The 115,343-nt window shown below is 35.1% G+C and carries 121 protein-coding genes, 3 pseudogenes and 2 other annotated features (1 of these 126 only partly in view); of the genes and pseudogenes, 29 read left to right on the top strand and 95 right to left on the bottom strand.

Translation table 11 applies throughout. The annotated features are described in order from the left end of the window. Nucleotides 1-301: 301 nt before the first annotated feature. The 3 genes from MKY94_RS11035 to MKY94_RS11045 are packed head-to-tail and all read left to right on the top strand — an operon-like array spanning nucleotide 302 to nucleotide 2,276. Complete coding sequence (locus MKY94_RS11035; RefSeq protein WP_151109663.1) at nucleotides 302-871, top strand: Ada metal-binding domain-containing protein; 570 nt, start codon at nucleotides 302-304, stop codon at nucleotides 869-871. Next, nucleotides 868-1,770 carry a DNA-3-methyladenine glycosylase gene (locus MKY94_RS11040; protein ID WP_191697175.1) on the top strand — a complete coding sequence of 301 codons (903 nt, stop codon included), beginning with the start codon at nucleotides 868-870 and terminating at the stop codon, nucleotides 1,768-1,770. The genes MKY94_RS11035 and MKY94_RS11040 overlap by 4 nt, the downstream gene beginning before the upstream one ends. Beyond that, a complete protein-coding gene (locus tag MKY94_RS11045) occupies nucleotides 1,770-2,276 on the top strand; it encodes a methylated-DNA--[protein]-cysteine S-methyltransferase (protein ID WP_191963852.1) in 507 nt (168 codons plus the stop codon). Before MKY94_RS11040 ends, MKY94_RS11045 begins: the two co-directional genes overlap by 1 nt. 42 nt (nucleotides 2,277-2,318) lie before the next feature. Here MKY94_RS11045 and MKY94_RS11050 read toward each other — a convergent pair whose 3' ends face one another. The 4 genes from MKY94_RS11050 to MKY94_RS11065 form a co-directional block, all read right to left on the bottom strand. Beyond that, entirely contained in the window at nucleotides 2,319-3,329 is a 1,011-nt protein-coding gene (locus MKY94_RS11050) for a collagenase (RefSeq protein WP_151109659.1), read from the bottom strand. Between the two features lie 24 nt (nucleotides 3,330-3,353). Then, nucleotides 3,354-4,364, bottom strand: coding sequence for an aldo/keto reductase (locus MKY94_RS11055; protein WP_151109657.1), 1,011 nt, complete (start codon nucleotides 4,362-4,364; stop codon nucleotides 3,354-3,356). Continuing rightward, a complete protein-coding gene (locus MKY94_RS11060) occupies nucleotides 4,361-4,924 on the bottom strand; it encodes an NUDIX hydrolase (RefSeq protein ID WP_318245405.1) in 564 nt (187 codons plus the stop codon). Before MKY94_RS11060 ends, MKY94_RS11055 begins: the two co-directional genes overlap by 4 nt. Before the next feature lie 450 nt (nucleotides 4,925-5,374). Next, nucleotides 5,375-5,719 carry a zinc-ribbon domain-containing protein gene (locus MKY94_RS11065; RefSeq protein ID WP_144536187.1) on the bottom strand — a complete coding sequence of 115 codons (345 nt, stop codon included), beginning with the start codon at nucleotides 5,717-5,719 and terminating at the stop codon, nucleotides 5,375-5,377. Nucleotides 5,720-6,184: 465 nt separating this feature from the next. Here MKY94_RS11065 and MKY94_RS11070 point away from each other — a divergent pair, with 465 nt between their 5' ends. Together MKY94_RS11070 and MKY94_RS11075 are read left to right on the top strand one after the other, a co-directional pair. Beyond that, the gene (locus tag MKY94_RS11070) at nucleotides 6,185-6,967 is read left to right on the top strand and encodes a hypothetical protein (RefSeq protein WP_151109653.1); all 783 of its coding nucleotides are present in this window, start codon (nucleotides 6,185-6,187) and stop codon (nucleotides 6,965-6,967) included. A gap of 63 nt (nucleotides 6,968-7,030) precedes the next feature. Continuing rightward, nucleotides 7,031-8,029 carry a hypothetical protein gene (locus tag MKY94_RS11075; protein WP_342577073.1) on the top strand — a complete coding sequence of 333 codons (999 nt, stop codon included), beginning with the start codon at nucleotides 7,031-7,033 and terminating at the stop codon, nucleotides 8,027-8,029. Nucleotides 8,030-8,252: 223 nt separating this feature from the next. On the opposite strand, the gene MKY94_RS11080 is transcribed toward MKY94_RS11075, so the two are convergent. From MKY94_RS11080 to MKY94_RS11115, 8 genes are all read right to left on the bottom strand, one after another. Further along, nucleotides 8,253-8,822, bottom strand: a complete 570-nt coding sequence (locus MKY94_RS11080; protein WP_151109649.1) for an HAD family acid phosphatase — start codon at nucleotides 8,820-8,822, stop codon at nucleotides 8,253-8,255. Nucleotides 8,823-8,839: 17 nt separating this feature from the next. Then, on the bottom strand, nucleotides 8,840-9,922 hold the full coding sequence (locus tag MKY94_RS11085; RefSeq protein WP_151109647.1) for an FAD-dependent monooxygenase: 1,083 nt from the start codon (nucleotides 9,920-9,922) through the stop codon (nucleotides 8,840-8,842). Beyond that, nucleotides 9,919-11,028, bottom strand: coding sequence for a bifunctional diaminohydroxyphosphoribosylaminopyrimidine deaminase/5-amino-6-(5-phosphoribosylamino)uracil reductase RibD (gene ribD / locus MKY94_RS11090; RefSeq protein WP_151109645.1), 1,110 nt, complete (start codon nucleotides 11,026-11,028; stop codon nucleotides 9,919-9,921). The genes MKY94_RS11085 and ribD overlap by 4 nt, the downstream gene beginning before the upstream one ends. 12 nt (nucleotides 11,029-11,040) lie before the next feature. Continuing rightward, entirely contained in the window at nucleotides 11,041-11,787 is a 747-nt protein-coding gene (locus MKY94_RS11095; RefSeq protein ID WP_151109643.1) for a GTP cyclohydrolase II, read from the bottom strand. 478 nt (nucleotides 11,788-12,265) lie between these two features. Beyond that, nucleotides 12,266-12,988: an HAD-IIB family hydrolase gene (locus tag MKY94_RS11100; protein WP_225321666.1), complete on the bottom strand. Its 723-nt coding sequence runs from the start codon at nucleotides 12,986-12,988 to the stop codon at nucleotides 12,266-12,268. Continuing rightward, on the bottom strand, nucleotides 12,951-14,174 hold the full coding sequence (locus MKY94_RS11105) for a glycosyltransferase (RefSeq protein WP_342577074.1): 1,224 nt from the start codon (nucleotides 14,172-14,174) through the stop codon (nucleotides 12,951-12,953). Before MKY94_RS11105 ends, MKY94_RS11100 begins: the two co-directional genes overlap by 38 nt. A gap of 263 nt (nucleotides 14,175-14,437) precedes the next feature. Further along, nucleotides 14,438-15,247, bottom strand: coding sequence for a YitT family protein (locus MKY94_RS11110; protein ID WP_144536173.1), 810 nt, complete (start codon nucleotides 15,245-15,247; stop codon nucleotides 14,438-14,440). A gap of 182 nt (nucleotides 15,248-15,429) precedes the next feature. Further along, nucleotides 15,430-15,834 (bottom strand): VOC family protein, encoded by a 405-nt coding sequence (locus tag MKY94_RS11115; RefSeq protein WP_151109639.1) that lies wholly within the window; start codon nucleotides 15,832-15,834, stop codon nucleotides 15,430-15,432. 241 nt (nucleotides 15,835-16,075) lie between these two features. Here MKY94_RS11115 and MKY94_RS11120 point away from each other — a divergent pair, with 241 nt between their 5' ends. Both MKY94_RS11120 and MKY94_RS11125 read left to right on the top strand, forming a co-directional pair. After that, on the top strand, nucleotides 16,076-16,771 hold the full coding sequence (locus MKY94_RS11120; protein WP_151109637.1) for a peptidase E: 696 nt from the start codon (nucleotides 16,076-16,078) through the stop codon (nucleotides 16,769-16,771). A 188-nt stretch (nucleotides 16,772-16,959) separates the two neighbouring features. Further along, entirely contained in the window at nucleotides 16,960-17,124 is a 165-nt protein-coding gene (locus MKY94_RS11125; RefSeq protein ID WP_144536167.1) for an aspartyl-phosphate phosphatase Spo0E family protein, read from the top strand. Nucleotides 17,125-17,212: 88 nt separating this feature from the next. Here the strand turns inward: MKY94_RS11125 and MKY94_RS11130 are convergent, their stop codons facing one another. Both MKY94_RS11130 and MKY94_RS11135 read right to left on the bottom strand, forming a co-directional pair. Beyond that, complete coding sequence (locus tag MKY94_RS11130; RefSeq protein WP_151109635.1) at nucleotides 17,213-17,965, bottom strand: SDR family NAD(P)-dependent oxidoreductase; 753 nt, start codon at nucleotides 17,963-17,965, stop codon at nucleotides 17,213-17,215. Further along, nucleotides 17,952-18,896 (bottom strand): MBL fold metallo-hydrolase, encoded by a 945-nt coding sequence (locus MKY94_RS11135; RefSeq protein ID WP_151109633.1) that lies wholly within the window; start codon nucleotides 18,894-18,896, stop codon nucleotides 17,952-17,954. The genes MKY94_RS11130 and MKY94_RS11135 overlap by 14 nt, the downstream gene beginning before the upstream one ends. Before the next feature lie 119 nt (nucleotides 18,897-19,015). After that, nucleotides 19,016-19,226: a binding site (T-box leader), on the top strand. Between the two features lie 54 nt (nucleotides 19,227-19,280). Between MKY94_RS11135 and MKY94_RS11140 the strand changes: the two genes are divergently transcribed. Both MKY94_RS11140 and proC read left to right on the top strand, forming a co-directional pair. After that, entirely contained in the window at nucleotides 19,281-20,189 is a 909-nt protein-coding gene (locus MKY94_RS11140) for a Nif3-like dinuclear metal center hexameric protein (protein WP_144536162.1), read from the top strand. A 23-nt stretch (nucleotides 20,190-20,212) separates the two neighbouring features. After that, nucleotides 20,213-21,025, top strand: coding sequence for a pyrroline-5-carboxylate reductase (gene proC / locus MKY94_RS11145; RefSeq protein ID WP_151109631.1), 813 nt, complete (start codon nucleotides 20,213-20,215; stop codon nucleotides 21,023-21,025). Between the two features lie 144 nt (nucleotides 21,026-21,169). Here proC and rnz read toward each other — a convergent pair whose 3' ends face one another. The 7 genes from rnz to mce all read right to left on the bottom strand — a co-directional run bounded on the left by rnz (nucleotide 21,170) and on the right by mce (nucleotide 28,224). Continuing rightward, nucleotides 21,170-22,108 (bottom strand): ribonuclease Z, encoded by a 939-nt coding sequence (gene rnz, locus MKY94_RS11150; protein WP_151109629.1) that lies wholly within the window; start codon nucleotides 22,106-22,108, stop codon nucleotides 21,170-21,172. A 221-nt stretch (nucleotides 22,109-22,329) separates the two neighbouring features. After that, complete coding sequence (locus MKY94_RS11155; protein ID WP_144536156.1) at nucleotides 22,330-23,190, bottom strand: YitT family protein; 861 nt, start codon at nucleotides 23,188-23,190, stop codon at nucleotides 22,330-22,332. 58 nt (nucleotides 23,191-23,248) lie between these two features. Next, a complete protein-coding gene (locus MKY94_RS11160) occupies nucleotides 23,249-24,496 on the bottom strand; it encodes a DNA polymerase IV (RefSeq protein ID WP_151109626.1) in 1,248 nt (415 codons plus the stop codon). Between the two features lie 122 nt (nucleotides 24,497-24,618). Next, nucleotides 24,619-25,113: a chemotaxis protein CheW gene (locus MKY94_RS11165; RefSeq protein ID WP_144536152.1), complete on the bottom strand. Its 495-nt coding sequence runs from the start codon at nucleotides 25,111-25,113 to the stop codon at nucleotides 24,619-24,621. Nucleotides 25,114-25,133: 20 nt separating this feature from the next. Continuing rightward, nucleotides 25,134-26,246, bottom strand: coding sequence for a M20/M25/M40 family metallo-hydrolase (locus MKY94_RS11170; protein ID WP_151109624.1), 1,113 nt, complete (start codon nucleotides 26,244-26,246; stop codon nucleotides 25,134-25,136). Between the two features lie 16 nt (nucleotides 26,247-26,262). Beyond that, a complete protein-coding gene (locus tag MKY94_RS11175; protein ID WP_151109622.1) occupies nucleotides 26,263-27,810 on the bottom strand; it encodes a carboxyl transferase domain-containing protein in 1,548 nt (515 codons plus the stop codon). Between the two features lie 3 nt (nucleotides 27,811-27,813). Then, a complete protein-coding gene (gene mce, locus MKY94_RS11180) occupies nucleotides 27,814-28,224 on the bottom strand; it encodes a methylmalonyl-CoA epimerase (RefSeq protein WP_151109620.1) in 411 nt (136 codons plus the stop codon). A gap of 130 nt (nucleotides 28,225-28,354) precedes the next feature. On the opposite strand from mce, the gene prli42 reads away from it, so the two are divergent. Continuing rightward, nucleotides 28,355-28,450, top strand: coding sequence for a stressosome-associated protein Prli42 (gene prli42 / locus MKY94_RS11185; protein WP_151109618.1), 96 nt, complete (start codon nucleotides 28,355-28,357; stop codon nucleotides 28,448-28,450). A gap of 49 nt (nucleotides 28,451-28,499) precedes the next feature. On the opposite strand, the gene MKY94_RS11190 is transcribed toward prli42, so the two are convergent. From MKY94_RS11190 to MKY94_RS11205, 4 genes are read right to left on the bottom strand one after another with little or no spacing between them, the layout of a single operon-like run. Beyond that, entirely contained in the window at nucleotides 28,500-28,940 is a 441-nt protein-coding gene (locus MKY94_RS11190; RefSeq protein ID WP_144536144.1) for a BrxA/BrxB family bacilliredoxin, read from the bottom strand. Between the two features lie 40 nt (nucleotides 28,941-28,980). Further along, entirely contained in the window at nucleotides 28,981-30,072 is a 1,092-nt protein-coding gene (gene meaB / locus MKY94_RS11195) for a methylmalonyl Co-A mutase-associated GTPase MeaB (RefSeq protein WP_342577075.1), read from the bottom strand. Continuing rightward, nucleotides 30,072-32,234 carry a methylmalonyl-CoA mutase gene (gene scpA / locus MKY94_RS11200; protein WP_144536140.1) on the bottom strand — a complete coding sequence of 721 codons (2,163 nt, stop codon included), beginning with the start codon at nucleotides 32,232-32,234 and terminating at the stop codon, nucleotides 30,072-30,074. Before scpA ends, meaB begins: the two co-directional genes overlap by 1 nt. After that, nucleotides 32,221-33,852: a methylmalonyl-CoA mutase family protein gene (locus MKY94_RS11205; protein ID WP_342577076.1), complete on the bottom strand. Its 1,632-nt coding sequence runs from the start codon at nucleotides 33,850-33,852 to the stop codon at nucleotides 32,221-32,223. Before MKY94_RS11205 ends, scpA begins: the two co-directional genes overlap by 14 nt. 252 nt (nucleotides 33,853-34,104) lie before the next feature. Here MKY94_RS11205 and MKY94_RS11210 point away from each other — a divergent pair, with 252 nt between their 5' ends. Then, a complete protein-coding gene (locus tag MKY94_RS11210; RefSeq protein ID WP_144536136.1) occupies nucleotides 34,105-34,725 on the top strand; it encodes a zinc transporter family protein in 621 nt (206 codons plus the stop codon). Nucleotides 34,726-34,850: 125 nt separating this feature from the next. Beyond that, nucleotides 34,851-35,345 (top strand): SRPBCC domain-containing protein, encoded by a 495-nt coding sequence (locus MKY94_RS11215; RefSeq protein WP_342578680.1) that lies wholly within the window; start codon nucleotides 34,851-34,853, stop codon nucleotides 35,343-35,345. Nucleotides 35,346-35,391: 46 nt separating this feature from the next. Here the strand turns inward: MKY94_RS11215 and MKY94_RS11220 are convergent, their stop codons facing one another. From MKY94_RS11220 to MKY94_RS11255, 8 genes are all read right to left on the bottom strand, one after another. Then, nucleotides 35,392-35,811, bottom strand: coding sequence for a hypothetical protein (locus tag MKY94_RS11220; RefSeq protein ID WP_151109613.1), 420 nt, complete (start codon nucleotides 35,809-35,811; stop codon nucleotides 35,392-35,394). Between the two features lie 22 nt (nucleotides 35,812-35,833). Beyond that, on the bottom strand, nucleotides 35,834-36,244 hold the full coding sequence (locus MKY94_RS11225) for a hypothetical protein (RefSeq protein WP_144536130.1): 411 nt from the start codon (nucleotides 36,242-36,244) through the stop codon (nucleotides 35,834-35,836). Between the two features lie 238 nt (nucleotides 36,245-36,482). Next, entirely contained in the window at nucleotides 36,483-37,394 is a 912-nt protein-coding gene (murQ, locus tag MKY94_RS11230; protein WP_151109610.1) for an N-acetylmuramic acid 6-phosphate etherase, read from the bottom strand. An 88-nt stretch (nucleotides 37,395-37,482) separates the two neighbouring features. Next, nucleotides 37,483-38,310, bottom strand: coding sequence for a carbohydrate ABC transporter permease (locus tag MKY94_RS11235; RefSeq protein WP_144536128.1), 828 nt, complete (start codon nucleotides 38,308-38,310; stop codon nucleotides 37,483-37,485). A gap of 14 nt (nucleotides 38,311-38,324) precedes the next feature. Next, nucleotides 38,325-39,266, bottom strand: coding sequence for a sugar ABC transporter permease (locus MKY94_RS11240; RefSeq protein ID WP_144536126.1), 942 nt, complete (start codon nucleotides 39,264-39,266; stop codon nucleotides 38,325-38,327). A gap of 20 nt (nucleotides 39,267-39,286) precedes the next feature. Continuing rightward, nucleotides 39,287-40,600, bottom strand: a complete 1,314-nt coding sequence (locus MKY94_RS11245; protein WP_342577077.1) for an extracellular solute-binding protein — start codon at nucleotides 40,598-40,600, stop codon at nucleotides 39,287-39,289. Then, nucleotides 40,584-41,633 carry a serine hydrolase domain-containing protein gene (locus MKY94_RS11250; RefSeq protein WP_151109606.1) on the bottom strand — a complete coding sequence of 350 codons (1,050 nt, stop codon included), beginning with the start codon at nucleotides 41,631-41,633 and terminating at the stop codon, nucleotides 40,584-40,586. The genes MKY94_RS11245 and MKY94_RS11250 overlap by 17 nt, the downstream gene beginning before the upstream one ends. A gap of 282 nt (nucleotides 41,634-41,915) precedes the next feature. Continuing rightward, on the bottom strand, nucleotides 41,916-43,145 hold the full coding sequence (locus MKY94_RS11255; RefSeq protein WP_151109604.1) for an MFS transporter: 1,230 nt from the start codon (nucleotides 43,143-43,145) through the stop codon (nucleotides 41,916-41,918). A gap of 97 nt (nucleotides 43,146-43,242) precedes the next feature. Between MKY94_RS11255 and MKY94_RS11260 the strand changes: the two genes are divergently transcribed. Next, nucleotides 43,243-44,880, top strand: a complete 1,638-nt coding sequence (locus MKY94_RS11260) for an ABC transporter substrate-binding protein (RefSeq protein WP_342577078.1) — start codon at nucleotides 43,243-43,245, stop codon at nucleotides 44,878-44,880. A gap of 234 nt (nucleotides 44,881-45,114) precedes the next feature. On the opposite strand, the gene MKY94_RS11265 is transcribed toward MKY94_RS11260, so the two are convergent. Then, nucleotides 45,115-47,112 (bottom strand): AarF/UbiB family protein, encoded by a 1,998-nt coding sequence (locus MKY94_RS11265; protein ID WP_151109600.1) that lies wholly within the window; start codon nucleotides 47,110-47,112, stop codon nucleotides 45,115-45,117. A 262-nt stretch (nucleotides 47,113-47,374) separates the two neighbouring features. Here MKY94_RS11265 and MKY94_RS11270 point away from each other — a divergent pair. Continuing rightward, nucleotides 47,375-48,236: pseudogene (locus MKY94_RS11270) on the top strand (manganese catalase family protein). A 59-nt stretch (nucleotides 48,237-48,295) separates the two neighbouring features. Here MKY94_RS11270 and MKY94_RS11275 read toward each other — a convergent pair. The 13 genes and pseudogenes from MKY94_RS11275 to MKY94_RS11335 form a co-directional block, all read right to left on the bottom strand. Next, nucleotides 48,296-49,120: an aminoglycoside adenylyltransferase domain-containing protein gene (locus MKY94_RS11275; RefSeq protein ID WP_151109598.1), complete on the bottom strand. Its 825-nt coding sequence runs from the start codon at nucleotides 49,118-49,120 to the stop codon at nucleotides 48,296-48,298. Further along, on the bottom strand, nucleotides 49,107-49,484 hold the full coding sequence (locus tag MKY94_RS11280; protein ID WP_151109596.1) for a cupin: 378 nt from the start codon (nucleotides 49,482-49,484) through the stop codon (nucleotides 49,107-49,109). The genes MKY94_RS11275 and MKY94_RS11280 overlap by 14 nt, the downstream gene beginning before the upstream one ends. Nucleotides 49,485-49,666: 182 nt before the next feature. Further along, entirely contained in the window at nucleotides 49,667-50,050 is a 384-nt protein-coding gene (locus MKY94_RS11285) for a hypothetical protein (RefSeq protein WP_151109594.1), read from the bottom strand. A gap of 181 nt (nucleotides 50,051-50,231) precedes the next feature. Continuing rightward, the gene (locus MKY94_RS11290) at nucleotides 50,232-50,624 is read right to left on the bottom strand and encodes a hypothetical protein (RefSeq protein WP_151109592.1); all 393 of its coding nucleotides are present in this window, start codon (nucleotides 50,622-50,624) and stop codon (nucleotides 50,232-50,234) included. Between the two features lie 129 nt (nucleotides 50,625-50,753). Beyond that, nucleotides 50,754-51,098 (bottom strand): hypothetical protein, encoded by a 345-nt coding sequence (locus MKY94_RS11295; protein WP_151109590.1) that lies wholly within the window; start codon nucleotides 51,096-51,098, stop codon nucleotides 50,754-50,756. A 130-nt stretch (nucleotides 51,099-51,228) separates the two neighbouring features. Continuing rightward, on the bottom strand, nucleotides 51,229-51,483 hold the full coding sequence (locus tag MKY94_RS11300; RefSeq protein ID WP_342578681.1) for a hypothetical protein: 255 nt from the start codon (nucleotides 51,481-51,483) through the stop codon (nucleotides 51,229-51,231). Nucleotides 51,484-51,569: 86 nt separating this feature from the next. Then, on the bottom strand, nucleotides 51,570-52,448 hold the full coding sequence (locus tag MKY94_RS11305) for a reverse transcriptase domain-containing protein (RefSeq protein WP_342577079.1): 879 nt from the start codon (nucleotides 52,446-52,448) through the stop codon (nucleotides 51,570-51,572). Between the two features lie 510 nt (nucleotides 52,449-52,958). Further along, entirely contained in the window at nucleotides 52,959-53,564 is a 606-nt protein-coding gene (locus MKY94_RS11310) for an ABC-2 transporter permease (RefSeq protein WP_151109588.1), read from the bottom strand. After that, on the bottom strand, nucleotides 53,557-54,423 hold the full coding sequence (locus tag MKY94_RS11315) for an ABC transporter ATP-binding protein (RefSeq protein WP_151109586.1): 867 nt from the start codon (nucleotides 54,421-54,423) through the stop codon (nucleotides 53,557-53,559). Before MKY94_RS11315 ends, MKY94_RS11310 begins: the two co-directional genes overlap by 8 nt. A gap of 5 nt (nucleotides 54,424-54,428) precedes the next feature. Next, nucleotides 54,429-54,800, bottom strand: a complete 372-nt coding sequence (locus MKY94_RS11320) for a GntR family transcriptional regulator (RefSeq protein WP_342577080.1) — start codon at nucleotides 54,798-54,800, stop codon at nucleotides 54,429-54,431. Nucleotides 54,801-55,412: 612 nt separating this feature from the next. Further along, nucleotides 55,413-55,500, bottom strand: a pseudogene (locus MKY94_RS11325) (PhzF family phenazine biosynthesis protein); the annotation flags it as partial. A 59-nt stretch (nucleotides 55,501-55,559) separates the two neighbouring features. Continuing rightward, nucleotides 55,560-56,756: an MFS transporter gene (locus tag MKY94_RS11330; RefSeq protein WP_191696916.1), complete on the bottom strand. Its 1,197-nt coding sequence runs from the start codon at nucleotides 56,754-56,756 to the stop codon at nucleotides 55,560-55,562. Continuing rightward, on the bottom strand, nucleotides 56,756-57,169 hold the full coding sequence (locus tag MKY94_RS11335; protein WP_151109581.1) for a MarR family transcriptional regulator: 414 nt from the start codon (nucleotides 57,167-57,169) through the stop codon (nucleotides 56,756-56,758). Before MKY94_RS11335 ends, MKY94_RS11330 begins: the two co-directional genes overlap by 1 nt. 162 nt (nucleotides 57,170-57,331) lie before the next feature. On the opposite strand from MKY94_RS11335, the gene MKY94_RS11340 reads away from it, so the two are divergent. Further along, on the top strand, nucleotides 57,332-57,832 hold the full coding sequence (locus MKY94_RS11340) for a GNAT family N-acetyltransferase (protein WP_318245395.1): 501 nt from the start codon (nucleotides 57,332-57,334) through the stop codon (nucleotides 57,830-57,832). 7 nt (nucleotides 57,833-57,839) lie between these two features. Here the strand turns inward: MKY94_RS11340 and MKY94_RS11345 are convergent, their stop codons facing one another. Both MKY94_RS11345 and MKY94_RS11350 read right to left on the bottom strand, forming a co-directional pair. Continuing rightward, nucleotides 57,840-58,619, bottom strand: coding sequence for a methyltransferase domain-containing protein (locus MKY94_RS11345; RefSeq protein WP_151109577.1), 780 nt, complete (start codon nucleotides 58,617-58,619; stop codon nucleotides 57,840-57,842). A 13-nt stretch (nucleotides 58,620-58,632) separates the two neighbouring features. Then, nucleotides 58,633-58,854 carry a histidine phosphatase family protein gene (locus MKY94_RS11350; RefSeq protein ID WP_151109575.1) on the bottom strand — a complete coding sequence of 74 codons (222 nt, stop codon included), beginning with the start codon at nucleotides 58,852-58,854 and terminating at the stop codon, nucleotides 58,633-58,635. Between MKY94_RS11350 and MKY94_RS11355 the strand changes: the two genes are divergently transcribed. Both MKY94_RS11355 and MKY94_RS11360 read left to right on the top strand, forming a co-directional pair. Then, nucleotides 58,829-58,984 carry a hypothetical protein gene (locus MKY94_RS11355; RefSeq protein ID WP_191696913.1) on the top strand — a complete coding sequence of 52 codons (156 nt, stop codon included), beginning with the start codon at nucleotides 58,829-58,831 and terminating at the stop codon, nucleotides 58,982-58,984. The two genes, MKY94_RS11350 and MKY94_RS11355, sit on opposite strands and share 26 nt — an antisense overlap. A gap of 352 nt (nucleotides 58,985-59,336) precedes the next feature. Further along, nucleotides 59,337-59,810, top strand: coding sequence for a hypothetical protein (locus MKY94_RS11360; protein ID WP_151109573.1), 474 nt, complete (start codon nucleotides 59,337-59,339; stop codon nucleotides 59,808-59,810). 240 nt (nucleotides 59,811-60,050) lie between these two features. Here MKY94_RS11360 and MKY94_RS11365 read toward each other — a convergent pair whose 3' ends face one another. Together MKY94_RS11365 and MKY94_RS11370 are read right to left on the bottom strand one after the other, a co-directional pair. Beyond that, nucleotides 60,051-61,253 (bottom strand): IS110 family transposase, encoded by a 1,203-nt coding sequence (locus MKY94_RS11365; protein WP_342577082.1) that lies wholly within the window; start codon nucleotides 61,251-61,253, stop codon nucleotides 60,051-60,053. Between the two features lie 601 nt (nucleotides 61,254-61,854). Continuing rightward, entirely contained in the window at nucleotides 61,855-62,739 is an 885-nt protein-coding gene (locus MKY94_RS11370; RefSeq protein ID WP_191696911.1) for an alpha/beta fold hydrolase, read from the bottom strand. A 172-nt stretch (nucleotides 62,740-62,911) separates the two neighbouring features. On the opposite strand from MKY94_RS11370, the gene MKY94_RS11375 reads away from it, so the two are divergent. Further along, complete coding sequence (locus tag MKY94_RS11375; RefSeq protein WP_191696910.1) at nucleotides 62,912-63,148, top strand: hypothetical protein; 237 nt, start codon at nucleotides 62,912-62,914, stop codon at nucleotides 63,146-63,148. 100 nt (nucleotides 63,149-63,248) lie between these two features. On the opposite strand, the gene MKY94_RS11380 is transcribed toward MKY94_RS11375, so the two are convergent. From MKY94_RS11380 to MKY94_RS11405, 6 genes are all read right to left on the bottom strand, one after another. Further along, nucleotides 63,249-63,563, bottom strand: coding sequence for a hypothetical protein (locus MKY94_RS11380; RefSeq protein ID WP_191696909.1), 315 nt, complete (start codon nucleotides 63,561-63,563; stop codon nucleotides 63,249-63,251). 119 nt (nucleotides 63,564-63,682) lie between these two features. Beyond that, nucleotides 63,683-63,994, bottom strand: a complete 312-nt coding sequence (locus MKY94_RS11385) for a hypothetical protein (protein ID WP_191696908.1) — start codon at nucleotides 63,992-63,994, stop codon at nucleotides 63,683-63,685. Between the two features lie 96 nt (nucleotides 63,995-64,090). After that, on the bottom strand, nucleotides 64,091-64,273 hold the full coding sequence (locus tag MKY94_RS11390; RefSeq protein ID WP_191696907.1) for a hypothetical protein: 183 nt from the start codon (nucleotides 64,271-64,273) through the stop codon (nucleotides 64,091-64,093). Between the two features lie 178 nt (nucleotides 64,274-64,451). After that, nucleotides 64,452-64,766: a hypothetical protein gene (locus MKY94_RS11395; protein ID WP_191696906.1), complete on the bottom strand. Its 315-nt coding sequence runs from the start codon at nucleotides 64,764-64,766 to the stop codon at nucleotides 64,452-64,454. A 118-nt stretch (nucleotides 64,767-64,884) separates the two neighbouring features. After that, nucleotides 64,885-65,742, bottom strand: coding sequence for an alpha/beta hydrolase (locus MKY94_RS11400; RefSeq protein ID WP_342577083.1), 858 nt, complete (start codon nucleotides 65,740-65,742; stop codon nucleotides 64,885-64,887). A gap of 137 nt (nucleotides 65,743-65,879) precedes the next feature. Next, entirely contained in the window at nucleotides 65,880-66,419 is a 540-nt protein-coding gene (locus tag MKY94_RS11405) for a hypothetical protein (protein WP_342577084.1), read from the bottom strand. 198 nt (nucleotides 66,420-66,617) lie between these two features. Between MKY94_RS11405 and xerA the strand changes: the two genes are divergently transcribed. Next, nucleotides 66,618-67,457: a site-specific tyrosine recombinase/integron integrase gene (gene xerA, locus MKY94_RS11410; RefSeq protein WP_191696904.1), complete on the top strand. Its 840-nt coding sequence runs from the start codon at nucleotides 66,618-66,620 to the stop codon at nucleotides 67,455-67,457. 76 nt (nucleotides 67,458-67,533) lie between these two features. Here xerA and MKY94_RS11415 read toward each other — a convergent pair whose 3' ends face one another. From MKY94_RS11415 to MKY94_RS11440, 6 genes are all read right to left on the bottom strand, one after another. After that, nucleotides 67,534-67,809 (bottom strand): hypothetical protein, encoded by a 276-nt coding sequence (locus tag MKY94_RS11415; protein ID WP_151109569.1) that lies wholly within the window; start codon nucleotides 67,807-67,809, stop codon nucleotides 67,534-67,536. Nucleotides 67,810-67,901: 92 nt separating this feature from the next. Continuing rightward, the gene (locus tag MKY94_RS11420; RefSeq protein WP_151109565.1) at nucleotides 67,902-68,162 is read right to left on the bottom strand and encodes a hypothetical protein; all 261 of its coding nucleotides are present in this window, start codon (nucleotides 68,160-68,162) and stop codon (nucleotides 67,902-67,904) included. Between the two features lie 56 nt (nucleotides 68,163-68,218). Then, nucleotides 68,219-68,719 carry a hypothetical protein gene (locus MKY94_RS11425; protein WP_151109563.1) on the bottom strand — a complete coding sequence of 167 codons (501 nt, stop codon included), beginning with the start codon at nucleotides 68,717-68,719 and terminating at the stop codon, nucleotides 68,219-68,221. Between the two features lie 61 nt (nucleotides 68,720-68,780). Then, nucleotides 68,781-69,026, bottom strand: coding sequence for a cold shock domain-containing protein (locus MKY94_RS11430; RefSeq protein WP_151109561.1), 246 nt, complete (start codon nucleotides 69,024-69,026; stop codon nucleotides 68,781-68,783). Between the two features lie 133 nt (nucleotides 69,027-69,159). Beyond that, a complete protein-coding gene (locus MKY94_RS11435) occupies nucleotides 69,160-69,630 on the bottom strand; it encodes a hypothetical protein (RefSeq protein ID WP_225215957.1) in 471 nt (156 codons plus the stop codon). Nucleotides 69,631-70,116: 486 nt separating this feature from the next. Continuing rightward, nucleotides 70,117-70,611 (bottom strand): hypothetical protein, encoded by a 495-nt coding sequence (locus tag MKY94_RS11440; protein ID WP_342577085.1) that lies wholly within the window; start codon nucleotides 70,609-70,611, stop codon nucleotides 70,117-70,119. Between the two features lie 541 nt (nucleotides 70,612-71,152). Here MKY94_RS11440 and MKY94_RS11445 point away from each other — a divergent pair. Further along, nucleotides 71,153-71,548 (top strand): annotated as a pseudogene (locus MKY94_RS11445) (site-specific integrase); the annotation flags it as partial. A 210-nt stretch (nucleotides 71,549-71,758) separates the two neighbouring features. On the opposite strand, the gene MKY94_RS11450 reads toward MKY94_RS11445, so the two are convergent. The 3 genes from MKY94_RS11450 to MKY94_RS11460 all read right to left on the bottom strand — a co-directional run bounded on the left by MKY94_RS11450 (nucleotide 71,759) and on the right by MKY94_RS11460 (nucleotide 73,998). Beyond that, nucleotides 71,759-72,352, bottom strand: a complete 594-nt coding sequence (locus tag MKY94_RS11450; RefSeq protein ID WP_151109553.1) for a hypothetical protein — start codon at nucleotides 72,350-72,352, stop codon at nucleotides 71,759-71,761. Between the two features lie 235 nt (nucleotides 72,353-72,587). Beyond that, nucleotides 72,588-73,058 carry a hypothetical protein gene (locus tag MKY94_RS11455; protein WP_191963850.1) on the bottom strand — a complete coding sequence of 157 codons (471 nt, stop codon included), beginning with the start codon at nucleotides 73,056-73,058 and terminating at the stop codon, nucleotides 72,588-72,590. 70 nt (nucleotides 73,059-73,128) lie between these two features. Beyond that, on the bottom strand, nucleotides 73,129-73,998 hold the full coding sequence (locus tag MKY94_RS11460; protein WP_151109551.1) for a GNAT family N-acetyltransferase: 870 nt from the start codon (nucleotides 73,996-73,998) through the stop codon (nucleotides 73,129-73,131). A 248-nt stretch (nucleotides 73,999-74,246) separates the two neighbouring features. Between MKY94_RS11460 and MKY94_RS11465 the strand changes: the two genes are divergently transcribed. From MKY94_RS11465 to MKY94_RS11475, 3 genes are all read left to right on the top strand, one after another. Beyond that, on the top strand, nucleotides 74,247-75,050 hold the full coding sequence (locus tag MKY94_RS11465) for a hypothetical protein (protein ID WP_191696898.1): 804 nt from the start codon (nucleotides 74,247-74,249) through the stop codon (nucleotides 75,048-75,050). An 8-nt stretch (nucleotides 75,051-75,058) separates the two neighbouring features. Continuing rightward, complete coding sequence (locus MKY94_RS11470; protein ID WP_225215956.1) at nucleotides 75,059-75,454, top strand: hypothetical protein; 396 nt, start codon at nucleotides 75,059-75,061, stop codon at nucleotides 75,452-75,454. Nucleotides 75,455-75,787: 333 nt separating this feature from the next. Next, nucleotides 75,788-76,168 (top strand): VOC family protein, encoded by a 381-nt coding sequence (locus MKY94_RS11475; RefSeq protein WP_151109545.1) that lies wholly within the window; start codon nucleotides 75,788-75,790, stop codon nucleotides 76,166-76,168. Between the two features lie 258 nt (nucleotides 76,169-76,426). Here the strand turns inward: MKY94_RS11475 and MKY94_RS11480 are convergent, their stop codons facing one another. Further along, nucleotides 76,427-77,662 carry a HAMP domain-containing sensor histidine kinase gene (locus MKY94_RS11480; protein WP_151109543.1) on the bottom strand — a complete coding sequence of 412 codons (1,236 nt, stop codon included), beginning with the start codon at nucleotides 77,660-77,662 and terminating at the stop codon, nucleotides 76,427-76,429. Between the two features lie 198 nt (nucleotides 77,663-77,860). Here MKY94_RS11480 and MKY94_RS11485 point away from each other — a divergent pair, with 198 nt between their 5' ends. Further along, nucleotides 77,861-78,160, top strand: coding sequence for a hypothetical protein (locus tag MKY94_RS11485; protein WP_144536092.1), 300 nt, complete (start codon nucleotides 77,861-77,863; stop codon nucleotides 78,158-78,160). A 105-nt stretch (nucleotides 78,161-78,265) separates the two neighbouring features. Here MKY94_RS11485 and MKY94_RS11490 read toward each other — a convergent pair whose 3' ends face one another. Continuing rightward, a complete protein-coding gene (locus MKY94_RS11490; protein ID WP_154310681.1) occupies nucleotides 78,266-78,760 on the bottom strand; it encodes an NUDIX domain-containing protein in 495 nt (164 codons plus the stop codon). Between the two features lie 163 nt (nucleotides 78,761-78,923). After that, nucleotides 78,924-79,757 carry a DUF2785 domain-containing protein gene (locus tag MKY94_RS11495; RefSeq protein ID WP_342577087.1) on the bottom strand — a complete coding sequence of 278 codons (834 nt, stop codon included), beginning with the start codon at nucleotides 79,755-79,757 and terminating at the stop codon, nucleotides 78,924-78,926. A gap of 253 nt (nucleotides 79,758-80,010) precedes the next feature. Here MKY94_RS11495 and MKY94_RS11500 point away from each other — a divergent pair, with 253 nt between their 5' ends. Both MKY94_RS11500 and MKY94_RS11505 read left to right on the top strand, forming a co-directional pair. Further along, nucleotides 80,011-80,733: a hypothetical protein gene (locus MKY94_RS11500; protein ID WP_342577088.1), complete on the top strand. Its 723-nt coding sequence runs from the start codon at nucleotides 80,011-80,013 to the stop codon at nucleotides 80,731-80,733. 69 nt (nucleotides 80,734-80,802) lie between these two features. Then, nucleotides 80,803-82,005, top strand: a complete 1,203-nt coding sequence (locus MKY94_RS11505; RefSeq protein ID WP_342577089.1) for a hypothetical protein — start codon at nucleotides 80,803-80,805, stop codon at nucleotides 82,003-82,005. Nucleotides 82,006-82,070: 65 nt separating this feature from the next. On the opposite strand, the gene MKY94_RS11510 is transcribed toward MKY94_RS11505, so the two are convergent. From MKY94_RS11510 to MKY94_RS11540, 7 genes are all read right to left on the bottom strand, one after another. Further along, nucleotides 82,071-82,517: a GNAT family N-acetyltransferase gene (locus MKY94_RS11510; RefSeq protein WP_340863253.1), complete on the bottom strand. Its 447-nt coding sequence runs from the start codon at nucleotides 82,515-82,517 to the stop codon at nucleotides 82,071-82,073. 370 nt (nucleotides 82,518-82,887) lie between these two features. Further along, nucleotides 82,888-83,361, bottom strand: coding sequence for a DinB family protein (locus MKY94_RS11515; RefSeq protein WP_340863254.1), 474 nt, complete (start codon nucleotides 83,359-83,361; stop codon nucleotides 82,888-82,890). Nucleotides 83,362-83,452: 91 nt separating this feature from the next. Next, nucleotides 83,453-85,093: a methionine--tRNA ligase gene (gene metG / locus MKY94_RS11520; RefSeq protein ID WP_340863255.1), complete on the bottom strand. Its 1,641-nt coding sequence runs from the start codon at nucleotides 85,091-85,093 to the stop codon at nucleotides 83,453-83,455. An 88-nt stretch (nucleotides 85,094-85,181) separates the two neighbouring features. Continuing rightward, nucleotides 85,182-85,444: a binding site (T-box leader), on the bottom strand. Between the two features lie 145 nt (nucleotides 85,445-85,589). Beyond that, nucleotides 85,590-86,942 (bottom strand): amidohydrolase family protein, encoded by a 1,353-nt coding sequence (locus MKY94_RS11525; RefSeq protein ID WP_144536078.1) that lies wholly within the window; start codon nucleotides 86,940-86,942, stop codon nucleotides 85,590-85,592. Nucleotides 86,943-87,362: 420 nt separating this feature from the next. Beyond that, nucleotides 87,363-88,223, bottom strand: a complete 861-nt coding sequence (locus tag MKY94_RS11530) for a serine/threonine protein kinase (protein ID WP_191696894.1) — start codon at nucleotides 88,221-88,223, stop codon at nucleotides 87,363-87,365. A 180-nt stretch (nucleotides 88,224-88,403) separates the two neighbouring features. Continuing rightward, nucleotides 88,404-89,342: a DUF2268 domain-containing putative Zn-dependent protease gene (locus MKY94_RS11535; RefSeq protein WP_191696893.1), complete on the bottom strand. Its 939-nt coding sequence runs from the start codon at nucleotides 89,340-89,342 to the stop codon at nucleotides 88,404-88,406. Nucleotides 89,343-89,797: 455 nt separating this feature from the next. Beyond that, complete coding sequence (locus MKY94_RS11540) at nucleotides 89,798-90,538, bottom strand: SDR family oxidoreductase (protein WP_191696892.1); 741 nt, start codon at nucleotides 90,536-90,538, stop codon at nucleotides 89,798-89,800. A gap of 530 nt (nucleotides 90,539-91,068) precedes the next feature. Between MKY94_RS11540 and MKY94_RS11545 the strand changes: the two genes are divergently transcribed. Then, complete coding sequence (locus tag MKY94_RS11545; protein WP_151109526.1) at nucleotides 91,069-91,398, top strand: hypothetical protein; 330 nt, start codon at nucleotides 91,069-91,071, stop codon at nucleotides 91,396-91,398. A 303-nt stretch (nucleotides 91,399-91,701) separates the two neighbouring features. Here MKY94_RS11545 and MKY94_RS11550 read toward each other — a convergent pair whose 3' ends face one another. Beyond that, nucleotides 91,702-92,772 carry a citrate/2-methylcitrate synthase gene (locus MKY94_RS11550; RefSeq protein ID WP_144536072.1) on the bottom strand — a complete coding sequence of 357 codons (1,071 nt, stop codon included), beginning with the start codon at nucleotides 92,770-92,772 and terminating at the stop codon, nucleotides 91,702-91,704. Between the two features lie 104 nt (nucleotides 92,773-92,876). On the opposite strand from MKY94_RS11550, the gene MKY94_RS11555 reads away from it, so the two are divergent. Next, nucleotides 92,877-93,758 (top strand): LysR family transcriptional regulator, encoded by an 882-nt coding sequence (locus MKY94_RS11555; protein ID WP_191696890.1) that lies wholly within the window; start codon nucleotides 92,877-92,879, stop codon nucleotides 93,756-93,758. A 46-nt stretch (nucleotides 93,759-93,804) separates the two neighbouring features. Here MKY94_RS11555 and MKY94_RS11560 read toward each other — a convergent pair whose 3' ends face one another. The 9 genes from MKY94_RS11560 to MKY94_RS11600 form a co-directional block, all read right to left on the bottom strand. Next, entirely contained in the window at nucleotides 93,805-94,491 is a 687-nt protein-coding gene (locus MKY94_RS11560) for a VC0807 family protein (RefSeq protein WP_342577090.1), read from the bottom strand. 213 nt (nucleotides 94,492-94,704) lie between these two features. Further along, nucleotides 94,705-95,082, bottom strand: a complete 378-nt coding sequence (locus MKY94_RS11565; RefSeq protein ID WP_144536068.1) for a YolD-like family protein — start codon at nucleotides 95,080-95,082, stop codon at nucleotides 94,705-94,707. 277 nt (nucleotides 95,083-95,359) lie between these two features. Then, nucleotides 95,360-96,352, bottom strand: coding sequence for an LLM class flavin-dependent oxidoreductase (locus MKY94_RS11570; RefSeq protein WP_144536066.1), 993 nt, complete (start codon nucleotides 96,350-96,352; stop codon nucleotides 95,360-95,362). Between the two features lie 150 nt (nucleotides 96,353-96,502). After that, nucleotides 96,503-97,822, bottom strand: a complete 1,320-nt coding sequence (locus tag MKY94_RS11575) for a dihydrolipoamide acetyltransferase family protein (RefSeq protein WP_342577091.1) — start codon at nucleotides 97,820-97,822, stop codon at nucleotides 96,503-96,505. 51 nt (nucleotides 97,823-97,873) lie between these two features. After that, complete coding sequence (locus MKY94_RS11580) at nucleotides 97,874-98,857, bottom strand: alpha-ketoacid dehydrogenase subunit beta (protein WP_144536062.1); 984 nt, start codon at nucleotides 98,855-98,857, stop codon at nucleotides 97,874-97,876. Beyond that, nucleotides 98,857-99,867, bottom strand: coding sequence for a thiamine pyrophosphate-dependent dehydrogenase E1 component subunit alpha (locus MKY94_RS11585; RefSeq protein ID WP_144536060.1), 1,011 nt, complete (start codon nucleotides 99,865-99,867; stop codon nucleotides 98,857-98,859). The genes MKY94_RS11580 and MKY94_RS11585 overlap by 1 nt, the downstream gene beginning before the upstream one ends. Before the next feature lie 18 nt (nucleotides 99,868-99,885). Beyond that, the gene (gene lpdA / locus MKY94_RS11590; protein WP_144536058.1) at nucleotides 99,886-101,316 is read right to left on the bottom strand and encodes a dihydrolipoyl dehydrogenase; all 1,431 of its coding nucleotides are present in this window, start codon (nucleotides 101,314-101,316) and stop codon (nucleotides 99,886-99,888) included. Nucleotides 101,317-101,401: 85 nt separating this feature from the next. Further along, entirely contained in the window at nucleotides 101,402-102,496 is a 1,095-nt protein-coding gene (gene bcd / locus MKY94_RS11595; protein ID WP_144536056.1) for a branched-chain amino acid dehydrogenase, read from the bottom strand. Between the two features lie 85 nt (nucleotides 102,497-102,581). After that, a complete protein-coding gene (locus tag MKY94_RS11600) occupies nucleotides 102,582-104,600 on the bottom strand; it encodes a sigma 54-interacting transcriptional regulator (RefSeq protein WP_144536054.1) in 2,019 nt (672 codons plus the stop codon). A gap of 128 nt (nucleotides 104,601-104,728) precedes the next feature. Between MKY94_RS11600 and MKY94_RS11605 the strand changes: the two genes are divergently transcribed. Continuing rightward, entirely contained in the window at nucleotides 104,729-104,977 is a 249-nt protein-coding gene (locus MKY94_RS11605) for a DUF2627 domain-containing protein (protein ID WP_144536052.1), read from the top strand. 133 nt (nucleotides 104,978-105,110) lie between these two features. On the opposite strand, the gene MKY94_RS11610 is transcribed toward MKY94_RS11605, so the two are convergent. The 9 genes from MKY94_RS11610 to MKY94_RS11650 all read right to left on the bottom strand — a co-directional run. Continuing rightward, nucleotides 105,111-105,830, bottom strand: coding sequence for a glycerophosphodiester phosphodiesterase family protein (locus tag MKY94_RS11610; RefSeq protein WP_144536050.1), 720 nt, complete (start codon nucleotides 105,828-105,830; stop codon nucleotides 105,111-105,113). Continuing rightward, the gene (locus MKY94_RS11615) at nucleotides 105,823-107,394 is read right to left on the bottom strand and encodes a FapA family protein (RefSeq protein WP_144536048.1); all 1,572 of its coding nucleotides are present in this window, start codon (nucleotides 107,392-107,394) and stop codon (nucleotides 105,823-105,825) included. The genes MKY94_RS11610 and MKY94_RS11615 overlap by 8 nt, the downstream gene beginning before the upstream one ends. Nucleotides 107,395-107,914: 520 nt before the next feature. Beyond that, nucleotides 107,915-108,706, bottom strand: a complete 792-nt coding sequence (gene spo0A / locus MKY94_RS11620) for a sporulation transcription factor Spo0A (RefSeq protein WP_144536046.1) — start codon at nucleotides 108,704-108,706, stop codon at nucleotides 107,915-107,917. Between the two features lie 263 nt (nucleotides 108,707-108,969). Then, nucleotides 108,970-109,926, bottom strand: coding sequence for a SpoIVB peptidase S55 domain-containing protein (locus MKY94_RS11625; RefSeq protein ID WP_144536044.1), 957 nt, complete (start codon nucleotides 109,924-109,926; stop codon nucleotides 108,970-108,972). Nucleotides 109,927-110,021: 95 nt separating this feature from the next. Further along, complete coding sequence (gene recN / locus MKY94_RS11630) at nucleotides 110,022-111,725, bottom strand: DNA repair protein RecN (RefSeq protein ID WP_144537153.1); 1,704 nt, start codon at nucleotides 111,723-111,725, stop codon at nucleotides 110,022-110,024. Nucleotides 111,726-111,805: 80 nt separating this feature from the next. Beyond that, entirely contained in the window at nucleotides 111,806-112,255 is a 450-nt protein-coding gene (argR, locus tag MKY94_RS11635; RefSeq protein WP_144536042.1) for a transcriptional regulator ArgR, read from the bottom strand. 98 nt (nucleotides 112,256-112,353) lie between these two features. After that, on the bottom strand, nucleotides 112,354-113,172 hold the full coding sequence (locus MKY94_RS11640; RefSeq protein WP_144536040.1) for a TlyA family RNA methyltransferase: 819 nt from the start codon (nucleotides 113,170-113,172) through the stop codon (nucleotides 112,354-112,356). Next, nucleotides 113,169-115,064: a 1-deoxy-D-xylulose-5-phosphate synthase gene (gene dxs, locus MKY94_RS11645; protein ID WP_340844481.1), complete on the bottom strand. Its 1,896-nt coding sequence runs from the start codon at nucleotides 115,062-115,064 to the stop codon at nucleotides 113,169-113,171. The genes MKY94_RS11640 and dxs overlap by 4 nt, the downstream gene beginning before the upstream one ends. Before the next feature lie 89 nt (nucleotides 115,065-115,153). Next, nucleotides 115,154-115,343: the final stretch of a polyprenyl synthetase family protein gene (locus MKY94_RS11650; RefSeq protein WP_144536026.1), read on the bottom strand. It continues 692 nt past the right edge of the window; only the last 190 of its 882 coding nucleotides appear in the window; the start codon falls outside the window, past its right edge; the stop codon is at nucleotides 115,154-115,156.

Consider the following 115,343-nt stretch of genomic DNA (forward strand, 5'->3'; position numbering starts at 1 on the left):
ATGATATTTAAGTAACCGCATGCTCCATGTTTACCAAGAAAACCAATTGGGAAGAACCGTTAGTTTAATCAAAAATAAATAGTACTTTTCACTTAAGTTTATTTAGCTATATAGTTTTTGTAGAGCTTAGAGGCATTCGGTAACTCTATAAGAAAAGTGTCCTGCTAGAGGAAAAAAATCTATCTTATTGTTTGAAAAGTATAAAATTGTTGTGTTTCAATATTGCTCATGTTTTTCTATAATGGCGATAAAAGATTGAGGCTCTTTCTTATATTTGTAAAATTAATGGAGGAGGAAACTAATGGATAAAATAAATCTATCCTTTGAGGAAATGTGGCAAAGGATAATAGCGTGTGATCATAATTATGATGGGTATTTTTATACTGCTGTTAAAACCACAAAAATTTATTGTAGGCCATCCTGCAAATCCCGTAAACCCAAGAAGGAAAACGTAGTATTCTACAAAACTAAGTCAGAAGCTGAAAAAGCAGGGTTTCGTGCATGCAAACGATGTAAGCCTGATTTACTACTAGCTCCTCAAGAGGACTTAGTCGAGCAGGTCATTTCTTTTTTAACTAATAATTATAGACAACCCTTAACATTAGAAAATATATCATTACATATGGGAGTCAGCCCTTTCCATTTAGAGCGTGTATTTAAAAAGGTTACATCAGAGAGTCCCCGCCAGCTCTTAGAAAGGATTCGTATAGAAAAGGCAGCCCATTTACTGAAGCATACAAATGCCTCAAACTTAGAAATAAGCTTGCAAACTGGATTTCAAAGCACCTCTACTTTTTATAAAGCCTTTAGAAATTCTTTTCAAAGTTCCCCAAGTGAATTTCGTAAACAATGGAGGATGATGCAAGTATGAATGAAAAAGTACAACTAAGTCAACTGAGCATTCCAACTCCACAAGACTTTAGTTTCGCTGAATGTCTGAAGCATTTAATGAAACCTGAACAAGAATGGTTGTACAGAGTTATCGACAATTCCATTTATAAGCTACTTAAAATGGATGATGAACTCATTTTGTTCATAATTGAGTGGCAACCAGGAAATATAATTGTCAAATTCCCTCTTACTCAACCATCTACTATACAAGTTAAAAAAGTTACTACATTTATTAGTGAATGGTTTGATTTGGAGAAGGACTTGAGAGATTTTTATGAACTTGCTAATAATGATCCTATTTTACGTCCAATCGTTCAAAGTTATTATGGATTACGTATAGTTGGTATTCCCCATTTTTTTGAAGCAATAAGTTGGGCTATTATAGGTCAGCAAATCAATTTAACATTTGCTTACACTTTAAAGAAGCGCTTAGTAGAAAAATATGGAGAATCGTTAGAGTATGAAGGTAACAAATATTATGTTTTTCCTTCATTAGAAATAGTTGCATCTTTAACTGTAGAGGATTTAAAACTGCTACAATTTAGTGCTAGAAAAGCAGAGTATATTATAGGAATCGCTCAGCTCATTCTACAGGGAAAGTTATCGAAGGATTTAGTACTTAAACAAAAGACATTCGAACAAAAGCATTTGTTTTTAACATCTATTAGAGGAATTGGACCTTGGACCGCAGACTATGTTTTAATGAAAAGCCTACAAGAGCCCACTGCTTTCCCTATTTCCGATGTTGGCTTGCATAACGCCTTAAAAAAACAATTAAACTTAGACCGTAAACCTACTATGGCTGAACTAAAAGAATTGGCTATGAATTGGGAAGGCTGGCAGGCTTACGCTACATTTTATCTTTGGAGGTCATTATAATGCATAGAGTAGACTTTCAATCACCGATTGGAGTATTAGAAATCTTAAGTACGATGGAGGCTATTTATGCCATCCACTTTACCGAAAGAACTGAGACAGATTTTCAATTGGATGACAATCATCCTGCTGTAGTTCATATATGCGTTAAACAATTGCATGAGTACTTTTATGGAGACCGGATGGACTTCACTTTTCCATATATTTTTGAAGGTACTGATTTTCAACAATCTGTTTGGAAGGCACTTACTAAAGTTCCATATGCCACAACTGCAAGCTACAAACATATTGCTCAATCTATAGGTAATGACCGTGCGGTTAGAGCTGTTGGGAGTGCGAACAATAAAAATAGGTTGCCTATCGTTATACCCTGTCATCGAATCATTAGCGTTGGAGGAAAGTTGACAGGTTACGCAGGTGGGCTATGGAGAAAAGAATGGCTTTTAAACCATGAACAAGCAAAATTAAAAAACAATCCTCTTAAAAGCATTAATGTAAAGAAGCCGTGACTATTGTCTCGGCTCCTTATTTCCAAACCATTTAATTTAATTTTATAAATTTACTAAAAGGGTTTGTTGAAAATCTATTGTACTCTTTCCCGTAGTCTTCTCAAAATTTTTATAAAAATCATCTAATGACTTAGATAATAATAACTCCGTTAAAACTTCAGTACCATACAAACTATCCAGTTTTTTAACTGTAAAGTATCCCTGAAGGTACACCTTATAATGCTCTAATTTAGATGGTATTGTTTTGTTTGTGTCTATTAACCGATAATCCACTGTTTCACTTAATATGTTCGGGTCGATAACTCTATCCTGATATCCTACGTACTCACTCAGCCCTTCGATAAACCAAAAAGGTAGATGCTCCATTTTGCTGCTTAATCCATTGATTTTAGCGAACTGGTGAATACGATAATGGGTATATTCATGTAATAATATTCTTTCCCATCTTTGTTCCTCGTCCATTTTCATAAGATGTATTGATTGATCCATGCGCTTATAGTAACCTACCGCTCCTGGCGATATTTCCTTAATAGCAGCTGGATCATTATATATTTCAATCGATAAAGGGTCCTTCACTTCATTTCCAAAAATCAGATCAAGTTTAGCCTTTTCTTTCTCTAAAAGAGAGGAGTACTCATTCACAGAGGCTATATTTTCTTCTGCAAAATAATAAGAAATATTCGCAATTTTTTTCTTTTCTATATCCTTTTGGATGAGGCTATTAAAGAAAATATGGAATATGCTTCCTATTTCTTTCTCTCCTGTATTTGTTATCTTAGATGAAGGAGTTATCTCTTGATAAGGCTCCTCTGCATAGTTCAACCAAATGCTTCCTCCGATGAATATGGAAAATAATAGAGTGCCAACAAAAAAGAAACTAGTCATAAGAAGATTATTAATCTTTAAGCAGATAATTTTTAAAGCAAAGAGGGCAATGAGCACGCCATATTCTAAATAGGACCAACTGGAAAATTCGATAAACATTTGCACGACAAACAATCCGACGACAATAGGTAACAACAAATACAATACTTGAATAATTAAGGCTTTCAATTTATCCTCCTAATGAATAAAAGTTCATTTGTAAGTTGCAATGTTTTCCTTGGCGTGGTTTACTCGTTTCATTCCAACCATTGTTGACAATATGTCTTTTGTATTCATTAGGAATCGCAAGATATCATCTGTGTTTTCCACATCTTTACCTAGGTTAAATGGTGCGCTGGTCGTAACGTGAATATCTAGATCCCTAGCAGCTTCTAAAACTGTCAGCGCTATCCCTGAAACTGATTGAGTTTTCCTATTATTTGCTCCAGGTAAGGAACTATTTAAGGGCACTTGGATAAATCTAAAATGATGGCTAAGCCCTCCTACCTTTCTCGCTATTTTTTCCGTTTTTTCTAAAGATATATAGCCTTTCTCATCACTATCTGTAATTAAACCCAGCCAGGTAGCCAAACCGTAAAATCGTATAGTTTGCTTTTTTACTTGTTGCTCAAAGAAATAAAATAATTCTTCAAGCATTTTGTAGAACGCCTCTTCTCCAAGAACTTTCATAGAAATTTCCGGAACATGTAAATAATAAATATCAATTGTCTCCAAACCAAGGTGTGATCTGCTTTGATTTAGTGCAAACTGAAAATAGCTTGGAGTAAGTACGTGCTTTTGATGTGCAACTGTCTGTATTTCCTTTTCTTGAATGATTTCATTTTTTAAGAGCACATATTTTAGATAGTCACTTGGAACAAGACCCGCATCTATATCACCTGGAATTAGGCCCGCCTTTGTTGAGATGACAAACTCACTTCTATCAAGTTCTTTGTTTGTTATTAGCGACTCTAGCACTTTCCCTATATCTTTCTCTGATTTCATACCACGATAATTTAGAGCGGTATCAATAAAATTCACACCATTTCTGAGGCAGTATTTAATTGTTTTTTCATACAGCTCGGAATCTTCATTTGTCATATCGCCTAAATGTGTCCCGATTGCAATTGGCGAGCAATAAAACCAAGTAGTTTCTCTATATTTTGACTCATGATTATTTAAATAATTTAATGTTTTTTCTCTGGTGGCATAACCCTTTATCATCTAATGGGCTTCTCCTTTAAATAAGATAAAGCCATATAGTAGGCATGAGCTGTAAAAAGTTGTTGGATCTCTCCATTCACGATCAATGAACCCATTTCATTCCAGTTATAAATATGAACATCTATAAATTCTGTAGGGTCGAGCTGCTGACCACTAGTATGATAAGCATCTAGAAGCAGATAGGTAAATACCTTATTGGTTTGAGTTGCCGGATTTACGTAAAATTGGCCCAATAATATAGGTTCTCGGTCTGTTGAGTAGCCCGTCTCTTCTTGAACTTCCCTTAAAATTGCTTCCTGATAGCTTTCTCCCCCTTCTGGCTTTCCAGCAGGAATCTCTAAAAATATGTTTTGAGCTGAATAGCGATATTGACTTACTAATACAATTTGTTGTTCCTTTGTAAGCACAATAGCATTTACCCAATCATCGTATTCATTTACATAATAATCTTCAATTATTTGACCATTGGGCAACTCGCATTTGTCTTTTCGTAAATTGCCAAACGGTGACTGGTACAAATAGGATGAGCTTAGCTTTTTCCATGTGTCCAATATTTTCACTCCTTAGATAATACATATTCAGGTTCCGTAGATATAGCTTTACCAATAAAAAATATAAAAGCGAGGAAGAAAGGAAAGATAATTAGTTGTCCAATAATGATAAACGCTGTTGCAGGTGATGGGTCATCTCCCCTGTAGGTTATAGGAAAAATACTAGCGAACAAAAGAATGAAAAAAATCAAATATGGAAACCACAGGAAAGAAGAAATATATCTGCTCTTTCTGTATTGGAGCCACCTGCCGTTTACTAGGAGCAGAACTGTTATCAATAATATGAAACCTAAAACATGGAGAATCATCATAAATAGGTTTACGGCGTCAGTTTCCCAATTCGTTATACGAGCTATTCTATAAAAGTTTAACTGTAATTCAAATGATATAAAAATCATAAGTGCAATAATAATGCTAACTATGTTCAGACGTAAAAAGTAATTGATACAAAAACCACCTTTATTTATTTTGCAGAGAGCTACCACATTCAGAGCAAAATTTGAAGGATTTGCCAACTGGGTGACCACAATTGGAGCAATAGACTTCCGCTTTTAATTGTCCCTCTTCCCATCCTTTGCTGGCTGCCGCCATTTGTTCACGTATTGCCTCATTGTTTATTTCTTTTAATTTCTTGTAGTTACCTACGCCTGTTAATAAAAAGCCGAAAAAGATAAGGGGTGCTCCTACGAAGAATAACCAGAAATATTGAGGCTCCTCAAAAAACTCCAGAGTAAAAAATTCAAAACAAGCAATTGCCAAGCAGCATATTCCAGCAAACATGATAATCGGACCTATAAATTTCACTACATATTCACCCCAATTTCAAAAAAATTCATAAGCACTCATTAAAATAATTAAATTCCTCTATGGAAATTGGAGCAGATAAGTTTATTTCATTATTTAAAGTAGCTATTACATCTGCTTCTCTTTTCAACCAATAGCGATAAGGTGATTCAGTTACAGCCTTCCATACAAAAAAGCCCTTTTCTGTTTCAGGAAAAGTTGAATGAGATGTTCCGCCTTGCCGCTTAGCAAAGGAAAAAAGAGAAAATTTCCCTAATGCGGGCTTTAATTATTTGTTTTTTCAAATAAAATACCTCTAGACCATATTATACAATACAATAATCATTATTTATTATAATTTTTTCATTTAATTGGGAATTATATAACTCGTTTTGCTGTTATTTCTGTTAGCGATTTAACAATGCCTACTTTTTGCATACTTGCATATTCTAACTATAAGGCTAGCTCACAAGGGAGGAACACCTAATGGGATTATTCATCAATGAATACCAAAACCCTGGGGTATTTAAAAATACGGCAGAAATAAAGGCACCTAATCAAACAGAATATCGATGTAACCACTTATCTGAGTTCATACAAGATCAAAATACTGCAAATGAAGCTTTTCTTCGAGCCATTAAAGGATTAAGAAGATCTCAATATCACTATGGTCATCAGCAAATAACTCAATCGTATGAAATGAATGCAAAACTACAGGAGTTAAAAGAACTCAATATCAAACATGAGCTTGTTGAGAAACAAGTATATAACTGGTTAGAAAAATTAGAGCTGCAAAACCATACTATACAGCTACTAATAAAAGACGAGCAATTAGGTAAAAACGATTTAACCGTTCAAATTGAAAAACTGGACGATACGCAAAATGAAATAATGTCTCGATTAGAACAAGCAGAGGTAACACAAATATGTATTGTAAATAAGCTCGAAGATCTTTCTCTAGAGAATAAGGAAGTTTTATCTCATATAGAAAAAGTAGATATTTTTAATGATGAAATAATGAATAAAGTTAATGAACAGAATCAATTCCGTCAAATAATTAATGAACAGTTTAATAATTTGGAAGATGGACAAAAGGAATTAACAAACAGAGTAGACAATCAAGAAGGATTAATGGAGAAGATTTTGCGCCAAATCGATCATGTAAGAACTTCATTGTTTGAAAGAACTAGCTTTTTAGAAGAGAAAATGGAGAAAATATATCACGCCTCCATAGCTAGCTTTCAGAAGATAAAAAACGGTTCTGAATAAACTTGAGGGGGAAAACCTATAAACCTTAGCAAATGGGTTGGTGGATTTATCATTTTCATTTTATTGATTGGTTGTGGGACTGTGGCTTTATCGAATACAAATGATAGTAACAAATTCCCATATGAAGTTACTACGGAAGTAATGGATGAAAGAGCAATGATAGAACATGCCTTCAAGTCTATTAGAAGCTTTAAAAAGTTAGGCTTTATCAAACCAGAGGATAAGCTAGACAGCACACTCTTGACCTATGACCCATCCAAGGATGTACTAAAGTATCAAGAAACATTTTACTTAAGCACCGGCTACAAATATCTTTCGTTCTCTTCTCTACTAAATTATTCGAAAGAGGATTACGAAAATTACGTTCAATCATTAGAAAATTTGAGAAGGTTATCACACGAGAGCATGGAAATTGAAATTGGTAATAATGAGGATGCCTCATTTACAACACTTTTAGGTCTTGACGGAAATGAGCTATACCATATTGATTTTCTGAAAGAGGGATTTAGTAATGATGTAGTAGATGCTGTTGGCTTGTCTTTAAAACCAGTGGAGGAAGGTGTTTTTGAACGGTTTTATGATACACTTTTAAAAGATATGGACAAAATTAAATTCCCCACAATGGATAAGGGCTATGAAGTTAAGTCAATTATATCTAAATGGATAACAGATCATATCGGTCCCGAATTAATAATCGAATATGAAAATTTTCAAAACAAAACATTCCTTTATACTATTAGAGATAGTGATCTTGTAATTGATGCTTATGACGAAAAAAGTAAATTTTTACTAAAGAATGGTACCGAGGTAAATTTATATGTATCTGCATATAAAGATGATTTTCTAGCTTATACGTGGTCTGATGGCATTCATTTTTATGAAATAACAATTGACACCCAAAAGAATAAATTGAAAAAAGAAGAAATATACAAAATAATCGAGTCTTCTCTTCAAGATAAGAGTACTTTTTCAGATTTAAGTCTTTTTAAACCTTTGAACGATTTTCCTATCTTAACCGAAAAAGATAAACAGCTACGAGAGATAATTCAGAAAGAAAATTAAAAGCGCTCGTAAAGTGTACTTTCTCCCCTAAAAGATCAAAAAGCGCTCCTAAAAATAGAAAAGTGTCTCCTAAAGGGAGCGAAAACCGCCCCAAAAGAACTTAAAGCTTCCGACATTTTTCTCCGGAAGCTTTTATTACAAGGCAAATATGAAACAATTTCTTATCATATGGAAACAAAAAAAGCACTGTTAGAACAGTGCTTTTGAAATTAAAACCGACCGATTATTTATTATTACTGAGAATGTTATCTAATTCAATCCATTGTTTCATCCTTGGCATCTCTACTGACTGATTATAAGATTGATCCATTATGAAAACTTTTGTCTGCACATCTTTTAGCGTTTCTAAAACAGCTGGCTTGTCATCAAAATAGTAATCTAGCTCTAATTTCATGATGGTTGCTATTTTTTCATCGTCTAGCATTCCACAATAGAAGTGTTCATCCTTCACTGGAAAGCCTTGCGCTTTCATCCACTCACGAGTCTGAGCACAATATTTTTTGGGGCGAGAGGTAATATAGTAAATTTCATGACCATCATTGTCTAAGGAATTTAGAGTTTCTAAAGCCCCCTCAAAAGATGGACAATCCGTAAAATAAATTTCCTCCATACACTCTCTCCACATAGCATTTCCATCTTCTTTATTTAGTCCAAATGCTTCATGGATCTCCACCGTCTGTAATGCACGGAAAACATCTAAATCCACACTTTGGTTGAGTTTCTTATTATACAAATGAAAAGCGTGCTCTCTTAAATTAATTAAAGTATCATCAATATCAAAACCAAATTTCATTTTTTGTTCTCCTACTCTTATAACATGATTGTAAATTGGGAAGCAAAGGACTGCTCCTTCTCAATTTGAGATGCTTGAATTTTTTCAATTTCTCTTTTTCTTTGAGTCGAGCAATCAAACGAATCCAATAAAGTTACGTAGTCTTTGTCTATTAACGTAGCTAAATAATCAGCATCCTTTAAAGCACTATTTAGACCAAATGCCCCAGTCGGTGTCATTGTATGTATAGCATCGCCTATCAATACTAAACCAGATGAGCCCCAGTTTTCACTTGTTGTGCTATACACATCTAATAGCACAAAATCCTTCCACGATTGAATATGCTTATGCACAGTTTCATTTAGGTCAGGAAAAGCTTCCACTAACTGTTGGATAAATGCTGTAAAGGGCTCCTTACGTAAGGTTGAAAATGAACCTTCTTCAATATTCCAGCCGACTTGTATAAAATCATTCGTTTGAGTAAATAACGATAATTGCTTATTATTGATTAACGCCATTTTGATCGATGGTTCCCATCCTTCTGGTGATGGGATTCTTGCCCATAGTAAATCATAACCGTGTTTTCGTTTATTTACCTCAATTTCTGCTTTTTTACGTACTGTTGAATTACGACCATCAGCTCCAATAATGAGCTGGCAATCTATCGTAATTTCTTGTCCATTTTGTATAGCTAAGACACCGCAATAGTTTCCAGCATCATCCTTTAGTAAATCGGCTACTCTAGTATTCATCATACATGTTAGATTTGGAAAATGAGTCCCAGATTTTATGAGGACTGATAAAAGGTTAGCTTGTGGTACATGAATGCCGAGATGACCAATCTCTGGTTGTGGTAAAATTGTTTTAAAAGGCTTACCATCCTGCCAGTACTCTAATTTTTCCATTCGTAGTAAGCCCAACTGTTCTATTTCTTCAAAAAGGCCGTATTTTTTTAGAATTGCTTCTCCCTCTTCATTAAGATGTTCTCCTCTAAAAGCTTTTCCTACTTCTTTATCTCTTTCTATAAGAGCTACATTAATATTTTTTCTAGCTAATAAGAAAGCAAGGAGAGATCCACCTGGACCAGCTCCAACAATACAAATATCGACTTTTAGATTCACTTTTCATCACCTTGCTTAGGATATGCAATTATTCGAAGGTCCTCTCCAAGCTTTTGGAACTCATCGAAATACAAATGCTTTGCAGCTATCATGGTATCCGGATTAGGACCTGTATAAGGTGTAATGGAATCTTTTCCTCCCAATACTTTTGGAGCTATATAAATATAATATTTGTCAATCAAACCAGCGTTTAAAAAGGAGGCATTTACTGCTCCTCCTCCTTCAACAAGGATATCGGTTATACCTAATCGATAAAGTTCTCGAAGTGCAGCATATAAATCTAATCCATTTGTTGCTTTGGAAACAAATATTAGCTTGACTCCCTTTGCTTCAAATGGCTTAGCTCTCTCCATTTCTACTTCGTCACTTGTTACAATAATAGTTTTAGCGGCTACTGTTTGAAGAACCTGGGAATCGATAGGTGTTCTTAAATTAGTATCCAAGATAATTCTAGTAGGATTTTTCCCTTGTTTCTCAGGAAGTCTTGTTGTCAACGCTGGGTTGTCAGCAATAACTGTGCCTACACCTACTAAAATGCCGTCTATTTCGTTTCGGAGATGATGAACTTCTTTCCTTGCACTTTCACTTGTAATCCATTTTGAATGTCCGTTATGGGTTGCAATCTTACCATCTAATGTCATCGCAAACTTAGAGATGACAAACGGCAATCCAGTAGTCATATTGTGTATAAAGCGTTCATTTAGTTTTTTTGCCTCTTCTTCCAGAACTCCAACTTCCACTTCAATGCCAGCATTACGTAGTAATTGTATCCCCCTACCGGCAACCTCCGGATTAGGATCCGTAGTCGCAACAACTACCCGTGCTACTTTGGAATCCTTTACCAAATTTGCACAAGGAGGAGTTTTTCCATAATGAGAGCAAGGCTCAAGCGTCACGTATAAAGTTGCTCCTTCCGCATGGCTTCCTGCCATTTTAAAAGCATGGACTTCCGCATGGGGCTCTCCTGCTTTACGGTGAATTCCACTTCCTACGATAACACCATCCTTAACAATTACTGCCCCTACTATTGGGTTAGGATTCGTTTTCCCTTTAGCACTAGCAGACATTTCAAGTGCTAATTTCATAAAATAATGATCTTTTTCCATACTATACTCACCTCATACAGTCAAACTAGGGTTTTCTTCTAAAATATGACCAGACTTTTCTACTTTCGTTTTCAAATAGAACTCATTCGTTTCAGTTAAACCACCCCAAAGAGGAACATGATGATCTGAAAGCAAACCATGTCCCTTTAAAGCAGCAAGCTTTCTTGGATTGTTTGTTATTAAAGTTACAGGCTTTTGTCTTAAAGACTCCAATACACGGATTGCATCTTCATAAGATCGTGTGTCATCCTCAAAGCCCAGCGCATGATTTGCTTCTACTGTGTCATATCCTTCTTCTTGTAAAAGGTAAGCAAGAGACTTGGAAAACAAACCTATTCCTCTACCTTCATGATCTGCTAAATAAAAGATGGCACCACAGCCGTGGTTTGCCACCATCTTCATCGACTCATGAAGCTGATAGCCACAGTCACATCTTTGACTACCAAAAATGTCACCAGTATGACAAATGCTATGCATACGAATTAAAGCATCTTCTTCATTAGAAAAATCACCATAAACTAGCACCGATGATTGCTGTCCAAAAGCCAAGTTAGCTGTGGAAATGGATTTTACGACGTCTTCCTTTGATAAATTTTTATCTATTTTCACCCAAGAGTACCATTTAAAAGTCGTTTCGAAATCATCTTGTTTTATAGGCAAACTTACCGGACCTACTAGGCAAAGATCGAATGCCTCATTTGTAGGTATTATGTTTATTTTATTTTGCAAAATTTGCATGGTTTCTTTTTTTATATTCATTCTCATTCTCACCTATCATTCTAATTCAATCGAATTTTATGTCTATTATATTCTGATTGTACAAATTCACTTACATAACGTAACCTAGTATAAAATTACAAGTGTTAAATGTCAAATTATCTATTCTTCCCTTATTGGTTCGCCATTTAAGTTTTTCTCTTTCAACTTATTATTTTAACACACCCCATACTATATTCTTCGTCTCTAATACTTATAAATAATATATCCATAATTGTTTGTTAAGCAAAAATCATGAAGAGACGCTTTTTCATGAGTTGAGCGATAAAACTTTTACACACAGCAATCGTCTCACATGAAAATCCTTTACTGTTGTACACTGACTGCTTATGACGCCACTATCCGTAGTGATGGTCAGAGTGAAAAACGTTCATGTTTAATTGTAAATTGCTTCATGTGAAATTTACAAATTTTGCAAAATAAAAAACTGTTCAATAAAAATTGAACAGTTTTCCAAAAATTATTTACTATAAAAATGTAACCATGCCTCGTAAATACCACCCGCACAATTTTGCGTTGCCCGAAACAATTTCGGATGGTCTTTAATTGCCAAAAGCTCTGGTTGAGCATTTGCAACAATTACGGACGGATAACCTAGACTAAGCATTTCCTCATCATTACCAGAATCACCAGCAATAAGAATCGACGCATTTGTATCTACATATTTTTCAATCACGTATGTCAAAGCAGATCCTTTTCCGCTACTTTCAGGTAGAATGTCAATGTCTCTACCTGAACTAAAGATAAACTTGTGAGGAATCTTTGAAAGCACTAACTCTTGCTTTAGCTTTTCCACGCTGTCATTATCTTCTTTTACTGTATAGGAAATTCTAGATTCATTGGGTAGTTTTTGAGGAAATATTGTTGGGTATTTAGAAACAATATTTTTAATGGCTTCTGGATCCCAATTAGATTTCATTTTATGTTCCCATTCTAAATCAACATTAAGGTCTGTGCCTACATATATACCTGTTCCCACATCCGAGATTAAAATGCTTGGCATTGGAATTTTTGCTTCTCTAATTAAATCTAAAGCGGAACCTTTATGTCTACCTGTGACATAAACCAAGGAAACCTTCTCATCAAGGCTTTCATAATATTTAAGTAATACTTTTAAATCCTCTTCACTACCGACCAGCGTACCATCAAGATCGGTGGCTAGCATTTGCGTAATCATTTGCATGTAACAAATCCTCATATGTTTTATCTATTTCTTTAGCAATGCTTGACCAGTTAAATATACGACTTGCACGTTCTGCAGCTTCTTTACCTAGTCTTTTTGCTAAAAGATTGTTTTTTAATATTTTCTTCATTGCATTAGCAAGTTGTGTAGAATCTTTTGGAGGTACTTGTAAACCTGTTTTACCGTGAGAAACAACATCTTTTAAGCCACCTACGCCTGAGGCAATAACTGGAGTCCCGCATGCCTGTGCTTCTGCAGCTACCATACCAAATGATTCGTAATAGGAAGGAACAATCACAGATGTAGCCTTAGAGAACAGCTCACTTAAGTTATGTTGAGATTGAGGACCTATAAATTCTATATATTCTTCAATTCCTTTTACTTTTTCTCTTAAACTTGGATCCGTTGGCAATAGTGTAATGGGATCTATTTCTTCTTTATCTCCACCTGCTAAAACGAGTTTAGCCTCTAATTCTGGACTTTCCTTTTTCATTTTATGAAATGCTTCTAATAGTGTACTAATTCCTTTAGTCTTTTCCAATCGTCCTGCATATACAAGTAAGGGCTTCATTCCTGCTTTTCGTTTAGAATGTGACTGGAACTCTTTTGCAACTCCAATCGAAATTACCTCAACTTCGGGATTGTTGTCTGCAAAATCTAAAATTATTTGTTTTTCAACTTCAGTTGTTGCAATAACCTTGTCAGCAGAGTTTAATATATGCTTTTCTGCTTCTAGACGAATAGGCTCCTCAACGCCTGTTGCCTGTTTTTTGGCTATGCCGAGGGAATGTGATGTATGCACAAGCGGAATACCGAATTCTTCCTTTAAAGCAAGTCCCAATAGACCAGACATCCAATAGTGTGAATGAATAACATCATATTTTTGAACAGATATTGTTTTTTTTATTTCTTCATAGAATGTTGGCAGAAGATCGTATATTTTAGTTTTAGGAATATAACCCTTATGCCCTGCAGCAAATCTTATTACTCTTGACATACTACCTAATTTTTCGATCTTTGGAGTATCTGGATTACTCCAGTGTGTAACTACATCAACTGCAATTCCTCTCCGTCCGAGTGCAAGAGTAAGCTCTTTAACGTAGTTATTTTGTCCACCCGCCTGCTTACCACCTAATGTTTCTAGAGGGTCACCATGTTCGGAGATAAATAAAATTCTTTTCCACATAAACAGCATCTCCTATCTATCTTTTTCTTAACTAAGCTATTTATATTAATACCCTTACTTTCAGACTATTAAACTATTTTTATAAAGTTTTATGTTATTTAATGCAATATTAAGATAATTAGAGACAGTCAAAGTATGTCTTGGTTTTACAAATATCAACTTTCGAAAACCTTAAGAAGATATAGAATACGGGATTGTCAGTAGAAACAAATAATTGACAAAATAAAAACGCTCAAAGAATAAATCTTGAGCGTTTTAGAAAACTAATTTTTGTTGAATGCACCCATTACTTCAATAGTTTCTGTAATATTTACGAATGCATTACTATCTACTTCTTTAATCATTTTTTTTACTTCTCCTAGTTCATATCTAGTGATAACTGTGAAGAGAACTTTTCTAGATTGTTTTGTGTAAGCCCCTTCTCCATCTAACACAGTTATACCTCGAACTAGGTTTTGGAGTAATTTTTTTTGAACTTCTTCTCCCTTTTCTGTGATGATCATAAGTGTTATTTTTACATGCTTCGTATGAATCACATCTACAACTTTACCAAATACATACAAAACCAATAATGTATACATCGTTTGTTCCCAACCGATAAAATAGCCGGAAGCCAACACAATTACACTATTCATAACGAGCATCATAGTTCCCAATGAAAAGTCTTTTTTCTTTGTTATTACAAGTCCAATAATATCTATACCACCAGTAGAACCATTAAATTTAATAATCATTCCCGTAGCAGCTCCGCCTATAACTGCACCAAACACAGAAGACAAAAGAATGTCCTCAGTCACTTGCACCACAGGAATATATTGCATAGCTAAACTGGTTAAAAAGACAGAGTACATACTATATGCAACAAATTTTTTCCCAATACTTACAAAGCCAAGGATAAAAACAGGTACGTTAAGGATAAAGATGATCCATCCAATGTTCCAGTTTGTAAGAATACCAATAATCATACCAATACCTGAAAAACCACCTAATATCACTTCATGAGGTACTAAAAAAAGATTTAATGCAACAGCCATAAATAAAGATCCTAATGTTATTACAATAAAATTTTTCATTTCTTGCTCCTTAATTTTAATCGAACTTAACTATACAACAATTTTTATAGAAAAACTTATATTTTATAAAAAAATGTTGCTATTTCTTAAGGAGTCTTCATCAAAAGATGAAAAATTGTTATCAAATGAAATTGTTTTTAAATATTATAGCTATAATAATATTTTTCCAAATATATCTTCATTTAAATCCCTTGGTCATTCATCAGCACTACTCTCCAACCATCTGGATCTTCTATTGTAATGCCTTTCTCTTCCCAATAAGGATTTTCTGGTGGCACTGAATTATAGCCCATTTTAAATAATTTATAGCATATATCATCAATTATTGTTTTATGAGGTATATAGAAGACAAGCAAATTGTCCTTTGTGGGTGCAGGACAAGGAGAGCAATCTACATGGGTTGTAAATTCCAAGTGATATGATTTGTCAGGTAAGCCAATCATCACACCATCATAACCCTCGTGCCCCTTAAAGCTTCCTACAACCTTCAATCCTAGTCCTTCAGTATAAAACTTTATATTCTTTTCCATCTTATCTGTTGGTCTCGCGATTCTAATTTGCATCAAGCCATCTGTCCATTTTTCCATATATACAACTCCTTTTAGAAGAATATTAACATGAAGCAACTTATGATCTCTTCCCCCATAAGGAGGAACTTCCATTTAACTTAGCACTAAATTTTTCTATCTTTTCTTGTAAGCTATCTATCCTCGGTGATATGATGACACCATCTAATATTTTTCTTTTAAGTAAAAGAAGATTTTACAACGGAATTGTGGGTATCTATCCTCTGCTTCATACTTAACCTTTGAAAAGGACTGATGTAAAATGAGACAAATTATCGCAATGGGTGGTGGTGGCTTCTCTATGGAACCTGAAAATCCACTTCTTGACCAATACATATTAAAACAAGTTAAAAAGGAACAACCAAAAGTTTGTTTTATCCCAACTGCTAGTGGTGATCAGGATAACTACGTCAAAAGATTTTATCATTCTTTTGAAAATTTTAACTGTAATGCATCCCATCTTAGCTTATTTGAACCAAATTTCAATAATTTAGAGGAGTATGTGATGACACAGGATATACTCTATATAGGTGGTGGAAATACAAGGAATATGCTCGTCCTTTGGAAGGAATGGGGTTTAGATTTAATACTTCGTAAAGCATATGAAAACGGAATTATTCTAGCAGGGCTTAGTGCAGGTTCTATTTGTTGGTTTGAGGAAGGGTTAACCGATCCCTTAAACGCCCCCTTATATAAGCTAAACTGCCTCGGCTTTTTAAAAGGAAGCAATTGTCCACATTATGATGGAGAGGGTAAAAGAAAACCTGCTTATCACGAATTGATAGCTACGGGTGTTATGAAATCAGGATATGCTGTAGAAGATGGCGTTGCTTTACATTTTATAGATGAAGTTTTAAAAGGGGCTGTGAGTTCTCAATTGAATGGCCATGCTTACAAAATAGAAAAAGAAGATACTGAAGTTAATGAAAAAAATATATTGGTTACATATCTAGGCTAACTTGTTTATAGAGCAATTAATATGTGCTTTCTTTCTTAGTTTTCAAGAAAAAAATAAAAAAATATTTTGATTTCCTCCGTGATTTGACAAATTTTTCATTTCTCTTGATTTATAATGAACAAGTTCCATCGTTATTTCAAGAAAACTATTCTTTCGAATGTAGCAAATCTATCAAATGGAGGATATGTATGAAAAGGGAGTTGCGTCAAAAATCCTTATTGATTTTGATAAGTATTAAAAGAAAAGACATGTATAAAAAAGCGAAAAACCTTGGTTTTACTCACCCAATTGTTGTCGCTTGCAGCCAAGAGCTAGATCAATTACTTAACAAATATCAAGATAAAGTGTCTTAAATGAATAGCATGAGAAATAAGACCGTTCTATTCTTCTAGAGGAATTAATCGGTCTTATTTTTTAGGTGGAACTAAATTTAAACTTAACTTATTTCTTTGTAAAAAATCTTTTACCTAGCGTTTCCACTGTTTTAGGAAAAACAGCATAAAGCTTACTTGTTACGGTCATATATGAGGGAAGATCTACTTCTCTGACTGGTTTATAAATTGCTTTAATAATAGCATTGACCACTTTCTGTGGGGCTAGCAATTGCTTGCCCATCTTATCGCGATATCCGCCTGTTTGGTCTGCCCGCTCAAGAAAGGGAGTATCAATAGGACCTGGATTAATAGTTGTCACTTTAACGCCGTGCTCTCGAAGCTCCATGCGTGCTGCATTTGCAAATCCAATGATTGCATGCTTACTGGCAGCATAAACAGATGCCTTCGGTGTAGCCACTTTCCCGGCTTGCGAGGCAATAAAAATGATATGTCCAGATTTCTTTTCTTTCATCTTATTCGCAAAATATTTTGCAAGCATGATTGGCGCCTTCACATTTACATCAAGCATTTGCTCTACCTCGACATCCTGTAAGTCGGTCAGATAAGCAAAGGTACCAATACCTGCATTCAAAACTAACGTGTCTGGAGTTTCTATGTCTTTAAATAGGTTTTCAATTGAATACTGACTTGTTAAATCGGCCACTGTTGTATGTATCCCTACCTTAGATAATTGCTCCAAAGCCTGTTTATTTCTACCAGTAGCCCATACATCATGTCCTTCCTTATGTAATTGTTGCGCTAACATAAATCCTATTCCACTAGTAGCACCGGTAATAAGAATCCTTTTAGGCTTGATCATACAATAAAATCCCCTCATCTGTTTGCTTTTCTAAAATAAGGCCTTCATCCAACAGATAGTCTATTTGACCAATTGTTTCTGAAAGTGTTAAACCAAGCTCTTTTTCATATACCTTTGGGAACAATTGCTGAGTAAGTTCAAAAATGGTCTTTTCCCCATTACTCATCATTTCTAATACTTTTAATGCTCTCTCACGCTGCTTAATTAGTCGAGAAGATATTAACTCTGATACATCATATACTTCATTGCCATGGCCACTAAAAACTTTATGAACTTCCAAAGCTTGAACTCTTTTTAAGGATTCATTGTATTGTAGCATCGATTTTGGACGAGGTGCATTTTTGTCTAATGGTGGCTCAATTAATGGGTTGGAAGAAATTTTATCAATAATTAGATCTCCCCCAATCAAAACACCAGTTTCTTCTTCCCATAAGGAAATATGGCTCTGCGCGTGCCCCAAAGTTTCTAATACCTGAAGCTTGGGATGGCCAGGTATCACATCTCCCTCGTTTAACATTGTATCTAAGGAACGATTGCCAATGTAATTCAAAGGCCTTCTCATTTTTTCAATCCACTTTAAGTAATGTTCAGGGACTCCTTCCTCCACTAAACATTTGTAATAGAACTCATCATGATAGGTTAGGAATGAATGATTTTTTTCTAGCCACACTTGGTTATATGCATGACCTAGTATTTGTGCATTTTTAAATGCATCAATGCAGCCAGAGTGATCGGGATGATGATGAGTAAGGATAACTTGCTCAATATCGCACAACTGATATCCGGCTTCGCATATACCATTTTCAAGTGCAGAAAGAGCCTGTTCGGTTTTTGGACCTGCATCAACTAGAGTCAATATATCTCCTTTTATAAGGTACGCATTTACGTCTCCCACAGCAAATGGTGTAGGTATAATTATCTTATGTATCATTGTATTGCTCCCCTTTATCTGAATGACTATTCATTTATTTTACAGGTAAATGAGACTGGAGTCACTAAATTAGGTTGACTTATTTTGAAAAGACCCCTATAATTTCATTAATTCAAATAATTCAAGCTATGAAGAAGACTAGTACATATATGAAGGAGTTTAGAGAGTGAAATGCTTGCTGAAAATTTCACCTCCCTCTCTTATATCGAACCTACTTCTGAGCTACTATGAAAACATAGTCGTGACCTTCGCGATAAGAAGGTTTAAGTTGTGCTGTATTTACAGCAAATTTAGGTGGTACCGCGGAAATCCTACGTTTTCGTCCTTATTTCATATAGGGATGAGAGCGTTTTTTATTTTCTACAAATTTAAGGAGGTAATCAGATGGTAAAGCTGCAAAAAATAATAGATGCGCTTGATGAAGAGTTCCAGGTACAAAGCTATGGAACGGATCCTTCTTTTAGTAGATTTCTTCCACATTGCTATGATTCGATTGGATATGACTGGAAAAACAACTTCGAATATGATTTCACCCAACTATTTAACGGCTGTATGTTAAGTGGTTCAGAAGAGGTACAAACGATTTTTTTAGCAGTTTTCCCTACTGAAATTGTTTTGGAAAGATTTATTTCTGAAAGCCAAGAAGGTGACCTGTTATTTATGCACCACCCTTTACTCATGGAATGTGGCGACCCAAGAGGAAGTTGGGGAAGAGGCTTTCTACCAATAAAAGAGAAATATTTATCTCAAATAAAAGTTAAGAACCTTTCAGTTTATACATGTCACAATCCCCTAGATTGCCACACTACGTTGGGAACAAATAGTGCAATCGCCAAAGCATTAAACTGTGAAATACAAAATCCTGTCAATTGGAGTAACAAATATTTATCCCTTGGAAACATAGAAACAATAAGTACTGACAGCCTAATATCAAAATTAAAAACCCTTTTTGATATTCCCTACGTTGATTTTGAAGGGATTAATAAGGAGAAATTAAACAAAATAGCAATAGTGGCAGGATGTGGAGATGTTATTGATTGGATGCAGGAAGCTGAAAAAAATGGTGTGCAGGCTTATATAACCGGAGAGGTTCATTGCCATATCGACAATGAGTATGGCCATCGAAAATTTAAGAAAATGCAAGAATATATTGCCACTACATCAATGTCTTTAATAGGAGTTTCTCACGCGGCTTCTGAATATCTAGTCCATAAAACATTAGTAAAAGACTGGTTTGAGCAAAACTTCCATATTAAGACGATATTATTACCACAGGAAAAATGGTGGCTATAAATTTACTGAAGGAGGAGAATAGGATGACTAACATCGTTTTTATTGGGGCCGGCTCTATGGCTGAAGCTATTATTAAAGGTTTATTGGAAGAGGAGAAAGTTTCTCCAAGCTCCATTTGTGTAATGAACAAATCAGATGAAAAGCAGCTACACTATTTAAATGCTAAATATAAAATCGAAATTATGTGTACAAAGAAACTAGCATTGCAGAAGGCTGATCTCGTATTTCTTGCTATGAAGCCTAAGGATGCGATTCAGGCTTGCAAAGAAATCGCTTCATTTTTGAATAAGCAAGCAATTGTTGTATCAGTCATCGCTGGTGTTTCCATCAAAACAATTGAATCGTATCTTGGAGATAGACCAATTGCACGTGTTATGCCGAATACTTCTGCTTCTGTTGGTTTAAGCGCTTCTGCCCTATGTTGGAATGAGAAAATAAATAATGTAGCAAAAAAGGAAATTATTAATCTGTTAGAATCTATTGGAACTGTCAAGGTAGTCCAAGAGGTGGATATGCATGTGATTACGGCCCTTTCTGGAAGTGGACCTGCTTATCTATATTATTTTGCCGAACAATTTGAAGCAGCCGCCGTTCAACATGGATTAAGCCAGGAAGATGCTCGTCAATTATTTATCCAAACAATGAAAGGTGCAGCATATATGCTCATGAAGGGCGAAGATGAGCCTGCTGAGCTTCGAAGAAAAGTAACGAGCCCAGGAGGAACTACAGAAGCAGGCATTGAACAACTAATGTTCCATAAGGTTGATGAAGCTATTTTTGCGTGCATTAGTGCTGCACAGCAAAAATCACGTACTCTTGGGGAACAATTTGAATGAACCATCAGCTATTAGAATATATGTAATTGAAAACAACTAGACAGCTCTCTGTCCATCACCGCTTTAACAGGAAATGGGCAAAGAGCTGAAATTAGACATTATACAGGTTTAAGTATGCGTAAGTCTGCTGATCCTTCTTTAATTTTATATTCTATCCAACTTGCCATTTATACAACTAAATTCATTAAAATCATCCGCTATATAAATAGGGAAATTATATTCTGAAACTTGTACTGCTAGGTTTTTAATATCTTCTGGCATAAAGCGAGCACTTATATGATTAACTATCAAATTCTTTGCCCCTGCCTTCTCACAAACATTTGCTGCATCAACGATTGTTGAATGACCATACTCTCTTGCAAGCTCCTCTGTTCCAGTATCAAAGGTACCCTCATGAATTAAAACATCTGACTCCTTCGCTAGGAGAATAGAATTTTCACAATATCTCGTGTCACCTAATACTGCCAATTTAAATCCTTCTTTCGGCTCTCCCGTTACTTCGGAGCTTCTAACAACATTACCATTAGGCAATTCAACATCTTGACCAGATTTTAATAAGCGTAATAACGGCCCTCTAGGAACTCCTAATGCATCTGCTTTCTCAATTAATAATTCAGGTGCCAGCTGCTTTTGAGTTACTCGATAACCAAAACAAGGAACAACATGCTCAAGAAGTCTAGCCTCTACTATGAATTGTTCATCTTCAAAGATAATCCCCTCTTCAATTTCAATGATTTTTAGAGGATATTTTAAATGTGTTTGAGACGTGATTAAAGTGACCTCTACCCAATCTTTAATACCTTTTGGGCCGTATATAGTAAGAAGTTCGTCTCCACCTAAAAAGGAGCGCGATCCTAGTAGCCCAGGCAGACCGTATATATGATCTCCATGGAGATGAGTGATAAATATCTTTTCTATTTTTCGAGGCTTTACTGTTGTTCGAAGAATTTGATGTTGAGTTGCTTCTCCGCAATCAAACATCCAGTTTGAGCCTCTCTCTTCTAACAGCTTCAAAATCATTGAACTAGTATTACGTTGTTTAGAGGGCATACCTGCTCCCGTTCCTAAAAATAATATCTGCATATATTTCCAACTTTCATTATTTATATATTAACTATATATTATTTTACCATTTGACCCAATTGTAACAAAGTAGGATCCACTTGAGCTTTTCTCATCCTCTATAATTTAGTGAATCAGCAATCGTTCTATTTAACACGACATAAGATAATACTCTCTCTTAAGCCATTTAATTATATAAAAAAACCGTTAAACAAGTTTTGAACTCATTTAACGGTTTATTATTAGTGAATGTCACGCTTTTTGAAGCTTCCACCTCGAACCTCTGCTACATCTGTTATTACTACAAATGCACCTGGATCTTTTTCTTTGATAATCGTAATTAGTTTGTTTTCTTCCATTCGGGTAATTACACAAGTGACAATATCCATAGTCTCGTTAGTAAATCCTCCTCGGCCACTAGAATAGGTAACCCCTCGGCCAAGCCGATCTTGTATTGCTGCACCAATTTCTTCTGAATGTTTACTTACGACACGTACAGATTTTGATTTTTCTAAACCAACTTGAATTACATCAATAACGATTTTGGCAATATAATAAGTGGTTGCAGAGTAGAGGGCACTTTCAAGACCATATATAAAGCCAGCTCCAATGAAGATAAAAGCATTGATAAATAATATAATATCTCCTACAGAAAATGGAACCTTTCGAGATACTAAAACTGCCAAGACCTCGGCACCATCTAAAGCGCCACCATTACGAAGTACAATACCAATCCCTACTCCAAGCATTACCCCTCCAGATAGTACAACTAGTAATGGATCATTTGCACTTAAAATCGGGTCGATATGATGCAACAAGACGGTTGATACAGAAAGTGCAGCTATACCAATAATACTTAGTAAAGCAAAGGTCTTTCCAACCTGCTTGTAGCCCAAATAAATAAAAGGAATATTTAATACAAATAGTAGTATTCCAAGAGGAATATCAAATAAATAATTTCCCATAATACTGACACCCGTTACTCCACCATCGATAACCGAGTTTGGGATTAATACTGCTTCTAGTGCATAGGCAGCGATTACTGCCCCTATAATTATCATTATTATACGACCTATAGTTTCCGGTGTTTTGTTTTTTTTCATTTACTTGTAAAACTCCCTTATAAACAAAGTTAATTACTTATATATATAAACTCTTAAGTTATTTTCTATTATCGTGATCATCTAAAAAATCTTTACTAAAGCTAGTTTTCGATTCTAAAGAAGGATTTTTTTTAATCTTCATCCCGCGTTTTATGATAGTCTTACCAAATTTATCTTGAAGTTGTTCGACGAGCCTCAAGATAGGTTCCTCTTTTGCGTGCTCTTCAAAGTTAAAGATAGACAATTGCTCCATCGATTCTCCCTTATCAAATACATTGTTAACAGTGACCCCTAATAATCGAATTGGTTCATCCTCCCAGCTAGATTCAAATAATTGAATAGAGAGTTGTGATATATCTTCTTCTTTAAAGAGCCGATTGATAACCGTTTTGCTTCTCGTTTTATTTTTCCAGTTGGCATCTCTAATATGTATAGTGATAGATCGACCAGCTAAATTTTTAGAATCTAACCGTGATGCTACTTTACTGGACAATTTTCTGAGAACTTTTCGAAGCTCATCTATATTTGTTTCATCATAAGGTAAGGTTGTGGAATTGCCTACGCTCTTTGTTTCGAAGATAGATTCTGGGTCTACCGCTCGATTGTCTATTCCATGTGAGCGATTGTGAAGTCTTGTTCCCGATTTTCCAAGTTTCGACTTTAGTAAGTCAGGATTAGCGTTTGCTATTTGTCCGATCGTTTTAATACCCAAGGATTCTAATTTATTGGATGTGCTTTCCCCAACTCCATGCATTTCAATTACGGGTAAGGGCCATAGCTTATGTGGAACTTCCCTTTTTCTTAAAACAGTAATTCCCATTGGCTTTTTCATATTGGAGGCTGTCTTAGCTAAGAATTTGTTAGGGGCAATACCGATGGAGCATGGTAAATCTAGTTCCCGGATTATTCGTTGCTGAATAGACTTTGCAAATGCAACTGCATCTCCATCCATATCAACATCGGACACATCCATATAGCCTTCATCAATGGAGACAGGCTCTACCAATTGCGTATACGAGCGAAGAATATCAAACATTGCTTTCGAGGCTGCTCGATACCTTTCAAAATTAGGAGGTAATAGAATAAGCTCTGGACACTTCCTTTTAGCTTCCCATACAGACATAGTTGTATAAATTCCTTTAGCTCTAGCCTCATAAGAACAAGTAACTAAAATACCTCTTCGTTCTTTTGGGTTTCCAGCCACTGCTATCGCCTTTCCTTTTAAAGAAGGGTCATGGGCTTGTTCCACAGAAGCATAAAAGCTATTCATGTCTAGATGAAAGATAATTCTGTTCTGTTTAGTCAAGTCCTTTCACCTCTTACATAACTATATTTTCATCTCAAAAGACGAAGGGGAAAAAAGGTAGCTACTAGTTAGCTACCTTCCGACTGTTAAATCGATAGACAGGGCACCCCTTTTGTCTAAGACTACACGTTATTTACTTCTAAATTTTCTTCTTTTTTTGCATTTTCTAAGTAAGATTGTATATCTTTTATACCATCCAGTGAGCGAACTAAAATAGAAGGGTCCACAATTGTAATCATTCTGTTTTCTAAATTAGCAATATTTGTGAAGTATTTTGTCTTCGCATAATTCATTAAACCAAGCTGTTTTAAAGACTCGGCTGGGACATCTAAAATTTCCTTTGCCTCTTTAACGAGAATTCCCACAGACATATCCTCCGTATGCATAGTTACTACTCGGGCATTTTCATTCAAAAGACCACTCTGATTATAAAGAATTAGCTCAAAATCTATAATTGGAACGAGCTCGCCTCTTATTTTCATCAATCCAATCAAATATTTTGGTAAATGAGGAATTGGATTAACTTTTTCTAATTTTTCGATAGACACTACATGATCAATGGAAACAGCATATTCTTCGTTTCCCGATTGAAACACAACTACTTTTTGAGAAGACATGGATGAACCTCCTGAGCTCTTTATTCGGCAGCTATCTTCACGATTTCTACAAGTAAATCTGCTAGTTTTTCAAGCTCCAACACTGGCATTCTTTCGTTGGTAGTATGAATTTCCTCATAACCCACTGAAAGAATTACAGTTGGCACTCCAAACCCAGCAATTACGTTAGCATCGCTCCCACCACCGCTTGTTTTTATATCGGCTTTTCTACCTATATTTTCAACTGCTCGCTTCGCTACTTCAACAACCTGATGGTTATCCTCAAAACGGAAACCAGGATACATAAGTTGCGTTTCTGTAGTTGCTTTCCCACCGAATTGCTCTGCCTTTTCAGCAAATGTATTTACCATATGCTCAACTTGAGCGTCTAATTTTTCTCGGTCAATTGAACGTGCCTCTGATAAAATATGAACTGTGTCGCATACAATATTTGTAGCTTGGCCACCTTCAAAGCGACCAATATTGGCCGTAGTTTCATGATCGATTCTTCCTAAATTCATTGCGGAAATCCCTTTTGCCGCTAGTGTAATTGCTGACACACCTTTTTCTGGTGCAACACCAGCATGTGCAGTCTTTCCAGTAATGGTTGTCCATAGTTTTGCTTGATAAGGAGCTGCAGTGACAATGCCCCCTACTTCCCCATCACTGTCTATGGCATATCCATATTTAGCAGATAGCATAGAAGGATCCATTTCTTTTGCCCCGACTAGTCCACTTTCTTCACCTGCAGTTATAACTACTTGAATCTCACCATGCTCAATAGACTGCTCTTTTAACCGACGTATTGCTTCAAATAAAGCTGCAATTCCAGCTTTATCATCAGCACCTAGAATCGTGGTACCATCAGAATAGATAAAGCCATCCTCTTTTAAAATTGGTTGTATGCCTTTACCTGGAACGACTGTATCCATATGTGTAGTGAAATAGATAGGGTCAGCAGTTACCTTATTTCCCTTCAAAGTAGCGATTAAATTACCTGCACCATGCCCGGTTCTTTCAGCTGAATTATCCTCTATAACCGAAAATCCAAGCGACTCTAACTTATTTTTTAAAATTGGCGCAATTACTTGCTCATGCTTTGTTTCGGAATCTATTTTTACTAGTTCAAAAAATTCCTCTATTAAACGATTCATCTTATAAAAGACTCCTTTATAATGGGATATTCCCGTGTTTTTTCTTAGGTCTAGTTTCTTTTTTGTTTCGCATCATCTCAAGCCCTTGTATTAACTTTATACGAGTCTCTCGAGGATCAATAACATCATCTACCATACCCATGGAAGCTGCTACATACGGATTTGCAAATTTTTCACGGTATTCCTCGATTTTTTCGGCACGAACTTGTTCTGGATTGTCGCTTGAGGCAATCTCACGCGCAAAAATAATGTTCGCAGCGCCTTGTGGACCCATAACCGCAATTTCTGCATTTGGCCAAGCAAAAACTAAATCTGCACCAATTGACTTTGAGTTAAGAGCTACGTACGCCCCACCATATGCTTTACGTAAAATGACAGTCATTTTGGGAACGGTTGCTTCTGAATATGCGAACAAAATTTTTGCTCCATGACGAATGATTCCTCCATGCTCCTGCTTAATGCCAGGGAAAAAGCCGGTAACATCCTCAAACGTTATTAAAGGAATATTAAAGGAATCACAGAATCTAATAAAACGTGCTGCCTTATCAGAAGAGTCGATATCAAGACCACCAGCCATAATCTTCGGTTGGTTACATATCAGTCCAACAACTTCACCTTTTATGCGAGCTAAACCAACAACTATATTTTTTGCAAACTCCTTATGTACCTCCATAAAGGTGTCTTTGTCAACCACCTGCTCAATTACTTTACGAATATCATAAGGACGTATTGCTTCAAAAGGTACTATATCAGCTAAATCAGGTCTATCATCGCTGCTTTCCTCTACCGCTACTAATGGCGGTTTTTCCTCAAAGCTTTGTGGTAGATAGCTTAGAAGTAGTCTTACACTCTCTAAAACCTCTTCTTCTGTTTTCCCACGGAAGTGTGCATTTCCACTTATTGTATTATGTACTTTTGAACCGCCTAGATCTTCAGAAGAAATCTTTTCCCCTGTAACTGTTTCAATTACCTTAGGTCCAGTTATAAACATCTGGCTAGTTTCATCTGTCATAAACACGAAGTCCGTAATTGCTGGAGAATATACAGCTCCTCCTGCGCAAGGCCCTAATATAACAGAAATTTGAGGGATAACTCCACTATAAATAGCATTACGATAAAATATTTGGCCATACCCATCTAAGGATACTACTCCTTCTTGAATCCTTGCACCTCCTGAGTCATTTAAGCCTATAAACGGAGCACCATTCTTAGCCGCTAAGTCCATAACGTTTGATATTTTAAGTGCGTGCATTTCTCCAAGTGCACCACCAAATACTGTGAAATCTTGTGAAAAAAGATAAACAGGTCTACCGTTTACCTTGCCGTAGCCCGTAACTACCCCGTCCCCTGGGCCCTCTTGCTTATCCATTCCAAAATCTACAGTTCGATGCTGTATAAAGGGATTAAGCTCTACGAAAGAACCTTCATCTAGCAAAAGGTCAATTCGTTCTCTAGCTGTCAACTTCCCTTTTTCATGTTGCTTTTCAATTCGATCGTCTCCGCCACCTAATTCAATTTTACGTTTACGATCATATAGATCATTTATTTTTTCATAGATATCCATCGGTTACTTCGCTCCCCCTGATTTATCACATAATTCATACAAAACTCCGCCAGATGACTTTGGATGTATAAAGGCAACCTCTGCCCCTCCAGCTCCTCTTTTAGGAGTTTCCTGAATAAGGCGAATCCCCTTTTCCTTTAACTCATCTAGTCTCTCTTGAATATTCTTTACTCCAAAAGCGACATGGTGAATTCCTTCACCTCTTTTTTCGATGAATGTATGAATTGTACTTGTCTCATCAATTGGCTGAAGTAACTCTATCTTGACATTCCCACTGTCTATAAAAGCTACTCTAACTTTTTCTGAATCTACTTCCTCAATATGTATAAGTTTTAAGCCTAAAATATCTGTATAGTATGGTAAAGAGTTTTCTAAACTTCTTACAGCAATCCCGATATGGTCTACCTTTTCCATTGTTTACACATCCTCTATTGTTTGACTATTCACTATACTATTGTACATATATTACAAAAAAAAATCTCTACCTCTTGTGCATTTTTTCAATTTTGATAAAATAGGATTACAAGCTAAAGGAGAGAAATTAATGCGCAATCAAACATTTCGTAAGATTATCGTTTATCTCATGATATTTGTAATGGTAATGTCCACATTATTGTTCGGTCTGAGCTTCGTCCTATAGGAAATTTAAAAACAGCGGTAGCAATTTATGCTTCCGCTGTTTTTTTGTATTAGACTTCCTCGCAATACTCTTCGAATAATGCTTGAAGATGAGTAATAACAGAAGTTGGTGCGTGACCTTCTATTTCATGACGACCAATTTCAGCAACTGCTTGTCCATCTTTTAATAAAACAAATGATGGAGAAGAAGGTAAATGTTCGTCTCCAAACATATTACGTGCTTGTTGTGTAGCTAGTTTATCTTGTCCTGCAAAAACAGTTACTAAATGATCTGGGCGTTTATCGTAATGTACAGCGTTTGCTGCAGCAGGACGAGCAATCCCTCCAGCACAACCACAAACTGAGTTTACCATAACAAGAGTTGTACCTGTTCTAGCAAAAGCAGCTTCCACTTCTTCTGGGGTAGTTAGTTGTTCATAACCACTATTTTCCATTTCACTACGCGCTTGTATAATCATATCATTCATTAGTAAGTTAAAATCCATATTCATTTTACAACTCTCCTTTTCAAACTAGATTTAGTTTATCAGATTATTGATAAGAATTCGAGGAAAATAACTCCTCAATCGCTTGCGAAACAGTCATTTTCTCTTCTCTCACTTGCTGTTCTAACAGTTTCATCCTCTGCTTTCTCTGAATGGAAGAAAAAAAGTCATCATATAAACGATTCACTATCATCTCATTGAACCAATTTACAGTTTGCTCTTTTCTTCTATTTTGCCAGAAATGCTGTTGTGTCATCTTTCCTTCGAAGCTCTTAATGGTTTCCCATACAAGGTCCAGCCCCTTTTTGTGTAGAGAGGATACAGCGAGTGCTGGTGTTGTCCAATTCGGAGCGGAAGGTGCTAGGAAATGCAATATTTGTTTATATTCTGCAACCGTTTTTTTAGCTAAACTTTCGTTATGTCCATCTGCTTTATTGACAACGATTGCATCAGCGAGCTCCATTATGCCTTTCTTCATCCCTTGAAGTTCGTCACCAGCTCCTGTTAAGGCTAGAAGAAGGAAGAAGTCTACCATCCCTCGAACAATCGTTTCACTTTGTCCTACTCCTACTGTTTCGACTAGTATGATGTCATATCCGGCAGCCTCACATAGTAGCATAGTCTCTCTAGACTTTTTATGCACTCCACCAAGTGTTCCCGCGGAAGGAGATGGCCTTATAAAAGCATTCGGATGCTTGGCTAGCTCTTCCATCCTTGTTTTATCCCCTAGTATACTTCCTCCGGTGAGGGAGGAACTAGGATCTATTGCTAATACAGCTACTTTATGACCTAAATCACATAACATTTTTCCGAATGCTTCTATGAAAGTACTTTTTCCTACACCAGGCACCCCAGTAATACCAATGCGTATACTATTTCCTGTGTATGGAAGCAACATTTTCAAAATTTGTTGACCTATCTCTTGTTGTTCCGAGGAAGTGCTTTCAATAAATGTAATTGCCTTTGCTAAATGTAAGCGTGAGCCTGCTTGAATCTCGTGATTGTAACTCTGAATGTCAATAGTAAGAGATTTCTTCTTTGAAAACTTTTTTACAGAGGACTTGCCCATACCATCGTGCTGAGATATAATACCACCCTTGACATGTAGAGAAGATGTTACTTTATCCTCATCAGCCATTAGCCTTCCACTTCCTCGTAGCCAAGACGTTTATAGATCTCCTCTATAACCTTTTGAGCTGCAACTGGAATAACTGTTCCTGGACCAAAAATAGCTGAAGCACCATTCTCACGTAAAAAAGCATAGTCTTGCGCTGGGATCACTCCACCAACGACGATTAAAATATCTTCACGTCCTAGTCTTGCAAGTTCCTCTTTTAAGGATGGAACGAGGGTCATATGCCCTGCGGCAAGAGAACTTACTCCTACTACATGCACATCATTTTCTACTGCCTGTTGTGCTGTTTCAGCAGGAGTTTGGAATAATGGACTAATATCTACATCAAAACCTAAGTCAGCAAATGCGGTTGCGATTACCTTAGCACCACGGTCATGTCCATCTTGTCCCATTTTGGCGATTAAAATACGAGGACGTCTTCCCTCGTTTTCTTTAAAATCTTCTGCCATTTGCTTCACTGATTGAATTTCTTCAGCATCACTAAAATTAGCACTATAAACTCCACTCACGGAGCGAATCACCGCCTTATGTCTCCCTGCAACTACCTCAATTGCATCCGATATTTCTCCTATGGTCGCTCTTTGTCGAGCGGCATTTACAGCTGCAGCTAAAAGATTCTCTTTGCCTGTTTTAGCAGCTTCCGTTAAAGCTAATAGAGCTTCCTTAACTGATTTCTCATCTCGATTAGCTTTTACACTTGCCAAGCGTTCCATTTGTTTTTGACGAACGACAGTATTATCGATATTCAAAATATCGATTGCATCCTCTTGATCTAGGCGGTACTTATTTACCCCTATGATAATCTCTTTGGATGAATCTATTTGTGCTTGTTTTTTAGCAGCAGCTTCTTCAATTTTCATCTTAGGCAGTCCCGTTTCAATTGCTTTTGCCATTCCACCCAATTCTTCAATTTCTTCTATTAATGTCCATGCTTTTTCCATTAATTCATTTGTTAATGCTTCTACATAATATGAACCGCCCCACGGATCTATAACTTTTGTCATATTTGTTTCTTCTTGTAAGAAAAGCTGTGTATTTCTAGCTATTCTCGCCGAAAAATCTGTAGGAAGAGCTATTGCTTCATCTAAAGCGTTAGTATGCAACGATTGAGTATGTCCCATCGCAGCAGCATTTGCTTCCACAAGTGTACGTGTCACATTGTTAAATGGATCCTGCTCAGTGAGACTCCATCCAGATGTCTGCGAGTGGGTACGTAAAGCTAAGGTTTTTGGATTTTTAGGATTAAAGCTCTTCATCATTTGAGCCCATATTCTTCTAGCCGCTCTCATTTTAGCTATTTCCATGAAGTAGTTCATACCGATTGCCCAAAAGAAAGAAAGTCTTGGAGCAAAAGAATCTATCTCAATTCCTGCTTTTATACCTGTACGAACATATTCTAATCCATCTGCAAGTGTATACGCTAACTCAATGTCTGCAGTGGCTCCTGCTTCCTGCATATGATATCCGGATATGGAAATAGAGTTGAACTTTGGCATATGCTGTGCAGTGTATGCAAAAATATCAGAGATTATTTTCATGGACATTTCCGGTGTATAAATATAAGTATTACGCACCATATATTCTTTTAAAATATCATTTTGAATTGTACCAGCAAGCTGTTCTGGAGTTACACCTTGTTCCTCGGCAGTTACAATATAAAAAGCCATAATGGGCAGCACTGCGCCGTTCATCGTCATTGATACAGACATTTGGTCTAAAGGAATACCATCAAATAGAATTTTCATATCCTCAACCGAATCAATCGCCACACCTGCTTTACCAACGTCACCTGTCACTCGCTCATGATCGGAATCATAACCTCTGTGGGTTGCCAAATCGAATGCAACCGACAAACCCTTTTGTCCCATAGCTAAGTTTCTTCTATAAAATGCATTACTTTCTTCCGCAGTTGAAAACCCTGCATACTGTCGTACTGTCCAAGGTTTAGAAACATACATAGTAGGATAGGGTCCACGTGTATTAGGAGCTATACCAGGTAAATCATTTAAATGTTTTAACTTTTCTATATCCTCCTTTGTATATTCTTTCTTCAATTTTATACCTTCATTGGACACAAAAGATGTGTTGTCATTTTCTGCATGCTTTCCTACTGCTTTTTTTAATACGTCATCTATAGACACAGCTTCGTAATTAGGCGTTGTCATGTGAGCCCTCCTTTTGAGCTAATGCTAATAATTCCTTTCCTTTTACAAGCATTGATTGGCCAGCATAAATAGATCCAGATAGACCAGCCTCAAGCCAATCATCATACTCTGCAAATTTCCCCGCTACATCTAACGGTACGGATAGCTTTTCGTTTAATAAAGCAGGCACTAGTCCAGCTGTCTGCTCATCACTTCCGACAAAAATCGCATATTGAATATTTTCATTGTTAATCCATTGTTGTAAATCAAATGGTTTTAAATTCTCTTGTGCGATAACTGGAGTTATTCCAATGGCATTCAAGTAGCCATTAATATAATCCATTCTTGGTTTATACTCCTTCAAAACTCCATATGGAAGTATAGCCGCTTTTAGCTGATATTGCTTAAAAGCTTTGCGCAAATGCTCAAATGGTTCTGCCAATCGTCTATAGTCGGATTGTATAACAATTTCCTCCAGTCCGTCCTCTGGATTAGCGTAATTATTCGTACCGATGAGAGATTTTTTACGGGTTGATACTGCTTTTAGCTGTAGCTCCCATTTCTCTGAAGCACGTTGCAGCAACATACTTTCCCTCGATTCTGGAGAGCTGTCCTTCATTAAATCTATAAAATATGCCCAAGTCTTCTCAACCAATTGCTTAGTCAATGACTCAATATAGTAAGAACCACCCGCGGCATCAATAACACGTTGAATATGTGTTTCTTCCTTTAAAACAAGCTGCATGTTACGGGCAATGCGCTTAGAAGTTGGAGTTATCTCGGAAAGATAATTATGTGGATAGCTAGAAACTATATCTGCACCGCCCAAAACGCTAGACAATATACTATTACCTGCACGCAATAGGTTTACATTAGAATCTAGAGCCGAAAAAGAGCGTAGAGAAGTTTCAGTATAAACTGGGATAGCATTGATATTTTCTTTTCCAAAGGCTTCGCCAAAAGCCTTCCAAAGCACTCTAAATGCTCTCAACTTAGCAATTTCCATAAAGAAATTTGTGTCGATAGAAAATTGCACAAATGCCTTTTCTTCTAGTTCTTCAATACCATTTAAATGTGCTAGTGTATCTGCTTGAACTAATACACTTGCTAGTTCACTAACTACGTCTCCACCAGCCTTATGTAGTTGGGTGCCGTCTAAATGTAATGATCTAGCACCTGTAAGCTTTCTGTCGGCTCCAATTATAAAGCCATGTAATTCGTCAAAGTGATCCAGAAAACTAGGATTATTTTCAACATCCAATAATACCTCATGTTCTTGGAACAGTATTTTTAGTTCTTCTATTTGAGAAGGACTCCATTCATGAATAGCATCGACCTTGTAATTGATCAAATCATTTCCTTTAGATAGGTTTTCCTTCATATCTACAATAATTTCTTCAGCTGTGTTTGCTGTAGAGTGCTGCGCGACCTTCCAATTAGCAGTTTCTTTAGAATGTCTTACTGTATTAGTTTGGTCTAAAGAAATATTTGTTAAGTCTGCCAATGTATAAAGCGGTTTCAAAATAATATCTTCTAAAGTTTTAGTTTCCAAAGATTCCAACGATTTTCCCTTTAATGACTTAATTGCAGCCTGCTCCCAATCAGCAAAGCTTGCTTCGGTAAAATTGGTTTGCTTCATGTCGTTTATAGTCATATGAACGCTTTCGCTTCCCCCTTGTATAATTATTGTTATATTTCTATTCTACATGAGTGCTTCATGGTAATAAAGTGATTTTGTCCCTTGTCAGAAAGTAACCTTTATTCAGGATATTAAATTCTTTAAGCAATTTAACTCTCCTTCTGCTCGCTAACGAACATACATATAATTTTAATATAGCCTTATATAAGCTCATTTCATTATGTTATCAAACTTAAACGAAAGAGGTAAAATATGATATTTGTCTTTATGGGTATACTTTTATTTATTAGTCTTGTCAGTGGAGGAACCATTGCTCTTTTAGCATATGAAATGTTCCATCAGAAGTTTAATAGAGCATTAGGGTTATTGTGTGGATTATTATTGGTCGGTCTATTAGTTTTTGAGATTATTCCAGAATCCCTTGAATCCTATGAAAAGCTAAGTTTGCTTCTAGGATTTATCATTGGTTATTTCTTTTATAGCCTAACGGTTCTTCACTCACATAACGAAAAGAAGCATGTGAGCTCTATGACTCCATTGATTTTCGGACTATTTTTACATACAATTCCTTTAAGCCTAACTCTTGGTTCGTTGCTTAACAATCAAATGTTTCCAATCGCGATTACTACTTCTACCATCTTACACCATATTCCAGAGGGCTTTGCACTCACTAGTCTTTTCTTACTTCGTAAAAAGAAACTAATGTCTTTATTAGTTTGTTTCCTCTCCCTATCCGTCTGTTCTATATTCTTCATGTGGATCGGAAAGGACATTTTCATAGCTCCGAGAATACAAGGGGTATTGATAGGAATTTCTATTTGTTTAATTGGTCTAACAAGTTGGAAAGAATTTATTTTCCCATCAAACAAATAATATTATTAACTATTCAGTATAGTTAAAATAATATTAAAATATAAAAGATTAGGAGGTTCGAAAATGAAGAATGATACGGAGATAGTTCAAATAAAAAAGACTTACATGTAGAATCTTCTATATACATTGTATGGAATGCATGGATGAATAATAATATTGTATCTCAATGGTTCGCTCCAACTGCCATTATAGAGCCTTGTATAGGTGGGAAATATGAACTTTATTTTATACCTGGAAATCTCAAGCAAATGAATACAAAGGGATGCAAAATAATCGATCTAGTTGAAAGGCAAAAACTAATGTTTACGTGGAAGGCTCCCGATTCATTTGCTGAAATCATGAATGTGGAAGACAACCTGACTATTATTGAAATTACATTAGAAGAAAATGAAACAAATTTAACAAAGATAAATCTTATTCATAGCGGATTTTCTAAAACAGAAGATTGGAATGAGGCTTTATATTGGCATGATAACGCTTGGACAAGTGTTCTAAGCAGTTTAAATCAGAGCTTGAAAAAGGAAACGGTATCTTTGCTGCGAACCACTCGAGGAAAAGAATTGAGTATAAAGAGACATTTAAACTACTATTTTGCCAAGTATAACAACATACGTATATAAAATTATCAGGATTTGGATGACAGTGTACAATGCTAAGTAACTGTAGTTAATGACCATCATCTTCAGGAACGGTACTAAACACAAGACTATTATCATTCCTGACGGTTATGTAATTTTCAAGCTGATGTACCCATCCATCCTCTCCTCTAACCCCTCTCCCTGCTAAGATAAAGCTATCCGGATTAATGGTCTTTACAGAAAACTCCAATCTATATACATCTTCAGAAGAATCAGTTGTATAACTTAGCTCCAAATTATCCAGAGTAAATTCATTTATAATTTCATCACTTTTCAAAATTTCTTTTGCCGTTTCTGTAATTCTTTCTCTTAATTCATCTTCTTCTGATCCACCTCTTAAAAAGAAAAACCAAAAAGGAACAGTAATAATTACGAAAAAACATAGCATCAATAAAGTTAATTTTAACATTACTATTTTTTGATAGGGAGTGGTTGAGATTAACTTCATGGGCATGCTTCTCCTTTCCTTGCTAATGGTCTTCCGATGGATTGGAACTAAAAACTAATGTCTCACTATCCTTGACTGTCACATAATTGACACGTTCGTGTATCCAACCATTCTCCCCCTTTACCCCTCCTCCAGTTAGTATGAAATTCGCTGGGTCTATCGGTTTAATGGAGAATGTAAGTATATACACCTCTTCTGATTCATTGTTTCTATGACTTTGTTTAATATTATCAATCGTGAAATCCGTTATATTAGGATCTTTCTCTAATATGGATATAGCAGCTAATTTGATGCTCTCCGATAAATCGACAGAACTCTGAGTGTCTTCTTTTTTCATCAACCAAACAATGCTTAAAACAATAACAAAAACAAGGACTATTAAAAAAATACCATATCCTCTTTTAGAGGACGGTGTTCTAGAAATCAGTTTCATCTATTTACACATCCTTCTGAAGAATAATTACCACGCTACTTATATATACGATTAATGTCGATAAAACATTCGCTACGCTAATACTCGGGATTTCATAAATAACAAAAACCTCCCTAAGAAAAGGGAGGTATAAAAGTTCTATAGTATATTAAAGTTGTTAGCTATGATTATATGAATATAGAAAAAGTTAATGATTATCCCTAGAAATTCTATCTGTTTTTTGTTTGTTTGAAATGGGCTACTCTTCCGCTCCACCTTCAATAATCGCTAACCTTACTTTACCGTTTGCCTTTTGAAGCAATATTGCAGCTTCCTGTGCATTTGTCTTGGTTAATATCATAATAATAGCTTGTTTAACATTATATTCGGTTTCTTCTAATGCTAGCTCGGCTTCTTCATATGTAAAACCTGTGGCCTCACAAACAATTTTTTTTGCCCTTTCTTGAAGCTTATGATTACTCGCACGTACATCCACCATGAGGTTTTTGTATACTTTCCCGAGCCTTATCATAGCTACAGTAGAAATCATATTTAGCACCATTTTATGTGCTGTCGCTGCCTTTAGTCTAGTTGAGCCTGTCAAAATCTCGGGACCTGTATCGACTTCGATTGCAACATCTGCATACGTGCTAATCAAAGATTCGGTATTACTAGTTAAACTAATTGTTTTTGCACCAATTGATTGGGCATAAGAAAGTCCACCTGCTACATATGGAGTTCTCCCACTAGCTGCGATCCCAATAACAACATCATTAGAACTAAATTTCCTATACATTAAGTCTGCTATTCCTAAATCAAAGTTATCCTCTGCCCCCTCTACTGCAACCATGACTGCATCTAAACCTCCAGCTAATACAGCCTGAACCATATTTGGATCAGTACTAAACGTTGGAGGGCATTCAACCGCGTCTAGCAAGCCTAATCGGCCACTAGTTCCAGCTCCCATATAAAATAGTCTTCCTTGGGCAGTGAGCTTTTCATATACTATCTCTATCGCACTTTCTATTTTTGGTAAGATCCTTGTTATTGCATTCGCTACTTTTTGATCCTCTTCATTCATTATGTGAAGAATTTCAGTGACAGACATCATGTCTAATTCCGTTGTTTTAGGGTTATGTCGCTCTGTTGATAATTTATCCAATTGAATCATTAATGTCAAACCTTCCATTGATTTACATTTATTCAACCAATATATTTATTTGCATTTCTGGAGTTTGTACAAACACTCACTAATCAAATTACTTCACTGCTCCCGCCGTTAATCCTTCCATAAACTGCTTAGATGCTATTAAGAATAGAACCATCATTGGTAAGGATGCTAGAGTCAGACCAGCAAACAATGAGCCCCAATCAGCAGAATGCTCACCAAAAAGAGAGAGCATACCAACAGGAATTGTCATCTTTGCTTTCTCCGTTATAAAAATAAGCGGGAAGAAGAAGTCATTCCAAGAAGCGATGAAGTTAATAATGACAACAGTTCCTAATGCAGGTCTCATGAGAGGAAGAAGGACATGCCATAGAGTGCGTAGGTTGCCTGCCCCATCAATTCTAGCAGCCTCCTCTAACTCCAAAGGCAAAGTCCTGAAAAAGCCAGTTAATATAAGCATCGTAATAGGGGTACCGGTTGCTATATTCATAAAGATTAAGGACCACAAGGAGTTAATTAGACCAAGATCACGCATTAATATAAATAATGGTACAATTCCTAGTTTTATTGGTATCATCATTCCCAATAAAAATAAAAAGAAAATTGCATTGTTCCAGCTAAAATTGAAACGGGCGATATAAAAAGCAGCTAATGAACAAAAAATCACCACTAGTACTACAGAGGTGACACTTACAATAACACTGTTTATAAAATACTGATCAAAAGGTATTTTACTTAAGAGAGTTCTATAAGTATCTAAGCTGAAGCTCGTAGGTAGTCCTAAAGGATTCTTAAATATTTCTGCACTCGATTTGAAGGAGGAAAGAAACATTAAAAAGATTGGATACAAACTTATCGTGGCAACAGCAAACATAATTACATAATAGATTGGCCTAATCCAAATTGAATTTTTCTCCATACTTTTTCACCCTCTTACATTTGGACTTCTTTTTTATTCATAAACTTCAAGAAAATCATTGTACATATTAATATGAAGAAAAACAAAACAGTCGCAAGGGCTGAACCTAGACCAATTGCAGTAGAACTAGAAGCTGTAGAACTACCAAAGGCTAACCGATAAAAGAAAACAGCCAGTGTATCTGTTGAATAATACGGCTCACCCATCGAGCCCTGCATAGCATATATCAGCTCAAATGCCTCAAATGATTGGATAAAAGTTAAGACCGTCATGATTAAGATAGATGGAATCATCAATGGAATGAATATTTTCCTTAACATCGTAAAGCCTTTTGCTCCATCTAGCTTGGCAGCTTCAATCAATTCCCCTGGGATATTTTGAAAACCAGCTAAAAATATGAGAACTCCAAAACCTAAACCAAACCAACAGTTTACTAAAATAATAGAGATTAAAGCAGTTTCTTGTTCACCTAGCCAAGCTCTTTGCAGATTTTCTAATCCAAGCTTTCCCAATATAAGATTTAAAGTTCCGAAATTTGGGTTTAATATTAACTTCCATAAGAAACCTACAACGATTACAGATAGCAACCGTGGTAAGAAAAAGGCAACCTTAAAAAATTCTGCTCCCTTTACTTTTTTGTAGATGATAAAAGCTAATAAAAACGCTAATCCATTCATTACAACCATTTGAATACAAAAGTAAAGTACATTATGTGAAAAAGCGTTCCAGAACATAGAACCATAAGGCTCCGTAGTAAATAGAGTGACAAAATTGTCTAAGCCAACAAAAGCATCTCTAGAGAACCCCTTAAAGGAGAAAAAGCTGTAGGATAATGCAGCCAGTATAGGATAAAGTACAAACATCCCATAAATGATTAATATAGGGATAGGAAAAAGGTGTATAGTCCACCCTTTTCCCTTCTTTGATCGTTTTATTGGAGCTGTTTTTTCTGACATTTATCACAGCCTCCTTTTTATTATTGGAAAGGTGTAAACCAAGATTCAGCACTTTTCTGTACCTTATCCGCTACTTCCTCAGGTGTTACTTGACCTAAATACATCCCTTGAAGTTCAGTTTCTAAAACAGTTTTTGTCGTTGGATCTCCACCGGCAAAATTGATAACCCAGTAATATGGCGTCGATTTGGATTCCACCTCTTTACTTAACTCACTAAGAAGTTCATTTTCAGAGCTAATTCCAGGAATCGCGCTAATCATATTAAATTCTTTAACAAATAGCTCTCCAAATTCCTTAGTTGTTAGAAATTGTAGGAACTCCTTAGCAGCATCTTTGTTTTTAGAATTAGCATTAATAGCAAATGAACCATCTACCCACGAAGTTACTGTTTGATTTCCTTCTTTAGAAGGCATTGCAAAATAACCGTAATCCAAATCTCCGTTTAAATCGTTTATGACAGGTATTTCCCAACTACCAAGCGGAAACATTGCTGCTTGTTCCATTGCAAACAATGTACGAATATCGTCCATACCTAAGCCCTCAGAGTTTGCTGGGAAATATTTCTTCAAATCATTCATCGCTTTGATTGACTCTACAAATGAAGGGTCAGCAAAATTTGTTTCTCCTTTTACAAGTTTATCTGCAAACGAATTACCATCCATAACTCCTGCACCTAAGATTCCATGTGTTAATGATAGTAACCAGCCTTCTTTAGTACCCATAGCAATTGGGGTTACTCCTGCTTTTAAAAGTTTTTCATTGACCGCTATGAATTCATCCCAAGTAGTTGGAACTTCAATTCCTTGTTCAGCAAATATTTTTTTGTTATAGAAAAATTGAGTAGAGCTAATGTTTAATGGCACACCATATTGCTCTCCGTCTGCTCCTCGAGAGGCTGCCAAGAATTCCTCCGAGTATTGTTTTAACCCTTCTAAGCCAGTAATCGGCTCAACGAATCCAGCATCCACTAGCTTTAAACCAGCACCATATGGACGCAAGTGAAAAATATCCGGACCTTCTCCAGCTTGTAAAGCAGTATTTAAAACTGTATTATATTCCGTATTTTTAGTGGGACTGAATTCTACTTTTATTTCTGGATGCGTTTCGTTAAAAAGAGCAATTACTTTTTCATACTTAGAAACATCTTCAGTTCTCCAACTGCCAATGGTCAAATTTATTGTTTCCTTTTCTGCTGATGTAGTTATCTTATCTCCACCATTTTCAGAGCCTGTTGATGAAGAATCATTATCTTTGTCATCTGCGCAAGCAGCCATGACAAAAGTTAATAACATGATTGTAAGGACTAAGAGTCCATTTTTAATCCATTGTTTCATTTTTATACGCCCCTTTTTTGATATACATGTCGTAAACGCTTTTATGAATTGCCTGCCTAAATTCCTTCTTTGGCGCATCCCTCCCGTAATGGATAGCATTAGTTAGTAATACTACAAACAGTTCCTCCTTTGGATCCATCCATACCGAGGTTCCAGTAAAACCTGTATGCCCGAACGAACCTCTGGACCAACTGCTATTAATGGTTACTTCTGTATCTATACCATTCCATACTTCAAATCCTAAGCCTCTGTGCTTAAAAGTGTTTTGATGGCAATTTTGTAACCAAACAGGATCAAACACAGAATGCTCTGAAATATTCAACCAAAACTGTGCATAGTGGACGAGGTCGTCTAGACATGAAAATAATCCAGCACTACCAGAAACTCCATTTAACAAAAATGCTTTTTCATCATGGACCACACCTTGAATAAAGCAATCATTTATCTTTTCAGTAGTTGCTATTAGATTTCTTATCTCTCCCTTAGGATTAAATATTGTTTGATGCATTCCCATTGGTGTTAAAACTTCCTTTGCTACGAATGTATCGAAAACTTCTCCAGAAACCTCCTCAATAATTTTCCCTAACAAAATCATCCCTAAATCACTATAAACAACTTCTTTTTCTGGCTTAAAAAGTGGAACAACTGTTAGTATCTCTTCTAAAATTTTTCTATTTTCATCCCTTTGAACAGGTGGAGATAAATCTGCTGGTAGTCCACTATTATGATATAGAAGGTGTTCAATATTAATATCTGAATAACGAAATTGGGAAATATATTTTTGAACAGGATCCTTTAAAGATAATTGTTTTCTTTCTAATAACACTAGGAATGCAGGAAGCGTTGCAACCACCTTGGTCAATGAAGCGATGTCAAAGAGAGTACTAAAAGTAACAGGTTGTCTTTCGTTATTTCTTGTGATAAAAGAACCGAAGCTATCCCTATAGAGAATTTTTTTATGACGCTGAACATGGATAACTCCACCTGGGATTTTTTCTTCCTCAATATACTTCTGTATAATTTCCCTTAGCATAAAACCTCCCCCTTATCACATAATTTTCAGATAATTCACATTTATAGTATATAAAATAAAATTATAAGAAACAATGAAAATTTTAAAATATTATTTTAATCAATTTATTTATACTTATTTTTTATAACAATAAAGAGATAGCTATGAGATCTAATGATTTTCTGATTCAATCATCCAGTTGGAGAGTCTTCTTTTCTGAAACACATATACCGAAAAACCTCACACTTTCAAAGGTGTGAGGTTTTCTTAGAAGGATATAGAACAAAAACATTTTAAAATTATTTAAACAACTATAGCTAGTTTTCTCCGAAACAAACCTGCATATAACAAACCGATTCCTATCATTAATATTATTCCTATGTATACAGACATCATAGTTGGTACTAAATAAGCCCCTATTATGATTGTTGAACGAGCAATTAGCTCTGCTCCGCTAAAAGAGAAATTGGAAAACGCCGAGTACGATCCTCTTTTATCCGCTGGAATCATATTTGCTTGCTCTGCATTTCTAACAGGAGAATAGATTAATTCACCGACCGTAGCTATAAAGTTAAAGAGTAGAAGTATATACCATGTGTTAGCAGATGTAATGGTGATGTATCCTACGCTATAGAAAGCTAAACCTATAAGCAGAACATGCCTGTTGCTGAAACGATCAGTAATTTTATTTATAAAAAATGTTAAACAAACAACTAAAAGCATGTTTTCAATATTTAGCAGACTTAACATTCGAACTCCTACAAGCTCGAACTCTCCTATATTAACCACCTTAAAAGTCTCCGCTAACCGAACTCCTATATAACTGTTTAATGAAAATTCAGCAGCAAAAATAAACATGGAACCTACAACTACCTGAACAAATGGTTTATCCTTAAAAGCAATTTTATAATTATGTATTAAATCAACAAAAACATTCTGATGCTGCTTTTCCAAAAGCTTATTATGTCCGTTAATTAACCAGATTTTATATGCTATCGGCAGGCATAAAGAAGTGAATGATAATAACATAAACAATTCAACCTGGTGGTTTAAATATAGTAATCCCCCTAATGCTGCCCCAATAGCCATAGACAAATTAGTTAACCAATAATCTAACGCATATACCTCTTTACGATTGTCAGGAGTAGTTGAATCAATGACTAATGCATGCATAGCAGGCCTTCCTAAGCTGCTTGTAATAATATATATAGTATATGCAGCTGCAAACAGCCAAATGATATTCGATTTTGGCAACAAGCTAACTGTCATACAAACAAACATACATCCACTTAAAAATGAAGTGATTACTAATAAACCCTTCCTTGGTAGACGGTCTGAAATGTATCCTCCAATAAGACTGATAAGAAAACTAACTCCTACTGTGCCTATTAAAAATAAACCGGCCCATACTTTGCTCATCTCTTGTGCAAAGAACAATGCCATAAAAGGCATGACAGCAGATGAAACAGCTCTGTTAAAAAAAGATGTAATTAATCGAACTTTAATATTTTGTGGGTAGTTTTTCCATTTCATATTGTACACCTCCTTTGTATTTAGTATATTAAACTAGACTTTTGAATTTAAAAATGGACATTTTTTTATAAGTTGTCCACTTAATGAGGTGTTTTACATGGATCGTTCATTGCTAACCCTTTGGAACACTGTCCCTTCAGGTAAGATTAAGCAAGAAGAGATTGCAAATATAATAGGTTTCAGCACTAAGCAAACAAAGAGGTATATACAGAAGTGGTGCTCTGAGGGCTGGATGAAGTTCATCTCTGGAAAAGGTAGAGGAAATTCTTCACAATTAATGTGGTTAAAGGATGTCGAAGCTTGCTTTGAGGAGCAAGTCATGCTTATTTTAGAAATTGAAAGCGCAGAAATAAGTAGTAAATACTTAATGTATGATTGGTCAACAGAGTGTCGACAAAGATTGATGAAAAAGTTTCAAAACAAACTTGGCTTTGTACAGCAAATGGACGATAAGCTCATTGTTCCAAGAAAAAACCCGTTTCTTACACTTCATCCGTTAAAATCTGCTGACGCACATAGTGCCAATATGGTCGCTACGATTTATAATCGTCTAGTTTCTGTGGATGAAAGCGGCATAGTTTCTCCAGAACTTTGTCACAGTTGGGATATTACAGACACCAAACTTCGACTTTACCTAAAGAAAGATATCTCCTTTCACGACGGCTCTATTCTCACCGCAGAAGATGTCGTATTATGTCTTCGCAAACTAAAAAACAATATACAATTTTCGGTATTATGTAAGCCAATTGAAAAAATAGAAGCTGTTGCTCCATTAATAGTAGATATCTCTTATCCAACAGGTTGTAGTTACTGCCTACAGCTTTTAGGAAGTATGAATGCAAGTATTTATAAGGAGCATTTGGATTTTATTTATGGTACGGGATGTTACTATGTAGAAGAAAATAATCCAACAATCACTACATTAGTAGTCTTTAAAGATTACTATGGGGAAAGGCCTCTTTTAGATAAAATTGAATTTGTTCAAGTGCCAGTAGATTTTGAGAACGTTTATCGCACATCATCTGCTCAACAAACTTATTTTCCAATTAAAAGTGACTCTGGCTTTGGAATTGTATTGATGAATCCACATTTAGATATTGAAATACGGCATTATCTTCATTACATAATTTCCAAATACCGAAATGAAATAAATACTGCCGATGAGAGGCTATTACCCAATGAAGAAGGTTGCTTAATTGGAATAAGTAAAAAATATCGTTTAAATAGTATACCTCGCCCTGAGTTTAAGAGACCTATAATACTGAAATTAATAGATTATACAAACAAACCTACTCTTTGGTTAAAAGGCATTCTTACAAAGAATGGTGTTCCTGTAGAGATTAAAACAGTTTCCTTTGAGGACAATCTTATGAATAGGGACTCAAATAATGAAGTAGATTTATACATACATGGGGAAATATTTGAAATGAATCAAAATTTTTCTTTTTTTCATTTTCTTCTTAATGGATATTCTCCTATAGCCAATGTCTTACGAAAACAAGATAGATATCAATGTGTATTAAGAAAGTACGCTAATACCCCTTTTGTAGAATGGACTTCCTTGCACAAAAAAATTGATCGGATGTTAATAGAGGATTCTTTAGCATGTCCTTTATATTATTCAAAAAGACAAATTCCTTTTTCTTCTGATTTAATGAACATAAATATAAAGCATTTCGGGTATGTTGATTTTTCAAAGCTATGGGTCAAGCCAGACATAGAATTTAAATCATGATATGTGCTCATAAAATTGTCCATGGTGAAGATGCTTGCTATTAATTGATGAATTTGAAAAAGATCCCCAGTTGGAGATGGCAGGCTACCTATTATGATATGAAACGTCCAATAGATGAGTAACACGCATGAAAGTCATGGGAATTTGTTTCACCACCTTCTAAAATGAGAAAGTACCTTGAGACTTGGTAGTCTCAAGGTACTTTGTAGACGTTCGGAGTATAATCCATTCAAATTAATGTCGTTTCATCAATCTAATTGCTTGTATGGAGAGACGTACAAGCAATACTGCGCATAGAAATAATCCAACAAAAGCAGCAGTATTTAAATATACAGCATATGCAGTTTCTATAAACTGAGCAATTGCTAGTAATGAAACAGAAATTATTCCAAAAGTAATCCCGACAAACAATAGAATAAATCGAGAAAAGAGGTGAGTTACAAATTGAGCATTATTCTTATCTGAAAAAATATCATGATGTAAAATAATTTTTCCACTTTCCACTTTTTGGACGAGCTTATCAACTCGTCTTGGTATTTTTCGCAATGCTGGTAGCAATAAAGCAAACTCTTCTTCTATTCTTTCCTTTGTAACTTTTGGTTCCTTAAATGGCTTTTTTAACAGAGAAGTCAAATAATCCGACGAATATTCTTTTGCTTCTGCAAAAATATCAAATTTAGGTTGGATTAGCTTAAGCGTGCCCTCTAAAGTTATGATTGAACGCATAGCAATTCCTACGGAAGGATAAAACGATAAGCCAAATTCTCTAACTAACTTAAAGAACGCTTGAATTAGCTCATCCGTTGGTATTCGTTCTACGTATGAAATTCGAAGAAGGATTTGAGACAAAGCCTGTTCCATTTTTACTCTATCAATGTGATCATGATCTTCTACAAGCAATGTTACTGCATCATAGAGCATATTAGCGTCATTATGCTGAATACCCATTAAAAAAATCTTCATTCCTTCTTGCTGAGGCTCTGCCAGTCTTCCTACTGCGCCAAAATCTAACAAAATCGGGAGTCCATCTGTTTTATCAATGAAGATATTTCCCGGATGTGGATCAGCGTGAAAAATTCCAGAATAAAGCATTTGATCGAAAAATGAGTAGAGTACCGTTTGAGCAAACTCCTCCCGATCTATATTTAGTGTTTGAAACAAAGTGTCGCCATTTGCTACACTCTGCCCGTAAGCATGCTCAAAAATAATGATGTTTTTATTGCTCAAATCGGTGTAAACATAAGGTATTTTCACCTCATATTTACTGTTTTTTAGGGCATTTTTGACTTGAACTGCATTCCGTTTTTCTATTTCAAAATTGACTTCTTCTTTAAGGTTATCTGCAAATCCTAGTGCTAGCTCACATAGGCCCAATCTTTCTGCCCAAGAGGATTTGTCTGTTAACCAACGAACAAACTCTAATAAAATATTTAAATCATCCCTAATCATTGACTTGACATCGGGACGTAATAATTTGACAACAACCTGTTGATTGTTTTCTTTCAGTACCGCTTTATGTACTTGACCAATTGAAGCGGAAGCCAAAGGAATCATATCAAAATATGAAAATATATCTTCCATACTACATGGCAACGATTTATCTAAAATCTTTTTTACTTCTGATTCATGTAATGGCTCCACATTTTGCTGAAGCTTTTCCAGCTCTCTTATAAATACAGGAGAAAACAAGTCTTTACGAGTTGAAAGTACCTGACCAAACTTTATGAAAATACCTCCGGCTTGCTCTAGTGTATCGCGAAAGGCGATTGCCATTTCATAATCGTTATCTCTATGCTTGGTATATTTCAAAGCTCTAGAAATCCCATTCTTAGCAGCTATTTGAATTACTTGTCGCATTCTTTTTTGACCTCTCCATTGACTTCTTAGCCTTAAAAGAAAAGGTCTTTGTCGCATAGTACTTGATTTTCGTTCCCCATTATCCATCGGTCCAAATAATTCAAAGAATAAGTACAATAGCATAGAAATCAAAAGCATACTACCTATCCATATTATAGTGCTGACGTCCATAAATGAATAAACGAAATCCTCGGAAAGAAAGTCAATATTCCTTAAATAAGCATACCAGTAAACAAAAAAGGTAAACACAATGCTAATAAAAACAGAAAGGATTCTTTTCATAAAATTGATTTGGGAACCCATCAGCTTTCCACTTACATAGTAAATAAATAAAGATATTAAAATTATTTGTACAATTAACTTTACATATATCAAAAAAGTATCCCCCTATCTTTTTTATCTCAGTTCAATATATATACATTCCCCTCTTCTACTTATTATTAATCTCTTTCACAAGCACTTTTTAGTACGTTTAAGTATTTCAATTTTTTGAAAACAATATAATTTTTTGTTAACTAAATCATATTTCCTTTTAAATTCATTAAGACTTTTAGATTATTTATTTTATTGAAAGTTTTATAGATAAATTCATGGGTAAAATTTAAAAATTGTCTATAAATTTCTAAAGGAGGATTCTATATATGTCTTTAACAAAAAAGAATTGAGCTTTCATGCGGTACCGGACAATCCAGATCCAGTATTAGCAAAACACCTACAAGAAATTATTGGTGGTCAATTTGGAGAGATGAGTGTTGCGATGCAGTATCTTTTCCAATGCTGGAATACAAGAGGAAACGAAAAATATAAAGACTTACTGATGGATACAGGAACAGTAGAACTTGGTCACATTGAAATGATAGCTACAATGGTGGCAAGACTTTTAGAAGGCGCACCAGTCACAGAACAGGAAAATGGCGCAGTTAACCCAGTAAAAGGTGCAATTATGGGAGGTTATGAGTCCAAAGGATGTATTAGTAGAGGGTATGAATCCTCAGCACGCAATCGTCTCGGGCTTAGGTGCTATGCCTGTGAACTCAGTTGGAGTGCCATGGAATGCTGGTTATATTGTAGCAAGTGGTAACTTATTAGCAGATATGCGACATAACGTGATGGCTGATTCAGAAGGGCGTTTACAAGTAGCTCGTCTTTATAGCATGACAGATGATAAAGGAGTTAGAGATATGCTGTCCTTCCTTTTAGCTCTAGATACAATGCACCAAAATCAAGGGCTAGCAGCTATAAAAGACTTAGAAGCAACAGAAGGTGGAGTTATTTGTCCCACAACTATTCCACCTGAGTGGGAAGCAACCGAATTTTCTCATACTCTATATAATCATTCGGAAGGAGAAGACAGTGCCGAATTGCCGTGGTTAAAGGGCAATGCTCCTGATGGACACCCTTTCTCCTAAGACCAAGGTAAAGCATTCGGTGAAAAACCAGTTCTTAGTCCTGCCCCTCCCTCATTGCACAATACTTTGCCTGCGGAAGATATGAAGTAAACTAAATTATACTGCAAACAAACGCAAGCCCGGTATAGTTTGTTTACAGTAATTTTTAATTAGCTATTTTTTAATTGATGTGCCTCTTCAATTCCGAATTGAAAATTTTGAGTTAGTAAATCATTTACTTCTCTAGCTATTAACTCTTTAAATTCGACTAGCTGTTGACTTTGAAAGTTTGATTCGGATATTTTTCCTGTATATATGTTAATAGCTTGGAATACTAACGTTTTATGCTCTTCTGGTAAACTGTTGGCTCCCCATTGACCAGCCTCCAATTTAGAGCATATTGTACTCTCCTTTAAATAACGATAAACTCTTAACATATTTAATATGGAATAAACAGGATCTATCTCTAAATCATTTAAACAATCCTTATAGTCTTGTAAAATTGCTGATGTATAGTGAATAGTGGGTACAGTTGGAAACACTGCTTTTATGGGTTCACCTCTAAGGCATATTCCTTTATAAGTAACAATGGTTATATGTGCAGCTAAATCAGCATCTACTTTTTCTCCTAATAACCATTTTTCACTACATTCTTCGTATCTTTCCCTCCAATATTCACTAAAATGATAATCATAGGATGGAGGATAGTCCCAGTTTTCTAGCTGGCTTCTATTCATAAAACTAATTTCAATTGGATAAGGATTATTTGAAATCTTTAAAAATAACTCAGTCAACGATAATTTCTCTTGGAATGACAATGCTTTTTTGGTTACCACCAAAATATCTATGTCACTCCTTGATGGATTAAAACCACCTATTGCCAGAGAGCCATGTAAGTAATAACCAACATTATTTTCGTCAACTATTTTCTGTATTTGGCCAATCACCTGTATTATAAATGCTTTAATATTTTCTGAAGCATTAGCCCAAATCATTTTTACTTCCCCCTTTCATTGGCATATATATTTCTGGTTGGAGTCCTTCTGCCTCTATGACCATTGCTGTTAAATAAGTATCAGTTGTGGTTTCATGCCCCTCCCCCTTTTCCCAGAACACTGCATCGCCAGCTCGTATTTCAACCTTCGTTTGATTCGTACCAGATACCCTACCCTCTCCATTAACAATCAGTAGTAGCTGAGGAACAACTGCTTCATGATATCCAATGACTCCTTTTTCCTCCAAATGCATACAGCCTATTACCGTTTCACTTTCTATTTTAGCGATCCGTGACATGATAAAATTCGAATTAAAGTGGTGAATCTTATGTCCAACCTGTTGATCAAAACGAAAAATTTTCATTAGACAACCCTCCATAGCCTATTTAAATTCGACTATAAAAGCAGATATTCCTTCTATTTTTTAATATAGAAGCTATGATAAAGGTAAAGGTGGATTTAAAAATGCTATAAATAATGAGCTGGAAATGTACCTCCATGCTCATTACATTTTGCACCCATCAAATTAATACAAGTCTCTTAAGATTATTTAAAATTACTTGGAATTTTAACGAGAACATAATTTTTAGTCCACATTTGAGTGGTGGCAATTAATCTTTTTTCGTCTTTTTCAAAGAACAGGCCAGCACCATCTTTCCCCTTAAATTCCCATCCGGTTGAACCTATCATTTGTATTAGATTTTCATCCGCAATCGAAATACCTTGATTCTCACTACTTGTGATATACCAAATAGAATTGGCTTCTACGGCAATTTCAGCTATCTTACTATCCGATTCTTTTAGTAGTTCAATCGCTTGTTTTGCAGATAAATCATCTATCGGAAGAGAAGGATAATATAATTTATTTATAAATACGAACACTGCAATAACGGCTATAAATAAACCTAAAATAATTCTAACTTTTACCAATTAATTACCTCCCAATTAATGAAGTCTACTATAGAATCCTACGTACCCTTAGATTTGCTTACCTGCTCCTTTAGATTAATAAGAAAAAAGGTTTACTCCTTCTTGAATTAAAGCACCCGTATATTTTTTAAGAACAGCTACTCTAATTCCACAATCTCACCCAATTGCAGAACGATTAATTTCATTTAATCCTCCCTTTCCCTCTAACCTGATATTCTTTTTGATTGCTAATTTGAATTAACTCATAAGCATAATCATAATCTTTATCTTTTCTAAAAGATCTCGCACTTATCATATACTCTTCATCCACTTTAATAAGGTTGTAAACCATTGCATCCTCAATAAAAATTTTATAACGTCGGTTATCTTTTTCATCAGAATTGTTGTACCCAATAATCCACATTTCCGTATATTCTCTTGGTTTTGTGTAATTGTGTTTACTTTCAACTTTAAAAAGAACCTTACCAATACTTTTGTTCTTTTCGGAATTGGAACTAGAAAAAAAGAAGAAGTACGACATTACAATTATCATAATAGCAATAATTCCAATCAAAACTTTCTTATTAGTAAACACTTTCAATTCCCTCCTAGAGTTAATCAACATCCTTCAACTAACCTTCTTGTGCTAACCTGCGACATTAGTTCAATATGAAAAAAGGCTTAACTCCTTCTTGAAGTAAAGCACGCGTTAATGCAATAAGAGTTACTGCTTTTTATTTGCATGTTCTCTTGCAAATGTAGAAGGTGAAAACGTAATTTTATATTTTCCTACAAGTTCTTTTTGTACTTTTTCAGTTAATATCAAGCCTTCTTTATTATGTGTTTCTTCAAGTTCTACGCCACTAGGAAAAATGCCATCATTTTTCCAATCAATCCATTTACCATATTTCAAGATCCACTCCATTAATTCAGCCTTCAACTTGATTGAAATTGGAACATATTCTATGTCAAAGTTACAATAACATTTTTTACACCAAATAGCGTCGGCACCTATATCTGCTTCAACTTTTAAATCATAAGTTTCATTACATTTACATAAATCTATCATACTGGTCTTCTCCCTTTATTAAAGTATTCGAGTAGAAGAGAACCTCTCTACCTTGCGGTAGATTGTGTTCTTCCCCCCTCACAGAACCGTGCTTGCGCTATTTACGCACACGGCTCCTCCAAATCATCTTTCACAAGATATAGCTAATCTCTTTTCTTAATTCGTATATATTCACCTTAATTCTTGGTGACGGTAACGGATATTTTTGAAGAAAGAGATTGAAATTATCCCAAGTAAAGGATTTTCTTTGACTTCTTCTGTTGAGCCATTTAAACAGTAGATATTGGATTTTGTCTTTAAATTGGTGAACACTTGGAGTGTTATCCGTGATGCAATAGTAGTTGTAATAACCTACAAGCGAGCGTTTAAATCTATCCATTATCATATGAATATCATTATTTCGGTTCTTCTTTATCCATTCCTTCGATTCCTTTAGTTTACCTTGTAGCTTTTTCCTGCTTGATTTCCGTTTCACACGAAAGTATCCAGATTAATTTTGGTTTTATCCTCCGCTATTTCTAAGTTAAACTTCTGTAATCTCAACTTTAATGATTGAAAGAATTCCTGAGCTTCGCTCTTATATTGGAAGCAACACACAAAATCATCGGCATATCTAACTATGTATGCATGTCCTTCACACTGTTTTCTGACTTCCTTCTCAAACCACAGGTCCAGGACATAATGAAGGTATAGATTGGCGAGTACCGGAGATATGACCCCACCTTGCGGTGTGCCTTTATCTGTCTTGTATTTCTTTCCTTCCTCCATGTATCCACCTTTAAGAAACCTACCAATTATTCTTAGTAAGTTAGGGTCAGTAATTCGCAGTTTTAAGAACTCCATCATCCATATGTGGTCAACGTTGTCAAAGAACCCTTTAATATCTACATCTACTATATAATTTACTGATTTCTTTTCAATATAATGATTTAATATTTTCAAAGCATCGTGGCAGTTACGATTTGGGCGGAACCCAAAAGAGCAGTCTAGAAAATCAATTTCATAGATGGCATTTAGTATTTTGGTAATGCCTTTCTGTACAATCTTATCTTCATGTTCCGGTAACCCCAATGGTCTTTTCTTGTTGGAGTTAAGCTTAGGAATATACATTCTCCTTACGGGAAAAGGATGATAGCTTTTAAGCCTACTTACTAAGTCCTCTATATTTTCCTCTAGTCTTTCACTGTATTGCTCTTTAGTTGTGCCATTAATCCCAGTTGCCTTCTTATTAGGTAATTCAAGATGACATTGAACTAGAGATTGCTTATTTAGTAAATGTACAATAGATGTAAATTTCATTTTGGGATCAGATTTTGCTAATTCTGCTATCCTTAATAGTTTTGTTTCCATTTAGTATTCCTACCTCCGAGTGTAGTAAATGTGTCCCTAGTAAGGGTGATAACTTGGTAGCAGCCTTTCCTCCATCGGCATTACCCAACTTCATTGGTACTACGCTGCTATCCGACTCCCTACAACGGCATTTGGTTTCCTTGCTTATTATCACTTGTACACCATACTCTTCTATAAGAAGAGACCGGTAGGGTCTCCCGAGTTGCCAAGAACCCAGAAAGTAGGGTTCTTTTAATACGTCTCTATTTTAAGTCTTTTATTTTTACCAATTCTTCTTCTATTCCACTCATTATTTTAAGCACCGCATGAACGAATGATTTCGAACGCTACTTTTTTGCTGTTCCTGTGGTTTAGTTTAAATGAAACCCTTCTCAATACATAGATATTTTACCATAAACATCCAACAAAAAAATCACCTCTCAGTTAAACTAGAGAGGTGATTTTAACGTTCTTTTATAAATATCAGTAACCTACTTTAATGTTAAGTTACTAACTATATAATTCCCCCACTTAGAACGCTTTTCGCTGGTAAATGATATTGGTAAGTCCCCAAGAGATAGCATAGACTACCATGATGCCAAGTGTCGCTCCTGTATATAAAGACGAGACAGTTAAATTAACAATGAAATCAGTTATTGCGGTTAATTGTTCAGTTAAAAACGTGACAATAGCCGGACCTATAGCTGCCAAAAGGATAAAGCAAATGAGTACAACCGGAAAAATATAGCCTGGTTTAAATATATAAAATAATGGAAAGGTAAATGCGGCAAATAATAAGAATAAGCCACAGCCAATCGCAATGTCAGTCATAGTAAAAGGTTTATTGAAAGCCAATAATGTTAGACTAGTCACCCCGATTGCTAAAATCATGTAAATAATAGCACCAAGATAGCGTGAAGCGATAATTTCCGTACGTGTATATGGTAAGGAATTTAATAATATGTTTGTCTCTGCTTTTTCATCGTAAGCATATGTGTTAAAGGGAATAAAAATACTGGAAACGAGAAAAGTAAAAGCTGGGTCTTTGCCCATAATAATAAAGAATAAGATAAAAGGAATAAAGAGTAATAGCTGCCTTTTCTGCAGAATGACGTCACGTCTGATTAAATTAAACATGGTGTATTCCTCCTTTCAAGTGATACATGATATCTTCCAGAGAGGCACGATCAATGGCAACTGAGTTTCCAAAGATATTTTTCACTGCTTTAGTATTGTCCGTTAATGCTTCAAATCCTGTTGATGCACGATGAACATGAATAAATGCCTTTTCAGTATCTCTATCCAGAAGATCCAATCTTCCTTTAACAATGGCATAGTTTTCAGCAACGTCGTGAATGGACTGATTAAATACTAATTCGCCACTCTGCATAAAAGCTATATAATCTGCGATACGATCTAAATCTGTTGTAATATGCGTTGAGAAGAAAATGGTACGATTTCCATCAATCATTAATTCTTGTAAAAGATCCAACAGTTCTCGTCTAAAAATGGGGTCTAAGCCTGCTGTTGGCTCGTCCATAATGATCAGCTCTGCATGATGTGATAGTGCTATCGCCAATGACGCCTTCATTTGCATCCCTTTCGAGAAAGTTTTTATTGCTTTATTAAGTGGTAATTCGAATTTTTCAATATATTGATAAAATACTGTATCATCCCAGTGTTTGTATGCTGGTGCTACAATCCGTTTTATATCTTTCATGTTTAGCCCTTCAAAAAATACATTGCCATCATACACGAATCCAATGCGCTCCTTAATCGCCTTCTCATGTTTCTTGTAATCCAACCCGAAAAGCTTAATTTCCCCAACATCTGGTCTTAAGAGATTCATCATCATTTTTATCGATGTCGATTTACCAGCACCATTTGCTCCAATGAATCCCGTTACAAAGCCTTGCTTCACTTGCAAATCAATATTTTTTACGGAAAAATCTTTAAACCTTTTCGTTACATTTGTAAATTCAACCACATTCTCCATTCCATTCACTCCTCATATAAAATCTTTAATAAGTCCTGCAGCTCATCAAGTGACAGTCCAATTTCTCTGCTATTTGTTATGACTGCACTGAGTTGCTCCTCAATGACCTTCAGCTTCTTCTCTCTTATAACCTCTAGATTTTGCTCTGCAACAAAAGACCCTTTTCCGACAATGGAATAGATAAAGCCCGCCTTTTCCAATTCCTCATAGGCACGCTTCGTCGTTATAACACTAATTTGCAGTTCCTTTGCGAGGTTACGCATAGAAGGTATTGCTGCCCCCTCCTGTAGTTCACCTGCTAAAATAAGCGATTTAATTTGACTGGTAATTTGTTCATAAATCGGTTCCTTTGAACTGTTGGAAATAATTATTTGCATGCCAATACCTCTTCTTTACTTTTTTGAAAACATACTTTACAAATGTCATGTACCGCTTGCTGAAAACAGTCATCGAAGACCAATTTGCATAAATCACTCACACCCTCATATATTGTATATATACTATAATCACATTATATACACACATAAAACAATCGCGCAACCACTTTATTTGAAATTCCAGAAAATTTTATATAAAACAGCCATAAATTAATAGAATAGAAGCCTGAACAAGCATATTTACAATAAAGTATCAGCTATCTAAAAGATGATATTATTCATTTCTAACTATTTGATTGAATTACCACCGTCAACTTTAAAATAACAAATAGAAAGAGCATATTTTGATAAAATACTTATCAAAACATGCTCTTAAGATTTAAAAGATAATATTATATTTAATTACTTTTGATTAAACGTTGGGTATTTAGTGCCAAAATCGTCGTTTGGAAACGTTTCTTTACTTAGTAGTAGTAAATCTGACGATAATCCTTGTTCAACTAAACTGCACCTTTAGTTTGAGTGTAACATTTCACAAACAAAATCTCCTCACTAAAAATCAACCTTAGACTTTAACATAGCCTATTCTTTAAATCATTGTCTAAGTTAAGTATATATTACATAAGCTGATGCTAATGTTTGCGTGTCCACATAAGTCTATTTCTCCTTTAGGGGTGAACCATTTCAACTCATATCCCTTGTCTTATTAACAAAAGGGAAAAAACCTTTAAGCTTGATAAAGCTTAAAGGTTTTTTATATTAAGATATATTCAACAGTTCTTTGTCCTTCCTACCATGCAACAAATGGTATAGAGGAATGCAAATGACGATTAAAACGACCATGGAGAGGAAAATCGGACGATAACCACTATAAGGCACTATAAATCCTAATAGAAACGGACCAATTCCTAACCCAATATCATATAAAATGAAGTAGGTTGAGGTAGCAAGTCCAAATCGATGGGGTGGAGTAACTTTCACAGCGACGCTCTGAGCAATCGAATTAAAATTACCGTAGCCGAATCCAATCAGCGCAGCAGCAAGTAAAAGCATCCACCCGGCTGAAGCTTGGCTGAATAAAAACATACCTAGTGCAAACAAAACGAAACAAGGATAAGCGACAATATTAGCTCCTTTAGTATCTAGCAGTTTCCCTGTGAATGGACGAGAAATAATAACTACTATCGCATAAATTAAAAAGAAATAACTTGCTGCAGATACAAGGTCTACCTCTACTGCATAAAAGGATAGAAATGACATTACGCCAGAATAACTAAATCCTATTATGAGTGCCACCATAGAAATTGGTAATGCTCTTGGTTCTATGAATTTCGAGAGAAGCGAGCTTTTTTCTAGATGCTGAGTAGTAGATTTCGGCAATGCCACATCTATTTTTACCACTGCATAGATGATTAAGCATACAAATGACAATACAATATTTAAAGCAAAAATCCATTGAAAACCATTTTCAGCTTTAAGTAATAGAATACCTATAAACGGACCAATGGCGGTTGCTAAAATGGCACTTAAACTGTAATAACCTATCCCCTCTCCCTTTCTAGTATTAGGTAAAATTTGCGCTATGATTGTTCCGGTTGCAGTACCTGCAATACCAACAGCAATTCCTTGAAGCAATCGAATAATAATTAGAAGTCCAATATTGAAGGCCGCAAAATATAAGATAGATGTAATAGTAAAAAATACTAAACCTGTCCATAGTGTTTTTTTTGTCCCTAAATCGCCTATGACTCTTCCTGTTCCTAACCTTCCTATTAATGAGCCTATTATAAAAATACTAGATACTAGACCAGCTGTACTTGTAGAGGCACCGTATTTTGATTGGGCATAGGACGCAATTGTAACTATTAATAAATAAAACATTAAAGTGATCATAAAATTGATCAACGAAACGATTAAAAATTGCTTTGTCCATAGTTTTTCCTTTGTCACCGTCATCATCTTCCCTTTAAATTAACAAGTAATTTTTCCAATACTTGTTCTGTAATTTGTCTTTCTTGTTCAGTAATACCAATCAGTAAATTCTTTTGTAGGGTATCCACTATTTGTTTCGTCTCTTTATACTTTTCTACCCCGTTATTAGTTAAATGCATTACTTTTTGTCTTTTGTCATGACCTATTCCTATGTAAATTAACTCTTGCTCAATTAGTTTTTGAGCAATTGGAGTCACCGAAGGTTTTTCAACTCGCCAATAAGTAGCTATATCAGTGAAGGTTGAAGGTCCTTCTTCGTAAAGAATACGTATGAGTCCCCACTGAACTTCGGTTAAGCCAAATGGCAGTAGTAAATCCTGCATCTTACTACTGTATGGCCGAGAAATTAGTTTTAATGTCGTGAAAAATGGTTGCATAAAATTACTCCCTTATGGATTAGTTACATTAGTTAGTTAGACTAACTAATGTTAATTGTTTTCGTTTGATTTGTAAAGACAACTATTATATATTTTCGTTTTAAATTTTACTTGTAAAGTACAAGTAAAATATTTATATTCTTTACAAGGGGGAATATAACCGTGGAATATATATGCAGATTATCTAGTGAAAAAGACTGGGAGCAAATCAAATATATTTATGAGGCTGGCATTGCTACAGGTAACGCAACATTCGAAACGTCTGCTCCTTCATCCTATGAGATATGGGTTTCAAAAGCAGATCAGTTTTGTACCTTTATCATTTACCATGGTGAATTAGTGTTAGGTTGGTGTAGACTTTGCCCCGTTTCAAACAGAGCAGTTTATGCAGGGGTTGGTGAAGTGGGGATCTATGTTCATCCCAAAGCCACTGGAATGGGAATTGGAAATAAGCTGCTTCAAACACTGATCACTAAGTCAGAAGAACAAGGCTATTGGATGCTGCAGGCAAGTATTTTTCCAGAAAACAAAGCTAGTATAGAACTACACAAGAAAAATGGGTTTAGAGTGGTAGGTCACCGTGAACGTATTGGTAGACTGAATAATAAATGGAGAGATAATTACTTTTTAGAAAGAAGAAGTAGTAAAGTTGGACAGGAATGATCTTCTATTAAACAATTGCTCGTACAATGTAATAGGAATTAGTTACAGACAAGCCATTTGTTTTGTTTGCTTCAAAGATTTCTGTAATCTCTATTAAATCTTCTTTTACAATTTTTTCCATCACAGTTGGGTGCTGTCCAAAGCACCTTTTTCTTATAATATCCATTGGGCTATGGATTAACTCATTACTGCTAATAATTTCTATCTCCCATTCATAATAATTGGCCTCTATTAATCTACTTTTAATCGTTTTTTCAGTAGAATCCAGTGGTAAATTGGCAGTAAAAAGATTTGGAAATAATTCAGATAGTTCATTCTCTTCGTGATTTCCAGGGTGTAGCCCAAGTATAATTCCGCCTTTTTTTACAATATGCTTTAGAGCAGGATAACCTGAAGTTGGTCCCTTTCGAATGTAAGCACAATCAAACTCATTTTCTTTAAAAGGTAAACCTTGTTTAGTGCTTCCTAACACAAAAGAAACATTTTTTGGCTTATTCATTTTCCCATAACCGATAAAATGATTAGTTACATCAAATCCTACTATTTCTTTTGCAATAGAGCTACAATGGATCGCGAATTCACCATGCCCACACCCGACGTCCAAAACCTTTTTGTGTGAAACCAAGTTTATAACCTCTTCATCAAAGATTGTTTCTCCATTAGGCTTAATAATAGTGGAATTCCAAGGGTATAGATAAGTCCCTTGAAACTTCCCAAGCTGGTCGTACCATTCTAACGAATGTGGTGCGATCCATTCAGCAAATAAAGTTGGATTAAGTAATGTCATATTTTACATCCTCCTATTTTGTTAAGTGGGTAGTTTGATTATAATCCTTTACTTTCCAACGATCTTGTTTATATTCTAGATTACTTATACAGGCATTTAACAATTTTGTCTTCCCTGAACCAATTTTACTATCTGAAAGGAGCGCTAATATAGCATTAATGACAGCTCCGTGAGCAACCAAAATTATTTTTTTATTTGGGTAGCTTTGGATGATATCCTTTAATCCTGCTCGCAAAGAAACGTATGTAGACTTAGGTGAAGATTATTTTGATAAGCCAAAAGAACAATCAATTGTACGATATTCTGTTCGAAGACTTGAAAACTTAGGTTACAACGTTACAATCACTGAACCAAATGCCTCCTAATCCAACCCACAATTTGATTCTTATTTAGGCGCTGCACTTTTTTAAAAAATAATTGAGCTGCGTCAGATTTCGTATTGCCTTTTTCTCTAAAATGAAGATTTTAATTTTCATGGGAATTGAAGAAACATAGATTAGAGTATGATCCAAATTCAAATTAAAAGACTGTTTTATAACTGAAATTGTTGCTTTATAGTAAAATTCATTTATATCCTTTTCTAATTTATCTCCTTCATGTTGAAAGCTAACTGTTTTAACCCCAACCTCCACATTACCCTCTTTTTCCAAATTTGTTCATTGCTATAAAAGTACTATTTCTCTATAATTTATTTTTAGTACAATAAAGGAGTCTATTATGTATATTTGGAATATAAATGCACTTATTACAGCTTTAAGGGAAGATTCCTTTACTGAAAAACAGAGGAAAAATTATCGAAGTATCTTTTGGATTATAGCAGCTATATCTATTATATCATTACCAATAGTTTACGATTTTTCTACTATGAATCAAATGGATATTATTGATTTCATTTGCTTTATTATGATCAATGGGATTGGTTTATTTGTATTATTTCGAATCTATAAAAAAGGAAATAAAAAAGAGTTTTTTCTTCCGTATATTAGTTTAGCGATCCCAATTTTACTAAGATACATATTACTTGTTATAGCTTTAAATGGAATTGGATATTTTCTCATTTACGATTTACTACCTAATCAATCTCTCGAGGAAACAAATTTAATGGATTTAACTATTTCAATAATAGTGGAAGTTGTTTATAACTTAATGTTTATCCATTACTTTAAGAAGATTAATAAAAAAGGGATCTAATCATAGGAAGTCACACAAATAAAGGGTGTTACTTATCATTATCGATATGTATCACCCTTTATTTCTTGCTCAAGAATTGCCTGCAATTTGGTAGATTATTCTTCAACTAAACCAGCTAATAGGATGTCAATATTTTTCTCTAAAATTATTATTAATCTTATGTTATACTATTTTGTGCATGACAAATAGCCCTCCAAAAAACTTTTGGAAGGTTTTATCTTAATTACTTGTAACAAGTGATTATGCTATATCTTGGAAAGTTTCTTTGCTATTTAATAAAGCATAAATCCAATGAAGCAGTTTGTTAATGCAGGCTACTATCGCTACTTTGGCAGGCTTGCCTTCTGATTTTTTCTTATCATAGAATTCTTTCCGCTTGTTGTTTCTTGAACTTCTGATTCCGCATAATACGGCAAGATACAAAGCATGGCGTAATCTACTAGAGCCTCGTTTAGTAATACGATTGGTTGTGGCAGTAAACTTTCCTGATGAATGAACACTGGGATCTACTCCTGCAAAGGCAACTAGTTTTTTCGGGTGATTAAACCGTTCGATTTCCCCAATCTCAGAGATTATCGTGGCAGCGATCTTTTCTCCGATTCCTGGAATCGATTGGACAATCTTATAATCTTCTAATTCATCTGCCAAGGTCACTATCCGAACTTCCAACTCCGAAAGGTGTCCTTGGTACTGAAAAAGCATTTCAATATACATTTGAAGATTGATCAAGTGACTATGATACACCACTTTTTGAAATGGATTTCGATAGGCAGAATCCATTAGTTTTTTTGCCTTTTCCAATGCCCATAGACTAGAACGTCTTGGACAAAACTCCATCACACACTCTGCTAGCTTACTTTCTCCAGCCGTTATTACATCTTCTGAAGTGGGATATTTCTTTAACATCAATAAAGAAACCTTTGAATAAAGATCACCAAAAACCTTGCGGTATTCAGGAAACACTTGATCTAGAATAGTGTGAAACTGTAGCTTAGCCTCCACATACATATTCGTCACAATCTCCTGTTGTCTCGATAGATTTCTAAGATTTAAGAGTTGAATCCCTCTTTTTTTATGAGGTTCAAAATCTTCTTTATAATAAAGCATACACAACTGATACGCATCAATTGCGTCTGTTTTTACCTTTCTTAAACTAGATCTCTTCGCTTGATAAGAAATAATAGGGTTAAGCAAGATATATAAAACCTCGTTCTCCTCCAAGCATTGAATAACAGGAGAGTGGTAATGACCTGTAGATTCTAGAATGACTATAGGCATTTGCCCGGTCATCACTTCGATCTCATGTAAGAAGCCTATAAAACGGTCTAAATCCTCTCGTGTATGCTTCATAGAATAACTCTTTCCAAACGGCTTCGATTTATCTAAAAATGCCTGAACTTGGCTCTCTCCTTTTGCCACATCCAGTCCAACTACTGGGTTCATTTAACTTCCTCCTCTGACTCACTCACCAGTACCCCTGTTCCTCCTTGTAGTGTCATAGCTTCGCTTGTTATACGAGATCTATGTCCCAACCAGCCTCAAACATGTTTCTACAAGTAGGGGGTGGACAGTTTAGCCGACGGGATCATTGTCCCACGCACCCGTACGTCCTATCCTGGCTACTGATATATTAAATCCTATAAAAATAAGGTCAACCAGTAAAAACTGGTTAACCTTATAATACGAAAGCACCCGTTAGCTTAATAGCTGCTTCCCGCTAGAACTGCAATGCTCCACATAATAAGAGTAAACGATAATGTAAGCCAAAAGGTATTGACCGTAGTTTTTTCATCGTGTTTTACCTTTTTTAATATAGAAACCAAATTCAAACAAAATATAACGCACAAGATAGGCATTAAAAGCAATCCTATTAATTCAAAAATAATATATTCTCCCTCCTTTTTAACTGCTTGTCATTGTTGAACTAACATGCTTACGTTAGTTCAATAAGAAAAAGCTACCGATATAGTCAACCACTTTTTAACTAAAACACCAGTTAGTTTAAGTACAATCATACACAATCTATCAACGATTTCAGTAATTTCTATAAAAATCTTTTTAAACCCTGAATTACTATATCAGGTCTATCGAGATGAATACCATGGTCACTGCGGTCTGCTATGATAAGTTTTCCTTTAGTAGATAATTGAGATAATCCTATTTGCAGTTCTCTCCAAACTTTTTCATATTTTACTGCCTCTTCTTTTGGGATATTGTATTGAACAAAGGCATTGACCGAAGCCTCTATGTCTCTTGCAATAACTGTTAGTGGAATGTTAGGGAATTCACCAAGTTCTTTTATACTTTCACTATTTGATTCCCAGTTTTGGAACTCTTCTGCAACAGTTTTAAACATATTAGGACTGGTGATAAATTCCTCAAATCTAATCACTTCACTCTTGGTAAGTATGCCGTGACAATCATCAATTGACTGATTATAAAGATTTCTAAGTTCCTCTTTTGATTTATATGAATTGTCCAAATTACTTTGTACCATTTGGTCTATCGATATCAGAGAATTCATTACTGGTATATCAAGATTATATAAACGATTAAAGTTTGGTGAAGTTGAATCCAATAAAATTAGTCCATTAACTTTGTCTGGGAAAAGCATTACATAATGTAACGCACATAGTCCTCCAAAAGAATGTCCCATTATAGTTACCTTTTCCTTTATACCTAATGATTCAATAAATTTGTTTAACTCGTGACATATATTTTTAGTTGTCCTTGGATTTATTGAAATTCTACTACTACCATAACCAGCCCTGTGATACATAATTATAGTAAAGTCTTTCATTATGTTTTTAACAAAGGGAAACCAGTTATAAATTGAACTTCCTATTCCTATTTCTAAAAGGAGAATCTTCTCCCCCGTACCAAAAACTTTATATTCTAAATCTAATTCAGCGTTTTCTAATTTTTCCAATGCTACACCCCTTTTTAACCACACTTTTTCAATATCCTTATTCAACTAAACTGCCGCGTTAGTTGAATAAGAATAGAGGCTGCCTACTGACAAACCTGTTTGCTATAGCACCTCGTTCGTAATATAAGGTTAGCCAGATTCAGCTCATTCTGTCAGAGGATCTAAAACCTATTTGGGAGCCCTGTATAGGCGTACTGCATCAAGAAAAGGTAAAAAGCGTGCAGGAATATCAGTCGCTCATGCCATTTTAAGAATCAGCTACTATCTCCTAACACGCAAAGAAATGTATGTAGACTTAGGTGAAGATTATTTTGATAAGCAAAAAGAACAATCGATTGTACGATATTCTGTTCGAAGACTTGAAAACTTAGGTTACAACGTTACAATCACTGAACCAAATGCCTCCTAATCCAACCCACAATTTGATTCTCATTTTGGCGCTGCACTTTTTTAAAAAATAATTGAGCTGCGTCAGATTTCGTATTGCCTTTTTCTCTAAATCGAAGGTTTTAATTTTCATGGGAGTTGAAGAAGAAACTCAGTACTGGAGGTAAGAATAACAGACTAATTGCAGTGAAAATAAGTATTTTAGAAATTAATTTCGGTAGTTTTTCTCTATCTTTTCCTTTATTCCTTCCTCTAAATTGCAATTTATTTCTATATAGCACCAAAAACAGAATCAGAATAGAGACATAAGGTGTCCAACCATATCTTTCAATATCAATGCCAATCTCTAAATATATACTTCCAAAAAAAATAACCCATATGCTACTAACCAATACGAACATAACTAAAATTAGTGCTGACTCTAAAAAGACTCTCATAGCACTCTCCTAATTTTTATCTAATTAGTTTAACCCTTTATTTCACTAACCTACCCAATAGTACAATATGGAAAAGGTTGCCTAAGCAGCTCTAAAATCTTTACTAAAGCACCCATAGTTCAAAAAATAATGAATAATGGAATGAAAATTAAACCAATTACAATCCATACACTAAGTTGATTATCAATCCGTTTATCTAAAAATTTAAAATGTCCTTCAAACCTTTTGGAAAAATAACTTAGAGTTAAGAAAACTAGTGCAAATATCAAAATTTTGAACCATACATTCTCTGTAATCACAGGTTCAATAAAATAAAAATAAATACCAAACGTAATCATAGCCGTTAATAATTGTATCAAGCTGAATAGTCTCAATTGAATCAACTCCGTTTTTGCCATACTCCCTACATTAACTACTTCGACATCTTTCAAAAAATGCCTTCTTGTGCTAACCTGCACCGTTAGTTCAATAAGAAAAAGGCTTTACCCTCATTGAAGTAAAGCACCCGTTATTTCAATAAGAGCTAATTAAAAGCTAGCAAGAATTGAAATAGTAAAAACAATATAGGCTAAAGATAAACTAACAATAATAGTATTAGTAGAAGTATCTTCATTATTTTTTACTTTATTAATAATAGTAACTAAATTTATGCAGATAATTATCGCAAGTATTGGATTAATAACAATTCCTAATTCTGCAAAGCGATACACATTATTCACTTCCTCCCATTTTTCTTATTCAACTAAACTGCTGCGTTAGTTTAAGTGTAACATTTCACAATGCAAATCTGGGATCAACTTAATGGGACATAGAAATAGACCATCAAACTGATGGCCATATTTTGCTAAAGTACCCGTTACTTTAAGTATATTTTCACAAATCTCTTTATTATAAAGTTAAATCATCAGCAAATACCTCAAGTCCATAACTTTTCATATCACGAGAATCTAAAATGTCTCTAAAGTATTCCTCTGCTTGTTCTTTGTATTGTGTTTTTTCAATTCTAACTGTAAAGATTTTTTCTTCTGGACTTAACCCTATAGCATGCACAGTAAATTTCTCTTTTGCATCATCAAAAATTTGACCAGAAAACATTTCATCAATACTATTTGCATTCTCGTTCCCTATAAATTCATCTTGTATTATAAAGAGGATAAGTCCAGTGGTTACAAATATACATAATCCTATAATTACCTTCTTCAAAAAATCACCTCCAAATTTATTTATTCGCCATTTATCTATAATTACCTTCTTCAACTAATCTGCTGCTTTAGTTCAATAAGAAAAAAAGGCTTTACTCCTTCTTGAAGTAAAGCACCCGTTAGCTTAACAAGCTAGTGTTAAAAAAATCATGAGCAATTTTATTGATTTCATTTGGTTTTTCCAAAACGGTCCAATGACCACACTTCTCTATTTCAATTAACTTTGCATGAGGAATATGTTCTAACAGTAATTTTTCTGCTAAATTAGGAGTTAATATGTCGTGGCTTCCTTGTGCAATTAAGATAGGGATATTATTGATAGCATCTAATCTATTGGTTAAGTCATAGTTATCTAGGATGTCCTTTCCAATTGCATCATTTACTGTTGGATTTATAGATGTTTTTGCTTTCCTCTTTAATGATCCCTCTGAATAAACATAATATTTATCCAAAATCAATAAAATATCTTCGATTGTTGAATCCCCTCTTTTGAGTCTAACCTCTAAATTAGAGAGATTTACTTTATCTTTTTTCGACAACCTTTTTTCTAATTCTTCTCCAAAGATTTTAAATCCTTCAGCAGTAACACCTATTGCAGCAGTTAGAAAAATCTTATTTACCTTTTCTGGATAAGTAGTTGCATATAGTAGAGCCAGCATTGAACCCCAGGACTCTCCGAATAGATTTATTTTCTCTAGTCTTAATTCTTTCCGTAATAATTCCAATGCATTTACTTCATCCTTCATCGAATATTGATTATCTATGGATGGTTCTGATTTCCCACAACCTCTTTGATCATAAAAGACTAATTTAAACTTACGAGATAAGGGTAAAACATGTGGTAGGAAAAAACGTTGTTCGCTTCCAGGTCCACCGTGCAGGAAAACAATAGCTTCTCCATCACCTATTGTATTAACATGTAATCCTTGAAAATCAACATTAATTAAATTGACAGTCTTCTTATCTGAATTAGTCATTTTTCTTCTCCCTCCCAATGATATTTTCTTTATAATTCTTCAAAACTAAAATACAATTCTTTTTTAACTACCTGCTTCTTTATTTCAATAAGAAAAAAGGCTTTACTCCTTCTTGAAGTAAAGCACCCGTTCAATAATTATTCGTACCCACCTTTGGACTCTGGGAGTGATTTATATTCACTCTTGCTTTTAATTATATTAAAGACATAATTTCTCAACTCAATTAGCTGTTTTGCATCGTTCGTTGGTTCGCAGTATTCCTCTGAAAATAAGTGACTTATCGTTTCACCATTAATAATAATTTTCCACTCATCTTCTCCGTGCGGTTCTTGCATACAAGCCGCTCCGTTTATAGGTTTAGGTGTAAATTCCTTCGTTTCGGCTATATTAATTTCTTGCATTTTCTCATAAATAGCTTTCATTTCTTCTTCTGTTAAGATAACCTCTGTTGTTGCAGTACCATCTGCTATTAAATCCTTGGTCACCGTTCCTTCAAAAGTATTAATTTCATTCTTTTTTTGAACGCCGGACTGAATAGAAAAATTAAAATCACTAGGCATATCTTTTGGCATATTTTTAGTAGGAGAGCTGGTTACATTTTTAGAAATTTCGTTGTTGGACTCCTTCTCTTTACCATTTTGTTGGCAGCCCAATAATCCTATTGATAAAAATATCAAAGACAAAATTAAGCTAAGTTTTTTCAGTATCATCACTCCTTTTGTAATTAGACATAATTTCATAGTTTTCGTTTCAATATATCTTGTGTTAATTTGTTCAACTAACCTGCTGCTTTAATAAAAATACACGCCCTATGTCTATAATTCTATTAAGTTGGCAATAATCCTTTTAATAGTACTATTTTAGGGGGAATGGAATTGTTACTGTCAAAAGCATGGGCTTCGTTTGAAGCGGATAAGCGAATAGAGGGCTTTTCGCCACAAACGTTGAAAGCCTACCAATTACAGTCTTCATTACTAATTGATTATTTTAAAGATGTAGAGATGGCATTGCTGGATACAAATCAACTAAAGGAATATCTTGCTATATCCTGTAAGCATTTAAAACCAGCCAGTCTTGCACATCGTATCCGCTTTATGAAATCATTTTTTCGTTGGTCTCATGAAGAAGGCTTTCTTAGTAAGAATCCCACTTCCAAGATTAAAGAACCCAAAATAGGGAAGCGGATACCTAAGTATTTAACCGAACGGGAGATTGAACACCTTCGTGAATCCTGTCATTCCCCAATAGAAAAAGCAATTTTTGAATTCATGTTTTCTACCGGTTGTCGAATTGGCGAAATAGTTTCCTTAGAAAAGAACCATATTAATTGGTCCAATCAATCCGCGATCGTGAGAGGAAAGGGTGATAAGGAAAGGGAAGTTTATTTTAATACACGTTGTGATATTTGGCTTAAACGCTATATAGAAAGCCGTAATGACCATAATCCAGCAATCTTTGTAACTGCAAGACAGCCACATAAAATGAGTGTCGCCCAAATGAGATACATCATCAAGCGGATCTCCAATCGTGCGGAAATTAATAAAGAGATTCATCCACATCAACTTAGACACAGCTACGCAACTCATTTGATGAATAATGGAGCTCCTATTGAAGTCATACAAAGTCTTATGGGACATGAGAAAAGTGAAACAACTAGGATCTACGCTCAATTAAGCGGAAGGCTAAGGAAAGAGTATTATCAGAAATACTTTTAATTATAAAGGAGCAACGTCATAATGACGTTGCTCTATTTGACTAACGCACCCGTTAGTTGAAGAAGAAAAACTCCTTTTATCCTTGATTTTTTACAAATTGAAGAATTAAAAAGTTAACCCAAGTTATTATGGGAATCGCAAATATCAAGACAGGAAGATCAGTATGCCCAAAACCAAATATTTTTGCTTCATCATCTATACTATATAGGACCCATGTTGTTCCTGATAAAAACAATAAATTTGTTATAAACGCTGAAAACATGCTAATCCTTTTGTTGTTTTTCTTTTTTATTATCCAAACAGACACCATCGTCGAGATAAGTAAAGAAAGTAAAATTATGATGTAATTCAACTCTATACCTCCCTATATTCTTGTTTAACTAACCTGCTGCTTTAATTCAATAAGAAAAAAAGGCTTTACTCCTTCTTGAAGTAAAGCACATGTTAGTTGAATAAGAAGATGTAAATTATAAACAGTAAGGAAATCGCTATGATAGATTTAATCCATAATATTTTTTTACTTATACCAGCTTTCCCTTCAAGATAATTTAAATAAATCATTGTTAAAGGAAAACCTAACAATGCATATGAAGAATCCCCACCGACGGTTTCAACATATTTATATAATCCTACTACAATAATGAGAAGTCCTAGAGTACCAATGGACATATTAAAATATAAAGTGCCTCTATCGTTTTCTTCCAATTTTTCTCCCCCCAGTTTTATATCTCTATTTACTCCTTCTTGAAGTAAAGCACCCGTTAGTTGAAGTATTTACCTTTCTTCTCATTAATGATGGTCGAGAATTCTTCATATTCTTTAATTACTTGCTTCGATAAGGGGTGAGAATCTTCTTCTACTCCTATAGGAATTCCTTTACTGCGTTGTTCTTGAAGGTATTCTGAAAAACCTTTATCTATTGCTTTAACAAAATTCTCAAAATTAAATTTATAATTGCGAGTAATGTATTCGCCTTCGTAGTAAGTTGAATGTTCAATAAGTTCATGGTAAGTTGAATGTTCAATAAGTAAATCTTCATCCTCTACAGTAAAATAATATCTCACCGCAAAACCGAAACTGCTTATTTCAGTTTTGTTCATTTTTCCATTCCATAGCTGTAACAGAAAAAATAATAAAGAAGGAAATGAAAAGAATGCAATCATAAATTTGAAAAGGACTTCTTGACCATCCCCATTTAATTTAATTTCAATATCGCCAAGTCTAAAATCTATATCAAAACGACATACATATTGGTTTTCCAAAAAATCACTCCTTTAATTTCCTTATTGAAGTAAAGCTACCCATTAGTTGAATAAGATTTTTTTAGTCAGAGATGATGAATACATTTTCTGCAACTTGCTCTTGGTCGGTAGAATTTGGGTTTTCAATTAAATCAAAGGATACTTTTTGACCTTGTTTAAGGAATATGAACCCATTCGGAAATCTTTCTTTATCAGGTAAAATCGAACTGAAATGAACAAAAACATGATTTCCATCCTCACCGTCAAGCATAATACGACCATAACCCTTTTCTTCTTTAAACCATTTAACAATTCCCTCTCGTTTCATATCTGTTCGACCTCCAATTCATTTTTTTACTCAACTAAACTGCCGCGCTAGTTAACTAAGAAAAAAGGCTTTACTCCTTCTTGAAGTAAAGCATCTCGTTAGCTTAATAAGAATTAATCAAGTTTGCCTTTTATTATTTTTTATTACTTTTTTCTTCCCATATTTTTATTAAGTTTTCGTGATATTCATTTGGACTTTCTATTAAAATCCAATCATTTGAATGGCAAGTTGTGGGCATCCATTTTTTACGACGAATTCTTATCTTTTCGTGATTTGTATAGTGTGGATAAATAACTGTAGAGGTTCCAGTTTTACCTTTATAATATTCAATACTATCTATTTCATCCCAATAAACTTTATTACCGTTCAAATCAATTACAATTCCTTCATCATCCCAATAAAATCCCATTCCCTCTCTTCTTTTTTTTAATAGGTATATAGCGTACCCAATAAGAAGAAATGGAAAAATGAATCCAATAATTAATGTGTAAGAAAGTCCACCCTCTTTTAAACCTAAAATAGTCAATATACAAAATAATATTCCAAAAGACATAAACCCCAATATAGGTACCCAAGAAATTCTATAAATTCTAACTTGTTCCAAATATAACAACACCTTTTTATACTGATTTATTGTTATTTTATCAGTTTTTCTTATTGAACTAAACTGCTTCGTTAGTTCAATAAGAAAAAAGGCTTTACCCCTTCCGAAGTAAAACACAACGTAGACAAACTAAGATTTACTCTTAATTAAATCTATTAAATAATACATAAGTGCAATTAAAAATGATAGCACTATAATAATTATTGTACCGAAAGTAAAAATCCAAATTTCGATATGGTCACCGCTATCAAACAAACCACTCAATAGAAAAAATAAAATTACACTAGCTAGTAATGTTAAGAAAAATTTACTAATATATCTTGACATATTCTACCCCTTCTACAATTCAACTATAATTACTATTTCGACACTCGGTCAAATTTACCTCTTATTAAACTAAACTGCGCCGTTAGTTAAATAAGAATAAAGACTTTACTCCTTCTTGAAGTAAAGCACCTCGCTAGTTAAAAAAGATATTATTCAAATTTAATCAATTGAAATAAGACCATTCGTAATTGTTATAAAGTTTGCGTTACCACCGACAATACAAATTATATATTCCCCATCCACCTTCACATCAAAAGAGGTTGTCAGTTTATCAGAAACGGGGGCTGAAAAAATCTCTGTATATTTCCCATTTAATATGTATCCAACCCCAGTATGACTTAAGCCATCGGGGATTATGGTTAAATCCACCAATACATTATCTCCTTCTTTTAATTTCAACCCCTGGCTTTCTCCATTTAATAAGAAAATATCACCATTGTTCAAATCCTCATTTTCAAAATAATGGTTATTTCGGGATTTCTCTTTCAATGTAATATTAATTTTATTCCAGTTCTTTAGAAATTCATCATCAATTTTAACTTCATTTGTTTCTTCGGCTTCTTTTTCAGAAGTGTCCTTGTTGACTAACAATATGGCCAACGCAGATATTCCAAGAAGTGCTACGACTATAATGCTAAACAGGTAATTTTTCATAAACTCATTCCTTTCACTAAGTCTTTTTCTTTAAATTTCCTGATTATTACTGTTTCGACAACCAATCAATAGTTCCTGCTTAAGATATTGCCCAAGTTATCGAAGGTTGACTAATTAAAATCACTTTAATCAAGACATCTGAGACGATACCAGGAATGGTTAATCACCAAGAGCCCTCATGTTTTAATAAAAGGCTCTTACTCTCCTGCTACTATTAAGCTAAAGAGTGCAATAATAAAAGCTTTCTTAACCATTCTTTATAATGATAAATATATTAATGAACCTATATATGAAGGCTTTAGAAAAGCAACTGTTCGGAAAGATGAACGTCCAAACCGAAACCTGGGTCCCAAAGAAGTAATCTTTAAGCTGTCTTCCTTCAAAAAATAGAACATCACGTGAAGTTTGCAATTGTGCATGTATTGTCTACTACGGGAATTAGAAATGAAGAATTTTGTAAGTTGCAGGTAAATGACTTGAAAAGAGATACTATCTTGGGAGGACATTATCTAGAAATCATAGGTAAAGGAACAAGCGTAGGCAAGTACCAGTGAAAGAGAAAGTGCTTAATAGCATTAAAGCATTTCGCCGCTCTAGAGGATTACCACCTATAGAAAAAGCAGAATCGAATGCTCCTTTATTTACTACAAACACAGGTAAAGCCTATACCCCCTCCTACCTAGCGCAATATGTAAAAAAAGAAAATGCAAAGTTGTATCTTAACCTGAAGGATGAAGTAGTAGAACTGACACCACATTACTTTCGACACGCTTTTGCCATTATTTCACGACTAAATAAAGTAGAGATATATGACATTATGAAATCGCTAGGACATGAACGGTTAGAAACAACGGAAATTTATTTAGAAAAAGTATTCGCAAAAGAAAACCATCCTGTTCATAGTTGGAAACCGGAGTTGTTTGGAGAGTATATATAATAAGAAGAGATTCAATTTTACAAGTTATTCTACTAACCTCATACAGCAAAAAATAAAAGCAACCATTTTGAAAGAGATTGTTCAAAATGGTTGCTTTCTTTCGTCATGATTTTCTCGATTATTAAGTGTTCCTTATTCAATTAAAGCACCCTTTAGTTTAAGAAGAACTGAGACGCTTATTAAACAATCGCGCCCGATAGCTTCAAACTTTTATTTATGAGATACATCATAAAAAACGGTGGTATAGTAATCAAAACCTGCCCAGAAATCTCCTTGTAAATTACCTAACATCCTTTGCAAATCACTTCTCGAAAAAAATTTTCCGTTTCTTATAAATCTAATCCGCTCTTCCAAGTTCAAGAAATTATTTATGCTGTCAACCAGGTATATCCTTTCTTCTCTGGAATAATCTCCTTCAGAAACAAGGTCTAACAGGGTATTTCTTGCCTGTTGTACTTCGAAAAGCATTCTATCCAGTTTATCTTTGTCAATTGTTTTGGAGTCCGTGCCGATCAGCCATTCTTGTTCAAAAATCGGAAGAATAAATTGAGTTCGATTTACGGTAGGATTGTAATTATCACTTCCTAAATCCTTTTTTAGATCCTTCTCATAGGCAGCTTTAAACTCGCCAATCTCTTCTTGGTAGGTTTTGCCATTATGAGTTCCCGAACCAGGATGATATGTAAAGCTTTGATGGATGCTAAAAAGCGATAATGGATAATACCATGATATGAAAGCTATAACAAGTACAATAAATACTCCTGAACCTATCCTCCAGACCTTCCGATTACGTTTTGTATTCATATAAATCCCCCTTTATCTTCAGACTAATCCGCTTGTTTATTCAGATGGTTATATAACCATCTGGCTCGATTGTTGAATACAAGTTAAACAACACTCTTCAACTAACCTGCTTCGTTAGTTTCAGTGTAACATTTCACAAAGCATATCTGGGATCAACTTAATGTTTTGGACATAAAAATAGACCATCGAAAGGATGGCCAAGATTTGCTAAAGCACCTCGTTAGCTGAATAAGAATTATCCATTTATTTTGCATAGGAAAATTTTTAAGGGGTTATTGTTTTCTTCTACCCCTTCATCTTCCTCACGAATATCTTCAACGGGAAAGCCATCGTGATAAGGAAAACTAAGAAATTCTTCAATGACAGGTTCGAGGTTATCAATAGTTTCAATTTCACAACTGAACGGTAGCTTAGAATCATAATCCGATATTAAATTAAATCTTAATTGTGCAGCTTGCCAATCGAACCATACATAAAAAAGCATACCCTTATTAGACATTTTAATTTGTTTACTTCTGTTGGAAATAACCTCTCTAAAAAAATCTTTAAAATCCTTAACACTCAACTTAATATTCATTTCGTTACTAACAGAAATTGACCAAGTGTTGTTTGATATTTCTTGGTCTATGTCCTCTTTACTATTTCCAATAAACAAAGGGTCAACCACAATTTCTTCAAGGTCTTGAAAGAATTCATTTTTATCCATATTGTCTCCCTATCAAAACAGCTTTTATTAACTCTATTTTACCATTTCTTATTGAACTATACCTTCAAACTTAACCAAAGATTTGTGCAGTAATAGCAAATAACTCTTTATTCCTATATGGCATATTAATAGAGTTCTTTATCATTATCGGAGGATTACTAACTTTTACAAATCCACTTTTCTCCAAGAATAACATTAACTTGTCATTATTGGATGGCACGTCAATCCTTAACTTTCCTTGATGATTAAGAATTAACCCATCGATTATTAAAGCAGCTGTTTGTGAATCTGGTGCTACAATAGGTCCTATTAATAGATTTATTGGTCCTAATATGGATAATCCGAATCCAATAATCTTCCCCTTTAGATTTCTAACAACTAAACATTGTTTTGATTGATTTATCCTGTTAAGAAGTAATTTTCTTCTCTTATCACCAAATGCAGCCGAATCTAATTCAATAATTTCATTAATATCATTCTCACTGTATTTCTCTAAGGTAATTTCTCGATTATTAAACAAGTTAGTTGGAATATAGTTATCACTTAAAAACTTATGTACATGGTCGACAGTATTAAAACCCAATTTTTCATATAAGGGTTTCCCATCTTCAGTTGAAATTAACATTATTGAAGTATTTTGAGAAACACTGTCTATACATTTTTGAGTAGCCTTTTTTCCTAAGGCTAAACCTCTATATTTTTCATTAACAATAACCATACCAATTGAAGCTAAATCAGTATCATAAGGTATTATTGCAGCACTCGAAACAATTTTCCCATCAGCATTTTTATGTCCGTATATTTTACCAGATGACATAACAGTTCTAATTTCATGCTCATCATAATCCCAACCAACTGAGGCAGAAAGTTCTATTAAACCTAAGACATCATATTTATCAAATTCCACTAATTCTAATACTGTTTTATTGTCTGTATGCATTAGAAATCCCCCTAGTTTTATTTCTATTCTTATCATAATTTCCTATCTAGCCTTATTCAACTAAACTGCACCGTTAGTTTAAGAAGAAAAAAGGTTTTATCAAACTTATTGGAGAACTAATTGCAACTGGGCTGAGGAGAGAGAAACTTGTGGAGAAGTTTTAAAATAAAACAAATGGGTTAAATGATGAAAAACCTTATTTTTAACTATATAATATAAGAAACTCAAGTAAATTGGACGTGAGATGCATGGAAGAAATTCATATACCAGCAGATAATATTCGTATTATTAGTACTTCAAGTAAAGGTGACCAATCAAAATGGTGTGTCGGAGATAAGTGGGTTAAACAAAATACTCGTGGCTACGAGGGACAAGCCGAAGTATTAGCATCACTTGTGTTAGCATGCTCTACATTACAAGAAAAAGATTATGTAAACTACTATCCTTGTAAAATTATTTTACCAAATGGTGAAATTTCCATGGGCTGTTATTCGCAGGATTTCAGAGGTAAGCTACAAGAAGTCACGCTTGAGCGTTTATTTGAGGCAAACTTTACGACGACCGACCATGTCCTTAACGATAAATCTCTTTCTACACAAGAAAAGTTTGAGCAAATTATGCAACAAGTGCAGGACTTTACCGGACTGAATGTACGAGAAGATATTGCTCAATTAGTAGCGTTTGATGCACTCATTTTAAACGAAGATCGTCATACGAATAACATTTTATTCTTATACAATCCTGTTACCAAAGTATGGAGACTCGCACCGATTTTTGATAATGGACTAAGTTTGCTATCCGATGAAAAGGACTATCCACTAGGTAAACCATTATCAATTTTAAAAAGAAAAGTGAAAGCAAAACCATTTAACTCAAGCTTTACTAAACAGCTCGCACTCTATACCGGTTCAGCATTCATCTATAAAGCTAAATTATTAGAAACACTAAAAATAAATTCAATTGATTTTGGTCGAGCACAACAAGTGTTACTATCACAGTTAAACGACCCTATCTTCAAACATCTTTTCATTGAAGGAAGTGAATCAAATTGATTGATTATATGAAGTTCGAGGTCATGTGGATGGACGATGTAATTGCTACAGTTGATTTAAAACCCGCAAATGGTGGCACACCTTATGTCGTGAACTATATAGTAGACTTTAATAAACAATTTTCACCGATTATGGAAGGTCATATTACGCTAGAAGAACTGGAGAAGTGGCTTAAATGGCGTACGTTTCCACCAACACGTGCCAATGCCGATGAGTTACTCAAGAGTCTTGGTTTGCAAGCGTATAATCGTTGGGGCATTGTTCGGAAAACACATGGTGTAATGGCAGATGATGAGATTTGGCTTCGTTTTAAAGGCGAAACCTTAACACATAAGGATGTTTGCCTCCGTAAAGACCTTTATTATCCTGATTCATCCGGTGAAAATACCCAAATAATTATCTAATTTAAAAGCCGCTGCTTCAATGAGCAGCGGTCTTTTTGTTGACTAATCATCTACAATCGAGTATATAGTATCATTACAAATATGTTAATAACATTAAATCACCAACTTATTAATATTTTTTCGTGTTCTACTAAACTCCGATTTTGGTTATTACACATTATTTACGGAATGTGAAGTAACTTAAAACCCCCTAAATTTAAAATGTAGAATATATTCAGCCCTTTGAATGAATAATAAAACAATTAAATTTAGTATTATTAACATTGGAAACACGAATTATATTCACTCGTTATCACTTTGATGTAACTATTTTTTATCTATGGAGGTTTGAAAATGGATGTTTATATGCGTTTAGAATTGTTCGTACAAAATTTGAAAAGGTCTGTTGACTTTTATAAAAACGTAATTCAATTAGATTTATATTCTCAAAATGAAACTAGTGCTAGATTTAGATCCAAAAATCTCAATATACTTTTAACGCAACAAAATATTCTTTCAAAGGACCATTATTTCAGTAATATTAGCACCTCCCGAAAAGGAGTTGGTGTAGAGATAATCATTATTGTTCCTGATATTCAAAGTTTTCATCAACGTGTAAGTGAGATGAAAATTGAATTAGAATCCCAACTAAAACAACAAGAATGGGGCCTGAAAGATTTTCGTTTGGTCGATCCAAATGGATATTATTTAAGAATCTCTTCACCCCCTAACTGATCACTCTGTTTTATTTACTTTTATTATATTTTAAAATGATTTAACCTTTCTTAAAGGATGATAGTTTTACCTTTCGTCTATTGTGACTATTGCTACGATCTTTCTACGAACAACGAGTTACATTATTCTATCTAAAGTCGATTGACTACATAAAAAAACACCACAACTGACACATATCAATTGCGGTGCTTTTATTAAACATATTATTATAATTTCAAAAACGTATTTTTAATAGAACCAGTTACTTTTAACTCTTTTTTAAACTGGTATAGTTATAGTAAATATAGTCCCTTTTCCTTTTTGACTTTTTACTTCTACATTTCCTTTTAATGTGGAAATTGTCCCATATACCATTAGCATACCTAATCCTGTACCCTCTTTTTTATTAGAATAATAAGGTTTCCCCAACTGGCTTATTTCTTCGGAAGTCATGCCTATTCCTTCATCCTCTATCGTAATGATTAGATTTTTTCCTTGCTGTTCGGCCCGTACAAGAAGAAGTCCCCCCTTGCCTTTCATTGATTCTACACCATTTTTTAGTAGATTAATTATGCACTGTTTCATTTGATTTTGATCAAATTTAATCTTCACTGTGTTCTGAAATAATAGCAAGATTTCGACTTCATGGAATTTAGCATAAGGCATCATAACATTTTTAACGTATACTAATTCCTCTTCTAATGTAGATTGAACCATATGAACCGATTGAGGCTTAGCAAATGCTAAAAAATCATTTAGTATGTTTTCAGCTCTATTTAACTCCTTCAAAGAATAATCAATATAAACTTTATCATTTGGAGTAATATCTTTTGAGACGCTTAATAATTGTAAAAAGCCATTTGTTACAGTTAGAGGATTTCTTATTTCATGAGAGACACTCGCAGATAATTCGCTCATCACATGCAACCTCTCCGCTCGAAGAAAATTATCTCGCTGTTTAATATTAGATAAAATTTTCTCGACCATACTCAAGTTAAACAACATAACTATGACATATGTAACAATAATATAAGCAGCAACAGTCCAATATTCAGTAGTTAGTTTGTCAAAAAAAGTAGTAAGAGAAATTAAATAAGTCAAATCGTTGATTAATACCATTAAAATACCAGTGAATATTCTCTTCTTAGGGGAATAATTAATAAACCTTTTGTGCATTAGTGGAACAATAGCAAAAGCTACAGTTGAGAAAATAAAGGATTGTATAACTCCTTCTCCCCCTACAAAAAAACGTACTATATTTAAAATAATATAAAGTGGAAACAATTTCTTATAGCCACCGTAAAGAGCCAAAGTGAAAAACGGTATGTATCTTAAATCAACTGTAAAACCTAATTCTAATCTAATTGGATAAATCATGCATAAAATCATTGATATTGATGAAGATAGTATGAAAAAGTATATATATTCTTTTCTCTTTTTGTTATCTAAAAAGACGACAAAAAGTAGAACAGGTAAAGTAATAAATAATATATTAATCAGAAAAGTTTGTAGCAACCGAATGCCTCCTTTCAGCATCAAAAATTCTCATAAGACTAAATTATATCATATATATTATCCATGTTTTTATATTACATTTTTTCTAATAATAAGATTCTTGAAGAAAAAAGTTTAAAGTTATTATAATGAGGTAGACATAAAGTAGGCCTAACACATTAAGTAAATAAAAGAACAATTTGAATGGAGGAATTTAAGATGAAGAAAAGAATATTCGCTTTACCAATAGTTTTAAGTTCAGCATTATTGTTAGGAGCTTGTGGAGATGATGATGATGCAGATATCAATGATATTGAAGTAGAAGACCCAACTCTTGAAGATGACGGACAAAACGATTCTGGTTTGGATTCAGAAAATGAAGGAGAAGTAGATACGCAGGACGACCAAGATAGTACAACAGGTACTGATGGAACGGACGACACCACTGGCGCAGAAAATAGTGAAACAGAAGGCACTGAAACAGAGGCTGTTCCAGATAGTTCAACTGAAGCTAAATAATAACCAAACGCTCCAAACCTTAATGGTTTGGAGCGTTTTATTTTTCTTTATAAACTAATTACTATTAAAAATCATTTTTATTGTAAATTCATTTCATTCGTTCTATTAATTATTAATGATTTCTGCTTCTCTTAATATAGTTATAATTAGTTCATGATCATCAATTACGTATGGTACTTCCTCTGGTTCGACCCAAATACGTGTAGTTGCTTCATTCTCTCTTAAAAAGGGAAAGCAATACTCAATATCTAAACGATAGAATAATTGATAGCCGATGAGAGGGTATTTACCATTTACTATATAAAAAGGATTGTCTTTGTGGTTAACCTCAATCGCTCCAATATAAGTTGCATCTCCTTTGACATAGCCTTCTTCGTAAATTTCTCTATGGAGAGTTTCTTCAGGAGTTTCATTAGCTTCTACATGTCCGCCTGGCATATTAAATCCTCTATTTTTCACTCGAACTAATAACACTTTTCCTGCATGAAAACAACAACCGTGAACACTAGTCACAATATCTTCTTTCAGGACTACCTTTGAAGGCTGCCATATTAGCTTGACTGGATGCCCTCCCCACACTACTGTTATTTCATTAGTCATTACGGGCTCCTTTTTTCTAACAAAGAATCCTTCATTTAATTGAGGACATTTTTATGTAGAATGTATGTATATAATTACTTTTGTTCTAATTACTAAAATATATTAGTACATAAAAAATAAATACTGAAGCATCCACTTCATCCTACGCTTGAGATTAGAAACATTACTCCCTTTTATACATAGCGTTATGTAAGTTTTTTAAGGATTTTTTAATTTGAAGCTCTGTATTTATACTTTCTCCACGATACGATAAACGAAAATACAGTGACTTTAAGAAGTTCATGACATTAGACCTATATTTATAAAAGGTTAAGGAATTCTCTTCACGACTTACTGTTGGGTCTAATAATTTTTCAAAGTTGTGCACCCAATCTATAAGTATCTCCTCCGATAATCCTTTTTCTAAAAGTGCCTCGACTGCAAAGAGTAGCCGCTCATCCTCATCGTCCTGGAAAACAGAATCCTTCCAAATACATGCAGTTATTGTTGTAAGGCATTTCTCACTATTTAACAAATTGAAGGATGGGTGGCTAATAAGAGTTTCTAACAGATCTGCTCCATGGGCAATACTATGCGCCCATCCTTTCCCTTCTACATAACCTCTTACATCTTTTTCTGATTGTAAGTATATAATCGTTTTTTCAAACACTTCTTCTAACAGCTGTTTTTCCAAAAATCCTTTTGTTTTATCCTTTTCTACTATCAAAGCTATTACTAATGACGAAAACGACCTTGTAAACACAGTGTCGGTTTCTACTTCACCTATACCTTTAAACAAATACTCCTTAGATAAACAACTAATCAGGACTTTTTCCATGAGTTCATTCGATAATTTATTGTCCTTTATTAAAAGATAAAATGAAGAGTAAATTAAACTGTCTCTTAGCTCAGCATCGATTGTTCCTATATTTTTAAGCATTTCTGTTACTAGTTCTTCTAAGTTATCTATCTCTCCTTTTTTACTTTGCCATTTTCTTAATACAGATTTTATCTCCATTATCATTCTCCTTAATAACATTCTCTTTTATTAAATTCAAGACAAAGGGATACTTTTCCTGCTTGTTGTTCTAGAGGAAAATATTTTTCCCACTAAACGATATATCTTTTCTGTACATTTATCAGAATATCATCATTATTACTTAAAAAATTATTAACAGCTCTTTAATCGCCTAATATTTTTCCCAATTGTAAAATTATACAATTAAATTAAAATTATAGATGAAGTAAAAATATGAAAAAGGAGTTGTATTATGAAAAAATCATTCGCAGCTTTATCATTCACGGCAATGTTATTAGCTTCAACTTCCTTTAGTGGTGCCTCTGCCAACAGTTACTCGTACCTTGACGAAATTTTGACACTCCAGCCAGACGTTTCTAGCAATGAATTAATGTCCAGCGTAGAAGAAATTGCAAAAAACACTGGAGAAACAGAGCAACAAATTTTAGAACAAATCTACAAAGAGTTAAAGAACGATCAAGCTCAGGGATTGGCAGAAGCAAAATCCAATCAAACAAGCGGTGATAGTGGCGGGACTGTAAGCGTAGGCAACAGTACAAAAGGTAACTTCTACTACACGCCTTCACAAACTGCATACCTTGATCATGGGCACGTAGGCTTATATTACACTTCCACAACTATAGTAGAATCCGTGCCATCAGCTGGAGTACGTACTATTTCCACTACAGCTCGCAAAGTGGATAGTTCAGGCGCATTAGTCAAATCAGTAAGTACTACTACAACTAATAGAAATAATGCAGCGAACTGGGCATACTCACAGGTAGGACAGAGTTATTCATACAATTTCGCTACCAATCGTTCTACTGGTCACAATGGAGCTAAAAACTGCTCTAAACTTATCTGGTCTACTTATAAACTAAATGGTAATTTAGATTTAGATGATGATGGAGGCCTTGGTGTATATCCAAGAGACGTTAGAGATGCTCCTAGTACAAAATTAGTTAGAAATATTTAAAACAAAATGGCAATAGGCACAAATAGCATTGCTGCCTATTGTCATTTAACCTTTAGGAGGGTTATATAAATGAAAAGAAATATTATAACTATTATTGGAATGTTTGGCCTAGGGGTTTTCTTTTATTTTACTTACACTTTATTTTTCAACCCTACAAGCGTAGATAGTAATTTGCTTCTATCTATAGCTGATTTGGAGAAGGAAAATTTTTTACATAATAAAAAAGCTATTATCTACCTGTCTACTACCGCTGATCAGGATATTGACGGAGAAGGATTTAGCTTTGCGGTTTTTATCGATCAGAAAGGTAATGCACAAGCGCTAAAAATGGAAGGCTTGGAGTTAGGTAGCACGGCTGTTTATGAAAACAGTGTTTTTCTAGAGGAAAAAGACAAGGTACGGATAGTTGGGGAGGATTATAAAGAATTTCCAATGAAAACGGACCAATACACTGGTGAGCGTACTGGTTTTATCGAGAACAAAAATATATTTTTTAGTATTTATAATAGTGGATTCACTCAAGACGGAAGCGGCTATCTTTCTGATGTCCGTTTTGGAAACAAAGAAAAATTTCAAACAGATAGCATTCCCTTTTATATTGCTTCCTCTGGGATAGAAGGCGACAAAGTTAATATACTTACACAGGATGTTGATAAAAACCAATTCGATTTAAGGCAAGTTACTTTTGATAGTTCATTAGAGGTCGATCATTTGACTATGTTAGACACACCAAAGAATGAATTTTTTAATTCATTGGCTCCTTTGCTTTCAGATAAAAAAAATTATTATTTGATACTTTCATCTGTAATTGATGATTTTAACGAAAAAACTTCCCTTTACCGAATTGCAAAGGATACTTATGAGCAGGAGGTTTATGATTTTATAGAATATAAAGACATGAAGGATTTGGTGTCCACTATTCCTTATAATTTTAAAAACTCTGCTCATATTCACCAAGACGTTTTGTATTTTATCAATGGTCTAGGAGATGTATATACATTCGATACAAAAAACGAAGAAATTCAAAAGAAATTTTCCATAGAAAATGCTAGTAAATCAAAAATCAGACACAACGAGGAAACTTATTTTAAAGATAACTCACTTTATGTGCTAAGATATAGCGATGAAAAAAAAGAAAAATACTATTTAGAGGAATATAATTTAGACAATGGTAGCCGTGTTAATACTTTAGATATTACTGGTTTCCACGATTTATTATCGAGTGTTCAAAAGAAAAGTATTTATTCTTACGATCTAAAAGTTTTAGAATAGTTAAAGACAGCTCCATCTAAAGAAAACAAAAAGGAAGCACCAAATTGGTTCTTCCTTTTACTCATTTATTCATTTATATATTTGACAACGGCCATCTCTTTTCCGAACCTATCACCATTATTGATGAACCCAAGTTTTGAATATAGATTATGTGCTCCTAGATTGTCCGGGTGATAACCAACTACAATTTTTTTCACATCAGGTAGTTTAGACATTTCGAAAAGCATCAGTTCTGAAGCAATCCTTCCAATGCCCTTCCCTTGAAATTTCTTATCAATCATTATTCTATATATCCAGTAGCCATCAAGCTCTTCTTTAACCGAATTATACATTAGAAATCCAACTATAGCTCCATCACAAATAATCGCATATGGCTTTAAGGTAACTTCAAACTTGGACTGTGCGATTGAGATTGCATTTGTATCTATATATTCTTTCTGTTCCTCAGAAATTTCTAGTTGGCAGCATTCATACCAGTTTTTTGAACTTAGTTCTTGTAATCTTATTTCCACAAAATTTCCCCTTTTTGATGGTTGAACGCTAAATTTAACTAATTTAAATAGGACGTTCACCTTTTTTGTTTTGTAATCCCAAACTAATTAGTTTATTTATCATATTGAACGCCCCCCTGTTAAAAATTAAATTGATTATACTTTCCGATTATAGCATAAGCTAGATTATAATCTTTCTATCCATTATAAATTTTCAGACTCTTGAAATTTAGTAGCTTTTTCGTCTGCTTAAACAAGTTAGGTCGATTTCTCTAATAAAGTCTGGCCGTTAAGATAAAATGAAGTTCTTTATTGTAATTGTACCTAGATCGGTTTATTGACCCCATGCTCATAAAAAAACCACCTTTATTTTAATAAAGGTGGTTCTACATTACATTTGTTGTTCTTTTGTTGGTCCCATTACTCCTGGAACTTCTAAACCAGCTTGACGAAGTAATACGGTCATTTGACCACGGTGATGAGTTTGGTGGTCAACGATTTTACGTAAAATTTGCCCACGCTCTAACGTTGTACCGAAAGCTGGAACTCCCTCCACTAAATCTTTGTCTGTTAAAGAAGAGGCTGCATTTTCAAGTGATTTTGCCATATTTTCATAAGCTGTCACAATTGCTTTTGCTGATGCTGGTATTTCTTTAGGATTACCCACTGTAGGTAATTCAAGCTTAGCAAACTTTGCTAAGAAAATTGGTGCTGTTGTTAAATGCCAAGCTAACCAACCAAGTGTGTTATGATTTTTTACTATTGCTTGATCTAGCTTATCGTCTGTCATAGCCTTAAAAACATTTGCTGTTCCTTCCGCCGACATTGTCCATTCCTGTATAAAATCCTCTACTTTACGATACATTAATATACGCCTCCTTCATAGTTTCCTTTTTAATTTTAAATAAAATAATTGCTTATTCAAGGAAAAGGACTTGAATCAACATATATGCTTGTTAGGCATTGTTGACATTCTTATTCAATTGATCAAGTTCATCTTGAATAACCACGGTGTCAATTCTTTCAAATAGAGGAGTAATGTTTTTTATCGTTTTCCCTTTGACATGAACTGGCTCCCATTGGAAGTTGTCCATTCTCAATATCTTCCGTACTTCTTCACTAGAAAAGGGCAAAAACGGGAATAACAATTGAGCGACATTTCCAATTATATAAACGCAAGTTGTTATAGTATTTTTACTTGTATCCTTTTCTTCTTTAATTTGTAACCAAGGTTTTTGCTCGTCAAAGTATTTGTTAGCATCTCGAATATAGGTAAAAATAGTTTCTAAGGCTGTTTTAAAATGAGCCTCTTCTATTAATTTGCCGATTCTAATATACAAGCTTTCGGTTTGTTTTATGATTAAATCATTAATTTCTTCTTCGGGTATCTGACCTTCATATGATTTTTCTATAAACTTTAATGTACGATTGATAAAGTTGCCATATGCACCTAATAGCTCCCCATTATGACTATGAATAAATTCTCTCCAGGAAAAATCTGTGTCTCTATTTTCCGGAGCATTAATTGTTAAGAAATACCTTATAGAATCAGGATGATATTTTTCCAAAATATAAGGAGCCCAAACTGCCCAGTTTTGGCTAGTAGATATTTTTTTCTTTTCCAATGTTAGATATTCATTAGATACGATATGTGTTGGAAGAGCTTTATGACCGATTCCCTTTAGTATTGCTGGCCAGATAAGTGTATGAAAAGGTATGTTATCCTTTCCATGAACGTAGTAAGATATTGTCGCTTCATCCCAAAAGCTTTGTACATCCTTATTATTTTGTAATCCCCACTCCTTACTCGCTGAATAATATCCAGAAACAGCTTCAATCCACACGTAAATTTTCTTTTCCTCATAGCCTTTTATAGGAATACTTACTCCGTTTGGAAGATCTCTTGAAGCCGCCCGATCTTTAAGGCCCTCACTCAAATATCGCTCTGTCAGTTGAACGGCATTGTCTCGCCATGCATTGCTTTTCTTAGAAACCTTCACATAGTTCTCCAGTTCCTCCTGAAAGCTGCCTAGTTCAAAATAAAAATGTTCTGTTTTTCGTATACTCGGTTCATTACCACAGAGTTTACAGCTTCTGTTTGTTAAATCTAAAGGGTCTAAAATTAAAGAACAGCTGTCACATTGATCTCCTCTAGCCTTGCTTCCACAGTTCGGACAAGTTCCTTCTACATATCGATCCGGTAAAAACTGCCTATCCACTTCACAATACGTTTGTTCTATTTCTTTCTTGTAAATATAACCATTCTTCCATAGCTTTAAAAAAATATCTTGTACGACAGCGTGATGATTGGGGCTATCTGTTCTGGTAAACATATCATACGTAAAGCCCAAACGTTTAAAGGTATCAACAAACTCATTATGGTAGCGATCTGCTATTACTTTTGTTGTACTACCTTCAGAGTTAGCGCGAATGGAAATTGGCGTACCATTACAATCACTCCCAGAAACGTATAATACATCTTCTCCTTTTAACCTAAAATACCTAGCTAATATATCTCCTGGTAACAATGCAGCTATGTGCCCCAAATGTAACGAACCATTGGCATACGGCCACGCTCCCCCTATTAAAATACTCATTTTTATCTCTCCTTATTTAAGATACTCTTTTATAAAATCTAACGTTTAAATCATTCCATAAAAAAAACCTCCCCCCTATCGAATAATCGATAAGGACGAGGGTTAAATATCCCGTGGTACCACCTTAATGCTCAAATAGCTCACACTACTTGACTCCATAAGTACATAGCAAGAATGCCTTTATACTTTGACATTGATAACAAGTGTCAACTCTTGTCGTATCCTACTAGTCGCAAAACGTTCAGTACGAAGCTCCGAGATCATGTTCAAATAATTAGTTTGCCTCATTTCCACCGTCAGAAGCTCTCTTTATAACATCATTATTTTACTTTTCCTCTTCAACGCTTTTCATATTAAGAGAATTATATTGACTTTCTTTGAAAAAATCAACACTTACTTTCCATTTTTCTAGTTTTAAGTTTAAAGTATGTAGAAACGTAGAAAGGTCTAACTAATTTTATTTACAATTTCCTAAAACTTTTTAGTTTAATTAATATTAGCTAGATTTATAATTTGTATCTAGAAAACTATTCATAAATTCCTCAACGGATTTTTTTATGTTTTCCTCTGTTGGAACCTTATCAAGCAAGTCGTCCTGTGAATATACGGTACCACCTTTGATAATAAAATGAATTTCTTTCGTATTACGTATGTCTTTTAATGGATTTTTTTCAAGTACTACCATATCCGCGATTGTGCCTTCTTGAATAACCCCTATATCTTGCCTATCTAGTGCTTCAGCTGCTTTAATCGTGGCAGTTCGTAATGCATCTATTTCAGATAAACCAATTTCTACAAATAATTCTAGCTCTCGGTGTAATGCCATACCAGGAAATGTAAATATACCAGCAGGGGTATCAGATCCAGCAACCACTGTCCCACCTAATTCGAAATAAGCCTTTGTAATTGCCTTGTTATAAGTATGTTGTATGCCTAACGAATTTAATGAGCTAGTATTTTCTATAAATCTTCTCCAATGTTGCATCAACACAGCATTCTCTTTTAGTTTGTTCATTATTTTTTCTTCTGGATACCAGTAATTCCTCATTAAATTTACTTGATCATACAAAACCATTGTCGGACAAAGCACTACTTTATTTTCCACAAGTATTTTACATACCTCTATAATTTTTTGCATGTCAGGATTTTTCCAATCAATTGTCTCCCATATATTTTCGTCTGCTTGCATAGTCCAGTTAGGAAAAATATTTTTTATAATACCTGAAGCATGCTCGTTCCATTTAATACCCATTTTTGCTGCCTCTGTGGCAGTAACCTCTATTGAATGTACTAAATCACAGCTAACTTCCTTATGAAGAAGTTTTGCTTCCTCCACGACTATTTTCATCATTTCTTTTTTCAACCAACCATACACTTTGATAAAATCTGCTCCCGCTTCAACCTGTCTTTTAACCTCAGCTCTTGCACTACAAGCATCATTAATATTTATGTTCCAAGGACTATTCTCTCCCCATAACCCCGGTGGTCCATCAATAATTCTATCTGCTGAGATAATTCTTGGGGTAGGTGCCCCGCTGGATGCGTTAATTATTTTTTTTAACTCTCCGATGTTACCTCCTGTGTTTCTAACTGTTGTAACACCAGAGGCAGTGAAAATAGGGGCATAGTCCCCTTTCATATGTACATGCATATCAATCAAACCAGGAATAACAAATCTTCTTTTCAAATCATAAATAACTGCTTTTTTATGAATATAGCCAATAGGCTTATGTGCAGAAACAATCTTTGTAATAAAACCATTTTGAATAAGAAGATGAGAATAAATTGTTTTACCAGTTACAACATCGATCACATTTGCATTTTTTAATAACAATACAGAATTCTCCATGGCACACTTTCCTTTTCTCCCAGAATATGTGTAGCTTCTAATCTAATTAAAAGATTTATATCTTTGGTTTCAAAGGCAAACTGATTGATGGGCATTTCATTATATTTGAATATTTGTTCCTATATAATAAAATGCCTTCTTCTTAAAATCTCAGATAGTACATCCTAAAAAGAAGCTTCTCTTTCTTTTCCCCTTGTATGAGTGTTTATAAACAATATCTGAATTTTTTCTTGTTATATAATTTGGCTATCATAGGCCATTCATCAATTCTTTTTCAATAAATTTAATAACAAAACAGCAATATTCTTAGCATATTTTGTTTGTAGAACAATATTATTTTGGGCTTGAAATTAACTATTTATTACTATTCTAGCTTACATATTTATTTTCCTTTAAATAAATTAAAAACATAAAATATAATTAATCCTTGAAAGAAAACTCTTTATCTACAACTAACTTCCATTCTGTGAAGAAATCTACAATTGAAGAATAACGATTGTCTTTTTCAATCTCTACTGCCCTTCTAGCAACACTATATAATTCTTTTCCTGCTTCCCACTGGTTATATGAACGGTCAAGAGCACCACCTAAAATATAAAAAGCGATGGCACCCATATTAAAAACATTCGAACGTGCATCAATTTCTGCACACATCTTAAACTCTTCTGGTGACATAAACCTTGACGAACCCCAAAGCCTACCTTTTTCATTATAGAATGGTTTAGAATGGTACAAATCTACATCACATATTTTTGTCTTATGCTGTTGAAAATCGTATAAAATACTTCCATCATAAAAGTCTATTGCTGCATAATTACTTTTTTCTACATGTACATGAAACTCAAAAATAGTAGAAAGAGACTTTATTCGTACTTCTAAAGGCAGCAGCTTAAACCTCTGACAAGCTGGACAATGAGCCATATTCTTTTGTATATTTAGGCCATCAAACCATTCATACACAAGTGCATATCCTTCTTCCATCTCTCGGTGTTCTACTAGTTTAACTAAATGTGGATGATCTAATGCTTCGTACACAACTTTTGCATTTTTAAGTTTATTAATTGCTTCCCCTGGTTTTCCCTTGTAATTTACAGGAGCGGCGCCAGCATATTTAACGAAGTTCTTTAAACCATCTTTTATCACCAAAAAAGAGAGATTTCCTGAATCCTGTCGGTCAAACACACAAAAAACCTCTCCATAATCATGTATCCATCGAAAATCATGGATATCTTTTAATGGAAAAGATACTCCGTCTAATATTACCGTTTGCCCATTTCTCATATTAAATTTGGTAACTCCTCTCTCAGCAATCTTTATAAAAAGTCGAGTGCATAACAAGAAGAATACCGATTTTCTAAAAGCTCAAAAAATATCCTCTTATGAAACAATTGTCTAGCAAAAAGTATTACCCTTATTTTTCTTTTGTTTGTTAGAGTACGTTAGACAGAGGAATTTCATAAACTAATCTACATACTTACTTTTAGCTAGTATTTCTTGTGCAGACATTTTGGTCCATTCTTCTGTAGAAACGTCATGATTTTTCTCCAAAAAGCTTCGCATTATCTCATAACCAATTTTGTAATTGGTCCATTTGGCTATTCCTTTAAAATGATTACCGACGAAAAGGAAATCCCAAATTTCTGATTCCTCTGATTCTAAGTTTTCTTTGAAAACTTTCCAGCCCTGCTCCTCATAATAACCAGAAAGTGGCTGTTGCCAAACCGGTTCCATTTGTGGATAGATGATTTTGGCAAAGGTATCTGCCTTCCCCTCCAATATACATCGCTCTAGTAATGTGGTAGCGTCTCCGCTCTCCATAGCAACCGTATGATGGTATTCATGAGCAACCGTATACTTTAAGGCCAGCTCTGTGAAGGACGGGTTAATCTTTAGATAAAAATGTTCCTTACCAAATGTTCCACCAGCCACGTAGTCCAAGTCTTTTAGGGATGCTTCCTCTTCTACAAAGGAAGGAAATACGTAAATCGTCTTATCTACTCCAGAAAGCCTGTCTGAGGATTCCTCTAATGCTTCTTGGATCCATTTATTTATTTCCTGCTTATTACTTTTTAATTTTTCTAGATATTCTCTTATTTGTTCTAGTTTCTTTGGAGCTGGTATCTCTTCGTACAAAGAAACAGTGTGATTAGAATTTATTGCAAATGCCTTCTTAACCTCTTGATTAAATAACGCCTCTATATTACTAGGCTCTTTTTCAGCCTTATCAACAAAGTTCTCATATTCCTCGAAGAAAGTATATATTTCAAATTGCTGACCATTATGTTCCATTAAAATCGGGTTCTCATGAGTTGGATTATTTGGTTTTACTGTTTCCTCTGTGCATCCAGAAAATATTACAAACATACATATTAAAATAACAAGCTTCATCAAATTATTCATAGCTTTCCCTCAGATTCATTAGTAACTATGCTACTACTATTAATGGGCAGAAATATTTTGTAGTAGATTATTATGCACTAACATATTCTCGGCAATAAATACTTCTACCACTATCAAAAAAGCTTACAACCATTTTATTTAGGATTGTTTCTTGTAGAATATCGCCTTAACCAAATAGGCGTGGCAGTAAAAGGGTAAAACATACAAGTTAACTTCCATTTACTTGGTTGATGAAAATCATCTATTTTAAATTAGTAGAAGAATCAACTTTATAGGTTTCCTTGCCTATTAATCTCTCTTCAATTAGCAGAGTAGAATTTTCTTCATTGTAACTTACTGATAACCGTTCCAATGGAAATAAGTTAACATTGTAAAAACTAAAAGAATGGTTAAAACACAAAGTATGTCAATCTTGGAATTGTCTTTTGATTTTTTTCATTTGCCAATTTTCCTCATCAACGATTAAAACCACCCTCTGAATGAATAACTTGTCCAGTAATCCAAGCTGCCTCATCGCTAGCAATAAAGGATACGACCTCTGCCACATCGCTAGGCTGACCTATTCGTCCCATTGGAAAATTCGGTAAAAGGTGTTCTCTTATTTCATCGGTCATCCAAGTTGAATCGGTGGGGCCAGGGTTTATTGCATTTACTGTAATTCCGAGGGGTGCTACTTCCGCAGATAATGATTTTGTAAAAGCTGTTATAGCACCCTTGGTGGCAGCATAAGCAAGTTCTCCTGGCATTGCTCCTAAATCCTGTCCTGATGTCATATTTATAATTCTTCCGTTCGCTCTCTCTCTCTTAAAGCGACGGACAAATTCGACACTCAGCAAAAATGTTGTTCTCATGTTTACTGCATAATGGGCATCCATTGTATTGCCGTCTAATTCCAAATAACCATCTCTTGTCGAATGCGCTGCATTGTTAACTAGTATAGAAGGCGTTCCCAACTCCAGTTCCACTGAATCTAGCACCACTTTGTAAGCATCACTCGGTGATAAATCGATTTCCATTCCTACACAACGGACCCCTAAATTTTCTATCTCTTGCTGTAACCTATTGATCCACTCATTGTCCGCCTGCCAGTTAGTAAAGAATATATCTATTCCTTTAGAAGCTAATTTTCTACAAATTGCAGTTCCAATATCCCTGGGATGACTTGCTCCAGTGATTATTGCTATTTTATTGTTCATAGTTTTTCTCCTATTCTACTTTGAAACTCGATGATAAAAATATATAATTGGAGATTCAAAAAGTAATAATTTCAATATATATGTAAATGAAAATCTGTTATTCTACATTCCGTATTAAGATTTTTTAGACTCTGCATAATTGTATTGGTCTGAAATCTAAAATAATTGAAGTTCACCACTCCAATAACATCTATAAATACCATTATATAACAGAATAATTTGAAAATACACGAAATATTATCTTCTATTTAATTGCTGATTAGAAGTCTTTGTATTATGCCATACTCCCCTTTGCGTATTTACAGTAATGTATATCCACTGATTTCCTAGTAAAGTTGCAGGAAACCAATTAGGGGTATGTTGGCGGGGTAGGTTAGATTACGGTCTAACTGTCCTTTCCAAAGTTCGGTTTTCTCCACATCAGTTTATTCAATTTTTCGGTATAAGCACTCTTCGGATGCCAGAAAATTACCTTTAATTGTAAAAATATCCACATTAGGTTAACCTTTTATAGAAGGGGTGTAATTAATATGAACGGTGATGCTATTGTTTGGATTGTTTTATTATTGTCTCTTGTAATCTGTGATGGTTTAGCAGTGTATTTATACCAAAAAAGGAAAATTCCTTTATGGGTTTCTTCAATTGTTATGGCCCTTTTAGTTCCGGTGATAGTCTATTGTTTTATCGCTTTCGGAATTTATTATGCTAATAAAAACTTTGATCCAGATGACACAAGAGAAGGAATTGCTTTTGCAGGAGGATTTATGGTTTTAGTTCTTGCATTGAATGCAATTATTATGTTTGTCATAGGAGTTGTTTTAAATATTTACACATTCATCAAAAATAAACAAAAATCATAAAAAAGTCATGTGTTTTATAACACATGACTTTTTATATTTAGCAAACTAAACACATAACAGTTTCGACTATATAGCGATATAACCAATACCAGATGCCTGAGAACAATCCCATTATGCGTCACGCAGACAATGTGGGTGGGCAGCTAACAACATGTTTTGTGTAACAACAATAGCGGCAGAGATGGCTTATCGCTCCTCTCGCAAAGAGTACACCAAAACGGAAATCTACAATACTTAATTCAATTTATTTAAGTATATATAGAAAATAAACATTTGCCGGATGCTTCTGCATTATTACCTCTATTACTTTAATTCCCCTACATAAATGGATTGTGGGCGGAAAATGGTGTTGTCTCTTATTTGTTCAATAGCATGTGCAGTCCAGCCTACCATTCTAGCTACACTAAATGTAGGTGTGAATAGTTCTGCTGGCATATCTATCGAGCGCATGATTGCAGCAGCATAATACTCAACATTTGTGTATAGCTTGCGTCCAGGCTTATGCTCTGCAAGTAAATCAATAATTTCTTTTTCTGCTATAGTTGCGATATCTAACCAAGGATCCTTTCCTTGGAGGTTTAAGCATTTGTCTCGAAGTAAAATGGAACGAGGGTCCTCTGTCTTATATATTCGGTGACCAAAGCCCATTATCTTTTCGCCATTTATAATTTTATCTCTTACAATGTCTCTGATCATTGTAGGATTTTTAAACTCATTGAGTAGTGAAATTACCCCTGAAGGCGCTCCTCCGTGCAACGGTCCCTTCATTGTTCCTAACGCTGAAGTTACTGCAGCTGTAAGATCTGACTCTGTCGAAATCGTTACTCTAGCAGCAAAGGTCGAGGCATTTAAACCGTGCTCCATCGTTAGCTTTAAATAGGTTTCAAGCGCTTCAACTTGTACATCTGTTGGTACTTCACCATTTAGCATCCATAAATAATTGGCAGTATGGCTAAGTTCTTTTTTAGGCTCTACTATTGCTAATCCTTTTTGGTTTCGATAATGTCTAGCAACTATGACCGGCAGTGCTGCTGTTAAAATTATCGCCTGCTCTTCTAGTGATTTTTCTTTAAATTCTGCATGAGCATAGCCTGATATCGCCGTTCTCATTGCATCCATCAAGGACACTTCCATTGGAAGAGCATCAATAATTGCAATTATGTGATTTGGTAGTTCTCTAAATTCATTTAAAGATGGAAAACTAGTGTTTGTTCGTTCCCCTGTCCACAAAAAATTGGCGATATCTTCAAATGACCCTTCATTTACTAGCTCATCTACTTTTACCCCACGGTATCTAAGCTCTCCTATATCTCCATCCACCGATGCGATTTTTGTATGAACAGCAACTACATCTTTTAATCCTTTTTGAAACATATGAAACGCCTCCTTTTTCTTTATTATATTTAAAAACATTGATAATAAAAATTAAATATATATAATTAACTTAATTAAAAAAGTTAATCAAGTAGGTGAATATAATGGAATATCACTGGTTAAAAACATTTTGTGTAGCTGCAGATACCTTAAACTTTCGAAAGGCATCTGAAAAATTAATGGTCTCTCAGCCAAGTGTGACCGTTCATATTAAATTACTGGAAGAGTATTTAGGTACCCCTCTTTTCGATCGAATAAACAATCGTGTAACCCTTTCGGAGGCTGGTAAATTTTTTCTTCCAGAGGCTAAGCAGCTAGTTCAACAGTCGGAGTCAAGCGTCAATAAAATACGATCATTTGCACAAGGCTATCGCCGTAAATGGTCTATTGCCATCTCTCCCCTTATGGCGGAAACCATACTTCCTTACTTTTTAAAAACATTCTTAAAGCGGCATCCGGATTTAGAAATAAATATAAGGGTAGAGGAATCCCATCTTATAGAGGAATTGGTTGATACAGGGGAAGTAAACGTTGGAATATCTGCGATTGATTCTCAAAAGAAAAATATAGAATCAATCTCTATTTACGAGGACCCAATTTTGTTTTTAATGCCTTTTGATGGATTTGATGAAGAAAATGGACCACCAATAGATGTGAAAGAGATACTTCAGAAAAATTATCTTTTTACTCACCATCATCCTGTTTTTTGGGATGAGCTACTACTGAAGCTAAATAAGCATGTAGTTGGATTAAGAACCATGAAAGTCACACAAGCCCATATAACTAAACGCTTTATCCAGGAGGGGCTCGGTGTATCCTTTCTTCCTCACTCTATTGTTAGACGAGAATTAATAGAAGGAAAGATGATGCAGCCACATTTTGATCTGTTCGACCTGCCTACTGTCTCAACATTTATCATTGTTAAAAAAAAGAGCGTACTAGAAGAAGAATTTATCGCACAAATTTCCAAATATTATTTTGGATAAGTTAGACGCGTTAGCTAATGGGCTAACGCTTTTTCTCTAATATGTTTTAAGGATTTTCTTTTGTTATCGCTTGCAGAGGCTGTGGCTGCGTTAATCTTTTGATTTCCTTGTAAATATTTAGATAGAACCATATGAAAACTGCTGCAAAGACCCAACCAGTTATTCTCAAGTAAATCAACATTGTGCCATAGCTATCCACACCATACCTGTCCAAAAGCCATGCCTTAATGCCTGCTAGGGTAAGCCCTCTTATGACAAACATTAGCGTCAATAGCTGAAACCATTTAAATAATTCTTTACGATAGAACTGCTTTCTACTGCTTTCACGGTCATATCCCTGCAAGAATGCCACATCTATAAAGAAAAATAATGGGAGAGGCTTTTTAATGAGCATGGAGAGCAAATAGACGAAGCTAAAAGCAACCCCTAAATATACTTGGTTCCATAGCATCCTTTCTGCAGATCCAGATAATATATCAATCACAGTTCCTACCAATAAACTGAACAAGATAAAAATGCCCGTCACATTAAATTCTCGGTCTACAATAAAACGTACTATAGTATAGGCAAATCCAGGTGCAGTGGATAACAAAAGTGCCCAATAATCACCTAAACCTTCTCTACCATTAGTCCAAATTAAGTATGGTACTACTACATAAAACAAGATTTCTAAAAAGATATAGTATTTCTTCATTGCCCCTTTATCATCCTTTGCTGTTATCCCACTCATCATACCCTTCTGTAATATATTCCCTATGGATACCTATAATCCTCTTTTATAGTAAAAGGAATTCATTATCATTAAGGTATTTAGCAAATCTAACATTGAATATATCCCAAGTGATTCATCAGTTATCTTGTCTATAATTATTTTATGTTTGAATCTATTTAGACTTAGCACTTCCAAACAATAAAGACCTCTATAAGGAGGTCTCTCAGAATGTTTTTATTCTAATATCGTCACGTCCACAATTTCATCCAATTTCACTTCAAAAAATTGAAATGGATCTTCTAATTCGATAATGCGCCTAGTTAAATCAATCCATTGAATTGTCCCTCGATGATATAAAAATTCTCCATCTTTCCAACGTTTAATTTTTATGTCTACATTTCTTTTCATCGCAAGTTCAATTTGTTCTTGAATTGCTTCATAGTCGAACTCATTTAGATCTGGGCGCGGAACTTTTTTTATCTCCTCATGATAGTCTCTCAACATCTTCACGTGTTCAGGCAACATCATCGCCACCCACTTTTTTGAACCTCTATCACGGATTTTAGATAAATCCAACGCGTTCCAGTCTTCCTCGAAATTAGCCATCTCCATCACCTTTCTTTTTTATCATTATACAGAACGTTTGTTCTGTTATCAACCGCCAATTTAAAGCAATTCATGTTATAAAGTATTATTCTTGTTTTTTCCTGTTAGCAAACAATCTATACTAGAAAGCAAGCAAGGCAAAAGTATGTTTTTTGAGTTGAGAATTGTAATAGTACGAACGAAGTCAATTCAAAAAGCGAGTAAGTGAACGACGAATCGTTCACTTACTCGCTAAAGATACCAAGAAGCTCAGTCAGTATTAATATAAAAGAGAATCAAGACACTACAACAATTCTTTTGCTAACAATCGATATACATCTAAACGCTTTTGCTGAGAATGCGGTATACTACAAATCATCGCCTCATCAAACCCATAATGCGCCTGTTCTTCTTGAAGAGTAGTAGCTACTTCTTTTGCAGAACCAACTAAATGGATTTTACGATTTTCCTGGATCATCATGCGATCCATTTCAGATAAAGGATAGTTTTGTGCTTCTTCAGGTGTCATAAGCTGGCGAATTTGTCCCTTCATCAGAGAAAGTCTAGATATATCCTGTGGAAGTGCTTCAAATTCTGCCTCTTCTTTTGTTTCAGCAACTGTCACTAAATACGTTACGTTAATCTCAGGCTTTTCCATTAATGCTGAAGGTTTAAAATTTGTACGGTATGCATTTAAAGTAGCAGGAGTCATTCCTCCCTGAAAGAATTGTGCAAAGGAATATCCCAAGCCCATCTTTCCTGCCTGAATCGCACTGTTCCCTGTCGAGCCAAGCAACCAAGCTTCGGGAAGCACGATATTAGATGGAGTAGCAATCGTTTTATTGTACACACTGTCCTCGGGAACTTCGTCATTTAAAAGCTGTAATGCAGTTCCTAGTTTTTCATACATATTGTTCACCATTGGTGGACGGCCCTCAGAAAGAGCATGCATCGCATAGTTATCCCCGCCAGGAGCACGCCCCACTCCGAAGTCTATTCTCCCTGGAGAAAAAGCACTTAACGTCTTAAAGACCTCTGCAAGCTTAAGAGCTGAATAATGCATCATCATAACGCCGCCAGTACCAATACGGAGCTTTTGAGTTTTAGCAGCAAGATGGGCTGCAATGACTTCAGGAGCTGAGCTCGCAAAAGCCCCGGTTCCATGATGCTCAGCCATCCACATACGGTGATAGCCTAATTCGTCAGCTAAAAGGGCTAATTCTTCTGCTTTTTTTAATGCATCTGCTGCAGTATTTCCAGCCGTGATCGGTGCTTGATCTAAAACACTTAATTTCATAATATATAATCGTCCCTTCATAGAAAATTCATGTGTATCTCTTTCCTTTTAAATGCTATAGAAATAGTTTAAAAAAGTAAACGAAAGGGACTTAAGTTTTATAAATAAAAAAAGGCGAGAGCCCTTACTGAGGGACTTCTCGCCTGAATATTAATATACAGATGTATTTTCCTTCGAAATATTTTCTAATATTTCTTTCACACGAGCTAAGAAGCGACCACAAACAAGGCCATCTAGCACGCGGTGGTCTAGAGATAGACATAGGTTCACCATATCTCTTGCAGCAATCATGCCGCCTTCCATAATAACTGGACGCTTAACAATAGATTCCACCTGAAGAATTGCTGCTTGTGGGTAGTTGATGATACCCATTGATTGAACAGAACCAAATGAACCAGTATTGTTGACTGTGAAAGTACCACCTTGCATTTCATCTGATTTAAGCTTACCAGAGCGAACTTTTCCTGCAAGCTCATTCACTTCACGTGCAATCCCTTTAATAGTCTTTTCATCTGCTTGTTTAATCACTGGAACAAACAATGCATCATCTGTTGCAACCGCAATCGAAATATTGATGTCTTTCTTTTGGACTATTTTGTCACCAGCCCACATAGAGTTCATCATCGGGAACTCTTTTAATGCTTGTGCTACTGCTTTAACGAAGAAGGCAAAGTATGTAACGTTAAAGCCTTCTTTTTGTTTAAACTCTTTTTTAATAGAGTCACGGTATTGAACAAGATTAGTTACATCCACTTCTATCATTGTCCAAGCGTGAGGCGCTTCATGCTTACTACGTAGCATATTAGCTGCAATTGCTTTTCGAACGCCTGTAACAGGAATTTCAATATCACCTGCTCCGACTGGAACATTAACAGGAGCAGACTTTGGTTGGGAATTCGCAGGAGCAGAAGATACAGCCGGCGCTTCTTCTACGGCAGATTTTGCAGCAGGAGCAGCCTTTGGAATCTCTCCACTATCTATGATTTTTAGTAGATCCTTACGAGTAATCCTGCCTTCATTACCAGTACCTGTTACTAAAGAAAGGTCTATGTCATGCTCCTGAGAAAGTTTAAGAACTGCAGGAGAGTAACGAGCTTTTATTCCTTTATCCCGTTCTGCCGGTGCTGATTGAATATGTTTATTCACTTCAGCTGGTTTAACTGTTTCTGCAGTTGGTTCTTCTGGAGCTGCTTCCTTCACTTCTACAATTTTTTCCTCGGAAGAGCCGCCTTCTGTTTCAATTGTACAGACGATTTCTCCAACTGCAAGCGTATCTCCTTCATTTGCAACAAGTTCTTTAATGACTCCTGTAAAGGAAGAAGGTACTTCTGCAGTAACTTTGTCCGTATTGACCTCTGCAAGTGCATCATATTTGTTTACATGATCGCCTGGTTTAACTAACCATTTTTCGATTGTTCCCTCGGTTACACTTTCCCCAAGCTGAGGCATTTTAATTTGTTCTAGTGCCATATGGGTTCCTCCTTTAATAGATCAAATTCACCTAAGCATATTTCCAATAACTTAATATTCAGCTAGCTCACGCATTGCTTTTTCTACTTTGTCTGGATTAATCATAAAGAATTTTTCCATTGTAGGGGCATATGGCATAGCTGGAACATCAGGACCAGCAAGGCGCATGATCGGAGCATCCAAATCAAACAAGCAATTCTCGGCGATAATCGCTGCCACCTCACTAATTATGCTACCTTCTTTGTTATCCTCTGTTACAAGTAACACTTTACCGGTTTTGGAAGCAGCCTCGATAATTGCATCTTTGTCTAAAGGATAAATGGTACGTAAATCTAAAATATGCGCAGAAATGCCATCTTTTTCTAAACGTTCTGCTGCTTGAAGAGCAAAATGAACAGCCAGACCATAAGTAATAACTGTTATATCTTCCCCTTCACGCTTTACATCTGCTTTTCCAATTTCAATCGTGTAATCTTCGTCCGGAACCTCTCCTTTAATAAGGCGATAAGCACGCTTGTGCTCAAAGAACATAACCGGGTCTTCATCACGAATAGCCGCTTTTAATAATCCTTTGGCATCGTATGGAGTAGAAGGAATAACGATTTTTAGTCCAGGTTGGTTAGCAAAAATAGCCTCTACAGATTGAGAATGATAAAGCGCACCGTGAATTCCGCCACCAAAAGGCGCACGAATTACTATAGGACAAGTCCAATCATTATTAGAACGGTAACGAATACGTGAAGCCTCTGAGATAATTTGGTTAACAGCAGGCATGATAAAGTCTGCAAACTGCATTTCAGCAATAGGACGAAGACCGTACATTGCAGCCCCAATCCCTACTCCCGCAATAGCAGATTCTGCAAGAGGAGTATCTAGAACTCTGTATTCTCCAAACTCATCATAAAGTCCGTTGGTTGCCTTGAACACTCCACCCTTACGTCCAACATCTTCACCAAGAACGAAAACGCGCTCATCACGAGTCATTTCTTCCTTCATTGCAAGTGTTATTGCATCGATATAAGACATGATTGCCATTATGCGTTCCCCCCGTCTTTTTCAGCATAGACATGTTTTAATGCATCTTCCGGAGCAGCATATGGTGCAGCTTCTGCATAATCAGTCGCCTCATTTACTTCCTTCATAATGCGATCATTTATTTCTTTTTCAAGATCTGTTGACAGAATGTCTAAATCTCTTAAATATTTTGCAAATGTAATAATAGGATCTAATGCTTTCCCTTCTGCAATGTCTTCTGCAGTACGGTATTGTCTATCATCGTCATCTGATGAGTGGGCAGTTAATCGGTAAGTCACTGCCTCAATAAGACTAGGACCTTCCCCATTTCTTGCACGATCAGCTGCTTCTTTCACTACTTTATAAACCTCGATTGGGTCTTTTCCATCTACTGTAACACCTGGCATTCCATAGCTGCTGGCACGATCTGCGACATTTTTGCTAGCAACTTGGCGCTCAAAAGGAACAGATATTGCATATTTGTTGTTTTCTACCATTGTGATACAAGGTAATTGATGCACCCCTGCAAAGTTCAATCCTTCATGGAAATCACCTTGGTTAGATGAACCTTCGCCTAGCGTTACAAAAGTGATAAAGTCCTTCTTTTCAATCTTAGCAGCTAGAGCGACTCCAACTGCATGGGGAAGCTGTGTTGTAACTGGAGAGGAACCAGTTAAAATACGATTCTTCTTTTGTCCAAAATGCCCCGGCATTTGACGTCCGCCAGAGTTCGGATCCTCTGCTTTAGCAAATGCAGATAGCATTAAATCTTTAGGTGTCATACCAAAATGCAGTACTACTCCCATATCGCGATAATATGGTGCAATATAATCCTTTGTGTTATCTAGAGCAAATGCCGCTCCCACTTGTGCTGCCTCTTGTCCTTGACAAGAGATAACAAATGGAATTTTACCCGCACGGTTCAATAACCACATACGCTCATCAATACGGCGTGCCATTAGCATCGTCTCAAACATTTTTAATACATCTTCATTTGTTAACCCAAGCTCCTCATGACGATTGTTTGTCATATAGAAATCCCCCTTTTTTTACATATGAATAGCTTTACCATCTACAGCTAACGCTGCTTCTCCCATGATTTCACTCAAGGTAGGATGTGGATGAATTGTATGTGCCATTTCCCAAGGAGTAGCATCTAGAACCATTGCCAAACCAGCCTCTGAAATCATATCCGTTACGTGAGGTCCAATCATATGAACGCCTAATATGTCATTTGTTTTCTTATCGGCAACAATTTTCACAAAGCCATCCGATTCACCGTATACAAGAGCCTTTCCAATTGCTTTGAAAGAGAACTTGCCTATTTTTACATCAAACCCTTGTTCCTTTGCTTGTTGCTCTGTTATTCCTACACTCGAACTTTCCGGACTTGCATAAATACAGCGAGATACAAGATCATAATTTATAGGAATTATGTCTTCTCCTGCGATGTGCTCTATTGCAGTTATCCCTTCATGACTAGCTACATGGGCTAATTGTAGACCTCCGATTACATCACCAATTGCATATATATGTGATTCTTTCGTTTGAAATGTTTCAGAAACCTTTATGAATCCATTTTCTATAACAATATCTGTATTCTCGATACCAATACCTTCTGTATTTGCCTGTCTACCAACTGATACAAGCATCTTTTCAGCACTAAAAGATTGTGTTTCACCGTTAACCTCAGCTGAGATTTTGACAACATTGTCTACAGTATTTAAAGTATCAGGAAGCACTTTTGCGTTTGTTGCAAATGTAATTCCTTTTTTGCTTAAAAGTTTTTGCATTTCTTTAGAAATATCTTTATCCTCGGTAGGTATAATTCTATCTGCATATTCAATCACAGTAACTTCCACACCAAAATCATTTAACATCGAAGCCCATTCAATACCGATTACTCCTCCGCCGACAATAAGAATAGATTTTGGAAGCTCTGTCATTGATAATGCCTCATCTGAAGTCATCACTAAGGAACCATCTATAACTAAACCAGGTAAGGAGCGAGGACGAGATCCTGTTGCAATTACAACATTTTTAGGAATAAGCATTTCATTTTCTTCACCGTTATTCATCTCCACAGAGATTGTACCACCAGGTGAAGGTGAGAATATAGATGGACCAAGCATTCTGCCAGTTCCTTCATAAACATCAATTTTCCCTTTTTTCATCAATCCCTGAACCCCTTGAAACAATTGGTTTACAATGGATTCCTTACGTGCTTGCACTCTGCTAAAATCTAGTGTTACTTCACTAGTATTTACGCCAAAATCGGCTGCGTGATTTTTGGTAGTGGAGAAAACTTCTGCACTACGAAGTAAGGCTTTACTTGGTATACAGCCTTTATGTAAGCAAGTACCACCTAATTTACTCTTCTCAACGATTGCTGTTTTTAACCCTAACTGTGCCGAGCGAATGGCAGCTACATAACCACCAGTCCCTCCTCCAATAATGACTACGTCATATTCTTTTGCCAAGTAAGTCCTCTCCTTCCAAATAAGAAGACCGCTTTACAAAAAATCTATAAAGTCGGCCTATTTACAACTAAGATGAAATTATCGATTAACGGCCATTTAAAATATGTTTTCCGTTTTGTAAAAATTGGCTGCGAGATTTACTTACACGAGCAATACGCTCTTCTGCTAAACGATCAGCAGCTACATAAGTTGGTATACCGTCACGTTTAGAAATTTCAAAGATACGTTCGATTTTATCGTAGATACCTGCCACACGTTTCATCGCACGATCATGGTTATATCCATATAATTCGTCTGCAACGTTAATAACTCCTCCAGAATTGATCACGTAGTCTGGTGCATAAACAATACCCATTTCATGGATTAAGTCACCATGTGTTGTATCTTTCAGTTGGTTGTTTGCAGATCCTGCAATAACCTTAGCTTTAAATTGTGGAATAGTATTATCGTTTACAATTGCTCCAAGTGCACATGGTGCAAAAATATCTACGTCTTGTGAGTAGATCTCATCTACCCCTACTTGAACAGCTCCAAATGCTTCGACTGCACGATCCACTGATTTTTGGTTAATATCAGCAACTACTAATTTTGCTCCTTCTTTATGTAGGAATTCACATAGAGTATAAGCTACGTTCCCAACACCTTGCACTGCAACTGTTTTCCCCTCTAAAGAATCAGAACCAAATGCTTCTTTAGCAGCAGCTTTCATTCCTACGTATACACCATAAGCTGTTACTGGTGAAGGGTTACCTGAAGAACCAAATGCTTCTGAAATACCAGTTACATAATTTGTCTCCTCATGTATAAGGTCCATATCCGCTACTGTTGTACCCACATCTTCTGCTGTAATGTAACGACCATTTAATCCTTGGATAAAACGTCCAAATGCACGGAACATTTCTTCGTTTTTATCTTTTAATGGATCACCGATAATTACTGTTTTTCCTCCACCAAGGTTGAGTCCAGCAGCAGCATTTTTGTAAGTCATCCCTTTAGCAAGACGAAGAGCATCTTCAATTGCTTCTTCTTCTGAAGCATAATTCCACATACGAGTCCCACCAAGTGCTGGCCCTAATGTAGTGTCATGAATTGCGATAATCGCCTTAAGTCCTGAAGTTTTGTCTTGGCAAAATACTAATTGCTCGTAATCATAAGTTTCCATATATTTGAAGATTTCCATTTGTAAGTTCCTCCTAGTAGTTAAATTGATGCATGTTTAAGATCATTTATAGTAAATACCCCTATTTACTTGAACATTTTCCCCATTAAACGAGATTATATTTTTCCAGCTTATAATACAGAGAACGTAATGAAATATTAAGTCTTTTAGCTGTTTTAGATTTATTGCCCTCACATGTATTAAGTGCATGGGCAAGTACTCTTTTCTCCATTTCATCCATTTGCTCCGATAAGGGAGCAATCGAATCTTCATCTTCTTCCGTTGATAACTGAAGCATTAATTTTGGTAAATGCCGTTCGTCTACTAAACGGTCATTCGGTTGAAGAAAGATCATAGAGCGACTTATAATATTCTCTAATTCTCGCACATTACCTGGCCACTCATAAAGACATAAGATTTCAAGTGCCTGACTGGTAAATCCCTCGATATTACGACCAAACTCTTGGTTAAGTTTAACTAACAATCGTTCCGCAAGAAGCGGAATATCTTTTTTTCTTTGGCGTAAAGAAGGAATATAGATAGGCATTCGATTTAGTTGAAAATAGAAGTCCTCTCTAAATGTACCCTCTCTCATTGCTTTTTCCAAATTAAGACTACTTGCAGCAATAATTCGGACATCAACATGCTTAGGTGCGGTACCCCCGACAGGTACAAAAACATTTTCTCTTAATACCTGTAAGAGCTTCGCCTGAGTTTTCTTAGTCAGTTCCCCAACCTCGTCTAAGAAAATAGTTCCCTTGAATGCTTCCTCCAGTTTACCTGGATACGTAATACCTTCTTCTTGGTAACCAAACAATTCTCTTTCTAAAAGGTGCTCTTCTAGTGAGCTACAGTTAACTCGTACAAAAGGATACATAGAGCGACTGCTCTCTCCGTGAATAGCATGCGCAAACAAATCCTTTCCTGCACCGACCTCTCCCCTTAAAAGAACGGTTATTGGAACATTCGCTGCCAGCTTTGCTTGTTCTATTGCTAAGTTGATCTCATCAGAAATACCAACTATGTCTTCAAAGGAATAAGATGATTCAAGCGTTCGAATAATAGTCCTAGCTCGATCCAATTCCTTCATAAGACCTCGCATTTCAGTCATGTCATGAATTACACCAACACTACCTTTTAACTGATTGTTTACTAAAATAGGTGCTACGTTAACAATGACGTCCTTCTCTTCCTTACCGACTCGAAGATTTACACCTCTAATAGGCTTTTTAGTTTGAAGTACCTTTAGATGAATACTTTCACCTTCGGATATATCGGCAGTAGCAGGTTTCCCAATAACTTCCTCTTCACTAAACCCCGTGATTCGAGTATAGGCAGGGTTAATAAGAATCCCCTTGCCATCTTCGTCTACTACAGATATTGCATCTTCACTTGAATAAATGATTGCTTCAAGCATTTTTTGTATTTCTGTTAAATTTGTTATTTCTTCGGCTAGACGAACTACTTCCGAAATATCCTGAAATACTGCGAAGGCTCCGATACGTTTACCCTGATTATTGACCATAGGATACCTAGAGGTAACTATTTTGGTACCGCTTTCAAGAGTAAGTTCTTTGTTCAGTTCGACCTTACCTGTTTCGTATATTCTTGGTAATTCACTTAAGGAGATAACATCAACCACATGTTTACCCATGGCCTCTTCTACAGGAATTAAGGTCATTCTTTCTGCGCTCTTATTAAAAAAGTTGACGATGCCTTGGCTGTTAATGCCAATCATCCCTTCTTCTATGGAGTTAAAAATGAGATCCTGTAAGGCCTTTCTTTGGTTGATAATTTGAATATAGCTATTTTTTTCTTCCAACAACGTAACGATTAAGTTGGCTATCTCACCAGGTATCAATACAGCGGTGGCAGGTCTATTCTGAAGTAATTCATAGAACACTTCCTTCTGACCAGTCACATCAATAATGATTTGAATATCCTTGCTTAACAAACTCCTCCACTCATTATAAGTTGGTATGTTATGTTGTTTAGCGTAGATTATTCCAGGAGCCTCATCGTTAATATCTACAATAGCGGTAACCTGAAGGTAATCCGCCTGCGCTATTAACTTGAGAAGTGCATATCCACCGTTACCTGCACCTACAATGAGTATGTTTTGCAAAAATATGCACACCCCCACTTTTTTTCTGCAACTTATTGCATTTCTTCTATATCATAACGTAAGTTTCAATCATTGACAATCATAAACTTGAATGTAAAATTAAAATAGAAGGAACAGGAGTGAAGAAAGTGGCTCGTTTATTGGCTTTAATCGTGTTATTAATACCGGGAATATTGGCAGCTTTTGGAATCAAATTAATGAGAGATACATTTTTTGGATTACAAATACTTCCTATTGGAGGACTAGCCGTTCAGTTTATTTGCGGATTAATCTTTACAGTTCTAGGTCTAGGCTTTTTTGCAGGTTTTTTATTAAATAGAGATAGAAAAAACGGAAAAGTTGCACCACGATTTCAAAAGAAAAAAGACACAGACTAGAAAAGCCTGTGTCTTTAGACTATAGACAAATTCAAAGAAATTTGAAAATGTCTATAGTCTTTTTGTTATTTAGAATACATAGTAAGAAATTTTTCTGTGAGGTGGAAATTTCATTTTGGACAAAGATGTAACTTTATAAACGATTTTGTTGCTCAATTACTTTCAGTGGAAAATCAGTAATCCACCCAATAACCGATTGGGGCGGATTTTTCAAATATTTCTCCGTTCCTTTTATATTATAAAATCGTATAGGAAATCCTGCCTCCCATATCCTATCCATTAGTTCAGTACCAAAGAATTTTTTGTTAAGGTGTATGGCATCATATGAGCGATTAACTAAAATTTCATCCCAACTGGAATTTTTCTTTCCGATAAAAGCAGTTTTTGTTTTTATAGGCATTCTTTGTATAGTTTCTAAAATGCTTTCTTCAAAAGAAGAGAAATGAACATCCTTAATATTTTTTGTCTTGTACACTACTTCTTCAATTTTTTCTGTTTTTCCAAGAAAAGATTCCTTAAATTCCACGTTTAGCTTCAAATTTGTTTGTTCAAAAAAAGATAGAAATTCGTCAAAACTAAGTACTCTTGAATATAAAAATCTTCGAAGAAACGTTTTCCCTAGTTTTAGCTGAAGAATCTCCTCAGCAGCCATATCTGTTATTCTTCTGTTTATACCCGCTAATCTAAAAAAGTCTAAATCATGGGTAACAAAAGCCACTCCATCCGCTGAAAGTTGCAAATCCATTTCAATTCCGTCCACGCCTATTTTCTTTGCATACTCAAAAGACCTAAGTGAATTTTCTACATACTTTGTAGCGCCTCCACGATGCGCGTATACCGGTAGATTAGACATTTAACTCCCCATTTTCTAACTTAAATTTTCCTTTTGTAATAGTTGTTAATAAGGAAGATTTATTTCCAATTTGTATAATGGTACCCGGATTTGCCTCTTTTGTAACATTAACATAGTATTCTACGTTACTTCTTAGCAATTTTAAAATACGTTGTATTTCTCTATCTGTTTCTTTCACATCCTGCTGTAAAAGATTGTATTTTTGTTTAGTTTTCTCATATATCCCGTTCTGCTGAGTAGTCATATTGTCTTTCAATTCGCCAAGCTGATAGATTTGATAGTTTAATTTAGTTGCTTCCTCTTGCAGCTTTACCATCTTTTCTGCCAAAGTTTTTGCATTTTCGGTTAAGATTTTGCGGTCTATACCTTGCACGACAAGTTCTGTTTTTCTTTCCATGCTATTTCCGCTAAATGCTGTTGTAATTGAATTGACTGCTACAGCCTTTCCTCCAATAATTTTCCCTTTTCGATCATCTAATATAATTTCATGAGCAAAAATAGTTGCACCAAGTGCATAAAAGCCGATATGCACCTGTTCTTTTGCCTGTAGTGTACATTCGTTGGCATGTTTAATATATATATTATTATGTGCCTCTACTTTGGTTATTCCACGACCAAAAATGCCCCCTTTAATAAAGACATCTCCTTCAGCTGATTTTATTAGCTCTGCGGAATTAACTCCTTCTTTACCTTCGATTGATATATCACCTGAAGCAATAACAGAGTACCCAGCCATCACAGTACCTTTAACTTGAATAGAACCATCAAACTTTAAATTTCCTGTTTCTATTCCAACATCCCCATCTACAATTAAATGTTTTAGTACGGATAACACTCCATTTACTTCACCAATGACACCCTTTGTTTTAGAGCGAAGTACGATTTTCCCATCCTCTTCAATTTCATAGGCAGATTTTGCATCGTATTTAAGTTGGACGTCATCTCCAGGACTTGCCGGCACATATTCCCCATAGACATTTATACCGTCTATACCTTCTTTAGCAGGAACTTTTTCTCCTAGCCATGATCCCTCTTCTATCTCTTTGATAAAATTCATATCAAAATAATCTGCCTTACCATCTTCGTTTATCACAGGCTTTTTTTCGGCTTGCTCTAAATAACTGACATGCGCATTTTCTCCTTTTTGGGGAGGCTTTCCTTGTGCAATTATAAAAGGCTTGCCAGTTTTTAAAGATAATATATCTAATGTTTTCTTGCCAAATTTAATATTATGTTCTTCGAGTAGCTTATGTATGTGGGTCTGCACTTCTATGATATTTTCCTGAATATATGTAGGTGATTCGTTTATAGTTAAAAGTACTTGCATATAATCTGCACTAATGTCTATTTCAATTAAATCTAGCCAATTTCCTATTTCTTGAGGTTCTGTAGATTTAGCCGAGAGTGCTTTTTTTAAAGCTGTAAAACTTGTGATTTTAAAGCGTGGGTATTTTCTAATATATTCTTCGAACTTTTTTAAACTAAAACCATCTTTTTTTGTAAACAAAAAGACCTGTCCATTCTTTTCAGTTATGGTTAAATTATCATTATCTTCAATAACCAATTTCTTCTCAACCCTTCTAAAGATATATTATCTTCTTCAACCTTGAAAAATTGCAAAACTACTTTTAAAATTCATTTTTGAGGAGGGATATTTATTAATCTATTAAACAATACATGTTCCAACATGACATTGATACTACATTAAAAAATATTTTTTCAAATCTTTTCACCTATTAGATCAGTAATAAAGTTTTACTGATCTAATGTATAATAAAACCTGGAGCAATACCATGAATTTTCTGCCAATTTTCAGTATAAATATATTTTACCATAATACTTCAAACAAATATCTATAAGAAAAAAATAATATAATGATTTTACTTTTTCTTAATTTCTAAATCTACTGAATAACTATACTAAGTTATTTACCATTCTAAAAATAAAAAAAGACCCACTCTTAATAGTAGGTCGGGCAACGATATTTAGTTGCTACGTCAAAATTAAAGTTCATTGGAATGGTGTTAAAAATTCGTTGCACCGTTCACTATTATTTTATATCTGGAAGCTTGATTCTTTCACTTTCAACTAGCCATATTCTCCATGCGAATTTTATCTGCGATCATCGCGATGAACTCTGAATTTGTAGGTTTAGACTTTAAGTGATGAACTGTGTAGCCGAACATTTTCGAGATAGTTTCATAGTTTCCACGATTCCATGCTACTTCAATTGCATGACGAATGGCACGCTCAACACGAGAAGGAGTTGTTTGAAATTTTTTTGCTATTTCTGGATATAATACTTTCGTAATGGAGCCTAACAGTTCAATATCAGCATATACCATTTGAATTGCTTCACGAAGATAAGAATAACCTTTAATATGCGCAGGTACTCCCATTTCTTTAATAACATTAGTAATAGTATTATCAATCATGCGCTTATTTTGTAATGCTTCTTTTTCAGGATTGGACTTTGCAGGTGCTTCCTGAATAGAGCCCTTTCTTCCAGCAACCTGAATAATTTGTGTCACTAAACGGTCAAATTCAAAAGGCTTCAGCATGAAATAAGAGGCCCCAAGATCTACAGCCTGTTTCATCACATCTTCCTGACCAAATGCAGTTAACATGATGACTTGTAAATCCTTCAGCTTGTTATTTTTCTGTAAAGAGTCTAAAACAGCAATTCCATCAAGATGCGGCATGATAATATCCAACAGCAAAACGTCTGGTTTGATTGATTCTAACAATTCCAAACATAATTTTCCATTATAAGCAGTACCGATAACCTCTATTTCAGGATGCTGCTCAAAATAAGAATCCATTGTGCGTATTAAATCTTTGTTATCGTCGACTATTGCAATTTTTATTTTCTCCATATAAGTTCATCCACCTTTTGTAATTTTTTACATAGATATTATTCGCTATCTTTTTCCCACTTCCTTTTTATAAAATAAAAATGATTCTTTCCTATTATGATTACGTGGTATTACGACAAATTGTAAATCTTTTCTTATGCTTTGTCGAATTTTATTCATTAACATTTTAAACCTATGTATCGTATAAACGCAAGACCTTATATCCACCTTAAGACACCAAAAAGGCTACATCCTATTTTGGATGTAGCCTTTTCATCTATACTTCATGGATTTTTTTTCATCATCTCAGTTATTGCTAAAGCTGCACCGTTTTTGGGTTTGTCGACATACATATGAGTTACGACACCAATAATTTTGTCTGCCTGGATGATTGGGCTACCGCTCATTCCTTGGAGAATTCCACCTGTCTTTTTGATAAGCTGTTGATCGGTCACAGTGAATTGAAATAAATGTCCATCGACAGAAGAGATGTTAATTGTAAAGTCTTGTACTTTTTCACCATCGATTGAAGTACGCATGATAGCTTTGCCAGTCGTAATTTCTTCTTTTTCTGCTACTGCTACCTGATGCATTGGAATATTGGCTAATGCTTTGTTTTCTAACTTACCGAAAACTCCATAAACGTTATTTTCATTTACTCCTCCAATGGGAGGACTATTGTTTCCGTGTGAAGTAATTTTATATCCAGGTTTGCCAGGAATGCTTTTTTTAATTTGCTCAATAGAGGACAAATAAATAGAGCCCTCTGAAAATTTTGGCGTAACACCAGATGTATGATCGACAATTTGGTGCCCTAATGCGCCAAATTCATTGGTTGACGGATCGAAATAGGTTAAAGTTCCAATTCCTTCAGTTGCATCACGCAAGAAAGGAAAGAGTTTAATCATTTGATCAGCACTCATATCTTTCGTATACATTGTTTTGTTGCGCTCATACTGAATAATAATTTGTTTCTTGTCTTTCAATTGTCTTTTTAAGTCATCAATACTCGATATCGTTTGGTCGTTTATTTGATGAATTGTATCACCAGATTTTAGCCAATAATCATCTGTTATCAAGACATCATGACTAAGAAATACAGATCCGTATTGGAGGTCGATCTGAATAGATTGCCCAAGCGGGACAACGGAAACTTTAGAAGCAAATGCAGTGGTGCTTAGAAAGAATAAAGTCAAGAAAATAATTGGCAAAAGCGACCAAATTCGATAGCTTTTTTTCATATTTCACCTCCCATACACTTTACTATGTCCTTCGCTAAGAACTCTATGTGAGGTAAATAATTGATAAAAAAAGAAGACCCAAAAGTAATGGGTCCTCAAGAGTTTCTTAACACTTTTTTTCGTTCATTTGCAATTTTTAGTAATTCTTTGGAGTGCTTTAAAGTAGTAGTTGTGATTTCCGTGCCTGACATCATTCTGCTTAATTCCTCGGCACGTTGGTCATCCGTTATTTCTTCCAGCAACGTATAGGTACGATTTCCAGAAACTTCTTTTCTAATCAATAAATGCTGGTCAGCCATCGCTGCAACTTGGGAAAGATGAGATATACACAAAACTTGTGAATTTGTCGCAATGCCCGCAATTTTTTCAGCAATCGCTTGGGCAACTCGGCCGCTCACACCAGTATCTACCTCATCAAAAATAATAGAGGTAATGCCTTGATGCTTCGAAAAAATACTTTTTAAAGCAAGCATCATTCTAGATAATTCGCCACCTGAAGCAATTTTAGTTAAAGCCTTTAACGGTTCACCAACGTTTGTAGATATATAAAAGGATAAATCGTCTATACCATCTTCATTATAGATAGGATTAGGATGATCATGGAACATAACAGCAAAAGTTGCTTTTTCCATATAAAGCTCCTGAAGCTGCTCCATAATAGCGCTACTCAACAAGGAAGATGCGGCCTTCCGTTTGTCGGTTAACTCGTTAGCCTCTAGCTGAAGATCTATTTCAATTTGACGTATTTTTTCTGCCATTTTTTGAATTTGTTCATCTCGATTGACTAATTGGTCCAAGCTATGTTGAATCTGTTCTTTGTATTCAAGAATTTCTTCAATCGAGGCTCCATATTTTCTTTTTAAAGTCTGTATTAAAGCCAATCGATCTTCTACAATTTGAAGTTGATTGCTGTCATACTCCATTTCATCTAAATCATTTTTAAGTTGATGTGCTGCGTCCTGCAATATATAAAATGCCGAAGAAACGCTTTCGCTTAAATCCTTCATATTCTCGTCTACATCCGAAATATCTTGTAAATCAGACATAGCAGAACCTATATAGTCTAATCCTTTAGATTCTCCTAAAATAGCATCATATGAGCTGCTGATTTTATCAAACATTTTATGAAAGTTTAATAGCTTTTTCTTTTCATTCTGAAGAGATTCTTCTTCTCCTCTTTTTAATTGAGCTTCATCAATTTCTTCTACTTGAAATGTGTACAGGTCAATTTTATGGGCAATTTGCTGCTCATTTTCCGTCAATGTAGCCAATTCTTTTTTCCATTTTTTGTATTTACTAAATAATTCCCTATACGCTTCTTTTACTGCCTTCAGGTCGTCTCCAGCAAATTGGTCAAGCAAGTGAATATGTGCCTTGTCATCCATTAGCTCTTGGCTTTCATGCTGACCATGGATATCTATTAAACTGGCACCAATTTCTCTTAAAATACCAATTGTTACAAGTTTCCCATTTACTCTACAGACGCTTTTTCCAGACTCATTTATATCTCTTCTCAAAATGATTGTTTCCTCATCTTTATCAATACCAACATCTAGCATTTTCTTAAAAACGCTATGCTTTGGATCTGAAATGATAAATAGTCCCTCTAGCTCTGCCTTTTTTGCGCCATGTCGAATAAATTCCTGTGATCCTCTACCTCCGCAAAGCAGATGAACCGCATCAATAATGATTGATTTTCCAGCCCCAGTTTCACCAGTTAGCACAGTTAAACCTTCTTCAAAGCTTACAGTAAGTTCATCTATTATCGCAAAATTTTTAATGGAAAGTTCTTTTAACAAACCTATCACCTCTATTTAAAGATAGAACAGCTTGAATGTATAAGTGAAGTAGATTTCACTTATACATTTAAGTGATATTCCTATAACATTTCAAGCAATCGGCTTTTAACTGCCTCACAATCACTTTCGGCTCTGCAAAGGATTAGACACGTATCATCGCCACAAATTGTGCCCAATATTTCTTCCCAATCCAAATAATCAATTAAAGAACCTATTGCGTGAGCATTTCCTGGCAGTGTCTTCATCACTAAGAAATGGCTAGCTCCATCAATGCTAACAAAGGCATCTGTTAACGCTCTATGCAGTTTTTGCATAGGATTGAATCTTTGGTCTGCCGGGAGGCTATACTTGTAGTTTCCATTTGGCAATGGAACTTTCACTAAATGTAATTCCTTAATATCTCTAGAGACAGTCGCTTGAGTTACGTTAACACCTGCGTTCTTAAGATGATCTACTAAGTCGTCTTGAGTCTCGATTTCATAATTCGCGATAATATCTCTTATACGAATATGCCGTTGTCCTTTGTTCATAATTATCTCCTTGCTGTATAAATATTCTATTTTAATTATACCTTAGCATTTCATTGCAAAAGTAACAAGAAAAAACGCGACTCATGATGAGTCGCGGGTTATTTTAACGAATTATGTGCCTCATTAACTAGTTTTTCAAAGTCTATGTCATGCGAGGTAACTTCTCCCTCGTTTACACTAACCAGATGAAATAGAAATTCTATATTTCCCTCTCCCCCGGTTATAGGCGAAAAGGAAGCATTTTTTAATTGGAAGTTTTGGCTTTCAGCAAAATCTGCTATCTCCTTCAAGACTTCTATATGAACAACTTTTTCTCTAACTACACCTTTTTTGCCTACTCGATCTTTTCCAGCCTCAAACTGCGGCTTAACTAATGCAATAACGTCTCCACCAGGAAGCAAGATCGTTTTTAATGTTGGAAAGATAAGCTTAAGCGAGATAAAAGAAACATCTATAGAGGCAAAGGATGGTAATCCTTCTTGAAAATCAGCAGGTGTGGAGTAACGGAAGTTTGTCTTTTCCATTACAGTTACACGTGAATCCTGCCTTATTTTCCATGCCAATTGATTACTACCGACATCCAGTGCATACGCATGTGAAACGCCATTTTGGAGTCCACAATCTGTAAATCCCCCAGTTGAAGAGCCAATATCGAGCATGATCTTATTCTCAATCTCTATGTCAAACTGCTCTATTGCTTTTTCGAGTTTCAAACCGCCACGGCTGACATATTTCAGCACCTGACCCTTAACAGTTAGAATAGAAGTGGTTTCAATCTTCTCTCCCGGTTTGTCTATTCTCTCTTCGTTCTTGTAGATGAGACCTGCCATAATAGCACGTTTAGCTTTTTCTCTTGTTTCAAACAAACCTTGTTCTACTAAGAGTATGTCTACTCTCTCCTTTGGAATCTTGCTCATAAGGAGATATACCTTGGGCTTTCATTTACGGAAGTTTTTACAAGTTCCACAATGCTTTCAGTTGTAATATTAATCTCTTGCAGCAACTGATTTACTTCACCATGTTCAATGAAGATATCCGGAATACCGATGCGCTTAACATTTGCTTGTAGGTTTTGTTCATTATAAAACTCTAGGACAGCACTGCCAAATCCACCTTGTAATGCACTTTCTTCCACAGTAATAATAGGGATGTTGCGTTTTTGAATATCTTTAAGCATTTCTTCGTCTAAAGGTTTAATAAATCGAGCATTTACAACTTCTACAGAGATATTTTGTTTACTTAATTCGTCCGCTGCTTGTAGTGCCATTGAAATAGTTGTACCAAAAGTAAGAATCACTGCTTGACTGCCTTCTTTTAAGACTTCCCAAGTGCCGATTGGAATTGGATGTAATTCTTCGTCCATCATAACACCAAGACCATTACCACGCGGATAACGAAGAGCAATTGGACCATCAGAGTAGTCAAATGCTGTTTTGACCATATGTTGTCCTTCATTTTCATCTTTTGGCATCATGATAACCATATTAGGCATATGTCTAAGGAAGGAAATATCAAATACTCCTTGATGTGTTTCTCCGTCTGCCCCAACTAATCCAGCACGATCTATTCCAATTACCACATTTAAGTTTTGACGACAAATATCATGAAGCACCTGATCATATGCACGTTGAAGGAATGTAGAATAAATAACTAATAAAGGTTTCATACCTTCTGCTGCCATTCCTGCTGCCATTGTAGTGGCATGTTGTTCTGCAATACCTACATCGAACATTCTATCTGGAAACTCTGATGCAAACCCTTCCAATTTGGAACCTACTGGCATTGCAGGTGTGATAGCAACAATACGGCGATCATCACGAGCTAGTTTCCTTGCTGTCTCAGCCACTAGCGCACTCCAGGAAGGGGCTTTTGAAGAAGACTTAACGAAATCTCCAGTCTCCATTTTATAGGGACCTGTACCATGCCATGTTCCAATTTTGTCTTGTTCAGCAGGTTTAAAACCTTTACCCTTTTTAGTGATAACATGGATAAGAACAGGACCTTTCATCTTTTTGGCATTCTTCAGGTTTTCTTCTAAGTCTTCAAAGCTGTGGCCATCAATTGGTCCTAAATAGGTAAAACCTAATTCTTCAAAAAATGCGCCTGATACAAGTAGGTATTTCATAGTATCTTTAAGACGTTCAGCTGTGCCAGCTAATTTGCCGCCAACTGCTGGAATTTTTTTCAGAAGTGACTCAATTTCATCCTTAGCTTTGTTATATGTGCCATGAGTACGTAATTTTCCAAGGACATTATGCAAAGCTCCCACATTAGGTGCAATAGACATTTCGTTGTCATTCAAAATGACAATCATATCGGTTTTTTCGTGTCCAATATGGTTCAATGCCTCTAATGCCATACCACCAGTTAGAGCACCATCTCCAATAATAGGAATAACATAGTTTTTCTTTTTCTGTATATCCCTAGCCTTAGCCATTCCCATTGCTGCAGATAGCGAGGTTGAACTATGCCCTGCCTCCCAAACATCGTGCTCGCTTTCAATCATTTTTGGAAATCCACAAAGACCCTTGAATTGGCGAAGAGTATCGAATTGATCTGCACGACCCGTGAGAATCTTGTGAACATAAGCTTGGTGTCCAACATCCCAAAGAAATTTGTCATCTGGACTATTAAACGCCTTGTGCAGTGCAACTGTTAGCTCTACTACACCTAGATTCGGTCCAATATGTCCACCTGTTACTGATAATTTTTCTATTAAAAACGAACGAATATCTTCACTTAAGTCCTTTAATTGTTCATTGTCTAAACTTTTTAAAAAGGATGGACCAGAAATTGAAGTTAAATCCATTGCCATCACACACCTTCTTTTAGATTTCCTTAAATACAGCTAGGTATAATCATATCAATATTTACTCATAAAACAAAATTATACGCTATTTATTTTGACCTTTTTGTTATGTAATTAGCAAGTTCTATTAAAAGTCCATCGTTAAGATTTACTTGGTTAAGTGCCTCAGTTGCTAAATCATACTGTCTTTTTAGTTGTTCTTTGGCACCAGCCATTGTAAGTATAGAAGGATACGTATTCTTTTCACTTAATATATCTTTTCCTGCAGTTTTTCCTAAT

It is taken from the genome of Psychrobacillus sp. FSL K6-2843, from assembly GCF_038626375.1.
Classification (GTDB): Bacteria; Bacillota; Bacilli; order Bacillales_A; family Planococcaceae; genus Psychrobacillus; species Psychrobacillus faecigallinarum.

Coding starts and splice junctions, on each gene's coding strand:
- MKY94_RS11035 (WP_151109663.1), top strand. CDS start 302: ATGGATAAAATAAATCTATCCTTTGAGGAAATGTGGCAAAGGATAATA.
- MKY94_RS11040 (WP_191697175.1), top strand. CDS start 868: ATGAATGAAAAAGTACAACTAAGTCAACTGAGCATTCCAACTCCACAA.
- MKY94_RS11045 (WP_191963852.1), top strand. CDS start 1,770: ATGCATAGAGTAGACTTTCAATCACCGATTGGAGTATTAGAAATCTTA.
- MKY94_RS11055 (WP_151109657.1), bottom strand. CDS start 4,364: ATGATAAAGGGTTATGCCACCAGAGAAAAAACATTAAATTATTTAAAT.
- MKY94_RS11070 (WP_151109653.1), top strand. CDS start 6,185: ATGGGATTATTCATCAATGAATACCAAAACCCTGGGGTATTTAAAAAT.
- MKY94_RS11080 (WP_151109649.1), bottom strand. CDS start 8,822: ATGAAATTTGGTTTTGATATTGATGATACTTTAATTAATTTAAGAGAG.
- ribD (WP_151109645.1), bottom strand. CDS start 11,028: ATGGAAAAAGATCATTATTTTATGAAATTAGCACTTGAAATGTCTGCT.
- MKY94_RS11095 (WP_151109643.1), bottom strand. CDS start 11,787: ATGAATATAAAAAAAGAAACCATGCAAATTTTGCAAAATAAAATAAAC.
- MKY94_RS11100 (WP_225321666.1), bottom strand. CDS start 12,988: ATGCAAATGATTACGCAAATGCTAGCCACCGATCTTGATGGTACGCTG.
- MKY94_RS11105 (WP_342577074.1), bottom strand. CDS start 14,174: ATGTGGAAAAGAATTTTATTTATCTCCGAACATGGTGACCCTCTAGAA.
- MKY94_RS11110 (WP_144536173.1), bottom strand. CDS start 15,247: ATGAAAAATTTTATTGTAATAACATTAGGATCTTTATTTATGGCTGTT.
- MKY94_RS11115 (WP_151109639.1), bottom strand. CDS start 15,834: ATGGAAAAATGGACAGATGGCTTGATGCAAATTAGAATCGCGAGACCA.
- MKY94_RS11120 (WP_151109637.1), top strand. CDS start 16,076: ATGAGACAAATTATCGCAATGGGTGGTGGTGGCTTCTCTATGGAACCT.
- MKY94_RS11125 (WP_144536167.1), top strand. CDS start 16,960: ATGAAAAGGGAGTTGCGTCAAAAATCCTTATTGATTTTGATAAGTATT.
- MKY94_RS11130 (WP_151109635.1), bottom strand. CDS start 17,965: ATGATCAAGCCTAAAAGGATTCTTATTACCGGTGCTACTAGTGGAATA.
- MKY94_RS11135 (WP_151109633.1), bottom strand. CDS start 18,896: ATGATACATAAGATAATTATACCTACACCATTTGCTGTGGGAGACGTA.
- MKY94_RS11140 (WP_144536162.1), top strand. CDS start 19,281: ATGGTAAAGCTGCAAAAAATAATAGATGCGCTTGATGAAGAGTTCCAG.
- proC (WP_151109631.1), top strand. CDS start 20,213: ATGACTAACATCGTTTTTATTGGGGCCGGCTCTATGGCTGAAGCTATT.
- rnz (WP_151109629.1), bottom strand. CDS start 22,108: ATGCAGATATTATTTTTAGGAACGGGAGCAGGTATGCCCTCTAAACAA.
- MKY94_RS11155 (WP_144536156.1), bottom strand. CDS start 23,190: ATGAAAAAAAACAAAACACCGGAAACTATAGGTCGTATAATAATGATA.
- MKY94_RS11165 (WP_144536152.1), bottom strand. CDS start 25,113: ATGTCTTCTCAAAAAGTAGTTGTGTTTCAATCGGGAAACGAAGAATAT.
- MKY94_RS11170 (WP_151109624.1), bottom strand. CDS start 26,246: ATGAATCGTTTAATAGAGGAATTTTTTGAACTAGTAAAAATAGATTCC.
- MKY94_RS11175 (WP_151109622.1), bottom strand. CDS start 27,810: ATGGATATCTATGAAAAAATAAATGATCTATATGATCGTAAACGTAAA.
- mce (WP_151109620.1), bottom strand. CDS start 28,224: ATGGAAAAGGTAGACCATATCGGGATTGCTGTAAGAAGTTTAGAAAAC.
- prli42 (WP_151109618.1), top strand. CDS start 28,355: ATGCGCAATCAAACATTTCGTAAGATTATCGTTTATCTCATGATATTT.
- MKY94_RS11190 (WP_144536144.1), bottom strand. CDS start 28,940: ATGAATATGGATTTTAACTTACTAATGAATGATATGATTATACAAGCG.
- meaB (WP_342577075.1), bottom strand. CDS start 30,072: ATGGCTGATGAGGATAAAGTAACATCTTCTCTACATGTCAAGGGTGGT.
- scpA (WP_144536140.1), bottom strand. CDS start 32,234: ATGACAACGCCTAATTACGAAGCTGTGTCTATAGATGACGTATTAAAA.
- MKY94_RS11205 (WP_342577076.1), bottom strand. CDS start 33,852: ATGAAGCAAACCAATTTTACCGAAGCAAGCTTTGCTGATTGGGAGCAG.
- MKY94_RS11210 (WP_144536136.1), top strand. CDS start 34,105: ATGATATTTGTCTTTATGGGTATACTTTTATTTATTAGTCTTGTCAGT.
- MKY94_RS11220 (WP_151109613.1), bottom strand. CDS start 35,811: ATGAAGTTAATCTCAACCACTCCCTATCAAAAAATAGTAATGTTAAAA.
- MKY94_RS11225 (WP_144536130.1), bottom strand. CDS start 36,244: ATGAAACTGATTTCTAGAACACCGTCCTCTAAAAGAGGATATGGTATT.
- murQ (WP_151109610.1), bottom strand. CDS start 37,394: ATGATTCAATTGGATAAATTATCAACAGAGCGACATAACCCTAAAACA.
- MKY94_RS11235 (WP_144536128.1), bottom strand. CDS start 38,310: ATGGAGAAAAATTCAATTTGGATTAGGCCAATCTATTATGTAATTATG.
- MKY94_RS11240 (WP_144536126.1), bottom strand. CDS start 39,266: ATGTCAGAAAAAACAGCTCCAATAAAACGATCAAAGAAGGGAAAAGGG.
- MKY94_RS11245 (WP_342577077.1), bottom strand. CDS start 40,600: ATGAAACAATGGATTAAAAATGGACTCTTAGTCCTTACAATCATGTTA.
- MKY94_RS11250 (WP_151109606.1), bottom strand. CDS start 41,633: ATGCTAAGGGAAATTATACAGAAGTATATTGAGGAAGAAAAAATCCCA.
- MKY94_RS11255 (WP_151109604.1), bottom strand. CDS start 43,145: ATGAAATGGAAAAACTACCCACAAAATATTAAAGTTCGATTAATTACA.
- MKY94_RS11260 (WP_342577078.1), top strand. CDS start 43,243: ATGGATCGTTCATTGCTAACCCTTTGGAACACTGTCCCTTCAGGTAAG.
- MKY94_RS11275 (WP_151109598.1), bottom strand. CDS start 49,120: ATGATTTGGGCTAATGCTTCAGAAAATATTAAAGCATTTATAATACAG.
- MKY94_RS11280 (WP_151109596.1), bottom strand. CDS start 49,484: ATGAAAATTTTTCGTTTTGATCAACAGGTTGGACATAAGATTCACCAC.
- MKY94_RS11295 (WP_151109590.1), bottom strand. CDS start 51,098: ATGATAGATTTATGTAAATGTAATGAAACTTATGATTTAAAAGTTGAA.
- MKY94_RS11300 (WP_342578681.1), bottom strand. CDS start 51,483: ATGATAATGGATAGATTTAAACGCTCGCTTGTAGGTTATTACAACTAC.
- MKY94_RS11305 (WP_342577079.1), bottom strand. CDS start 52,448: ATGGAAACAAAACTATTAAGGATAGCAGAATTAGCAAAATCTGATCCC.
- MKY94_RS11310 (WP_151109588.1), bottom strand. CDS start 53,564: ATGTTTAATTTAATCAGACGTGACGTCATTCTGCAGAAAAGGCAGCTA.
- MKY94_RS11315 (WP_151109586.1), bottom strand. CDS start 54,423: ATGGAGAATGTGGTTGAATTTACAAATGTAACGAAAAGGTTTAAAGAT.
- MKY94_RS11320 (WP_342577080.1), bottom strand. CDS start 54,800: ATGCAAATAATTATTTCCAACAGTTCAAAGGAACCGATTTATGAACAA.
- MKY94_RS11330 (WP_191696916.1), bottom strand. CDS start 56,756: ATGACGGTGACAAAGGAAAAACTATGGACAAAGCAATTTTTAATCGTT.
- MKY94_RS11335 (WP_151109581.1), bottom strand. CDS start 57,169: ATGCAACCATTTTTCACGACATTAAAACTAATTTCTCGGCCATACAGT.
- MKY94_RS11345 (WP_151109577.1), bottom strand. CDS start 58,619: ATGACATTACTTAATCCAACTTTATTTGCTGAATGGATCGCACCACAT.
- MKY94_RS11355 (WP_191696913.1), top strand. CDS start 58,829: ATGATATCCTTTAATCCTGCTCGCAAAGAAACGTATGTAGACTTAGGT.
- MKY94_RS11360 (WP_151109573.1), top strand. CDS start 59,337: ATGTATATTTGGAATATAAATGCACTTATTACAGCTTTAAGGGAAGAT.
- MKY94_RS11365 (WP_342577082.1), bottom strand. CDS start 61,253: ATGAACCCAGTAGTTGGACTGGATGTGGCAAAAGGAGAGAGCCAAGTT.
- MKY94_RS11380 (WP_191696909.1), bottom strand. CDS start 63,563: ATGAGAGTCTTTTTAGAGTCAGCACTAATTTTAGTTATGTTCGTATTG.
- MKY94_RS11400 (WP_342577083.1), bottom strand. CDS start 65,742: ATGACTAATTCAGATAAGAAGACTGTCAATTTAATTAATGTTGATTTT.
- MKY94_RS11430 (WP_151109561.1), bottom strand. CDS start 69,026: ATGAAACGAGAGGGAATTGTTAAATGGTTTAAAGAAGAAAAGGGTTAT.
- MKY94_RS11440 (WP_342577085.1), bottom strand. CDS start 70,611: ATGAAAAATTACCTGTTTAGCATTATAGTCGTAGCACTTCTTGGAATA.
- MKY94_RS11450 (WP_151109553.1), bottom strand. CDS start 72,352: ATGAATACAAAACGTAATCGGAAGGTCTGGAGGATAGGTTCAGGAGTA.
- MKY94_RS11455 (WP_191963850.1), bottom strand. CDS start 73,058: ATGGATAAAAATGAATTCTTTCAAGACCTTGAAGAAATTGTGGTTGAC.
- MKY94_RS11460 (WP_151109551.1), bottom strand. CDS start 73,998: ATGCATACAGACAATAAAACAGTATTAGAATTAGTGGAATTTGATAAA.
- MKY94_RS11465 (WP_191696898.1), top strand. CDS start 74,247: ATGGAAGAAATTCATATACCAGCAGATAATATTCGTATTATTAGTACT.
- MKY94_RS11470 (WP_225215956.1), top strand. CDS start 75,059: ATGAAGTTCGAGGTCATGTGGATGGACGATGTAATTGCTACAGTTGAT.
- MKY94_RS11475 (WP_151109545.1), top strand. CDS start 75,788: ATGGATGTTTATATGCGTTTAGAATTGTTCGTACAAAATTTGAAAAGG.
- MKY94_RS11485 (WP_144536092.1), top strand. CDS start 77,861: ATGAAGAAAAGAATATTCGCTTTACCAATAGTTTTAAGTTCAGCATTA.
- MKY94_RS11490 (WP_154310681.1), bottom strand. CDS start 78,760: ATGACTAATGAAATAACAGTAGTGTGGGGAGGGCATCCAGTCAAGCTA.
- MKY94_RS11495 (WP_342577087.1), bottom strand. CDS start 79,757: ATGGAGATAAAATCTGTATTAAGAAAATGGCAAAGTAAAAAAGGAGAG.
- MKY94_RS11500 (WP_342577088.1), top strand. CDS start 80,011: ATGAAAAAATCATTCGCAGCTTTATCATTCACGGCAATGTTATTAGCT.
- MKY94_RS11505 (WP_342577089.1), top strand. CDS start 80,803: ATGAAAAGAAATATTATAACTATTATTGGAATGTTTGGCCTAGGGGTT.
- MKY94_RS11515 (WP_340863254.1), bottom strand. CDS start 83,361: ATGTATCGTAAAGTAGAGGATTTTATACAGGAATGGACAATGTCGGCG.
- metG (WP_340863255.1), bottom strand. CDS start 85,093: ATGAGTATTTTAATAGGGGGAGCGTGGCCGTATGCCAATGGTTCGTTA.
- MKY94_RS11525 (WP_144536078.1), bottom strand. CDS start 86,942: ATGGAGAATTCTGTATTGTTATTAAAAAATGCAAATGTGATCGATGTT.
- MKY94_RS11530 (WP_191696894.1), bottom strand. CDS start 88,223: ATGAGAAATGGGCAAACGGTAATATTAGACGGAGTATCTTTTCCATTA.
- MKY94_RS11535 (WP_191696893.1), bottom strand. CDS start 89,342: ATGAATAATTTGATGAAGCTTGTTATTTTAATATGTATGTTTGTAATA.
- MKY94_RS11540 (WP_191696892.1), bottom strand. CDS start 90,538: ATGAACAATAAAATAGCAATAATCACTGGAGCAAGTCATCCCAGGGAT.
- MKY94_RS11545 (WP_151109526.1), top strand. CDS start 91,069: ATGAACGGTGATGCTATTGTTTGGATTGTTTTATTATTGTCTCTTGTA.
- MKY94_RS11550 (WP_144536072.1), bottom strand. CDS start 92,772: ATGTTTCAAAAAGGATTAAAAGATGTAGTTGCTGTTCATACAAAAATC.
- MKY94_RS11555 (WP_191696890.1), top strand. CDS start 92,877: ATGGAATATCACTGGTTAAAAACATTTTGTGTAGCTGCAGATACCTTA.
- MKY94_RS11560 (WP_342577090.1), bottom strand. CDS start 94,491: ATGATGAGTGGGATAACAGCAAAGGATGATAAAGGGGCAATGAAGAAA.
- MKY94_RS11565 (WP_144536068.1), bottom strand. CDS start 95,082: ATGGAGATGGCTAATTTCGAGGAAGACTGGAACGCGTTGGATTTATCT.
- MKY94_RS11570 (WP_144536066.1), bottom strand. CDS start 96,352: ATGAAATTAAGTGTTTTAGATCAAGCACCGATCACGGCTGGAAATACT.
- MKY94_RS11575 (WP_342577091.1), bottom strand. CDS start 97,822: ATGGCACTAGAACAAATTAAAATGCCTCAGCTTGGGGAAAGTGTAACC.
- MKY94_RS11580 (WP_144536062.1), bottom strand. CDS start 98,857: ATGGCAATCATGTCTTATATCGATGCAATAACACTTGCAATGAAGGAA.
- MKY94_RS11585 (WP_144536060.1), bottom strand. CDS start 99,867: ATGACAAACAATCGTCATGAGGAGCTTGGGTTAACAAATGAAGATGTA.
- bcd (WP_144536056.1), bottom strand. CDS start 102,496: ATGGAAATCTTCAAATATATGGAAACTTATGATTACGAGCAATTAGTA.
- MKY94_RS11610 (WP_144536050.1), bottom strand. CDS start 105,830: ATGTCTAATCTACCGGTATACGCGCATCGTGGAGGCGCTACAAAGTAT.
- spo0A (WP_144536046.1), bottom strand. CDS start 108,706: ATGGAGAAAATAAAAATTGCAATAGTCGACGATAACAAAGATTTAATA.
- MKY94_RS11625 (WP_144536044.1), bottom strand. CDS start 109,926: ATGAAAAAAAGCTATCGAATTTGGTCGCTTTTGCCAATTATTTTCTTG.
- argR (WP_144536042.1), bottom strand. CDS start 112,255: ATGAACAAAGGACAACGGCATATTCGTATAAGAGATATTATCGCGAAT.
- MKY94_RS11640 (WP_144536040.1), bottom strand. CDS start 113,172: ATGAGCAAGATTCCAAAGGAGAGAGTAGACATACTCTTAGTAGAACAA.
- dxs (WP_340844481.1), bottom strand. CDS start 115,064: ATGGATTTAACTTCAATTTCTGGTCCATCCTTTTTAAAAAGTTTAGAC.